The sequence below is a fragment of the Actinospica acidithermotolerans genome (assembly GCF_018139625.1).
GTDB classification, from domain to species: Bacteria; Actinomycetota; Actinomycetes; order Streptomycetales; family Catenulisporaceae; genus Actinospica; species Actinospica acidithermotolerans.
This window is the reverse complement of the sequence record NZ_JAGSOH010000010.1, coordinates 1-100,600: the sequence shown is the minus strand read 5'-3', so window position 1 is coordinate 100,600 and position 100,600 is coordinate 1. Positions and strand designations below refer to the sequence as shown.

The following is a 100,600-nucleotide window of genomic DNA, read 5'->3' as shown; positions in this document are numbered from 1 at the left end:
GGCCCGCCGTGTGGTTGAGCAGTTGCTTGACAGTGATCTGGGCCGTCCACTCCTCGTTCGGCAGGCGAAGTTCGGGGATGTAGTGCCTGACCGGGGCGTCGAGGTCGACTTCGCCCCGCGCTACGAGGTGCATGAGCGCGGTGGCGGCGAACGGCTTCGAGGTCGAGCCGACGGCGAAGAGGGTGTTCTCGTCGACCGGCTGTTGGTGGTCGAGGTTGGTGACGCCGTGCGCGGCGATGGTCTCGGTGCCCTTGTGCCAGACGGCGGCGGCTAGGCCGGGGATGCCGTATTTCTCGGCGGCGTGGGCGACGACGTCGGACAGGGTGGTGATCTCGGACATTACGGCAATCTCCTGTGAACTGGACCGTGACTCGGACAGGTGATTCGGACGCGTGACTTTGGAGCGTGACTTGAACAATGTGCAAGGAGGACACGCGGACCCGACTTGAACAACGTTCAAGTGGAACGCTACGCCCGACTTGAACGCTGTGCAACTACAATTCCCGCATGGCACGCGACCAGCTGACCCGGGACCAGATCGTCAAGGCGGCGATCGAACTGCTCGACGCCGAGGGCCTGGAGGGCCTCAACATGCGGGACCTCGGGCGAAGGCTGCGCTCCGCGGCTACGGCGGTCTACTGGCATGTCGGCAGCAAGGACGCGCTCATCGCGTTGGCCGCGGACGAGGCGTGGCACGAGGCGGAGCTGCCCGATCCGGCGGAACTGGGCTGGCGGGAGGCGGCGTACCGGATGGCGGTGAGCCTGCACGCGATGTTCACGCGGCACCCTTGGCTGGTCCAGGCGTTCGGTGCGTATCCGATCTACGGGCCGGGGAAGGCGCGGCACGACGATCACGCGCTCGGGGTGTACGAGGCAGGCGGGTTCGTGGGCATCGAGGCTGATCAGGCAGCGGCGGCCGTGTTCACGTTCGTGCTCGGCAACGCGCTCGGAGTGGCGGCGCAGCAGGCGTTCAACCGCAAGCTTGCGCGGGACGCGAATGCCGAGGAGCTGGCGCGGGCGCATCAGGCGGACGCCGTGGCGGTGGCGGTGGGATTCCCGAGGCTGCGGGCGCGGGTCGAGTCGCCCTCGGCGGAGTACGCGGCGGGGCCGGAGGGGGGCTTCGAGTTCGGGCTGCGGGCGATGCTCCACGGCTTGGAGAGCGGACGGCACTGAAGGTGAGCCTCGCCGTTTGGACCCCGGGACCGGCCGTTCGGCGGAAGCGGGAGGACGGGGGCGGGTAGCGGGGGAACCTCGGGGAAGTGGCCGACTGTGAGGAGGAGATGGGCTCTGCCGCTGGCGGTCGCGGCGCTGCTGGTCGCGGGCGCGGCGGGCGGCTGCGGGACGCGGCTGCCGGCGAGTGCGTTCACCGGGCAGCCGCAGGGTGGTGGGACGGCGCTGGTGGAGGGGGTGTCGTCGAGCGAGATCAAGGTGGGGATGATCGACTCGATCAGCAGCCCGCTCGGCGTGAACGCGTTCTCGGGGCCGGGGTACGGGGCGCAGGCGTACTTCGACGCGCTGAATGCGGCGGGCGGAGTCGACGGGCGCAAGATCGTGGTCGATCAATGCGACGACGCCGGCAGCGGAATCGGGAACATCCAGTGCGCGCACCAGCTGATCGATTCAGGCCAGGTCTTCGCCTTCGCGGGGAACTCGATCTTCGATTACGCGGGCGCGTCGTACGTCAGCTCCAAGGACGTGCCGGACATCGGCGGCGAGCCGATCGACCAGGCGTACGACCAGTATCAGCACCTCTACTCGATCTACGGCTCCGCCGAGCCGCGCGACGGGACCGTGGGCTTCGGAGGAACGCTTTACTCGTCAACTGAAATCTACGCGTACTTCAAGGAGAAGCTGGGCGCGCACGTCGCGGCGGTCGTCGAGTACAACCAGCCCGATTCGATCCGCTACGGGCAGATGCAGGCCGCCGGGCTGCGCGCGGAGGGGTACGAGGTCGTGACCGAGCAGCTGGACTTCGCGCTGCCGAACTACGCCGCCGCGGCCGCCGACATGAAGGCGCATGGGGTGCAGATCGTCTTCGACGCGATCGACACGTCCGGCAACGGATCGCTGTGCACGGCGCTGGATCAGGCGGGAGTGAGCCTGATCGCCAAGGTCACGACGCCGCAGAGCTGGGACCAGACGGTCCTGACCACGTACGCGAACGCCCCGAAGTGCCGCAATGTCCTGTACGCGACGTCGACCGAGCGCAACTACGAGGACACGCAGTACCCGACGGTCGCGGCGTTCCGAGCGGCGATGGCGAAGTACTTCCCGTCGCGCGCACCTTATCTGTCCATGTGGGAGCTCGACGGATGGGCGTCGGCGCAGTGGCTGACGGATGCGATCCGGTCGTGCAGCGCCGACGTGTCCCGGTCATGCGTCGAGGCGTACATGAATAGGACAGAGCCGTATGACGGGCACGGACTGCTGATCCCGACGTCGTTCGTCGTGGCACGCCCGGGTGCCACGACGCGCGCATGCTTGAACGTCGCGCGCTGGCAGGATTCGGCGAACGGCGGGCACGGCGGCTGGGTGACGCAGACGCCGGACATGAACGCGAACTGCTTCACCGTGCCGGTGCTCGCGTCGAAAGCCTGAGGCTGCAAAAGCCGGTGGAATCGATGCCACGGATGCCGTAGCTGTAGCCGTAGCCGTAGCCGTAGCCGTAGCCGTAGCCGTAGCTGTAGCCGTAGTCATAGCCGTTGCTGGCCGGCGGAACCTATGCCACGGATGCCGTTGCCGTAACCGGGCCCGAGGCTCTTGCCGTTGCCGTTGCCGTTGCCGTTGCCGTTGCCGTAACCGGGCCCACGGCCCTTGCCGCGGGAAGATCGCTGCCCCTGCCGCGTTCCACGTCACGATTCATCCCCAATCCGTTGACGACGGTGGCATAGGCCTGTGTCGACGCGACTCCGGCCGGTAAGGTCTCGCCAGCTGCCCATGCTCGACCGCTCAGCCTGCTAGGTTCGAAGGCTGATTGACAACGGAGTGAACTGAATGACTTTCTGCCTGCGCACCGCGCGGCGGGGACGGGGCACGGCTGTCGTGCTCGGTGCCGCGATGCTCGGCATATTCGCGACATCGGCTCCGCAGGCTTCGGCCGCGACGCCGGTCGTCGGGGTTATCTCGGCGGGAACGCCGTGGCCCACCACGCCGCAGTGGCAGTCCCTCGATGAGACACCCGGCTCCTCGTCCGTCTGCCCGGTGTCGGTGGTCAGCACCTCGGGCAGCGTTTCGGGGGCGAGCGGTCTGCTGTGCGGGGGCGCCGGCGGCACCACGCTTACGCGCACCTCCGGGGGAGCCACGCCGACGATCGTGCTCGACTACGGCAAAGAGGTCGGCGGCGTCCCCTATTTCGACGTTTCCGCGGAGAGCGGGTCGCCGACCCTGCAGGCCGCGTACTCGGAATCCAGGACGTACATCAGTGCCACGGGTGAACCGCAGGCGCCGTGGGCCGAGGGCGATAGCCACCGTTACGACGACTACGCGGTCACGGGTGCCGGGGCGATAGTCAACCAGTACGAGCAGGGCGGCGAGCGGTACGAGGAGATCACGCTCACCTCGGCCGGCTCTGTGACGCTGAGCAGCGTCGGTATCGACTACACCGCGGACCGGACCCAGGCTTCGTCGCTCTCCGGCTGGTTCGATTCGAGCAACAGCGAGTTCAACAGCATCTGGTACGACAGCGAGTACACCGACCAGCTGGACTCCGTCCCCGCCAAGTCGCTGCCCTCGGTGTGGACGGTCGCCGGCGGCGCGCTGCAGGCGGTGCCGGACAACGTCGGCGGCGACGACATCGGCCTGGTGTCCGGCGGCTCCTCGTGGGGTGACTACACGACCTCGTTCGAGGCGAAGGTCGTCGCCAATCAGGCCGGATGGCTCGTGCGCAGCCAGGACTCGAACGACGGCTACGTGTTCATACTCGACGACAGTACGGACACCGCGGGGACGGTCAACACCCTGCAGGAGCTCTACCTGCACAACGGCTCGTACACGTCGGTCGGCTCGGTCAAGCTCCCCTCGGCACTGACCGCCGGTACGTGGCACGCCGTGAGCACGACCGTCGCCGGCTCGACGCTGACCGTATCGCTCGACGGCAAGCGGCTGGCATCCCTTCCCGAATCCGCCTACGCGACCGGTTCGGTCGGCTTCCGCGAGGGGCCCGGCGAAGAGGCGGACTTCAGGGATCTCACCGTCACGGGTTCCGGGGGCGCCTCGCTCTTCAGCGACAGCCTGGGGTCGTCCTCCGCGCTCTCGGAATTCTCGCCCCTGCCGGGCGTGAACTCCTACGCGTCGATCCTCGACGGAGCCCGGCGCGACCGGTCCATCTGGTCCGGGGACATGAACGTCGAGATCCCGACCCTCTTCTACTCGACCGACGACAGCGAGTACGCGAAGTACTCGCTGGAGGCGCTCGGCAGCTATCAGCTCAGCAGCGGCTTCGTCACCGGCGCCCTCGCCCCGCAGAGGTCGCTCGGGACCTATACGGCGACCGGCACCACGGGCTACTACTCGGCCTCGTACTCGATCTACTGGGTTCTCGACCTGGCCGACTACTTCCGGTACTCCGGTGACGTCTCCTTCATCGATCAGGAGCTGCCGGTTCTCGAGAAAGAGCTGGCCTGGAACGCCACGCAGGTGGACTCGAGGGGCCTGATCACCACGACCAGCAGCGACGACGCGGACTGGGACTTCTACGACGCCGGCAAGCTCGGCGAGGTCACCGAGTACAACATGCTCTACTACAAGGCCCTGCTGGACGGAGCGACGATGGCCGCCGCGGCCGGCGCGAGCTCGCAGGCAGCCACGTACACCAGCGAGGCGGCGGCGCTGAAGACCGCGATCAACGCGCACCTCTACAACAGCGGCACCGGCCTCTACTACCTGAGCAATCAGGACACGGGCACGGTCGCCCAGGACGCCAACTCGCTGGCCGTGCTCTACGGCGTGGCTCCCGCCTCCGACGACTCGAAGATCCTCGCGATGCTCAAGAGCGACCTGTGGACGACGTCGTACGGTCCGAAGCCGTTCTCCGGCAGCAGCTACGCCGACATCGTCAGCACCTACATCACCGGCTACGAGCTCGAAGCCCGGCTCGCCCAGAACGACACCTCGGACGCCGAGACGCTGCTGAACCAGGTTTGGGGCCACATCATCTCCCCCAGCAGCTTCCAGACCGGAACGATGTGGGAGAACATCAACGGCGCGACCGGCCTGCCCGGCCGGGGCAGCAGTACGAGCCTGGCCCACGGCTGGTCGGCCGGCCCCGTCTCGGCGCTCTCCGGGTACGTGCTCGGCGTTCAGCCGGCGACGGCGGGGTACGCGACATGGACCGTGAAGCCGAATCCGGGTGACGTGAGCTGGAGCGAGGGCAGCGTGCCCACGCCGCACGGCGCGATCTCGGTCGACTGGGCGGGCAAGAGCGGCGTCGGCCAGTTCAGCATGCGGGTGAGCGCCCCGAGCGGGACTTCCGGAACGATCGCCGTGCCGACGTACGGAGCGAGCAATCCGGTGGTGGAGGTGAACGGGAGGACCGTGTGGAGCGGCGGCACCTTCACCGCGGCCGCCGGCATCGCCGGAGCGTACGCGAGCGGCGGCTACGTCTACCTCACCGGCGTGCAGCCGGGCACGTACACGATCGGATCCAACCCCGGGAACTACGGCGCTCCGGCCGGCTACACCTCGTGCGCGGCCGAAGGCGCGACCTGCACCGTGTCCGGCACCGAGTCCGTCGCTTACGGCGCGAACGGCATCTACACGTATACGACCGAGTCCTCCTCGGTCACCTGCAGCAGCCCCGGGCTGTCGGATGCGGACTACGGCATGACGAGATCCTGCTACGTCGGGGCCGTCGTATCCGGCCCCAGCGGTGTGAGCACGTCATACTGCGGTTCCGAAGCGAGCCTCTGTTCGTTCAGCGGAAGCAAGACGGTGTACTTCGGCGCAGGCGGCAAGTGGACGAGTAAGACCATCTCAGGTGGCACGCCGTGCACCACCGCCGTCTTCGGCGATCCGGATGCCGGCGTCGCCAAGTCGTGCTTCGTCGTCAGCTGATTCGGAGGTCGCGCTTAGGCGCCCACTACCGGGAGACGTGCGCCGCGGTCGAGTGGCCAGAGGAAGTCGGCGAAGGACTCGACCCGGTCCGGCTGCGGCTCGGCGATGAGGACTGCGCGGCCGTCTTCGCGCGCGGCACGCGCCAGGTCCTCGAGCACGCGGTCGGCGAGCGCGGGGGCCAGGCCGTGCGTCGGTTCGTCGATGAGCAGGATGCTGCCGCGGCCGAACATCGCGCTGGCCACTGCGAGCAGTTGGCGCTCGCCGCCGGAGAGTACGGCGGCGGGCCGCGCGGCCAGCGCTTCGAGTTCGGGGAAGCGGGAGAGGGCGTCCGTCGCGGCGCATGCGCGCAGGTTGTCGAGCACTGACAGGGCGGGGAAGACGTTGCGTTCGAAGGGGACGTAGCGCAGCCCGGTGATCGCACGGCGCGCGGCGGACCACGTGGTGGCCTCGCGGCCGTTCAACCGGAGGCGGCCCTCTGTTGCTGACGCGTCGGTTGCGGCGCCCGCGCACCAGTCGAGCAGCGTCGTCTTTCCGGCGCCGTTGGGGCCGACCAGCGCGGAGAACGTTCCGTAGGCCAGGGCCAATCGGACGTCGTGCAGTACTTCGATTCCGCCGTATCGGACGCGGACGCCGTCACACCATAGGGCCGAACGCATGACGGGCCACCTCCGTCCAGCGCAGTCGCGGCAGCACCAGCGTGGCCACGCCGACGAGGATTGCCGAGGCGCCGGCGACGTAGCTGTCGGCGACGACGATCACGATCGCGGCGGCGATGAGCGCGGTTGAGTCGGCGAAGCCGACTGCGGCGGCGGCCGCGAACCAGATGAGGCCTTGCGCGGGCTCGAACGCGGTCGGGTCGAAGACCTGGTCGCCCGACGCCCACAGCGCACCGCCGAGTGCTGCCATCGCTCCGGCGCCGGCGAATACCGCGAGGCGTTCGCGATCGACGGCGATTCCGGCCGTGCGTGCGGCGATCTCGCTGTCCCGCAGCGCGGACAGGCGCAGGGCGCCGGGGCCGCGGACGAGGGCGGTCAGGCAGAGGAGCGCCAGGGCGACGAGGCAGAGCTCGAAGTAGAGGAACGCGCGGTCCGCCTGTGCGAAGCCGGGGCGGGCGACGGATGACGGTGTGAACAGCGGCTGGTCGAACAGGAAGCTGCTGAGCGCGGTGGCGGCGGCGAGCGTGGCGACCGCGAGGTGCAGCCCGGCCTGCCGGAGCACCGGCAGCGCGAGTACGACGGCGACGGCAGCTCCTGCCAGTGGCGCGCCGAGAATGCCCCATCCGGACGCCCAGCCGGCGGCCAACGCGCCGATCCCGGCCAAGGCCGCCTGGCCGAGTGAGAGCAGTCCGGCGCTGTTCAGCACGCGGAAGGACAGCAGGACCAGCGCGAGCGCGGGGATGGTCAGCGCGGTTCGCAGGTCCACGGCGCGCAGGTTCCAGCAGACGACGCCGAGCGCGACGAGCAGCACGAAGGGCGCGATGGAGATCGACCTGCTCGGCGGACGTTGCCGCGCGGTGACCGGAGCGGTGAACGCCGGCGTGAACCAGGTCGCGAGCAACAGCAGCACCACGAAGAGGTTCGAGCGCACGGCGTCGAGCACCGATCCTGCCGCTCCGGTCAGGTGAACGGCAGTCAGCTCGGCCTGGATGATCGCTGTGCCGAATGCGAACAGGATCGCGAGCGACGCGCTGCGCAGCCGGGCCGCGATGGCGACGCCGAGCGTCTCGAAGATGACGAGCGTCAGCGCCGGTGGATCGAAGCGCAGCTGCGGAGCCAGCAGCACGCCGGTCAGCGTCGCGAGCATCGTTCCGGCCACCCAGCCGATGCGGGAGAGCCGGCGCGCGGGCAGTCCCGCGAACTCGGCCAGCCGTCGATCGTCGATGACCGCGCGGATCGCCGGCCCGCTGCGTGAGAACCAGGCGAGGCCAAGCGCGACGGCCAGCACGAGGGCGAGTTCGATCGGGACGGCGGTGGGCACGTCGACGCCGCCGATCCGCATCGTGCCGCCGGGCAGCAGCGAGGGGGCGTCGGTCCGCGCCTCCGTCCCCCACACGGCGGTCGCGATGCCCACGAGCAGCACCGTGACGCCGAAGCCCGCCGTGAGCAGTTGCGCGACGTCCGCCGCACGCGCCTGCAAGGGGCCGAAGACGGCGGCCTCGAGGCAGAGGCCGAGCAACGGAGCGAAGAAGCAGACGACGATCAGGGCGCCCGCATATACCGGAAGGTGCGCGTCCCGGACGAGCGAGCGTTCGAGGTACGCGCCGAACATGCCGATCGCGCCGAAGGCCACGTTCAGCACGCCGGTCACCCGGTACGTCGCCAGCACCCCGAGCCCGGCCAGCGCCGCGGCGGCACCCGTGCCGAGCCCGGCCACGGCCAGGTCGGCGGCACCGCCGCTCATCAGTCCTCCACGCCCGCGCGGCAGAGCGGACAGGGACGCAGGGCTCCGGCCTCGCCGCCCGGCTCGGGCGCGGGCAGCAGGTCCGTCCGGCCGTCGAGCAGCGGGCACTGCGCGACGTGCAGATAGCGGCCGTCCGGCACCCGCCACAGGCCCGTTCGCCCGGACGGAGCAGCTTCAGCGCGGGATCCGGCCGCGCCGCGCGGCGCGGACGCCCGCCTCGGCCAGGGCGTGCGCAGGGCCAGGGCCAGGCCCACGATCAGCAGCGCGGCACCCGGGATCGTCGCGGAGGCCAGGTACGGCAGCTGCTGCGGCACGGTCGGCTGGCCGGAGATCTGATACCAGCCGAGCACGCACAGCACCGCTCCGGCACCGGCCAGCGCGGCGGCGAGGCGTCTCGGCGGATCAACCATGCGCAACACTCCCCAATCGTTCCAAGCAGCGAGAAAATGGTATTTCAGATTCGTCTCACGCGGGAGAGACACCTCATGAACGGGACATATTCAGCGCAGGCTCGTGCCGCCCGTCACGGACGCGCCGCCTCGGCCCTCGTCGCGCTGCTCGCGGCGGCGACCATGGCGGCGTGCAGCAGCAGCACCAGCCCGAGCTCGGGTTCGACCACGCCGGCGACCTCCGGCGGCACCTTCAACACGGCGAGCGCAGCGAGCGAGGTCAAGCAGACCTGGACGGCCTTCTTCTCCAAGACCACCCCGATCGCGCAGAAGGAGGCGCTGCTGCAGAACGGCCAGGCGATGGCCGGCGCGATGCAGGCCTTCTCCTCGAACCCCATGGTCAGCGAGGTGACGGCCAACGTCTCCAACGTGACCTTCCCCTCCCCGGACAAGGCCGACGTCACCTACTCGATCCTGCTCAACGGCCAGGTCGTGGAGAACTCGATGGCCGGCAACGCCGTCTACCAGGACGGCAAGTGGCTGGTCGCCGACACCACGCTGTGCGGCCTGCTGCAGCTCGCCGAGAGCCAGAGCGGCAGTTCCGCGGCGGTCCCCGGCTGCGGCTGACGCCGCCACGCTGCTGACTCCGGTGCGCTGCTGACACCGCCGAGCTGCTGACGCTGCCGAGCTGCTGACGCCGCCGAGCTGCCGACGCCGGTGCCGCGTCCGGCGGCGTCATCCGTTCAGGTCACCCGGCGCTCCCCGCCGCTCCCGCATCGGTCCAGCTCAGCACGGAGCGCGCGGGAACGGCGAGGGGTGTGCTCGAATGCGTGCGCGGATGATTCCGCTGTGTAGTCGCGGCGCTTCCGGCAGACTGGACACTCCGAAAATTCGCGGCGTTCTCCTTTGGTGCGCGGCGGTTTCGCGCGCCCCCGGCGCAGCAGTCGAGGAAGGACTCCACCCCCCGTGTCTTGGAAGTCCGACACGCCCACCCCCGCCCGGCCCGAGGGCACGACGGCCCTCGACTACCCGCCGGACTACGACTGGCGGCTGCCGTCGCCGCGCGAGCCGCAGTCGGACCCGGCGCCGCTCGACGCCGCGGCCGCGCTGCAGGCGGTGTTCGACTCCGCGCCCGGCGCCGTGGCGGTGGTCGAGGGGCCGGACTTCGTCCTCGACTACGCCAACCCGGCCTTCCGCACCGGCTTCGGCCTGGCCCAACCCCGGGCCGCCGGGCGCGGCCTGACCGGCGTTCCGCTGGCCGAGGCCGTGCCGGTGCTCGCCCGGCTCGGGCTGCTCGACGCGCTCGCCCTGGTGCACGCCACCGGGACCGTCTTCACCGCGCCCGAGGTCAGGGTGCCCGAGTTCGGCTCGTCCCGGCGCCCGGCCGTGCTGCGGGTGACCTGCTCGCCGGTGCGCGCGGCGGAGGCCGAGCCGATCGGCGGCGTGCTGCTGCACCTGATCGACACGACGGAGCAGGCCGCCGAGATGCGCCGGCTGCAGCGCGCGGAGCGGCGTCAGCGCAATGCCGCGGTGGCCCTGCAGCGCGCCCTGCTGCCGCAGCGGCTGACCCAGCCCGACGAGCTGCGCATCGCCGGCTGCTACCTGCCCGCGGCCGGGGAGCCCGACCCGCTCGGCGAGACGCTGCGGCCGGCCGGGCCGGAGGCGTACGCGGCGGCCAGGCGGCCGGCGGCGAACGAGTTCCAGGTCGGCGGCGACTGGTACGACGTGATCCCGCTCGGCGCCGGACGCACCGCGTTCGTGATGGGCGACGTGATGGGCCGCGGGGTGCACGCCGCCGCGATCATGGGCCAGCTGCGGGCCGCCGTGCGCGCGTACGCCGCGGCCAACCTGCCTCCGGGCGAGCTGCTGCTGCACCTCGACCGGCACGCCGCCGAGCTCGAGGGTGTCGCCTACACCGCCGGTTCGGCCCGCGCGGGGCTCTACGACCTGGGCGCGCTCGCCTCGTGCGTGTACGCGGTCTACGACCCGGACGAGAAGGCGCTGACGTACGCCTCGGCCGGCCACCCGGCGCCGCTGCTGCGCTATTCGGACGGCTCGGTCGTCGATCTCGACGACGCCGTCGGACCGCCGCTCGGCACCGGCGAGTGGACGTGGCAGGAGTCGACGATCCCCGTCCCGGCGGACGCCTACCTGGCCTTCTACACCGACGGTCTGGTCGAGCGGCGCGGGTTCGACCTCGACGGGCAGCTCGGCCGGCTGCGCGATGTCTTCAGCCGGGCGCCGCTGGCCGAGCCGGCGTCAGACGACCTGGCAGCACTGGATCTCAGCTCCAACGGGATCACGATCGGCGGCGTCGCCGGACGCCGCGGCGGTCCGGTCGACCAGGTGCGCGACGAGCTGCTGGCCGGGATGCGGCTGCCGCTCGAGCACGACGACGACGTGGCCCTGCTGGTCGTGCACGTCCCGCAGTGGCACGGCGAGCGGGCCCAGCTGTTCCGCTCGGCCGCGGTCGACCTTGTCGGCGGCACCGAGATCGCCGCGCACGCCCGCGCCTTCGCCTCCGGAGTGCTGCGCAGCTGGCACCTCGGCGAGGACCTGTGCGACATGGGCGTGCTCGCGGTCAGCGAACTGGTGGCCAACGCGGCGATCCACGGCCGTCCCCCGGTGCGGCTGCGGCTGCGGCGCACCGACCGGCGGCTGATCGTCGACGTGTGCGACGGGGACGACCACCTGCCCCGGCGGCGGCTGGCCGAGGTGACCGACGAGGACGGCCGCGGCATCGGCATCGTGGCCTCGCTGGCGGCCTCCTGGGGTTCCCGGCAGCTCGCCGAGGGCAAGTCCGTGTGGTGCGAGTTCGAGCTCGGCTGACGCGGCCCCGCGGGCGCCGCGGGGCGGCGGGGCCGCGGGGGCGGCGAGCGAATCCGCCGGAGACCGCCCGGACCTGACTGACCCAACCTTCGGGCCCGGGCGGCCCGGGCGGCGGGGCGGCGGCCCGCGAGCGATCCCGCCGGAAACCGCCCCGGACCTGACTGAGCGAACCTTCGGGCCGGGGCGGCGCTGTTACACGGTCACAGCGCCGCCGGCTGGCGCTCCGACGGTGCTCACCCGGCCTGTCGGCCGTCTCCCGGCCACCCGAAGGGCCCAGTCGTCTGTTCACCTTCCGAAAACGCCACGGAACGCCCGCACCGGTCGCGATATGCCCCTGGCCAGGGCTTCCGTGACCGATTCTTTATCTTCCCAATAGCAATGTCCCGGGTGCGTTCACCTCCGGTTCACCTGCCGAAGTCCACTCATTCACCGGATCTGCCTACGTTCGGGTGGTCAGCATTTATCGGCATTGACCTCCGGCGGTGCCCCGCCGGTCCCAGGACGAAAGGGACTTCCCCGTGAAGTTTCAGCGATACGGCGCTGTGGCCGGCGTGGCTGTCGCCGCGGCTCTTGCGCTCAGCGCTTGTGGTTCGGACAACAACTCCTCGTCGAGCTCGACGACCAGCGCGGCCGCTTCCGGCTCGGCCGCCTCGTCTTGCCCCTCGGGCACGCTGAACTCGGCGGGCTCGACCGCCCAGGCGAACGCGATCTCGCAGTTCATCAAGGACTACCAGACCAAGTGCTCCGGCACCACGGTCAACTACAACGCCAACGGCTCCGGCGCCGGCTTCACGTCCTTCGTGCAGAAGCAGTCCGACTTCGCCGGCTCCGACTACGCGATGAGCACCACCCAGGCCGCCCAGGTCAAGTCCTCGGGCCGGTGCGGCTCGGGCGAGGCTATCGACATCCCGGCGGTCGGCGGCGCCATCGCCGTGATCTACAACATCCCGGGCGTGACCGCCTCGATCAACCTCGACGCCAAGACGCTGGCCGGCATCTTCGACGGCACCATCACCAACTGGAACAACGCCGCGATCGCCAAGGACAACCCGGGCGTGACCTTCCCGAGCCTGGCGATCCAGCCGTTCTTCCGTTCGGACGCCTCCGGCACCTCGTACAACTTCTCGAACTACCTGAACCACCTCGGCGGCTTCGCTGCGGCCAACAAGCAGTGGCCCGGCAAGGCGGGCCAGGGCGCCAAGGGCTCCGCGGGCGTAGCCGCGAAGGTCAAGTCGACCTCCGGCGGTATCGCCTATGACGAGTACTCGTACGCCAGCCAGAACAACCTGACCTACGCCAAGGTCTCCAACGCGGCGGGCGACTACGTCCAGCTGTCCTCGGCCAACGCGGCGCAGTTCATCGCACAGGCCCAGGTCGAGCAGACGGGCGCGGACACCCACGTGGTGTTCAACTACAACTACTCGAACGCCGACGCCTACCCGGCCGTCCTTGTGACCTATGAGATCGTCTGCGGGACCGGCAACGACTCGAGCAAGCTTCCGCTGATCAAGGGCTTCCTCGGCTACGCGCTTTCCAGCACGGCGCAGAGCGAGCTCACCAACCTCGGGTACATCCCGCTGCCGTCCAACGTCGCCTCCGCGGACGTCAAGGCCGTCGACTCCCTGTCCTAGTAGCCTCTAGCCCCAGGTAGGAGGGGAGGACGTTCCCATGAGCAGCGATACTCCGCCGGTGTTGGCCGAGCCGGAGGGCCAGGCGCCCGAGCCTGTGCGCGCCCGTTCGGCACTGACCGAGAAGGCCGGTCTCGGCGACCGGGCGTTCGCCGGCAGCGCTCGCGCCGCCGCCGTGTTCATCCTGGTCATCATGGCCGCGATCGCCGGGTTCCTGATTTATCAGGCGGTGAACGCGATCAGCCAGGACAAGGTCAACTTCCTCACCTCTTTCGCCTGGGACCCGGACGGGAACAACACGAACGGCGTGCCGACCTTCGGCATCGCCGCGATTGCCTGGGGCACGCTGGTCACCTCGGTGGTCGGCGTGCTCCTCGGGGCGCCTGTCGCGATCGGCGTAGCCCTGTTCATCACGCAGTACGTGCCGCGCAAGCTCGGCTCGTTCTTCGGCTACATCGTCGACCTGCTTGCGGCGGTGCCCTCGGTGGTCTATGGACTGTGGGGCCTGCTGGTCCTCGACCGGCACATGAGCGGGGTCTCCAAGCTGATCGAGGATGTGCTCGGCTGGATCCCGATGTTCAAGACCAACGGCACCTACGGCAGTTCGATGTTCACCGCCGGCGTGGTGCTCGCGATCATGATTCTTCCGATCGTCGCCGCGATCTCCAGGGAGATCTACAAGCAAACCCCCCGGGAGCAGATCGAGGCGGCCTACGCGCTCGGCGCAACCAAGTGGGAGATGATCCGGCTGGCCGTGCTGCCCTATGGCCGCAGCGGCGTCACCAGCGCGGTGATCCTCGGCTTCGGCCGGGCGCTCGGTGAGACCATCGCCGTCGCCATGGTGCTCACCACCGTGCCGGGTCTCGTCACCCGGATCCTCCAGCCCGGCGGCAACACTATCGCCGCGAACATCGCGGTCCAGTTCGGCGAGGCATTCACCACCGGCCGGCAAGCGCTGATTGCATCCGGCCTGGTGCTGTTCCTGATGACACTGATCGTCAACTACGTCGCGCGCCTCGTCATCCGGCGCTCCACGAACAAGGCCGGTGCCTGATGTCCCTCTCGCACCCCAGTCCCATCCGCAAGGCGAAGAACACGGCGGCCATGGCCGCGATGGGCCTCGCCCTCGTCGTCGCTCTCATTCCCCTGGTCTCGATCCTGTGGACCGTGATCCTGAAGGGCGCGAAGGACTTCAACGCCTACTTCCTGACCCACTCGATGCGCAATGTCGCCGAGCAGCAGGACAGCGGCGGCGCCTACCATGCGATCCTCGGCACGCTCGAGCAGGTCGGTATCGCCGCGGCGATCACCATCCCGTTGTCCCTGCTCGTCGCGATCTACCTGGTCGAGTACGGCCGCGGGCGACTTGCTCAGGCGGTGACCTTCTTCGTCGACGTCATGATGGGCCTGCCCTCGATCGTCGCCGGTTTGTTCATCCTGTCCTTCTGGATCCTCGGTCTCGGATACCAGGTCTCCGGCTTCGCCGCGTCCCTCGCCCTGCTGATCCTCATGATGCCGGTAGCCATCCGATCCACCGAGGAGATGCTGCGTCTGGTTTCCCCGGCGCTGCGCGAGGCGTCCTACGCGCTCGGCGTCCCGAAGTGGCGAACGATCGTCAAGGTGGTGCTGCCGACCGCACTGCCGGGTATCGTCACAGGGATGATGCTCGGTATTGCGCGCATCATGGGTGAGACGGCTCCGGTGCTTCTTCTGGTGGGTGCGGCGAACTCGATCAACGGGAACCCGTTCAGCGACCCTCAGGGCTCGCTGCCGCTGTTCGTATTCAATGAGTCGCAGAACAGCCTGCAGGCCGCGATCGACCGCGGCTGGGCCGCGGCGCTCACCCTGATCATCATCGTCATGCTGCTCAACCTGTTCGCCCGTCTGATCGCCTGGTGGAAGGCACCGGCGGCCGCCCGGTAGCCCTCCGAAGCTGAAGAAAGAAGACTTGAGAACCATGGCCAAGCGAATCGACGTCTCCGGACTGTCGGCGTACTACGGCTCGGTGCGGGCGATCGAGGACATCAGCCTGACCGTGGAGCCGCGCACGGTGACCGCCTTCATCGGCCCGTCCGGATGCGGTAAGTCCACCGTCCTGCGCACCCTGAACCGCATGCACGAGGTCATCCCGGGGACTCGGGTCGAGGGCAAGGTCATGCTCGACGACGTGGACCTCTACGGCGCGGGCATCGACCCGGTCGCGGTGCGCCGCACGATCGGCATGGTCTTCCAGCGGCCGAACCCGTTCCCGACCATGTCGATCTACGAGAACGTGGCCGCGGGCCTGCGCCTGAACGGCGTGCGCGGCAAGAGCGACACGGACGGCATCGTCGAGCAGTCGCTGCGCGGCGCGAACCTGTGGAACGAGGTCAAGGACCGGCTCAACAAGCCGGGCATGGGCCTGTCCGGCGGTCAGCAGCAGCGGCTGTGCATCGCCCGGGCGATCGCCGTCTCCCCGGACGTGCTGCTGATGGACGAGCCCTGCTCCGCGCTCGACCCGATCTCGACCCTCGCCATCGAGGACCTGATCGCGCAGCTGAAGAACGAGTACACGATCGTGATCGTGACGCACAACATGCAGCAGGCCGCGCGTGTGTCGGACCGCACCGCCTTCTTCAACATCGAGGGCACCGGCAAGCCGGGCAAGCTGATCGAGATCGACGACACCCCGCGGATCTTCGCGAACCCCTCGCAGCGCGCCACCGAGGACTACATCACCGGCCGTTTCGGCTGAGCCGCACCGCCCGACGGCAAAAATGCCTCGCGAACTCCCGGTTCGCGAGGCATCGTCGTTTCCGGACTGCTCGTTTTCGAGGTCAGCCGAAGATCGCGTGGGTGGGGTAGTAGACGATCGCGGCGCAGCAGGCGGCGGCCGGTATGGTCAGGAACCAGGCGGTCACGATGTTCTGGGCGACGCCCCAGCGGACCGCGGAGCGGCGCTTGGTGGCGCCGACGCCCATGATCGAGCCGGTGATGATGTGCGTCGTGGACACCGGCGCGGGATAGATGAACGCGGTGAAGTAGAGCACGAGCGAGGCGACGGACTCGGCCGCGAAGCCGCGCGGCGGGTCGAGCTCGATGACCTTGCGTCCCAGGGTCCGCATGATCCGCCAGCCGCCCGCGCTGGTGCCGGCCGAGATCGCCAGCGCCGCGGACCAGAGCACCCACCACGGCACCGGGGAGCTGCTCGTCGCGCGGCCCCCGGCGATGAGCGCGAGCATGACCACGCCCATCGACTTCTGCGCGTCCTGGATGCCGTGGCCGAGCGCCATGCCGGCGGCCGAGACCGTCTGCGCCATCCGGAAGTTGCGGGTGACCCGGGACGGGTTCGCCCGGCGGAAGGCCCACAGGATGCCGAGCATCAGCGCGAAGGCGAGCGCGAAGCCGACGACCGGGGAGACCAGCATCGGGAGCACGACCTTGTCCCAGACCCCTGACCAGCTCACGGTCAGGCCCGAGGCGAGGCCGGCGCCGACCATGCCGCCGATCAGCGCGTGCGTGCTCGAGGAGGGCAGGCCGAGGCGCCAGGTGATCAGGTTCCACGCGATCGCGCCGGCCAGCAGGGAGAAGACGATGACGAGACCGGCCGCGCCGGTCGGCGGGGGGCTGATGATCCCGCTGGTCACGGCCTTGGCCACGCCGCCGCCGAGCTCTAGGCCGAGCCAGGCTCCGACCAGGTTCATGACGGCCGCCATCAGCAGTGCGACCCGCGGGGTCAGCGCCCGGGTGGAGACCGAGGTGGCGATCGCGTTGGCCGAGTCGTGGAAGCCGTTGGTGTAGGCGAAGCCCAGGGCCACCACGATGACCACGACGAGCCAGAAGGTCAGCACGGCGGCTCAGGACTCCTTGACCGCGATCGTCTCGATCGTGTTCGCCACGTGCTCGAAGCCGTCCGCCGCCTGCTCCAGGGTCTCCACGACCTCCTTGAGCTTGAGCACGGTGATCGCGTCGAACTCGCCGGAGAACAGGTGCGCCAGCAGCCGGCGGTAGACCTGGTCGGCCTGGTTCTCCAGGCGGTTGACCTCGATCCAGTAGTCCTGCATGTCCTTCATGGTGCGCAGCCGGGGCATCGCCTCGGCGGTCAGGTCGGCCGCGCGCACCAGCACGTCCACCTGGTCGGCCACCCCGTCCGGCAGCTCCTCGATCTGGTAGAGCGAGACCAGGTCGGCCGCCGCGTCCATCTCGTCCATCACGTCGTCCAGCAGGCTCGCGAGCATGTAGATGTCCTCGCGGTCGAAGGGCGTGATGAAGGAGGAGTTCAGCTGCCGGTAGATGTCGTGGGTGATCTCGTCGGAGACGTGCTCGGCGTCGCGCATCCGGCCGGCGATGTCCGCCCGGCCGGCCTTGTCGGCGCCGAGCAGCTCGGTCAGCAGGCCGGCTCCCACGACGAGGTTGTCCGCCGCTTTGGCGAACAGCTCGTAGAAGCTCGTCTCCTTCGGAGTCAGACGCAGGCGCACGGGGCTCTCCGGGCTTGTGGTTGGGTATCCGGGACAGAGGGCGATCTGTGGATCTTGGTCCCGGAAGTCCAGTGTTCCATGACCACAAGGATGGTAGACGCTCCGTGGTCTAGGCGCGCCGAGGTGCCCGTTCTCGCCCGGATGCGGCGGGACGGGGCCGGACTGCGGTCCGACGGGCTCGAAAGGGGCGCGGGCCGCCGGATGACGGCCGCTTTCGGCGAAAACTGGTTGAGAGATAAATCACTTTCCCGGGCGTTCACCCGGAGTTCACGAGCGGACCGTCAGCCCCAGGATCCGGTCGATCGCCTCCTGGGAGAGCGGCTCGTCGCTGCGCTCGGCGGCGATGATCAGCTCGGCGTACAGCTCGATCTCATCCAGCGCGACCCGGTCGTGCACCGCGCGGTACCGCGGGCCCGGAGAGGCCGCCGCGCGCGCGGCGCGGGTGGAGCGCTGCGCCGCGGATCCGGACAGCCCGGCTTTGGACGAACTCACAGACGTCGTCGTGTCAGCACGCACCCAGACCACCTCCTCGCGGCTCGCGGACCGAAGTGACAGTCGGCTCCCTGGTATTCAAGGTTAGGACCGCCTTAATCCGACCACCATGGCCCGACTGGGCCATCCGAGCCTGGTCCGGACCACCTGTCCGACGCCGCCCGCTTCGCCCCGGACGCCTAGTTCGAGGAGGTGGCGTCGGCGTCGGCCGGCGCGGTGACCGCGACCTTCCTGCCGAGGTCGTAGAGGTCGGTGCTGGAGACGATCGTGACGGTCCCCTTCTCCGGGGCGGGCGCGGAGTACTGCAGGTGCGCGACGAAGCGGAGCACCCGCCCCTGGGCGTCGAGGAAGACGTCGAAGGGGACCGACTCCTTCGAGAACGAGGCGCTCGCGGCGACCAGCGCGGCGTTCTCCGGCGCGGGGGCCGCCTTCGCCGCCGCGGCCAGGTCGAGCGTGCCGGAGTAGTGCGCCACCGGGACGTCGTAGACCCGGTCCTGGCCGACGTAGCGCACCGAGCCGCCCGCGGCGCCCGCGCCGTAGAGCATCGCGAAGGCGAGGATCGGGCTGGTGTACCCGGCGCTGATCAGGTCGCCGTCCGCGAGCTTGCCCGAGTCCACCCGGACCCACTTGCCCGTGCTGCCGGTCGGGCGCATGTAGAGCGTGGTCGGGGTGACGATCTCGTCCAGCGTGCTGTGCGCGCTGACGTCCGGCGGCACGGTCAGCCTGATCGAGCCGAGCTGCTTGGCGAAGTCGAAGGCGCCGGTGCCGGAGAACTGGTCGGTCTTGCCGTTCGCGGTCATGGACACGGAGGTGGCCACCTCGGCCGTGCCGATCTTCAGCGACGCGGGTCCGGCCGCGCGCACCGCGGCCACCGGGTCCGCCGCGACCGAGACCGCCGTGCTCGAGCCCGAACCAGCGCACGAGGCCGTCGCCAGGGCGCAGGCGAGCACCGCGCCCGCCAATCCGGCGCGTGCGGGCGGCAGCCCGCGCCTTCCGGTCGCCGTGTCCACCTGACACACCTCCAGTGCGACGCCGTGCGCCGCCGTCCGTTCCCGACACGTGGCTCTGCACTTGTATGGATATCGGGATTTCCGCTGAAACCGGGAGCAAAGGGGGCGCGGAATGCGGCAAACTGTCCCCGGAGACCGTGCCCGGAGTCCTCAACGAGTCGAGTGGGCGCGGGTTACGCGGGTAGTGGACAGCAGTGGGCCGTCGTAGGGCCCTGAGCTCGGCGAGGGAGAACACAGGATGCGGGTATTCGTGGCTGGTGCCACCGGGGTGCTGGGCACCGCCGCCGTGCGGAGTCTGGTCGCGGCCGGGCACAAGGTCACCGGGATCGCGAGATCCGGTCCCAAGCGCGACGTGCTGGACGGCGCCGGCGCGACTCCGGTCGCGGCCGACCTGTTCGACCAGGCCGCGCTCCGGCACGCCGTGTCCGGCCACGACGTCGTGGTGAACCTGGCCACCAGCATCCCGCCCGGCACCGCCGCGCTGCGCGCGAAGAGCTGGCGGGAGAACGACCGGATCCGCACCGAGGCGAGCCGGAACCTCGCCGAGGCCGCGGCCGCCGAGGGTGTGCTGCGGCTGGTGCAGGAGGCGGTCTCCTTCGTCTACGAGGACGGCGGCGACGAGTGGATCACCGAGCGGCACCCGGTGCGCCCGAACGCGGTGACCGCCTCGTCGATCACCGCGACCGAGAACGCGATGGGCTTCGCCGACGCCTACCGCTTCGCCGTCGTGCTGCGCTTCGGGCTGCTCTACGGCGACGAGCCCGCCACCCGCTGGCAGCTGGACCGGGTGCGCAGGGGCAAGGCCGTTGTCATGGGCGACCCCGGGGGCTACCTCTCGCCGATCCTGGTTCAGGACGCCGCCGCGGCCGTCGTCGCCTCGCTCGCCGCGCCATCCGGCGTCTACAACGTCTCCGGCCCGCCGCTCACCCGCGCCGAGTGGGCCGAGGCCCTCGGCAAGGCGGCGGGCGTCGGCGGCCCCGCGCGCTACCTGTCCCCGCTGGCCCTGCGCCTGATCTCCAAGCGGGTCGAGCCCTTCCTGCGCTCCCAGCGGATCTCGTCCGACGCCTTCCACAACGCCACCGGCTGGCGCGCCCGCACCGCGGTGGCCGACGGCCTCGCCGCGGTGGGCGGCTGACGCTTCGCCGGCTCCGGCGCGTCCCCGCGCCGGAGTTGCGTCAATATCCTGACGCTACTTCGAGGCCGTGGCCGACGCGGTCGCGCTCGCGACGCCCGTGGCCACCGGCCACGAGGGCACCGTCGAGTACGGGCGCACGGCCCCGATGTACGTCGGGTTGAAGCCGTCGATCGCGTCGAAGCGGATGACGGAGCCGGTGTGCGGCGAGTCGATCATCGCGCCGCCGCCGACGTAGATGCCGACGTGCTCGATCGTGCTGGGGTCGTTGACGTTGGTGGCGAAGAAGACCAGGTCTCCCGGCTCCAGCTGGCTCCGGGGGATGTGCACGCCCGCGTACCACTGCTCGGCGGCCACGCGGGGCAGGGTGACGCCCGCGCTGGCGTAGGCGGCCTGGGTGAGGCCGGAGCAGTCGAACTCGCCGTTCTCCGCGGCCGTGCCGGTGCCGCCGTAGAGGTACGGGGTGCCGAGGCGCTCGTAGGCGAACTTGATGGCCTGCACGGCGACGCTGCTGGCCGAGATGGTCGTCGTGGTGGGCTTGGCGAAGGACTTCTCCAGCGCCTCGATGTTCTTGACGTAGTTCTCGGTCTGCGAGATGTGCGGGATGCCGTTCGCGGAGATCACCGCGCCGGCTCCGGCGTTGTAGCCGGCCAGCATGTTGCCCACGGCGTCGCCCGGCACCTTCGAGAGCTGACTCGCCAGCGCGCAGTCGAAGCGCGCGGCCGCCGGGATCTCGTCCGCCGGGTTGAAGGGGTTCTCCTTGCCGTCGCCGTCGTTCGGCGAGGCCCAGGTCGTCCAGGTGTACGGCTCGAACTGGGCGATGCCCTCGGCGCCGGTGTCGGAGACCGCGTTCGGGTCGAAGCCGGACTCCTGGTAGAACTGCGCGGCCAGCAGCGGCGCGCTCAGGATGGAGCAGGTCGTCGCGGCCTTCTCGATCAGCGCGACGTACGCCGTCGGCACCGTGCCCGGCTCGAGCGACTCCTGCACCTGGACCGTCTCGGAGTCGGTGATCCCCAGCGCCAGCACCGTGACACCCGCCACGATCACAAAAGGCGCGAGCAGCGCGGCGATCGCCACCCAGATCCACTTGTTGGTCAGACGCAGCATCGGAGGCGGGGCCGGGCGCAGCATGGTTCCCCTCCCTGACGGCCCATCACGGTTGGGCACGGGTTCCGACGGGAAAACTAGTCGGCGCGGGCACAGCGCCGAGGTGCCCGTGCGCCCTATGATAAGGGCAGGATGACGCCGCGTCAGCAGCCGTCTGCACTGCGGAATCCCCGTTCCGCGAGGCGACGGCGGCCGGATGCGGCGTGTTCAGCGGGATGCGCCACAATGCACCCGGGATGCTTCAGGCAGCGCGACACAGATTGGGGGCCGCCAGATGGCCTTGGCCACGGTCCTTGCCGCAGGCAACGGAAACATCGGCAACATCATCAACGGGATCGCCCCGAACTGGGGGCCGTTCGGCTCGGTGGGTCAGCAGGCGAAGGTGCTGATCGAGGTCATCATGGCGGCGGCCATCCTCGTCTGCCTCGGCATCGCGATCTGGGGCGCCGCCAAGCAGCGGATCGGCGCGACCGCCCTGCGCGACTCGTTCAGCGCGGAGCAGGGCAAGGGCCTGATCATCGCCGGCCTGACCGGGGTGTTCATCATCGGCAGCCTCAGTACGCTGTTCACCATTGTCTACGGTATGGCGATCTGATCATTGTGAGTGCTGATTCGCCGGGGTGCGCGGCGGGTAGACCGCCGTCGGTGACATCGACATCGGTTTCCATATCCAGCGGAAGCCGGCTCGGTACTCGCACACGCAACGCATCGTCGAACCGTGCGGCGGCCTGAAGTGAGCCGGCCGCGCCGCACCGATCGGGGTTCCACCGTGGAAGCAGGGCCGACCCGCCGGCCGCCGGCCGCCGGCTCCTCCGGCGCCGCGCGCACCCGGATCAAGCTGCCCACGGACCCCTACTCCGACGGTGTCCGGAACCGCTCGCGGCTGCGCGGCCCGCTGATCGTCGGCGGCGTGGTGGTCGCGCTCTTCGCCGTCATCGCGCTGGTCAACCACGGCGGCGGAAGCACGGGGTCGAATGCGGCCTCCGCGACCGGCACGCCGAGCGCCGGCGCAACACCCAGCGCGTCCGCCAGCCCGGTCACCACCTCGTACGACTCCACCCAGGCGAACGGCACCGCCGACGGCGTCCCGGTCGGCTACCCGCACAGCAGCTCCGGCGCCGAGGCCGCCGCCGCGAACTACGTGGTCGCGTTCAACTCCGCGAGCATGGTGCGATCCTCCGCCCGCGCTCGGCTGATCAACGCGATCGCCGACCCGGCCATAGCGGGTACGCTGCAGGGACAGTTCGACGCGGCCTACGCGCAGATCGACACCACCTACGGGCTCTCCGGCTCCGGCGCGGCCCCCGCCGGCCAGACGTACGTCGAGCGGGCGGCCCCGGTCGGCGTCTCGCTGGTGAGCGATTCCGGGAACACCGCGACCGTCTCGGTCTGGGTGGTAACCCTCGCGGGTCTCGCGGGCACCAACTCGCAGCACGCCGTGTCCGAGGACTGGGCGACCGTCACCGTGACGCTGAACTGGACCCACGGGGACTGGAAGTGGTTCTCCTTCCAGTCCGCCGACGGTCCCGCGCCCCTGGGAGGCTTGCAGACGCCCGCCGCCGGGTCGACGCTGCAAGCAGCCGTCTCGACGTTCGGGGGTCTGCGCTATGGCCGGTAGTGGTTTCCTCGCCGCCGCGGATCCCTGCGCCGCGCTCTTCGGCAGCGTGAAGCAGGCCTGTGAGAACACCGGCAAGCTGGTGGGCGGAAGCACCTCGGGCGGCACCTCGGCCGGCTCGATACTGACCGATCCGCTGGGCTCGATCGCCAAGTCGTGCGCCGAGGCGGCCGCGTGGGTCATCGAGCAGGTCTCCGGGGCCGTCGGCGGCGACAGCGGCGTCGACTTCACCAACTCGGGCTTCCTGAAGCAGTACGCGATCGTCTTCGCCGCGTCGACGATCCTGACCGTCCTGCTCTGGATGCTCGCGGTCATCAAGCGCGCGGTGCGCGGGGACTCGGTCGTCACGGCCGTGACCGAGGCGACCGGCTTCCTGTGGCTCGCGGTCGGCGCCTCGGCGTTCACCCCGATCGTGCTCTACGGGATGGTCACGCTGACCGACTCGGTGACGAACGCGATCGGCTCGACGACGAGTTCGGGCACGAACAACTTCCTCAGCTCCTTCGCCGACACGCTCAGCCCGGCCAACGGATCGAACTCGACCATCGGCGGCGGGCCGATCCTGCTCATCTTCATCTCGCTGGTCGCGATGATCGCGGCGGCGGTGCTCTGGCTGGAGCTGCTGATCCGGGCCGCGATGCTCTACGTGGGCGCGGCGCTGGCCGGCGCGGTGTACGCGGGCCTGGTGGACAAGGACCTGTGGCCGCACGTACGGCGCTGGGCGGGCCTGATGATCGCGGTGGACATGGTGAAACCGGTGATCGTCATCGTGCTCGGACTGGCGGCGGCGATCTCCTCGGGCAGCTCGCCGACCTCCGCGTTCGCCTCGGTGCTCTCCGGCCTGGCCATCATGGTCCTGTCGATCTTCGCCTCCGGGCTCATCTACCGCTTCGTGCCGAACTTCGGCGACGACATGCTGCGGATCGGCCAGTCGCGCGGCGGCGACGCCCCCGCGCAGGTGCAGCAGGGCGCGATGGACGGCCCGGCGACCCGGATGCAGCAGGGCATCGCGGCGCACGGCGACCGGACCGGCAACCCGACCTCGGCGCCGGCCATGGCGGCGCTCGGCGCGGGCGCGGGCCTGGCCGCGCAGGGCCTGAAGGCCTCCGCGCGGCTCGCCCTGCAGCGGCCCGATCCGCAGGTCGGCACGATCGGCCCCGGCGGCGTGCCAGGCTCGGGCGGCGGCCTGCCGCCGCAGGGTCCGACCATGCCCTCGGCGAACGCGGGACGCGGCGCGGACGCCGGTCGCGGCGCCTCGGTCGCGGGTGCGGGGGACGGGGCGAGCACATGAAGTCCACAGAACCGTTGTGGCATGCGGGCTCGAGTGAGGGAATCGGCCTATGACGACCACCGAAGGCTACGAGCGCCGGCGGTCCTTCCTCATCGGCAAGGCCAAGCCGAACGCGATCGTCGGGCGCAACCGGGAGACCGGCGAGCTCGCCGTGCTCGCCGTCGGCTGCCTGCTCGCCATGGTGTGCGGCTTCGCCGTGCCGACGCTGCCGCTGAAGATCCTGACGATCGTCGGCTGCCCGGTCCTGGCCGGCGCGATCGTCTTCGCCCCGTACCGTAAGCGCACGTATTACAAATGGTTTGAGATCGAGCGCTCCTACAAGCGGATGGTGCGCAGCCGGAACGCCTTCTACACCTCGGACGCCGATACCGCGGGCACGACGCTCGGCGGCAAGGAGATCGAGGTGCCGGCGCCCCCCGGCGTGGGCCAGGTCCGCTGGATCTCCGCGCGCTTCGGGCCGGACGAGCTCGCCGTGCTGATGCACCTGGACCGCGGCACGATCACCTGCACGATCGAGATCGAGGGCCCCGGCGTCGGCTCGCGGGACGCCGAGGACCAGGAGGCGCTGGTCGACCGGTACGGCACGCTGCTGCGGCACGTGGCCAACGGCGACGGCTTCGTGACGCGCCTGCAGATGCTCGCCCGCACGCTGCCCGCCGACCCGGACGCGCACGCCAAGGACGTGGCCAGGCGCGGCGATCCGAACGCTCCGGGCTGGATCCGCGACTCGTACGCGCAACTGCTGTCGATGGTCTCCACCTCCAGCGAGCAGCACCGCACCTACCTGACGGCGTGCATGGCCTACACGCGGGAGTTGGCCACCGAGGCGCGCGTGATGTCCGGCGGCACCGACCTGGACCACGGCATCTGCGTGATCATGGTGCGCGAGCTCAACGACATCTGTGCCCGGCTCGCCGACGCCGACATCAAGGTCCGCCGGCCACTCGACGTGCCCGCGCTCTCCTCGCTGATCCACTCGATGTACGACCCCGAGCACCCGATCGACCACACCGACGGGATGGCCGAGCGCGACGCGTGGCCCGCCGAGTTCGACGCCGCGGCGCCGCTGTTCCTGCGCGCCAAGACCCGCGAGTCGCTCACGGCCGATCCGTGGTGCCACGCGACGGCCTGGATCCGCGAGTGGCCGCTCACCCCGGTCGCGGTCAACTTCCTGGCGCCGTTGCTGGTGCACACCCCGGACGTGATCCGCACGGTCGCCGTGTCGATGGACCTGGAGCCGACCGAGGTCGCGATCGAGCGGATGCTGACCGAGCGGGTCAACGTGGACGCCGAGGCGGCCCGGCAGGCCAAGCTCGGCCGGGTGGACGACCCGCGCGAGCGCGCCCACTCCAGCCGGGTGGACCTGCGCGGCGAGGATCTGGCCGCGGGCGCCGCGGGAGTGAACCTGGCCGGCTACATCACGGTCTCCTCGCGCTCGCCGGAGGCCCTGGCCCGGGACAAGCGGACCATCCGCGCCTCGGCCGGCAAGAGCTTCCTGAAGCTGGAGTGGTGCGACCGGGAGCACCATCGCGCCTTCGTCAACACCCTGCCGTTCGCCACGGGCGTGCGGCGCTAGGGGTCAGGGACATCCGCAGCTGTCATCGCACGTGAGGAAGGGTTCAGATGGCCACTCGAGGCGGGATCGGCGACCTGATCACCGAGGGCTTCGCGACGGCCCTGTTCGGCAGGCGCGAGACGGCGCGCATCCCGGTGCGCACCTCGAGCAACCAGGCCGAGGCGATCTACCTGCCGACGGCCGCGCCCGGCCTCGGCGACTCCGGGGTGATCATCGGCCGCGAGGTCTACAGCGGCAAGGGCTACGTCTACGACCCCTTCCAGCTCTACGGCCAGCAGCTGCCGGCCCCGCACTGGCTGGTGCTCGGCGAGTCCGGCAACGGCAAGTCGGCGCTGGAGAAGACCTACGTGCTGCGCCAGCTGCGCTTCCGGGACCGGCAGGTCGTGGTCCTCGACGCGCAAGGCGAGGACGGCGTGGGTGAGTGGAACCTGATCGCCGAGGCCCTCGGGGTCCGGCCGATCCGGCTCGACCCGCATGCGCGCGGCGGCCAGGGCATCCGGCTCAACCCGCTCGACCCGGCGATCACCAGCACCGGCCAGCTGGCCCTGCTGCGCACGATCGTCGAGGTGGCGCTCGGCCGTTCGCTGGACGAGCGCTCCGGCTACGCGCTCAAGGCCGCGCACACCACGGTCCACGCGGACGCGCAGCGCCTGGGGCAGCAGGCGATCCTGCACGACATCGTCGACGCGCTGCGCGAACCGCGCGCGGAGGCCGCCGAGGAGATGAACATCGCGCTCGAGGACGTGCGCGAGTGGGGTCTCGACGTCGCCCTCGTGCTCGACCGTCTGGTCGACGGCGACCTCAAGGGCATGTTCGACGGCGCGACCACCGAGGGCATCGACCTCGACTCCCCGCTGATCGTCTTCGACCTGTCCACGATCGACCGCAACTCGATCGCGATGCCGATCCTGATGGCGATCGTCGGGGTCTGGCTCGAGCACTCCTGGCTGCGTCCGGACCGGCGCAAGCGCATCCTGCTCGTCGAAGAGGCCTGGCACATCATCAACCAGCCCTCGGTGGCGCAGCTGTTCCAGCGGCTGCTGAAGTTCGGCCGCCGGCTGGGCCTGTCCTTCGTCGCCGTCGTGCACCACCTGTCCGACGTGATAGACGGTGCGGCGGCCAAGGAGGCGGCGGCGATCCTCAAGATGGCCTCCACGCGCACGATCTACATGCAGAAGTCCGACGAGGCGCGGGCGACGGGCCGGGTGCTCGGCCTGCCGCGCTGGGCCGTGGAGATCATCCCCACGCTCTCGCCGGGCATCGCGGTGTGGGACGTGAACGGCGACGTGCAGGTGGTCAAGCACATCGTCACCGAGGTCGAGAAGCCGCTGGTGTACACGGACCGTGCGATGACGGAGAGCTCGCCGCGGGAGGGTCTGGACAGCCCGCCGGTCGCGCCCGAGCTGCCTCCGGTCACGCCCGCGCTGCAGCCGAGGCTCCCCTCCGTGGCCCGCGCGCTGCCGCCGACCCGCGCGGTCGTGGCGATGCCGCAGCCCGAACAGCCGGTAGCCCTGCCGGTGACGTCGGCGAGGCCCGCGGCGGCCGCGCCCGCGGCCGTACCGCAGGCTCAGGAGCTTCTCGACGCGCCGGCGCCGGAAACCCGGGGGTACGACGAGCCCGAGGCATACGAGCCTGAGACGTACGACGCGCCGGAATCCGTGCCCGCGCTGAGCCCGGTGGCGCCGCCCGCGCTGTCCGCGGCCGCGAAGCCGACCATGGACGATCCCGAGCTCACGGCGCTGGCCGCCGCCCTCTTCGGGCCGCGCGCGCACACGCCGAGCCACCCGCGCCGGGCGGGGGAAGAAGACTCAGCCCGCTGATTCCGCGGACGGACGGCAGGGCCAGAGGTTTCCGCACAGGCAGTAGTCGGGGCCGTTCGCGATGGCGACCAGGCCGTGGACCGCGTGCCGGCGGCGGATTTCCAGCGGGGGAAGTTCAAGGCGCGTTGTGGTGTTCACTCTCACTCCTCACGGTGAGCCGACGGGCTCTCACTCAGAGCAACGAGCGTCCACTGGTTCAGTCACGGTGCGATCGAACGATTATCGGAAGATATGAATGCCCGGGCCTCAGGGCTTGAGCCGGTCCACCGCGACCAGCCGCGGCGAGGCGTTCTCCTCGGCCGTCGAGGCGTCGAAGTGCAGCACCCAGGCGGCACCCTTGGCCAGCGGCTCGTTCGCCCACCGGTCGGCGACGGCGTGATCCCACGGCTTGCCGTTGAGGGTCGGTTCGCGCTCCGGGTCGGCGAAGCCGGGGGCGTAGAGCAAGGCGGAGATGAGCTCGTCGAGCAGCGGGCCGTGCGTGCAGACGATGGCGCCGACGCGGCGGTCGGCGAGGGCGCGGACCCACGAGACGATCGCGCGCGGCGCGTGCACGTACGAGATCTCGGTCAGCGCGGAGTCCAGCTTCATCTCGACGCCGTGCAGCTCGGCGTAAGGACGCACGGTGTCGACGCAGCGCACGGCGGGAGAGCTGATCAACTCCTCGGCGCCGTAGACGGCGAGCAGCTCGGCCAGGGCGATCGCCTGCTGCTTTCCCTCCGGGGCCAGCGGCCTGGCCAGATCGTCCGGCCACTCGCTGCCGCGCCGCTCGGCCTTGCCGTGCCGCTGCAGCACGATCGGGAAGGTGTCGACGGGCCCTGACAGGAAGGCGTCGAGCACCATGACGTCGAGCGGGCTGGTCAGCCGCATCCGGGCCTGCGCGCCGGAGACCCACTCCAGCACGTCCACCTCGTCGTTCGCGAGGAACTCGGCTTCGCCCGCGGCGCGCGCGGCCCAGTATCTGACCTGCTTGGCGCGGCCCAGCACGTCGTACTCGGTGTTCGGCAGCCGGCGCCCGAGCACGGCCCGGTGCGCCGTCTCCTCCTCGACCTCGCGCACGGCGGTGAGCACCGGGTGCTCCCCCGGCTCGGCCTTGCCCTTGGCGAACGACCAGTCGTCGTAGCGCGGGCGGTGGATCAGCGCGAGCTCGAGCTCCTTGCCGTCCGGGCCCGGCCGCCAGAGCAGGGCTCCGGCGGCCTTGATCCGGGTCAGCTCGGTCGAGTTCAGGTGCGTCGACATGGTGATTTCAGCGTACTTCCTCGGCGAACCACGCGCGGTACGACGGGGCCGTCGCCGCGTTCCACAACTCGGGGAAGGACCGGCGGGAGCGGGCGATCTCGGCCCGCGACTCGCCGAGCAGCCGGCCGAGCACGAAGCCGGTGCTGGTCGCGATGCGCGGCGACTGGGCCGCGCGCAGCACCACCTCGCCGGCCACCGCCGCGTCCTGCTGCTGGCCGAGCTCCTCGGTGATCCGGGTCAGCTGCGAGGCGAAGGCCTCCGCGGGGATGCCGATCGCGGGCACGCACACCTCGGCGGCGTACCTGGCCCGCTTGGCGCTGATCCGCAGCCGGTGCCAGGCCTCGTCGGGGCCGTGCTGGTCCACCGCGGCGGCCCGCTTGGCCACCTGCGCGAACTCGGCGCGCACCAGCGGCGGCAGCACCTGCTCCGCGCTCGCCGCGAGCGGCCCCCCGGCGGCCGCGACGGCCTGCGGGGCCAGTGCGATCCGGTCGGCCAGCGCGTGGAAGTTCGGCCCCGCCAGCGCCGAGAGCGTCGCGTCGTGAGCCGCCGCGTAGTCCTTGCTGAGGATCCGGTCCACCAGCGTGTGCGCCCGCAGCACGCCGGGGTCCTCGGTGCCGTACCGCTCCAGCGCCCCGAGCAGCCGCTCGCGGACCACCTCGATGTCCCGTTCCGGCGCGATGACGTCGGTGAGCGCGGCGATCTGCGCGCTCAGCCCGTCGGCCCACTCCGCGTCCAGCAGCGGGCGGTAGGTGCGCAGCGCCGAGCGGGTGCGCCGGCAGGCCACCCGCAGCTTGTGCGCCGCCTCCGGCTTGTCCTGGCGCAGCCGGGGCAGCTGCGCCAGGAAGGCGTTGCTCTGCTCCGCCAGATACATGCGCAGCACGTCACCCGCCGTCGGGTCCATGCGCGTCTCACCTGCTTCCGCCCCGTAGATCGTGGTCGCATACATAAGGAGTCATCCACATCGCTGCGGCGCCCTGGTGGCGGCGCCGTTCGGACCGCGTCCCGATCGGGACGGGGGAGCTCAGCCCATCCGGGCCCGCCGGGCCGCCGAGCGCTGGTTGCGCGCGGCTATCAGGGCGGACTGCACGTCCCGGGTCGGTACCCCCTCGGGAGCGCTGCGCCTGATCCAGTCGCCGTCAGGACCGAGCTCCCAGCAGGAGGCGTCGGGTGCGAAGACCGTGTCGATGAGCCCGATCAGGGTACTGCGGTGGGCGGGCTCGGCGATCCGCACCAGCGCCTCGACCCGGCGGTCCAGGTTGCGGTGCATCATGTCCGCCGAGCCGATCCACACCTGCGCGGGCTCGGCGGCGGTGCGCACCGCTCCCCGGCTCGGCAGGTCCTCGCCGAACACGTAGATGCGCGAGTGCTCGAGGAAGCGGCCGAGCACGCTGCGGACCCTGATGTTCTCGGACAGCCCGGGAACCCCGGGGCGCAGCGCGCACATGCCGCGGACCACGAGGTCCACCGGCACGCCGGCCTGCGAGGCGGAGTAGAGCGCGTCGATGACGGCCTCGTCCACCAGCGAGTTCATCTTCATCCGGATGCGCGCCGTGCGGGCCAGCGCCCGGCGCCCGCTGGCCATCTTCGCCTTCTCCTGCTCGATCTTCTCGATGATCGAGTCGCGCAGACCGGTGGGCGCGGTCAGCAGGCGGCGGAAGCTGGTGGTGCGGGAGAAGCCGGAGAGCTTGTTGAACAGGTGCGTCAGGTCCTCGCCGACCTGCGGGTCGCAGGTCAGCAGGCCGAGGTCCTCGTACTGCCGGGCGGTCTTCGGGTTGTAGTTGCCGGTGCCTATGTGCGCGTAGCGGCGCAGCTTGCCCCCCTCCTGACGGACCACCAGGGAGAGCTTGCAGTGGGTCTTGAGGCCCATCAGCCCGTAGACGACGTGGCAGCCGGCCTGCTCCAGCGTGCGGGCCCAGACTATGTTGGCGTGCTCGTCGAACCTGGCCTTGATCTCCACCAGGACGAGCACCTCCTTGCCGGCCTCGGCCGCGTCCACCAGGGCGTCCACGATCGGCGAGTCGCCGCTGGTGCGGTAGAGCGTCTGCTTGATCGCGCGCACGTCCGGGTCGGCGGCCGCCTGCTCGAGGAAGGCCTGCACGGAGGTGGTGAACGAGTCGTACGGGTGGTGCAGCAGGATGTCGTGCTGGCGCATCGCGGCGAACACGTCGACCCCGGCGCCGGACTCGAACTCGACCAGGTCCGGGTGCATCGCGGTGGCGAACGGCGGGTACTTCAGCTCGGGCCGGTCCTCGCCGGCGATCGCGAACAGGCCGGTCAGGTCGAGCGGCGCGGGCAGCCGCATGATCTCGGCCTCGCCGATGCCCAGCTCGCGCACCAGCAGCTCGAGCACGCCGGGATCGATGGTGTTCTCCACCTCGAGCCGCACCGGCGGGCCGAAGCGGCGGCGCTGCAGCTCCCGCTCGAGGGTCTCGAGCAGGTTCTGCGACTCCTCCTCGGCCTCGACCTCCACGTCCTCGTTCCTGGTGACCCGGAAGGTGTGGCAGCCGAGCACCTCCATGCCGTTGAACAGGTGCGGCAGATGCGCCGCGATCAGCTGCTCCAGCGGCACGTAGCGCTGCTCGCTCACCTCGATGAAGCGCGGCAGCAGCGGCGGAACCTTGACCCTGGCGAAGTGCTCGTGCTGGGTGACCGGGTTGCGCACCTGCACGGCGAGGTTGAGGGTGAGCCCGGAGATGTACGGGAAGGGGTGCGCGGGGTCCACGGCGAGCGGGGTGAGCACCGGGAAGATCCGCTCCCGGAAGAGCACGTACAGCTCGTCCTGCTCGGCCTTGCTCAGGTCGTTCCAGAGCACGATCTCGATGCCCTGGGCGGCCAGTTCGGGGCGCAGCTGGTCCTGGAAGTGCACCGCGTGCCGGTTCATCAGCTCCTTGGTGCTGGCCCAGATGCGCTGCAGCTGCTCGCGGTGGCTCAGCCCCGAGGCGGTCGCCCCGGCGGCCCCGGTGGCGATCCGGCGCTTGATCCCGGCGACCCGCACCATGAAGAACTCGTCCAGGTTGTTCGCGAAGATCGCGCTGAACTTCGCCCGCTCCAGCAGCGGAACGTCCTTGTCCTCGGCCAGGTCGAGCACCCGGCTGTTGAACTGCAGCCAGGACGCCTCCCGGTCCAGGAAGCGCGGCAGGGGGGCCGCGGTCGGGTCGCCAGGCTGTTCCATGATCCAACTCTCGCATAGCAGAATGAACGGAGAGTGTCCTCCGGTCAGACTTTCGGTGTACCCCTCTCGATTCCCGCTATCAACCGGTCATATCCGCGCCACCCGGCCGCCACCTGTCAGCGGACCCGGTACTCCAGGTCGACCGATCGGGTGTGGAAGCCGGCGCGCTCGTAGAGCCGGACCGCGGCGGTGTTGTCGCCGTCCACGTAGAGGATCACCGTGCGGAAACCGCGCTTGGTCAGGTAGTCGAGGCCCTGGTGCAATAGCACGTGGCCCAGGCCGGTGCCCTGCGCGCCCGGGGCGACGCCCAGCACGTAGACCTCGCCGACCTCCTCCTCGGCGTACGCGCCGGCCGGGTGGGTCTTGGTCCAGTGGAAGCCGGCCAGCTCGCGCTTCGCGCCCGAGCCGCGTTCGGCGAGGAAGAAGCCGGCCGGGTCGAACCAGGGCTCGGCGATCCGCTCGTCGAGGTCGGTCCTGGTCCACTTGCCCTGCTCGGGGTGCGAGGCGAACGCGGCGGCGTTCACGGCGAGCCAGGAGTCCTCGTCCTCGCCGGGCCGGAAGGCGCGGATGGAGATCCCGGCGGGCGGCTTCGGCGAGAGGGCGGCCGGCGTCCAGCCGACGACCTCCATCAGCCGCAGCTCGCGCGACTCCACCAGGCCCAGCTTCGCGGCCACCCGGCGGGCGCCGGGGTGCGCGCCGTGCGCCCAGAACCGCGTCGCCCCGGCCTTGAGCGCGTCCCGGGCGAGCAGCGTGCCGAGCCCGGCCCCGCGCGCCTCGGGGGCGATCACCAGTTCGCAGGCGCGTCCCTCGTCGGGCTCCGCCGGATCGGGGTTGCCTATGTACGCATAGCCGAGTACGGCGCCCGCGGCGCCGTGCTCGATCAGATGGATGACGCCCGGACGGCCGTGCGCGACGGCGAGTCGCGCCTCCTCGGACAGCGGCACCTGGCCGTCCGCCGCGGCGGCCGCCGCTACCAGGGCGGCGACCCGCTCGCGATCGGGTCCGGTCAGCTCTCCCACGGTCTGCTCACGCATGGTTCCTACAGTAGATGCGCGGGGCGTCGGGGAGCGGATCACGGCCTAGACCGCGACGTTCTCCCGCTCGTTGCGCTTGTCCGGGTTGACGAAGCGGTAGCCCACGTTGCGCACGGTGCCGATCAGCTGCTCGTTCTCGGTGCCGAGCTTGGCGCGCAGCCGCCGGACGTGCACGTCGACCGTGCGGGTGCCGCCGAAGTAGTCGTAGCCCCAGACCTCCTGCAGCAGCTGCGCCCGGGTGAAGACCCGGCCGGGGTGCTGGGCCAGGTACTTCAGCAGCTCGAACTCCTTGAAGGTCAGGTCGAGCACGCGGTTGCGCAGCCGCGCGGTGTAGGTCGCCTCGTCGATGACCAGGTCGCCGTTGCGGATCTCCAGCGGCAGGTCCTCGCTGCCGGACGCGGCGGCCAGCCGGCCCAGCGAGAGCCGGATGCGCGCCTCGAGCTCGGCCGGGCCGGCGGTGTCGAGCAGGACGTCGTCGACCCCCCATTCGGCGGTCACGGCGGCCAGGCCGCCCTCGGTCGTGATGAGGAGCATCGGGCAGTCGAGGCCGGTCGTGCGCAGCAGTCTGCACAGCGAGCGCGTCGCGGGCAGCTCCCGGCGGCCGTCGACCAGCAGCACGTCGGCCGGAGGCGTGTCCATCAGGGCGGACGCCTCCGCGGGTGCGACGCGGACGGTGTGCAGCAGCAGCCCGAGGGAGGGCAGTACCTCGGTGGAGGGCGTGAGCGCGTTGGTCAGCAGCAGCAGTGTGGCCATGGGGGAGGTGCTCCTTCCACCGGCGTTCGTGCGGGCTTTGTAACCCGCGCGTAAAAAGCAACAAAGGACCCGGTGGCTTCATCGCCCGGATCCTTTAACGCAGAGGATAGCCGACGTGACCACCAGGTGTCTGTAACGAAGAACACACGATCTGATCTGGAGCGTGTCCACGACCCGGATGCCGTGGCGGATACTTGCTCCAGAACATGCGCCTTAAAACTAGCGATGGGTCGGGTACTGCTCGTGACAGCGACACTGCGTTTCTGGGCCGCCGCGCGCGAAGCGGCCGGGGCCGCCGAGGAGACGGTCGGCGCCGGCACGCTGGCCGACGCGCTGGACGAGGCGGTGCGCAGGCGCGTCGGCGATGCCGGGGCCGGGGCGGGGGCCGAGCTGCGGCGGGTGATCGAGCGCTCGTCCGTGCTGCTCGACGGGGTGCGGGTGGGCCGCGCGGAGCGCGCGTCCGTGCCGCTGCCGGACGGCGCCGTGGTCGAGATCCTCCCGCCGTTCGCAGGGGGCTGAGCCGGCGATGAGCTACGAGGACTACGAGCCGTACGACGAGTACGGGCAGCAGCCGGATCAGCAGTACGGGCAGTACGGCGAGCAGCAGTATCAGCAGCCTTATGAGCAATCGCAGCCGCAATACGAGCAGTACGAGCAGCCGCGCTACGAGCAGCCTCAGTACGAGCAGCAGCAGCCCGGATACGAGCAGCAGCAGGCGTACGGGCAGCAGCAGTACGAGCAGCAGTACGAGCAGCAGCAGTACGAGGCGCCGTACCAGGACCAGCAGTGGGCGCAGTCCGGCATGGGCTGGGAGCAGCGCGCCTGGAACGAGGCGCGGCACGGGGCCTCGCACCCGTACACGCAGGTCAACGAGCTGTCCGGGACGGACTTCCCGCAGTACCAGGCGGACCTTCCGCGCGACCTGCCGGTGCCGGACTATCCCCCGGAGTACGAGCAGTACACGGAGTACGCCGAGTACTCGGAGACCTCGTACGCGGATTACGCCGAGCAGCCCGCCGGGTTACCGCGTCAGCGCGCCGAGAAGGCGGCCGAGCCGGAATCGGGGCTCGAATCCGAGCCGGAGCCGGCCCGCCGGCCTGAGCCGGACAAGCCCGCGACCGCCGCGCGGCCGGCCGCGCAGGCCGGCCGCGGGGCCTTCGGCGCGGCCGGGATCGGCGCGATAACCGCGGTCGCCGCGATCGCTTCCAGCGGAGCGCTGCTGATCGTGGCGGCCTTGATCCAGGCGGGCGTCGCGTTCGGCTGGCAGCAGGCGATGGGCACCCGCGACGACGGCCGGCTCGACCGCCGCGCGGCCGTGCTGACCGCGCTGATCGGCTGGGCTGGGGCCGTGGCGGCCTTCAAGCTCTCGGCGGACAGCGAGTACCTCGGCGTCCTGGCGCCGCTCGGCGCCGGGTTCCTGCTGCTCGCGGCCGACCAGACGGTGCGGCGGCGCGAACTCGGCGACGGCGAGCGGGCGGCCGGCCTCGGGATCTCGGTCGCGGGCGGCCTGTTCGCCGTGCTGCCGGCCGGATTCGTCGTCGCGGAGCGTTCGGACTCGGCGCTCACCGGCGCGTGCGCCTCCGCGGCCGCGCTCGGCGTGCTCTGCTGCGCGCTCCTCGGCCGCAACCCGGTGCGCGGCATCCTCGCCGGCCTCGCGGCGGGTGCCGCCGTCGGCGCGTTCGCGGCCCAGACGCTCCAGGCGAACGGCGGACCGCAGGCCGGAGCCCTGGGCGGTGCCATCGCCGCGCTGGCCGCGGCCACGGCGGTCGGCGCGCTGGACCGGATCGTCGCCGAGGACGAAGCGCGCGGTCCGACCCGGATCGTGTCGCAGGTGTTGCCGGTCGCGCTCTCGGCGGTCGGCGCGCTCATCGCCTCCACTGTTTTCCGGTGATACGCCCGCAATCCGCGCGCCCCCCGCGAACCTCGCCGCACGAGCGCGAAGCGGATTAGGCTGGCTCGCGTGACTGAGCCGACCGTGCCCATGCCGCACAACAGTTGGGAACAGCCCACGCAGCAGGCGGGCGCCGAGAGGGTCAAGCCGCCGCGCCGCCGCCGGCGCGGCACCAGGTGGCTGATCGCCCTGGTGATCCTGCTCGCCCTGCTCGTCGGCGCGGACCGGATCGCACTGGCGGTCGCCGAGGACCAGCTCGCCGGCCGGATCCAGTCGTCCCAGCATCTGAGCCAGAAGCCCGGGGTGAGCATCTCCGGCTTCCCCTTCCTGACCCAGGTCGCCGCCCGGAACTTCCCGCACGCGACGGTCGACATCCACGGCCTGACCGCGAACTCGCTGACCATCACCGACCTGCACGCGGACCTGCGCGGGGTGCACGTGAACGGCGCCTTCAACGGCGCGACCGTGGACTCGCTGACCGCTACCGCGCACATCTCGTACTCGGACATCGCCAAGGCGCTCTCCTCGCAGCTGAACGTCGACGGCGTGCAGGTGGGCACCATCCAGGTGAGCCACGCGGGGAACGACCAGATCAAGGCGTCCTACTCGCTGCTCGGCGTGGACGTCAGCGCGATCGTGGACGTGACCCTGGCCGGCGCCAACGAGCTGGAGTTCAAGTCGGTCAGCTTCGACAGCCCGCTCTCCACGCTGGTCACCCCGTCGAACTTCGACGTGAAGTACAGCCTCGGCGCGCTGCCCTTCGGGATGAACCTGACCCAGCTGACCTTCACCGACTCCGATGTGCAGATCTCGGCCACCGGCAGCCACGTGAACCTGAGCCAGAGCACGGTTTCGGGCGGCTGACTTGGGGGGATGCTCCCGCAGCGCGGCCGTGTTTCATATGTGAGACCATCGTCTCACTTAGTGAGATGTTCGTGACAGTCCGCCCGATCCGTCCCTAGTATCGACGACATGAGGCCTCAGGCAGAGCTCACCAAGCGGCGCGCAGTCGACCTGTGCCGCGTCGCCACCTGCCTGTGTCGCCTGGCCTGATTCCAGGCGAGTGCCGCGCCCTGTCCGGACTCCGGCGGGCGGCCTCCTTCGAGCCTGGTACGGGCCCCGCACCCCAGCACGCGAGTTATCCGGCATTCCCGGCATTGAACACCCCTTAGCATCAGGAGACTCATATGAGCCGCAGCGACGTCCTGGTCGACGCCGATTGGGTCGAGCAGCACCTCGACGACCCGAAGGTGGCCGTCGTGGAAGTGGACGAGGACACCAGCGCCTACGAGAAGAACCACATCCGCAACGCGATCCGGATCGACTGGAAGCGCGACCTGCAGGACCCGGTCCGCCGCGACTTCGTCAACAAGGAGCAGTTCGAGGCCCTGCTGTCCGAGCGCGGCATCGCCAACGACACCACCGTGGTGCTCTACGGCGGCAACAACAACTGGTTCGCCTCCTACGCCTACTGGTACTTCAAGCTCTACGGCCACCAGGACGTCAAGCTCCTCGACGGCGGCCGCAAGAAGTGGGAGCTCGACTCCCGCGACCTGGTCGAGGAGGTGCCGTCCCGCGCCGCCACGAACTACACGGCCCAGGAGCAGGACGAGACCATCCGCGCGTTCCGCGACGAGGTCGTGTCCGCGATCAACGTCAAGAACCTGGTCGACGTGCGCAGCCCCGACGAGTTCTCGGGCAAGCTGCTCGCCCCGGCGCACCTGCCGCAGGAGCAGTCGCAGCGCCCCGGCCACGTGCCGAGCGCCAAGAACATCCCGTGGTCGAAGGCCGCGAACGACGACGGCACCTTCAAGTCCGACGCGGAGCTGACCGAGCTGTACCAGCAGGAGGGCGTGGACCTGGCCAAGGACACGATCGCCTACTGCCGCATCGGCGAGCGCTCCGCGCACACCTGGTTCGTGCTGCACGAGCTGCTCGGCCAGCAGAACGTGAAGAACTACGACGGCTCGTGGACCGAGTACGGCTCCCTGGTCGGCGTTCCGATCGAGCTCGGCGCCTGAGCGTCAGCGGAAAGAGGTAACTGATATGTGCGGCGCCACCACCGGCGGCCTTTCCCGGGAGGGTATCGACGTGTCCAAGGAAACCGTGATCGAGGGAACGATCAGCAAGGACGGCGTGCCGGTCACCGGCTACGTCCGCCTGCTCAACGCGGACGGCGAGTTCACCGCCGAGGTCCCGACCTCCGCGACCGGTGCGTTCCGCTTCTTCGCGGCGCCCGGCAGCTGGACGCTGCGCGCGCTGGTGCCCGGCGGCACCGCCGACCGCGCCGTGGTCGCCGCGCAGGGTCAGGTGCACGAGGTCGCGATCGCGGTCTGATCCGCGCGACGTGCGTTCCGAGGGCCCCCGGCAGCTCGCCGGGGGCCCTCGCCGTTCCCCTCGCCGTCCCCCGCCGTTCTCAGTAGACGAGCGCCTGCGTCCCGTCCTGCAGGATCTCGGACGCGAACACCTGCGCGCCGGCGATCCGCACGCCGGGACGCAGCATCGGCTCGGTGATCTCCCGCCGCGCGGCGCACTGCGTGCACAGGGTCACGGTGCCGTTCGCCAGGATCGCCTCCAGCAGGTCGGGCAGCGGCGCGGAGTGCGGCAGCTCGAACTCCTCCGCGCGCCCGGGGAGCGCGAACCAGGAGGACTCCCCGGTCAGCCAGAGCGAGACGCGGGCGCCGGAGGACGCGGCGACCGCCGCGACGGTGAAGGCCTGCGCCGTGCGCTCGGCCGCCTCGGCGCCGGACGTGAGCTTGATAACGAGGTTTCGGATCGTCATGCCCACCGAGCGTAATTTAGAATCGAGGCGCAACCGCCCAGCCCTTGACGCACAGGAGCGCAACGTCATGGAGAACTTCTTCACCGCCTTGCTCGTGGTGATGTTCATCGCCGTCGTCTGGTTCGCCGGCTACGTGGTGCTCAAGCTGTTCAAGGGCCAGAGCTGATGCCGATCACCATCCCGACCGATCTGGACCCGGCGCTGCTGCCGCTGTCGTTCCTGATCGGCGAGTGGGCGGGGGTCGGCCTGGGTCAGTACCCGACGATCGAGGACTTCCGCTTCGGCCAGGAGGTCGTCGTCTCCTATACGCCGGGCAAGGCGTTCCTGGACTACGAGTCGCGCTCCTGGCTGATCGACGAGGCCGGGGAGAAGGTCAGGCCGCTCGCCCGCGAGCACGGCTACTGGCGGCCGCAGCCGGACAACCAGGTCGAGCTCGTGCTCGCGCACCCGACCGGCATCGTCGAGATCTGGCTCGGCGCGGTCGACAACGGCAAGATCGAGCTGCGCACCGACGCCGTCGCGCGCACCGGCTCGGCGAAGGAGTACTCGGCCGGCCACCGCCTCTACGGCCTGGTGAAGGGCGACCTGTACTGGACCTTCGACATGGCGGCCGTCGGCAAGGAGATCCAGAACCACCTCGCCGCGCAGCTCAAGCGCGTGAAATAGCGATAAGAAACGGGGTCTCGCCACGGCGTACAGTTGGATGCGTGTCGTCCAGCGGTGCACCCATCGACCTGACCGAGGAGCTGCGGGCCAAGGGCTACCGGCTCACCCCGGCCCGCCAGCTCGTCCTCGGCGCCGTGCTCGCGCTCGAACACGCCACCCCGGACGCCATCTGCGCGGAGGTGCAGCGCACCGCGAGCTCGGTGAACCTCTCCACGGTCTACCGCACACTCGAGCTGCTCGAGGAGCTCGACCTCGTCTCGCACACCCACCTGGGCCACGGCGCGCCGATCTACCACGCCGCGCACGAGCGGGACCACCTGCACCTCGTCTGCGGCTCGTGCGGCAAGATCACCGAGGTCGCCGCGAGCTGCGCCGACTCGCTGGTCGAGGGCCTGCGCGCACGATTCGGCTTCGAGACGGACGTCGCGCACTTCGCCCTGTTCGGCCGCTGCGCCGAGTGCGTGGCCGGCGGGGTGAGCGCGAACACGGCCCGGCACGGATCCGGGAACAACTCGGCCGGTTCCGCGAGTTGATCCGGTTATGCGATCCCCCCTGCTCGACCTGCCCGGCGCCGTCCCGGCCGAAGCCCCCGACGAGGGCGTCGCCGCGCACTACGGCAATCCGCACGTGGAACAGCGCGAGCTGGAGGCGGGCCGCGGCTTCGTGGACCTCTCGCACCGCGGCGTGCTGCGCATCGGCGGCAAGGACCGCCTCGCCCTGCTGCACACGCTGACCACGCAGCACCTGAGCGGCCTGGCGCCGCACGAAGCGACCGAGACGCTGCTGCTCGATCCCAACGGCCGCATCGAATACGCGCTCTACCTCGTCGACGACGGCGAGTCCACCTGGGCGCACGTAGAGCCGGGCACGGCCGAGCCGTTCGCCGCGTTCCTGACCAGGATGCGCTTCATGCTCGAGGTCGAACCCGCCGACGTGACCGGCGAATACGCGCTCGTCTACGAGCCCGCGCCGAGTGAGATCGCCGACGTGGTCGCCCGCGAGCTGCCCGGCGGCGCCCGCGAGCTGTTCCTGCCCCGCGAACGCCTCGCCGAGTACGGCCGCACGCACGCGCACCCGGCCGGCGTCTGGGCCGCGGAGGCGCTGCGGATCGCCGGGCACCGGCCGCGCGCCGGGCTGGAGACGGACCAGCGGAGCATCCCGCACGAGCTCGGCTGGATCGGCTCGGCGGTCCATCTCAACAAGGGCTGCTACCGCGGCCAGGAGACCGTCGCCCGGGTGGAGAACCTCGGCCACCCGCCGCGCCGCCTCGTGATGCTGCACCTCGACGGCACCGAGGAGCACCTGCCGCCGCACGGCTCGCCGGTGCTGCTGGACGACCGCGAGGTCGGCGCCGTGACCAGCTCGGCCCGGCACTACGAGCTCGGCCCGATCGCGCTCGCCGTGGTCAAGCGCACCGTCCCGGTGGACGCCGTGCTGCAGGCCGACGGCGTCCCGGCCAGCCAGGAGGTCGTCGTCGCGCCGGACACCGGCGGCATCGCGCGGGAGCGGCTGCGCCGTCCGGTCTGAATCCGATACCGAATAGGCCGGTTTCCGATCGAGGGGGCGGACGTTTTCCGCCCGCACGCTCAGCTGATCGGGTGACAGTCGTCTGTCAATGGGCCGTACGGGCGAGCACCGTGGCACTATGCAGCCATGACGGACGTGACGCGGCGCGCCGAGCGGCGCCTCGACCGGGTGCTCGCCGCCGACCTGGACCTGAGCGGCCTCGGCACCGCCGAGCTGCGCGAGCGGCGCGGCGAGGCGATCGCGGAGGAGGCCGACCTGTCCTACCTCCGCCGGCTGCTGCATGGCCGGATCGACATAATCACCGCCGAGCTGCGCGGCCGGGCCGCGGGCGACGCGAGCCCGCTGATCGACCGGCTGACCGAGATCCTGGCCGACCAGCCGGCGCCCCGGCAGGCCTCGGCCCGGCACCTGCCGGTCGGCGGGGTGTCCGTGGGCGAGTACCGGCTCGAGATGGAGGCCGCGCTCGCCGAGATAGACCTGCCCGACCTCGACTCCTGCACCGCGGCCCGGCTCACCGAGGTGGCCGACCGGCTCACCCGGCACGAGCAGGAGATCTCCGCGCTGCGCCGCACCGTGCAGCACGTGGTCGACGCGTACGCCGCCGAACTCGCCCGCCGCTACCGGGCCGGCGAGGCGCGGGTGGACGAGCTGCTCGCCTGACGTGCTAGCAAGCGCGCTTGCAAAAGCAAGCACCTCCGCCTACCGTGGACTCGTGACAGATCTGCACCTCGGCCCGGTCCGGCTGGCCCAGCTCGGCGCGTACATCCGCGAACAGCGGGAGAGCGCGCAGTACTCGCTGCGGCAGCTGGCCTCGGTGTCCGGGGTGTCCAACCCCTACCTCAGCCAGATCGAGCGCGGGCTGCGCAAGCCCAGCGCCGACGTGCTCCAACAGCTCGCCAAGGCCCTGCAGATCTCCGCGGAGACGCTGTACGTCCGGGCCGGGCTGCTCGACGGGGAGCAGGGTGCGGCGGCCGAGGACGGCGACGAGCGCCGAGGGGCGGAACAGCCGGCGGAGCGGACGGGCGTGCTCGCCGCCATCGCCGCCGACCCCCATTTGACCCCACGTCAGAAGAACGCCCTGCGGGAGATCTACCTCTCCCTGCGCGGGCAGGAAGGCAATGACTGAGATGGCCATCACCGACGAAATCCGCAAGACGCTGAGCGACCCCAAGCCGCTGTACGCGCTGGCCGGCGCGGGCGACCTCGCCGCCGAGAAGCTCAAGGACGCCCCCGAGCGGTTCAAGGACGCCCCGACGCTGCTCGCCGAGGCCGGTGCCACGCTGACCACGCTGGCTAACAAGATCGCCGCCGAGGCGCCGGAGAAGATCGCCAAGGCCGGCGCGACCGTGCAGGGCGTGGCGGCCAAGGGCCTGCGCCCGGACACCGAGGCGCTGCGCGCCACCGCGCAGACCGTGGCGCTCCAGCAGGTCGGCCGGCTGCTCGAGGCCGCCGGCAAGGCGGTGGAGACCTACGACGAGCTCGCCGAGCGCGGCAAGGTCATCGTCCTGCGCTTCTCCGGCGGCAAGGCCGAATCCGCCGAGGACGAGTCCGTCGCCGGCGAGGACGGCACTGTGAAGGTCGTCGTCGAGCAGGTCGTCGAGGACGACGAGATCGTCGGGGGGCCGGCCGAGTCCGCCGCCGAGGCCGCCGAGGTCTTCATCGCGGCCGCCGAGGCTGAGGAGGCCGAGCAGGCCGCGGAGGCCGCGGAGGCCGTCGCGGACACCGAGCCGGGCGCCCCGAGCCGTCCCGCGACGCCGAACCCGGCCGCGAAGAAGGCCCCGCCGCGCAAGCGCCCGAGCGCGCCGAAGACCCCGCGCCCGCCGAAGCCGTAAGGGCGGCCGGGACCGGACCGGGCGACGGAAAAAACTGAGAAAACGCCGAGGCATCCCGCGTTCGGGGTAGCGTGGGATGCCTGCGGGGTATCCGCACCTCGCGGACCATCGCCTCTGGAAGCCGAATCGAAGGGACGGGCACATGCTGGGCAGCGGCTTGATCACCGACACTTTCTTCAGCGTGCTGAACCTGCTCCTGCTCGCGCTGTTCTGCTTCAAGCTCTTCGTCTTCATCGACGCGGCCATCCGGCCGGCCAGCGCCTACGTGGCCGCCGGCAAGCTGACCAAGGTCGCCTGGCTGCTGATCCTCGGGATCGCGGCCTTCTACGACCTCAAGTGGGGCTCGTTCGTCTCGTTCCTGACGATCATCGGAGCCGCCGCGGCGATCATCTACGCCGTCGACGTGCGGCCCGCGCTGCGTCAGCTTTCCGGGCGCAGCCCCAAGCGCGGCCAGAAGAACCGCCAGCACGACGGACCCTACGGGCCCTGGTAAGCTCCATCCCCGCGCTGACCTGCGCCGACATTGATCCTCCGGGTTTAAAGCAAACTCTCAAAATGCCTTCACAACCGGCTAAGTTCCGGTCGGCATAGTGTGAGTCACCCCCCAAGGTCGGGGCGGACCGGTTCGCCGGAAAGCCCCGCTACTCCGAGGGTGCCCGACCCCCGGAGGGTGCCTCGAGCACCGACCCCTGCGGCCTCGGCTGAGCTACCCCCCGCGAGCTCCCCGAGGCCGCAGGCGGTGCCCGGCCTCTCGCAGGCCCGCCAGCGCAACCGGTTGCGGTGGGCGCGGCGGGGCCTTCGAGGCAGTACGTCGGTCGGCTCTCGCGGGTGGGGCTCTCTTTCCGAGCAGGCCCGCGTCGGGTCATTTCGGCGCGAGCGCCCGCCAGTCCACGGTCAGCTCGCCCAGCCGCCAGCGGGAGACACGGTCCAGGACCGGCCAGTCGGCGCTGAGCGCGCGGGCCGCGCCGATCCACCGCTGCCGGGCGCCGAAGGCGCCGAGCGGCGCGCAGGCGGCCCAGGCGCGCTCCCAGTCCAGCAGGAAGGCGTGCACGCTCTCGCCCGGCACGTTCCGGTGGATCAGCACCTTCGGCAGCCGCTGCGCGAAGATCGCCGGGCTCTCCAGCGCCGCGAGGTTGGCCGCGAAGCTGAGCGTGCGCGGGCCCTCGGCGTCCAGCGTCGCCCAGACCGCGATCCGGCCGTTCTCCGAACAGGTGCCCTCCAGCAGCAGCCCGTCCGGCGCGAGACCGGAGCACAGCCGCGCCCAGACCTCCGCGACCGCGCCCTCGTCGTACTGCCGCAGCACGTTGAAGGCGCGCAGCAGCACCGGCGGCGCCGGGACCGGCAGCTCGAAGCCGCCCAGCCGGAAGGCCAGGCCCGGCGGACGCTGATAGGGCCCGGCCGCGGCCACCCGCGCCGGGTCGATCTCCAGGCCGAGCACCCGCAGGTCAGGCCGGACCGCCCACAGCCGCTCGGCCCACTCGACCGTCGTCACCGGGTACGCGCCGTAGCCCAGGTCCACGGCCAGCGCGCCCGGCTCCGCCGACCAGAGCAGCCGGCTGTGCGTGCCGAGCAGCCACCGGTCCACCCGGCGCAGCCGGTTCGGCGCGGTCGTGCCGCGGGTGACCGTGCCGACCGGCCGGGTCCTGGCCATCCGCGCCTACTCAGTTCTCGCGGTGCACCTTGTGCGACGCGGCCTGCGCGAGCGGACGGACCACCAGCAGGTCCACGTCCACGTGCGGCGGCCGGGTCACGGCGAAGGCCACGCAGTCCGCGATGTCCTCGGCGACCAGCGGCTCGGCCACGCCCCGGTAGACCGCGTCGGCCCGGTCCGCGTCGCCGCCCAGCCGGTTGAGCGAGAACTCCTCGGTCCTGACCATGCCGGGCGCGATCTCCGTCACCCGCACCGGCTTGCCGTTGAGCTCGAGCCGCAGCGTCTCGCTCAGCGCGCGCTGGGCGTGCTTCGCGGCCGTGTAGCCCGAGCCGCCCTCGTACACCGCGTGGCCCGCGACCGAGGTGATGTTCACCACGTGGCCCCGGCCGTGCTTGAGCATCGCCGGCAGCAGCGCCTGGACCATCCGCACCGAGCCGAGGACGTTCACCTCGTACATCCAGCGCCAGTCCTCGATCTCCGTCTCGGCCGCCGGGGCCAGGCCGCGGGCGCCGCCCGCGTTGTTCACCAGGACGGCGCACTCGGGCAGCCGCGCGGCCAGCGCGGCGACCGACGCGTCGTCGGTGACGTCCAGCTCAACGGGCCGAACGCCGGTCTCGGCCGCCAGCCGCTCGAGCCGGTCGAGCCGCCGGGCCGCCGCGAACACCTCGAAGCCCTCGGCCGCCAGCCGGCGCGCCGTGGCCGCTCCGATGCCGCTGCTCGCTCCGGTCACCACCGCTACAGGTTGGGTCATGCGGCCATTCTCCCAAACGGGCGAACGTCCATCCGCCGCGAGCCCCCCGCGCGCTCCGATGCGCGGGGCCGGTGCACGAGCCCTAGGGAATACTGGATCGGGCGGGAGAGGTTCTGGCGGTTGCCCGGAAGTGCGCAACCCACAAGGAGTGAGTGATCGTGAAGCCCCGGCGGATAGCCATGCTCTCCGTGCACACGTCCCCGCTCGAGCTGCCGGGGACGGGCGACGCCGGCGGCATGAACGTCTACATCGTCGAGCTGTCCAAGCAGCTCGCCGCGCTGGGCACCGAGGTCGAGATCTTCACCCGGGCCACCGGCGGCTATCTGCCGCCACAGGTCGAGCTGTCCCCCGGCGTGCTGGTGCAGCACGTCACCGCGGGTCCGTACGAGGGCCTGTCCAAGGAGGACCTGCCGGGACAGCTGTGCGCCTTCACCTCCGGCGTGCTGCGCACCGAGGCCTTCCACGACCCCGGCTACTACGACCTGATCCACTCGCACTACTGGCTCTCCGGCCAGGTCGGATGGCTGGCCAAGGAGCGCTGGGGCGTGCCGCTGGTGCACTCGATGCACACGCTCGCGAAGGTGAAGAACGACGCGCTGGCCGAGGGCGACACCCCGGAGCCGACGGCCCGGCTGATCGGCGAGGACCAGGTGGTGCGCGCGGCCGACCGGCTGATCGCGAACACCGCGCAGGAGGCCGAGCAGCTGATCCGGCTCTACGACGCGCCGGACGAGCAGGTGACGGTCGTGCACCCGGGCGTGAGCCTGGACCGCTTCGCGCCGGGCGACCGGCGCGCGGCCCGCGCCGCCCTCGACCTGCCGGCCGACGCCCCGCTGCTGCTGTTCGCCGGGCGCATCCAGCCGCTCAAGGCCCCGGACGTGCTCCTGCACACGGCGGCGGAGCTGCTGCGCCGCGACCCGGCGCGCTACGCGGACCTCGTGGTGGCGATCGTCGGCGGACCGAGCGGCAGCGGCAAGGCCACCCCGCACCACCTCACCCGGCTGGCCAAGCGGCTCGGCGTCGCCGGCCACGTGCGCTTCGTGCCGCCGGTGGACCAGGACCGGCTCGCGGACTACTTCCGCGCCGCCGACGTGGTCGTGGTGCCCTCGTACAACGAGTCCTTCGGGCTGGTCGCGATCGAGGCGCAGGCCTGCGGCACCCCGGTCGTCGCCGCCGCGGTCGGCGGCCTCGGCACCGCGGTGCGGCACGGCGAGTCCGGTCTGCTCGTGAACGGCCACGACCCGGCCGACTACGCCACCGCCTGCGCGCGCCTGCTGGAGAACCCCGCCGCCCGCGCCCGGATGGGCGAACGGGCCCGCCTGCACGCGGCCCAGTTCGGCTGGGGCGAGACCGCCCGCCGCACCCTCGAGGTCTACGACGAGGCCCGCGCCCTGACCGGCCCGCACGCCCCGGCGATCCGCGCCGCGTAAGCTCGAACCGTGAGCCAGACTGTGCGCGAAGCCGCGGCGTCCGAGATCGAGAAGGCGCTGCGCGAGTCCGAGGCGGAGTTCGAGACTCCGGCGCCCGGCCACTACGTCGTCTCGCTGCCCGGCACCCGCAAGCTCTCGACCGCCTGCTCGCTGCTGCTCGGCGACCATACCCTCTCGGTCAACGCCTTCGTGGTCCGCTCCGCCGACGAGAACCACGAGGGCGTCTTCCGCTGGCTGCTGGAGCGCAACGCGAAGCTGGCCGGGGTCGCGTTCGCCATCGACCGGCTCGGCGACGTCTACCTCGTCGGCAGGCTCCCGCTCGCCGCCGTCACCGCGACCGAGGTGGACCGGCTGCTCGGCACCGTCCTCGAGGCCGCGGACAGCAGCTTCAACACCCTGCTGGAGCTCGGGTTCGCGAGTTCGATCAGGCGGGAGTGGGAGTGGCGGCTCAAGCGCGGCGAGCCGACCTTCAACCTCGCCGCCTTCGAACGTCTACGACCCGAGACACCCGGCGACTGAGCCGAGCCGCTCGGATAGTCTCGGGGCATGGCTGACAACTACCGCCTCGTGCTGCTGCGCCACGGCGAGAGCGCGTGGAACGCGAAGAACCTGTTCACCGGCTGGGTGGACGTGGACCTCACCGCCCAGGGCGAGGAGGAGGCGATCCGCGGCGGCAGGCTGCTGGCGGAGCGCGGCCTGCTGCCCGACGTGCTGCACACCTCGGTGCTGCGCCGGGCCATCCGCACCTCGCAGCTCGCGCTGAACGAGATCGACCGGCACTGGATCCCGACCCACCGCTCGTGGCGGCTGAACGAGCGGCACTACGGCGCGCTGCAGGGCAAGGACAAGGCCCAGACGCTCGCCGAGTTCGGCGAGGAGCAGTTCATGCTCTGGCGCCGCTCCTACGACGTCCCGCCGCCCGTGCTCGCCGAGGACGACGAGTACTCGCAGTTCAACGACCCGCGCTACGCGATCCTGCCGAGCGAGCTGCGCCCGCGCACCGAGTGCCTGGCCGACGTCGTGGACCGGATGCTGCCCTACTGGTACGACGCGCTGGTCCCGGACCTGCGGGCCGGGCGCACCGTCCTGGTCGCCGCGCACGGCAACTCGCTGCGCGCGCTGGTCAAGCACCTCGACGGCATCTCCGACGAGGCCATCGCCGGCCTGAACATCCCGACCGGAATCCCGCTCTACTACGAGCTCGACGCCGACCTGCGCCCTGTCGTCAAGGGCGGCGAGTACCTCGACCCGGCCGCGGCCGCCGAGGCCATCGAGGCCGTCAAGAACCAGGGCAAGAAGTAATCCGGTAACGCGAAACGGCCCCTTTCCCGCGCTTCGAGGCGCCGGGGAGGGGCCGTTTTTCCGTTCTTGGCCGTCTCCGGGCCGTCAGCGCAATGCCGGGCCGGAATCACTCCGGCGGGGCATTCGTATTACTTCGGCCCGGAACTCGCCCGGACTGCGCGCATCAGTTCTCGCCGGTCACCAGGAACACCAGGCGGCGGGCGACCGAGACGGCGTGGTCCGCGAAGCGCTCGTAGTAGCGGCCGACCAGCGTGACGTCGATGGCGGTCTCGACCGGGTATTCGTTGCCCTCGTGCAGCAGCTCCGCGAACAGCTGGCGGTGCAGCGCGTCGACCGCGTTGTCCTCCTCGTCGAGACCGCGCGCGGCCTCGACGTCCTGGCCGTCGATGATCTCGCCGGCCTTGGTCGCCAGCTCGACGCCGAGGCGGCCCATCTCGCGGATGGAGTCGTGCAGCTCGGCCGGCACGGCCGAGTCGGGGTAGCGCAGCCGCGCCACCTTGCCGATGTGCTTGGCGAGGTCGCCCATGCGCTCGAGGTCGCTGCTCATCCGCAGCGAGGTGACGATCGTGCGCAGGTCGCCGGCGACCGGCTGCTGGCGGGCCAGCAGGTCCAGGGCCTTCGCGTCCAGGTCGCGGCGCAGCGCGTCGACCTCCTCGTCACCGGCGATGACCTTCTCGGCGAGCTGCAGATCGGAGTTCAGCAGGGCGTCGGTGGCCTGGTTCAGCGCGGAGGCGACCAGACCTGTCATCTCGATCAGGGTCGCGCCGATCGAGTCGAGCTCTTCGTGGTACAGGTCGCGCATCGGGCACTCCCGGTCATGGGTGGTTTGATTTCTCCGATACCGTACGTGGTTCACTCGTGCGGCGGCCATGGCGGTCGGTGAATCAAACGCGACCCATACGTGAATTCTCGGCGACGTTAGCGGTTGCCCGTACACCTGGCCTTCGAAACGCCGGGTTCGCCCGCTTACTCTGATCGTGTGCCAATATTCGTCGCGTCCGCCTTGCACATCGCGGCCGTCTCCGCCTCCGCGCTGGTCGCGCTGGGCGTGGGCGCCGCGGGCGGCCTCGCCTTCCGCTGGAGCGAGCGGGACCGGGCCAAGTCCGACCCGTCGCCGGAGCCGCTGGTCCCCTCCGGGGTCGCCGCGGTCCTCCAGGTGCTGCGCTCCTCCGCGGTGCTGCTCGATCCGAGCGACGCCGTGGTCAAGGCCTCGCCGGCGGCGCACGCCATGGGCCTGGTCCGCGGCCAGCGGCTGGTGCCCGAGGAGCTGACCGGGATCGCCCGCCAGGTCCGCAGGGACGGCGAGATCCGGCAGGTCGAGCTGGAGCTGCCGCGCGGCCCGCTGGGCCAGGACACGCTCGCCGTCTCCGTCCGGGTCGCCCCGCTCGGCTCCCAGCTGGTGCTGGTGCTGGTCGAGGACCGGACCGAGGCGCGCCGGGTGGACGCGGTGCGCCGCGACTTCGTCGCCAACGTCAGCCACGAGCTCAAGACCCCGGTCGGCGCGCTCGCGCTGCTGGCCGAGGCCGTGCTCAGCGCGAGCGACGACCCGGACGCGGTGCGCCGCTTCGCCGGCCGGATGCAGAAGGAGTCGCACCGGCTGACCAACCTGGTCCAGGACCTGATCGACCTGTCCAGGGTCCAGGGCGACGACCCGCTGGCCAAGGCCGTCCCGGTGGACCTCGGCGAGGTCGTCTCCGCCGCCCGCGAGCGGGTGGCCGAGGTGGCCGAGGCGCGGTCCATCGAGATCGTCGCGGCGGGCGCGGACGGGGTCGCCGTGCTCGGCGACCGCGGACAGCTCACCACCGCGGTGGGCAACCTGGTCGAGAACGCCGTCAACTACTCGCCCGACCGCACCAAGGTGGTCGTCTCGGTGCGGGTGGAGGGCGAGCTCGCCGAGGTCTCGGTCACCGACCAGGGCGTCGGCATCCCGGACCAGGATCTGAACCGGATCTTCGAGCGCTTCTACCGGGTGGACCCGGCGCGCTCGCGGATCACCGGCGGCACCGGGCTCGGGCTCGCGATCGTCAAGCACATCGCCGCCACCCACGGCGGGGACGTGTCGGTGTGGAGCGTCGAGGGTGCCGGCTCCACCTTCACCCTGCGGTTGCCGGTGGCCGTCCAGGCCCCGGCGGCCGAGCTGCATCCAACAACCCCCGCTCAACAGGCAATCACGACAGGGAGTCGAACGACGTGACCAGGGTGCTGGTAGTCGAGGATGAGGAGTCGTTCAGCGACCCGCTCTCCTACATGCTGCGCAATGAGGGCTTCGAGGTCGCCGTGGCCGCCACCGGACCCGAGGCGCTGGACGAGTTCGACCGGCACGGCGCCGATCTGGTGCTGCTCGACCTGATGCTGCCCGGGCTGCCAGGCACCGAGGTCTGCCGCCAGCTGCGCACCCGGTCCAGCGTGCCGGTGATCATGCTGACCGCGAAGGACTCGGAGATAGACAAGGTCGTCGGGCTCGAGCTGGGCGCGGACGACTACGTCACCAAGCCCTTCTCCTCGCGCGAGCTGGTGGCCCGGATCCGCGCCGTGCTGCGCCGGCACGGCGGGCAGACCGAGGAGCTCGAGGACGCGGCGCTGGAGGCCGGCCCGGTCCGGATGGACGTGGAGCGGCACACGGTGAGCGTCGGCGGCAACGGCGTGCAGCTGCCACTCAAGGAGTTCGAGCTGCTCGAGATGCTGCTGCGCAACGCGGGCCGGGTGCTCACCCGGATGCAGCTGATAGACCGCGTCTGGGGCGCGGACTACGTCGGCGACACCAAGACGCTGGACGTGCACGTCAAGCGGCTGCGCGCGAAGATCGAGCCGGACCCGGCGCTGCCCCGCTACCTGGTGACCGTGCGCGGCCTCGGCTACAAGTTCGAGCCCTGATCGTCCCCGCACCCGTTCGCGCGAACGGCCCCCGCTGCACCACTCGCGTGGTGCAGCGGGGGCCGTTTCGCTTGGGCCGAAAGAGTGCGTGCGTCTCGCTACGGCCGAAAAGGTCAGTGCGTCGCGCTGGCCGAGGCCGTGGCGGTCGCCGTCGCCGTTCCGGTGGCCGTGCCGGTCGCGGTCGCCGTTCCGGTGGCCTTCGCCGCGGTGCCCGAGGCGGTCGCGGTGCCGCTGGCGGTTCCGGAGGCCGTGGCGGTGGCGGTGGAGGTCGCGGTGCCCGAGGCGGTGGCGGACGCGCCGGTGTTCGGGCCGTTCGGGTTGAACGTCGCCCACAGCCCGCTGTTCGGCTCGACGATCGCGGTGACGGTCGCGGTCTGGCCGTTCGAGAAGTTGTAGACGACCTGGGTGTTCGCACCCGTGGTCAGGCTGGCGTTGGCGAGCTCGATCTCCGGCTGGCCGGGCTGGCCGAACTGCACCGACTTCAGGCCCGGGATGGTCACCGAGCTCGCGCTGGCGGTCACGCCGGGGGCCAGCTTGCTGGTGTCGGCGGGGGGCACGATGGTGGCGGCGGCGCCGCCGATCGTGACGGAGGTCAGCTCGATGGAGTTCGAGGGGACCGGGTCGGTGTTGGCGACCTGGCCGGTCACCTCGGCGTTGCCGGTGGAGGAGTCGAACACGACCCACACGTTGCTGATCCAGGTCTCGCCGACCTTCGCCTGGCCGGCGTCCGGCTTGATCTGGTAGACCTCGGCGCCGTTGCCGTTCGAGCAGGCGGCGAGCAGGGGCAGGGCGACCAGGAGCACGGAGCCGGCCAGCGCGGTCCGGCCCCGGCGGGAACCCAGCGGAATGCGGCGGCCGGTCCGCCCGGTGGACGTCGTGGGGTTGCTGCTCACGGTGGGTCAGGCTCCTCGCGGTGGCTGTGGTCGCTACTCAGGAATCATTTAGCCACAGCGTACTGACCGCCGTTGACGGCGACTCACCGGGATACCCGTTTAGCCGCCGGACACGGGTGCGGGGCGGCGCCCGCCGCCCCGCCTCACCCGGTTCATCCTTGTTCTCACCGTTCGCCCGGCGCGTCGCCCGATCAGCGGACCGCGCCGATCAGCGGACCGCGCCGAGGGCGCCGACGAGCGAGGCCGCCAGCAGCGCCGCGGCGAGCAGCGTGGCGATGACGCCGCGCGGCGAGCCGAGCGAGCGCAGACCGCGGGTCATCCGGGAGCGGCGCCTGGCCCAGCGCTGCTCGCGTTGGACGCGCCGCCGGTCCGAGGTCAGCTCCCGCGGGTCGGCCGGGGCGCGCAGCTGCGCCTCGGTGATCGCGGTGCCGTCGGGCCAATGGCCGACGATCGCCGCCTCGGGATCTTCATGGGCCGCGTCCCACGAAGAGGAATAGTCGCTGCTCGAATCCACTGATCCATCACCCCACCTGCGAGAGGCCGCCAGTCCACGCTGCGCTGGTACGAGTCATTGTGCGCCCGCAAGTCGCGCTTGCCCAGAGTTGTTGCCGCTCCGGGTTCGGTGAAACCCGCGCGGGCGCACGCCTTGCGCGGGCGAATTCACGCCGGGGCGGCGGTTGAGAGCAAGATTCTTGGGCAGGCTGTAACGCCCGCCACGCCGCGCTGACCAGGGGCGAGTACGGCCGCGGAACGCTTGTCAAGTGGGCATCACCTATCTGACCTGGGCAAACGCCCTTCAGAATCAGCCTGAACCGTGTTATCCTGGTTACCCACGGAAGGGGTACGCATCACATGACGTTCAAGGTTGGCGAGACCGTCGTCTATCCCCATCACGGGGCCGCGCTCATCGAGGCGATCGAGACCAGGATCGTCAAGGGCGAGGAAAGGCCCTATCTCCGGCTGAAGGTCGCCCAGGGCGATCTCACGCTCATGGTTCCCACCGACAAGGTCGAGTATGTCGGCGTCCGCGACGTCGTCGATCAGAACGGGCTCGACCGGGTGTTCGAGGTGCTGCGCGCCGAGTACACCGAGGAGCCGACGAACTGGTCTCGTCGTTACAAGGCCAACCTGGAGAAGCTCGCCTCCGGCGATGTGATCAAGGTGGCCGAGGTGGTGCGCGACCTGTGGCGGCGCGACCGCGAGCGCGGCCTGTCCGCCGGCGAGAAGCGGATGCTCGGCAAGGCCCGCCAGATCCTGGTGAGCGAGCTCGCGCTCGCCGAGTGCACCAACGAGGACAAGGCCGAGCACATCCTGGACGAGGTGCTGGCCTCCCAGGCCAACCCCGCGACCAAGGCTTAAGACCCCTTTCCGATCGCGTTCGACGCTCTGATCGATCGCCGCGGTTCACAGCGGTTACAGTGACCCTCATGGCGACCGAGTCCACTCCCGCGCGCACCGCCGCGCTCGTTCCGGCGGCCGGGCGCGGCGAGCGGCTCGGCCCCGGAGCACCCAAGGCGCTGCGCGCCATCGGCGGCGAGCCCATCCTGCTGCACGCGGTGCGCGGCCTGCTCGCGTCCGGGCGGGTGGACCTCGTCGTCGTCGCGGCCCCGCCCTCCGAGGAGGGCGTCGCCGAGGTGCGCCGGATGCTCGCCGGGCTCGGCCCGGTGACGATCGTCCCCGGCGGTCCCACCCGCCAGCAGTCCGTCGCGCTCGCGCTGGCCGCCGTGCCCGCCGAGGGCTACGACGTGATCCTGGTGCACGACGCCGCCCGCGCGCTGACCCCGCCGGCCACCGTCGCGGCCGTGGTCGATGCGGTCCGGTCCGGCCATCCCGCGGTGATCCCGGTGCTCCCGGTCGCCGACACGATCAAGTCCGCGGTGCCGGGCGAGGACCCCGCCGAGTTCCCCGCCGTAGGGCAGACGGTCGACCGCAGCGGCCTGCGCGCCGTGCAGACCCCGCAGGGCTTCAGCCGCGACACGCTCACCCGCGCGCACGCCGCGGCCGGCCACGACGCCACCGACGACGCGGGTCTGGTCGAGAGCCTCGGCGAGCCGGTGACCATGATCCCCGGGCACGTGGAGGCCTTCAAGGTCACCACCCCGTTCGACCTGGTGCTGGCCGAGGCCGTGCTGAACAGGCGTGAGGAGCCGCAGATGAACCCCGTCGTCCCGCTGGTCGGCATCGGCGTCGACGTGCACGCCTTCGCCACCGAGCAGGACGTCGAGGTCGAACCGCGTCCGCTGCGGCTGGCCGGTCTCGACTGGCCGGGCCAGCACGGCCTGCTCGGCCACTCCGACGCCGACGTCGTCTGCCACGCCGCCTGCAACGCCCTGTTCTCCGCCGCGGGCCTGGGCGACCTGGGCTCCAACTTCGGCACCGCCGAGCCCGAGTGGAAGGGCGCCGCGGGCACCGTCCTGCTCGCCGAGGCCGCCCGCCGCGTGCGAGCCGCCGGATTCGTCATCGGCAACGTGGCCGTCCAGGTCGTCGGCGTCCGCCCGAAGATCGGCCCCCGCCGCGCCGAGGCCGAGGCCGTCCTCGCCGAGGCCGTCGGCGCGCCCGTCCGGCTCAGCGCCGCCACCACCGACGGGCTCGGATTCACCGGCCGCGCCGAGGGCCTCACCGGAATCGCCACGGCCATCGTCTTCCCGGTGAGCTGACGAACCGGGTTTCGTCCGGCATGCTGGAGCGGTGACCGCGATCTCGGCAATGCTCATCGTCCCGGACGCCACCCGCGCGCTCGCCTGGTACGCGAGCGCGCTCGGCGCCCGGGAACTGTGGAACCTCGGCGGCGTCGCCGGTCTGGAGATCGACGGCGCGCCGTTCTTCCTGCACGAGGTGAACCCGCGCAATCCCACGGAGACCAGTCCCGCGCAGGCCGGGGCGACGAGCACGCGCATCGAGCTGTTCGCCGACGACCCCGACTCGTTCGTCGAGCGCGCCGTCGCCGCCGGAGCCACCGCGGGCGCGGCCGTCGAGGACCACGAGGTGCCGTGGGGAACGCACCGCCAAGGCGGCTTCACCGATCCGTTCGGCCACCGTTGGTCGGTCGGGGACGCCTCGCCACTGCAACGATTCCCGCGCTGACCAGCGGATCGGCCGGCCAGCGGATCGTCCGACTCGGATTCGCCCGGCCAGCGGATCGGCCGGGCCAGCGGATCGTCCGGCTAGCGCATCAGGCGTCTGCCGCGCGTGCGCTGAATCTGCGCGACGATGCTGAGCGCGGCGGCCCGGCCGGGGACGCCGCTGACGGCGCCGCCGCGCAGTGCGCCCGAGCCGCAGATCACGACGTTCGGGATCTGGGTCTCCACACCCCACGAGCCCGCCACGCCGCTGCCGGTCGCCCACGGCCAGGACAGGTCGCCGTGGAAGATGTGGCCGCCCGGCATCGCGAGCCTGGCCTCGACGTCGAGCGGGCTGAGCGCCTCGATGCACGGCTTGCCGTCGGCGTCGAGCGTGAGGCATTCCTCGATCGGCTCCGCGAGGTACCTGTTGAGGCCCGCGAGAGCGAGCTTCACGGCACGGTCCTTCGTGCCCTCCTCCTTGAACAGGCGCGCGGGGGTGTGCAGGCCGAACAGTGTGATCGTATGGATGCCGCTGCGCGCCGCCTGAGGGCTCAGGATCGTGCGGTCCGTCAGCGTGTGGCAGTAGGCCTCGAAGGGCAGCGGGTCGGGCAGCCGCCCGGACTCCGATTCCTGATACGCCTCCGCCAGCCGGCCGGCCGACTCGTCGACGTGGAACGTGCCCGCGAACGCCGTCTCCGCGGTGATCCCGCTGCGCAGCCGGGGCAGCCGGTCGACGACGAGGTTGACCTTCAGCTGGTTGCCCTCGGGTGGCGGCGCGCCGTCGTTGCCGAGCAGACGCGCGAGGACCGGCGGCGCGACGTTGGCGGCGACGTACTTCGCGTCGATCCTGTGCTCGCCGTCGGGGGTCCGATACAGCACGCTGGCACGCCGTCCGTCGGACTCGACGAACGTCACCTCGGCGCTCGTGCGGATCACCGCGCCCGCCTTGACCGCGGCGCGTTCCAGCGAGCCGGTCACCGCGCCCATGCCGCCGATCGGCACCCGCCACTCTCCGGACGCGCTGGCCATCACGTGGTACAGGAAGCAGCGGTTCTGAATGAGGGTCGGATCGTACGCGTAGGTCTGAGTGCCGATCAGCGCGTCCGTGAGCACCACGCCGCGCACGTCGTCGTCCTCGAAGGTGCGGTCGACGATCGTGCCGAGCGGCTCCTCCATGAACTCGTTCCAGAAGGACGATCCGCACGCCTCGCGCACGGCCTTCATCACGACGCCCTTGCCCGGCATCGGCTCCAGCAGCGTGGGCGCGATGACCTTGGCCGCCTTGCCGATCTGGTCGTAGAAGCGCTGCCAGGCCTGCCAGTCGCGGTCCGAGCCGGTGATCCGGCGGAAGGAGTCCACCGTCGCCGCGCCGGGCCTGCGCTCGACCAGCAGGCCGTCGTCGCGGCCGTCGCGCAGCACGGGGGTGTAGGAGGCGACCGGCCGGGAGCGCAGTTCGACGTCGAGCTCGAGGTCGCGGACCACCGCGTACGGCATCAGCGCGACCAGGTAGGAGAACGCGGAAAGCCGGGCCTCGATCCCCGGGAACAGCTGCTCGCTCACCGCGGCGCCGCCGACGTGGTCGAGCCGCTCCAGAACCGTCACCCGGAGCCCGAACCTGGCCAGATACGCGGCGGTCACCAGCCCGTTGTGCCCGGCGCCGAGGACGACCACATCGGTCTCCTCCGGCGCACTCAACCCTGCGTCAGTGGCACTGAGCTCGCGCCCGTCAGCGGCATCTGCCATGTGCACTCCCGTCCGAACGGTCAGTGTCTCCACGTTATATGCCCCGTTCCCCACCGGGTAGCCGTTGATCGCTCCCGGCGTGGCTTCCCCGGTAGCAGTCGTCTGTTCACCGGGAGGACACCCGCTGCCCGCTCCGATTCCAGTTCTGTCATTCAGCATCTCTAACGGTCGTTACATCTCGCTCATGACTACAGCTGGAGATCTTGATGAACTCGTGGACCCGACGGCCGGCGTTCGGTGCCGCCGTGGCCGGTGCCCTCGCGCTGGGCACCCTGGCCGGCTGCTCTAGCTCCTCGAACGCGTCCTCCGTGTCAGGCGGCAGCGGCGACGTCACCCTGGTCGTGTACTCCTCGCAGGGCTATGACTCGGCGGTGACGAAGGCCTTCACCAAGGCGACCGGCATCCCCGTCTCGCTGGACGACGACAGCACCGGACCGCTGCTGGCCAAGGTCGGCGCCGAGCGCAACAACCCGCAGTGGGGCCTGCTCTGGGTCGACGGCGACACCGCCTTCGCGACCCTCGACAAGGAGGGCCAGCTGCTCGACTACAACCCCGGCGTCACGCTGACGTCCGCGGGCGAGACCCTGGTCCCCTCGGACCACGCCTACAGCCCGGTCAGCACCACCGCCGTGCCGGCGCTGATCTACAACGCCGCGAAGGTCACCGCCGTTCCGAAGACCTGGCAGGACCTGCTCGGCGCCGCGTACAAGGACAAGGTCGGCATGAACGACCCGTCGCAGTCCGGCCCGACCTACCCGCTGATCGCCGGCCTGATGAACGAGCTGGGCGGCGAGTCCGGCGGCGTGGCCGCGGGCGAGAAGTACCTCTCCGAGCTCAAGGCCAACGGCCTGCAGGTGCACCCGACCAACGGCGACACGCTGCACGCGCTGGAGACCGGCCAGATCGACTACGGCCTGATCCAGTCCTCCGCCGCGGCCGGCGAGGTCGCCACCGCGAAGAAGAGCGCGAACTACGACCCGAAGGTCGTCTACCTGGGCACCACCACGCTGCTGCCCGGCGTGATCGGCATCGACAAGGGCGCCTCGGCCAAGGTGCAGCAGGAGGCTGAGAAGTTCGTCCAGTACGTGCTGTCCGCCGCCGGCCAGGCCGTCATGCAGACCGGCGACCCGACGGGCGACTCGCTCTACTGGCCGATCGTGCCCGGAATCGAGCCGGTCAAGGACATCGGCACCATGCCGGCCACCTACCAGCGCATCGACCCGTCCTACTGGGGTCCGCTGGAGACCCAGGTCAACACCTACTTCGACGAGAACATCAAGTAACCACCGATGACCGTGACCACGCTAGTCGCACCGGCCACCGCGCGGACCCGCGCGGTGGCCGGCTGGGCGCGCAAGGCGCCGTTCGCGCTGTTCTGGCTGCTCGTGGCGGCGATCCTGCTGCTGCCGATCCTGCTGTTCCTGCTGGTCGCCTTCAGCCCGAGGCTGTTCGACCAGGGGACGCAGTGGTTCGCCCTGAGCAGCTTCCAGGGCGCGTTCCAGGGCCCGATGCTGCAGGGCATCGCCGACACGCTGCTCATCGGCGTCGTCACCGCGGCGCTCTCGGCAATCGTCGGCTTCGCGGTGGCCTGGATCGTGCAGCGCACCCGCGTGCCGGGGCGACGGCTGTGGTCCGGCTGCATGTTCGCGCTGCTGCTCGTCCCCTCCTACCTGATCGCGCTCGGCTGGGAGCGGCTGCTCGAGCCCTCCGGCGTACTCGATCTGCTGCACGTGCCGGACAGCGTGGCCCGCGGCCTGCTGTTCGGACCGGTCGGCGTGATCGGCGTGCTGACGGTGAAGGGCATCCCGTTCGCGTACCTCGCGATCTCCGCCGGCCTGCGCGGGCTCGGCGAGGAGTTCGAGGCGGCGGTGCGCGTGCACGGCGGCGGCAGGTGGTCCGTCACCCGCACCGTGGCCGCGCTGCTCGCCCCGGCGATCTGGTCCTCGCTGGCCATCGTGTTCGCCGAGTCGATCAGCGACTTCGGCGTCGCCTCGACGCTGGCCAACGACGCGCACTTCCCGGTCGCCACCTTCGAGCTCTACAGCGCCGTGGACAACTTCCCGGTGCAGTTCCCGGTGGCCGCCGCGGTCGGCTGGATCCTGCTGGCGATGGCCGGCCTCGCGCTGCTCGCCCAGCACGCCGCGCTGCGCAACCGCAGCTACCGGGTGCTCGGCGGACGCGCCCGGCCCGCGCGCCGCCGCGAGCTGTCCAGGCCCGGCACGATAGGCACGCTCGCCGCGATGGTGCTGCTGTTCATGCTCTGCCTCGGCGTGCCGACCTTCGGCGCCATCTCGGCGTCGCTGATGACGGGCCTCGGCACCCTCGAAGGCGGGGCGAACTTCAGCTTCGGCAACTACACCAGGGCCCTGACATCGCCCGCGCTCTACCAGCCGCTGGAGTACTCGGCGCTGCTGGCGACGATCACCGCGACGGTCACCGTGCTCATCGGCCTCGTCGTGGCCCGGCTGCTCACCTCCCGGCACGGCCGCAGATCGGCGCGGATGCTGGACCTGCTGCTGATCACGGCCGTCGCGCTGCCCGGCATCGTGTTCGCGGCCGGCTACATCTTCACGTACAACCTGCCGATCGTGAACGACGCCGGCATCCACCTCTACATGACGACGACGCTGCTCGTGCTCGCCTACATAGCCACGTCGCTGCCCGCCGCCTCGCGCGTGCTGTTCGGCAGTGTCGGCCAGGTGCAGGAGTCGCTGCGCGAGGCGTCCCGGGTGCACGGCTCGAACGCGGCCGGCTCCTGGCTGCGCGTCATGCTTCCGCTGCTCGCCCGGCCGCTGCTGTCCGCCTGGTCGCTGACCTTCGGCGGCACGCTGCTGGAACTGCCGGTCTCGCAGCTGCTCTACCCGCCGAACGACCCGACGGTCTCGGTGGGCATCGAGCGGGCGCTGTCGACGTACGACTACGCCGGCGGCACGGCCATGGAAGTGATCGCCGTGCTCGCCGCGCTGGCCGTGATCGGCCTGGTGTGGGGCATCTTCCAACTGGTCGCACCGGCCGGTTGGCGTCGACTGGGAAGGACGTCATGAACAGTCTCGATGATCGGGGCGGCCACCGCGTATCGCTCGTCGGGGCCGGCAAGCGGTACGGCGCCGTGCGCGCGCTGGCCGGGGTCGACCTGGAGGTCGAGGCCGGCCGCTTCCTGGTGCTGCTCGGCCCCTCTGGCTCCGGCAAGACCACCCTCGTGCGCGCGCTGGCCGGGATCGAACGGCTCGACGAGGGTGAACTGCGCATCGGCGACCGCCTGGTGAGCGCCCCGCGCACGCACGTGCCGCCAGAGCAGCGCGACCTCGCGATGGTCTTCCAGGACTACGCCCTCTGGCCGCACCTGAGCGCCCTCGGCAACGTCGGATACGCCCTCAAGCGGCGGAAACTGGCGGCGGATCAGTCCAGGGCCCGGGCCATGGAGGCCCTTGAGCGGGTCGGCCTCGCCGGCCTCGCCGAGCGCTACCCGCACGAGCTGTCGGGCGGTCAGCAGCAGCGCGTGGCGCTCGCCCGGGCGATCGTGGCCCAGCCGGGACTGCTGCTGTTCGACGAGCCCCTGTCGAACCTGGACACCGACCTGCGCGAGCGGCTGCGCGTCGAGATCTCCACGCTCACCCGCCAGTCCGGTGCGACCGCCGTGTACATCACCCACGACCAGGCCGAGGCCTTCGCGCTCGCCGACATGATCGGCGTGCTCGACCAGGGCCGCCTGGTCCAGCTCGCGGACCCGGAGACGCTCTACCACCGGCCCGCGACGCCGTTCGTGGCGGGATTCACCGGCCTGAGCGGCGAGCTGACCGGCACCGTCGTCGGCCGCGAACCGGACGACTTCTACGTCGTCGAGGTCCGCGACTGGCGGGTGCAGGCCAGGTCGGCGCACGCGCTGAAGGCGGGCGACGCCGTGCGCGTGCTGATCCGCCCCGCCGCGCCCGCGTTCGACGAGTCCGCCGACGCCGCTGACGCCGCCGACGCCGCCGCGTCGTCCGTCGGTAGCCTCTCCGGCAGCGTCTCCGGCACCGTGATCGACGTCGCCTACCGCGGCCGCGGATACGACCACGTCATCGCGTGCGGGGACCGTCATCTCACCTCGGTCTTCTCGGCCCGCCCGTGGGCCCGCGGCACGCACGCGAGGCTTTCACTGGATCCCACAGGTTGCATCGCCTTCCCGCTTAACGACGCGGCCCAGATCAGTTACGATGACGAAGTAACAACTGTTACGGCGGGCCAGGAATCCGCCGCGATCAACCAAGGAGTCACCGAATGACCGGCACCGGAGGCGCACTGTTCGCCGCCGTGTTTCTGGCCTGCGCGGTAGAAGCGGTCGAGGCGGTGACCATCGTGCTCGCCGCCGGAACGGCCCGCGACTGGAAGTCCGCGGGCTACGGCGTGGGCGCCGGTCTGGCCGTGCTCGCCGTGATCACCGCCGTGCTCGGCCCCGCCGTCACCGCCATCCCGCTCGGCGCGCTGCGCCTGGTGGTCGGCGGCCTGCTGCTGATCTTCGGACTGCAGTGGCTGCGCAAGGCGGTGCTGCGGGCCAGCGGCCACAAGGACCTGCACGACGAGGACGCGATCTTCGCCCGCGAACTCGCCGCGGCCAAGTCGGCCCAGGCGCAGACCAGGTTCTCCGTCCCCGACTGGTACGCGTTCACGCTGTCCTTCAAGGGCGTGCTGCTCGAGGGCCTCGAGGTCGTCTTCATCGTCCTGACCTTCGGCGCCAACGCGCACGACGTCCCGCTGGCCGCCCTGGCAGCGGCGATCGCCGTCGTCCTGGTCGTCGCCGTCGGCCTCGCGATCAGGGCGCCGCTGGCCAAGGTCCCCGAGAACACGATGAAGTTCGTGGTCGGCGTGATGCTCACCAGCTTCGGCATGTTCTGGGGCGCCGAGGGCGCCGACGCGCACTGGCCCGGCGACGACGCGGCGCTGCTCGTCATCGCCCCCTGCGTCGCGGTCTACGCGCTGGTGTGGGTCTCCGTGCTGTGGCGCAGCGCCCCGCGCGCGGCCGAGCCGTCGCCCGCGTCCGAGCTGATGGGAGCCTAGGGATGAACACCGTGGTTAAGCGCCTGAAGGACTTCGGCGCGTTCTGGTACGACTTCGTCGTCGGCGACGACTGGCGGGTGGCCGTCGTCGTCCTGCTCGCGCTGCTGGCGACCTTCGGCCTGTCCAAGACCTCGGTCGCCGCCTGGTGGCTGATGCCCGCGGCCGTGGCCGTGATCCTCCCGGTCAGCCTCTGGAGCGCCAGGAAGCGCTGACCGCGCAGCGGTATCTCAGACGGGTCAGGGGCGCCGACCTGAAGTCGGCGCCCCTGACCCGTCGTCATGCCGTATGCCGGCGCCTCGATGGCGCCCCGATGCCGTATCTACGGCGTCCTCGTACGAGGCCGTCCCGATGCAGTCTCGATGCTGTCCCGATGCCGTGCCAGGCCGCCCCTCAGTGCCCCTCTGCCTCTTCCGCGTAAACCCGAGCCGCGTACTCCTCCAGCGCCTGCTCACAGGACGCGAGCGCCTCGAGCGTGGCCGCCCGCCGCGGCGCCCCGAACACGTCCCGCTCGGTGATCTTCGTCAGCCAGTTGCGCAGCTTGACGAGGTCCTCCTCGTTCTCCTCCAGCTCGGCGTACGTGTAGTGCCCCGCGTCGTACTCCTTCTGGAGCTGCCCGTGGAAGTCCTGGCACTTGTCGACGATCTCCTCGTACTCGTCGTCCCGAGCCGCCTGGAAGACCGCCAGGATGTCCTGCTGCCCGGCCAGCGCCTGCGACGCCAGCAGCTGCGCCGTGCCCCCCATCTCCAGGATCTCCCGCCGCAGCTTCCGCAGCGCCCGCTCCGCCGCCGTCCCGGCCGGCAGCGCCGCCACCGAGTTCTGCAGATACACGGCCCCCAGCCCCTTCAGCCGCCGCCACACCGTGGCGCGCAGCCGCGTCGGCTCCGAGGGGATGCGGTAGATCAGGACCAGCCACGAGGACCCGTCCGCTGCGGTGGGCGCGGCCGCGGCCTGCCCCGGCGTTTCGTCGGTCACGCACTCCAGTCTGCCGCATCCGGACGCGGCAAGGGGCTCGCCGGAGGCGCCCCGCGAGCCCCTTCACTCACCGTTTACTGGCAGTACCCGAACACGTCGAGGACGAGCTCGCTGGGGCCCGGGGCTCTGGTTGGGTCCGGGGCTCTCGTTGCAGAGCCGGAGTCCGGTCGATCGACCAGGGCTGGAAGCGAGAGCCGACGAGGGGACTCGAACCCCTAACCACCTGTTTACAAGACAGGTGCGCTGCCAATTGCGCCACGCCGGCGGATGCGGTTGTCGGCCGCGGGCGGCGGTTGTGCCGTGGGCGGGCCGCTGCCATGGTACCGGGAGCCGGGGGGTGCGGACAGCCGAATAGGGCTGGGCGCGCCTCTTGGCAAAAGGATCGTAAGACTATACGGTCACGTAAGGTCCGCTTCGCCTCCTCATCGGCGTACGCGGGCCATGACCTTCCAACTCGGATCGTCCGGCACGTTCCTGCCGGTTGAAAGGGTGTACCTCACCATGGCTGGTGTCATCTACGAAGACGCTTCCTGCGTCTACCCGGGGGCCGAGCGGCCCGCCGTCGACAAGCTCAACCTCGACATCCAGGACGGCGAGTTCCTGGTGCTCGTCGGGCCCTCCGGATGCGGCAAGTCCACCTCGCTGCGCATGCTGGCCGGCCTGGAGGAGGTGACCTCCGGCGAGATCCGCATCGGTGAGCGGGACGTCACCAACCTTCCGCCGAAGGACCGCGACATCGCGATGGTCTTCCAGAACTACGCGCTCTACCCGCACATGACGGTCGCGGACAACATGGGCTTCGCGCTGAAGATCGCGGGCACGCCGAAGGCGGAGATCCGGGCCAAGGTCGAGGAGGCGGCGAAGCTGCTCGAGCTCACCGAGTACCTCGGCCGCAAGCCGAAGGCGCTTTCCGGCGGTCAGCGCCAGCGTGTCGCGATGGGCCGCGCGATCGTGCGTGAGCCGAAGGTCTTCCTCATGGACGAGCCGCTCTCGAACCTGGACGCGAAGCTGCGTGTGCAGACCCGCACCCAGATCGCCTCGCTGCAGCGCCGCCTCGGCATCACGACCGTCTACGTCACGCACGACCAGGTCGAGGCCATGACGATGGGCGACCGCGTCGCGGTGCTCAAGGACGGCCTGCTGCAGCAGTGCGACACCCCGCGCGCCATGTACGAGAAGCCGGCCAACGTCTTCGTCGCGGGCTTCATCGGCTCGCCGGCGATGAACCTGATCGAGGCCCCGATCGCGGACGGCGGCGTGGACTTCGACGGCGCCATCGTGCCGATCGACCGCGAGACGCTGGCCCGCGCCGAGGGTTCCACGGTGACCGTGGGCGTCCGGCCCGAGTCCTTCGACCTGCAGACGGACGGATCGCAGGGCGGTATCAAGGTGCAGGTGAACGTCGTCGAGGAGCTCGGCGCCGACGCCTTCGCCTACGGCACCGCCAAGGCCAACGGCAAGGACGTCGACGTGATCGTCCGCGTCGACGCGCGTAACACCCCGGCCAAGGGCGAGGACCTGTACGTCGTGCCGAAGGCCGGCGAGACGCACGTCTTCGCGTCGGGTAGCGGCGCCCGTATCTCGTAGTAAGCGGAGCAGATCGAGGAGGGCCCCGTCCGGCGTCAGCCGGGCGGGGCCCTTCCGCCTTGAGCGGCGGATTTCGTCGAGCGATGGATTCTCGCTGGGCGGCGGATTCTCGTCGAGCGGCGGATCTACAGGCGGCCGGCGTTCTTGCGGCGCTGGGCCACCTCGTAGAGGGAGATCGCGGCGGCCACGCCGGCGTTGAGCGACTCGGTCGCGGCGGCGATCGGGATGCGGACCGTCAGGTCGCAGGTCTGCTCCACGAGGCGGGACAGGCCCTTGTCCTCCGCGCCGACGACCAGCACCAGCGGGTCGCTGCCCGCCTCCAGGTCGGCCAGGTCGAGGGTGCCGCCGGCGGCCAGGCCGACGACGGTCAGGCCCTGCTTCCGGTACGACTCGAGGGTCCGGGTCAGGTTCCCGGCCTGGGCGACAGGCAGGCGCGCGGCGGCGCCCGCTGAGGTCTTCCAGGCGCCCGCGGTCATGCCCGCGCTACGCCGTTCGGGGACGACGACGCCGTGGGCGCCGAAGGCCGCCGCCGAACGGATGACCGCGCCGAGGTTGCGGGGGTCGGTGACGCCATCGAGGGCGACGATCAGCGGGGTGTCGCCCGCGTCCTGGGCGCGCACCACGAGATCGTCCGGGTGCGCGTACTCGTACTGCGGGATCTGCAGCGCGACGCCCTGGTGGATGGCGCCGTCGGTCAGCCGGTCCACCTCCTGGCGCGAGACCTCGAGGATCGGCAGCGCGCGCTGCGTGGCCAGGGTGATGGCCTCGCGCACGCGGTCGTCGATGTCGATTTGCGCGGCCACGTACAGCGTGGTCGCCGGGATCTCGGCGCGCAGCGCCTCGACCACCGAGTTGCGGCCCGCGATCAGCTCGCTGATCTGACGGTTCGCCTTGTACGGGACCTTGGGGCGCTGGCCCCGGCCGCCGCCGGTGCCGGCCGCGCGCTTGGCGGCCGCCGCGGCGCGCTTCGCGGCCGGGTGCTTGGTCCGGTCCACCGCCTTCGGCGTCGGGCCCTTGCCCTCGAGGCTCTGGCGGCGCTGGCCGCCCGAGCCCTTCTGCGCGCCCTTGCGCGAGGATCCCGCCTTGTTGCCGCGCCCGCCGAGGCCGCCGCCCTTACCGCCTGCCATGATGCGGGCCTTTCTGATGGGTGGTCACTACGTCTTCTTCAATGCGCTGCCCGGCCCGCTTCAGCCGAGCGACCAGCGCGGTCCGGCCGGGGTGTCCTCGATCTGGACCCCGGCCGCGCCCAGCTGGGCGCGGATCGCGTCGGCCGCGGCGAAGTCCTTGCGGGACCGCGCGGCCTGCCGCTGCTCCAGCGCGACGGCGACCAGCTTGCCCACGGTCTCCCGCAGGTCCGCCGCCGCGCCGCCCGCCGTCTCGTCGGCCCACGGCTCGGCCAGCGGGTCGAGTCCGAGCACGCCGAGCATCGCCCGGGTCTCGGCCAGCCGCTGCGCCGCGGCCTCCTTGTCGCCCGCCGCCAGCGCCACGTTGCCGGCGCGCACGGTGTTGTGCAGGACGGCCATCGCCTGCGGAACGCCCAGGTCGTCGTCCATCGCCGCGGCGAACTCGGCCGGGACCTCGGGGGACGGCTCGACCAGCCCGGCGAGCTCGATCGCCCGGGTGACGAACTGCTCGATCCGGCCGTACGCGACGGCCGCCTCCTCGATCGCCTCTTCCGAGTACTCGACCATGGAGCGGTAGTGCGGGGACGCGAGGTAGTAGCGCAGCACCACCGGACGGTGCCGCCGGGCCACCTCCTCGACGTTCATCGCGTTGCCGAGCGACTTGCCCATCTTCGCGTCCTTGACGGTCACCCAGGCGTTGTGCAGCCAGTACCGGGCGAACTCGTCGCCGGCCGCCTTGGACTGGGCGATCTCGTTCTCGTGGTGCGGGAAGATCAGGTCGATGCCGCCGCCGTGGATGTCGAAGGCCTGGCCGAGGTACTTGTGCGTCATGGCCGAGCACTCCAGGTGCCAGCCAGGACGGCCCGGACCCCAGGGGCTCTCCCAGAACGGCTCGCCCGGCTTGGCGCCCTTCCACAGCGTGAAGTCGCGCGGGTCCCGCTTGGCGTTCTTCGGATCGGCGTCGTCCGCGCTCAGCATGTCGTCGAGCTTCTGGTTGGAGAGCGCGCCGTACTCCGGGAAGGAGCGCACGTCGAAGTAGACGTCGCCGTTCGCCGGGTACGCGTGCCCGCGCTCGATCAGCTCGGCGGTCATCGCGATCATCTCGGGGATGTGGCCGGTCGCGCGCGGCTCGACGGTCGGCGGACGGCAGCCGAGCAGCGTGTAGGCGGCGGTCGCCTCGCGCTCGTACCTGCTGGCCACCCGCCAGTACTCGACGCCCTGCTCGGCCGCCTTGCGCAGGATCTTGTCGTCGATGTCGGTGACGTTGCGGCAGTAGGTGACCTCGAACCCGCGGTACTCGAGCCAGCGCGTCAGCACGTCGAAGACCAGACCGAAGCGGATGTGCCCGACGTGGGGCGCGCCCTGGACAGTCAGCCCGCAGCCGTAGACCGAGACCTTGCCCGGAACCAACGGGACAAAGTCACGCACGCTGCGTGTGGCGGTGTCGTAAAGGCGGAGAGTCACAGTCCAAGGTTACCGGGAGATCGCGACTGGAAGCTCCCGGAATGCGTTTCGGCGGCGATGGCTCAGGGGAGGCTGTACTGATTCCCGGCGGTCCGCACGGCCAGGCCGTCCTCCAGCAGGCTGCGCAGCGCCCTGCCGCGCTGCGCCTCGTCGGCCCACGCGGCGAACAGCACGTCCGCCTCGACCGGCGCGTGCGCCTGCCTGAGCACGGCGAGCAGCGCGCCGCGGCACTGCCGGTCCGTGCCCGCGTAGCTCTGGCCCTTGCGCGCGGGGCCGGTGTGCTCGGGGCGCCCGGCCTTCCGCCAGGCGCACAGCTCGGCGGCCGGGCACGCCGCGCAGCGGGGGTTCTTGGCGGTGCAGATCAGCGCGCCGAGCTCCATCGAGGCCGCGGCCCACGCGGCGGCCCGCGACGGCTCCTCGGGCAGCAGGCTCACCGCCAGCGCGCGCTCGGCCGCGCTGACCGACGTCGCAGGGTACTGCTCCCCGGAGTACGCGCGGGCCAGCACCCGGCGCACGTTCGTGTCGAGCACGGCGTGCCGGCGGCCGTACGCGAAGGAGGCGACCGCCGCCGCCGTGTAGTCGCCGACGCCCGGCAGAGCCCTGAGTTCCTCGTATTCGGCCGGCACGACCCCGCCGTGCCGCTCCGCGATCGCCGCGGCGGCCGCGTGCAGCCGCAGCGCGCGCCGCGGATAGCCGAGCCTGCCCCAGGCGCGCACGGCCTCGCCGCTGGATTCGGCGGCCAGGTCACCGGGCTTCGGCCAGCGCTCCAGCCAGGCCTGATACACCGGCAGGACCCGGTTGACCGGTGTCTGCTGCAGCATGAACTCGCTCACCAGCACACCCCAGGCGCCCGCCTCCGGCCGCCGCCAGGGCAGGTCGCGGCGATGCTCGGCGTACCACCCGAGAGTGACTTCGATGACGGACATGAGAATATTCTCCCATCATCGAAAACGCACACTGAACATCCGGCGCAGTCTCTCTCGCATGCCCTAAGGTGACGTCCCGTGGGAACCTTCCGCAATCCGGTGGGTCCGCTGCCTGCCTCGGTCTACTGGCGGCGGCGCATCGTGCTGCTCGGAATCCCGCTGTTCACGATAGCGCTGGTGGCGTACGCGTGCTCCGGCACCTCCGGCTCCCCGCAGAACACGGCCGGACCCGGCGCCGGGAACACGGCGAGCTCCAGCCCGACCGGGGTCATCACGCCGGGGTCGAGCGAGACGGCGTCCGGGCCGCCCGGGAACTCCTACCCGACCGGCACGGTCACCACCGGCAGCGCCGGGGCCGGGAGCGGCGGCACGGGGACGGCCTCCGCGAGCGGTAGCGCCGGGTCGAGTTTGAGAGCGGGCGCGACGCAGGCCGCGTCCGGCGCCGAGGCCGGCTGCGCGCTGAGCCTGACGATCGCGCTGGACCGCACCTCGTCCTCCGGGACCGTGCAGTACCCGGCCGGCACCTACCCCACCTTCAAGATCTCGGCGACCGACACCGGCTCGGCCAACTGCACCGTGGACGTCTCCGGCAAGGGCCTCGTGGTGAGCGTGATGCCGCTCGGCACGACCAAGCCGATCTGGACCTCCGAGGTCTGCTCCGGCGCCAGCGACCTACGGGTGCTCGGGCCGGGCGACGCGCAGAGCTTCCCGGTCGTGTGGAAGCGCTGGGAGACGCAGGGCACCACCTGCCCGGTCTCCAAGCTGCCGACCGTCCCGCAGGGCACGTACACGGTGAACGCCGAGGCGAACGGGATCACCACCAGCGCCGTGGAGTTCATCCTCGACTGAGGCCCGCGGCCGGTGATCCGGCGTCAGCGTCAGACGTAGCGCTCCAGGATCGAGGACTCGGCCAGCCGGGACAGGCCCTCGCGCACGGTCCTGGCCCGGGTCTCGCCGACGCCCTCCACCGCCTGCAGGTCGGCGACCGAGGCGGCCAGCAGCTTCTGCAGCCCGCCGAAGTGGTCGACGAGCCGGTCGATGACCGTGCCGGGCAGCCGCGGCACCTTGGCCAGCAGCCGGTAGCCGCGCGGCGAGGCGGCGCCGTCCAGCGCCTCCGAGCTGCCGGAGAAGCCGAGGGCGCGGGCGACGGCGCCGAGCTCGAGCAGCTCGCCGCGGTCCAGCGCGTCGAGGTCCGCCACCGTCTCCGGCACGGTCTTCGCGCGCCGGCCGGTCCGCTCGATCAGGTAGTCCCTGGCCACCAGCTCGCGGTCGGTGTCCACGCCGGCGACCAGCTCGTCCAGCTGGAGCTCCAGCAGCCGGCCGTCCACGCCGAGCTGCACCACGTAGCCCTCGATCTCCTGGGCGATCCGGCGGACCATCTCAAGGCGCTGCGCCACCTGGGCCACGTCGCGGACCGTCACCAGGTCCTCGATCTCCAGCGCGGAGAGGGTGCCCGCCACCTCGTCGAGCCGCAGCTTGTACCGCTCCAGGGTGGCCAGCGCCTGGTTGGCCTTGGACAGGATCGCGTTCGAGTCCTCCAGCACGGTCCGCACGCCCTGGTGGTAGAGCGCGATCAGCTGCATCGACTGGCTGACCGAGACCACCGGCAGGCCGGTCTGCTTGCTGACCCGCTCGGCGGTGCGGTGCCGGGTGCCGGTCTCCACGGTCGGGATCGCCGGGTCCGGGACCAGCTGCACGCCGGCCCGCACGATCCGCGCCCCGTCCCGGGTGAGCACCACGGCGCCGTCCATCTTCGACAGCTCGCGGACCCGGGTGGCGGAGAACTCGACGTCCAGCACGAAGCCGCCGGTGCAGATCGACTCGACCGTCTTGTCGAAGCCCAGCACGATGAGCGCGCCCGTGCGCCCGCGCAGGATTCGCTCGAGACCCTCGCGCAGCGGGGTGCCGGGAGCCAGCGTGGCGAGCGTCGAGCGCTGCAGATCCTGGTCCGTGGGGTCGGTGGCTGCCATGCGGGACGCTCCGTTGCTTCCGGGCTTGGTTCGTGGGCATCGGATGGCGCCGATGCCGCGGGCCGGGACGGTTGGCTCGCTGTCCCGAATCACTGCGGTCGATAGCTGTACCGAATCGCTGTACCCGATTCTAGCGGCTGATCATCGTATGCAGGGCGGCAAGCGAGTCGGCGATGTCGGAGACCTCGACGACGCGCATCCCGGCGGGCGGCCTGACCGTCTCGCCGCCCGGCGCCGGCCGCGGCACGAGCGCCGTCTTGAAGCCGAGCCTGGCCGCCTCGGACAGCCGCCGGGCCAGACCGGCGACCGGCCGCACCTCCCCGGCGAGGCCGAGCTCGCCGAAGGCCGCGACCGTCGGCGGCAGCGGCGCGTCGATCGCGGCGGTCGTCATCGCCAGCGCCACGGCCAGATCCGCGGCCGGGTCGACCAGCCGCACCCCGCCGACCGTCGCCGCGAACACGTCGTTCTTGGCCAGCGGCACCCGGCCGCGCCGCTCCAGCACGGCCATCACCATGGACACCCGGGAGCCGTCGAGCCCTGACGTGGCCCGCCGCGGCTGCGGCAGCGGAGAGGGCGCGACCAGCGCCTGCACCTCGCAGACCAGCGGCCGGCGGCCCTCCAGGGTGACGGTCACGCAGGTGCCGGGGACCGGGTCGGAGCGCTGCGACAGGAAGAGGCCTGAGGGATCGGGCAGGCCCTTGATCCCCGACTCCCGCATCTCGAAGCAGCCGATCTCGTCGGTCGGGCCGTAGCGGTTCTTCACCGCGCGCACGATGCGCAGGGTGGAGTGCCGGTCGCCCTCGAACTGCAGGACCACGTCGACCAGGTGCTCGAGCACGCGCGGGCCGGCGATGTTGCCGTCCTTGGTGACGTGGCCGACCAGGATGGTGGCGAGGTCCTTCTCCTTGGCGATCCGGATCAGCGCCGCGCACACCTCGCGCACCTGGGTGATGCCGCCGGGCACGCCGTCCACCTCGGCCGAGGCGACCGTCTGCACCGAGTCCAGGATCAGCAGGCCCGGCTCGACCGCCTCGATCTGGCCGAGTACAGCGGACAGGTCGGTCTCCGCGGCGAGGTAGAGGTCCTCGTGCAGGGCGCCGATGCGGTCCGCGCGCGAGCGGACCTGGGCCGCCGACTCCTCGCCGGTGACGACGAGGGCGGGCCGCTCGCCCCCGGCGCACGCGGCGGCCACCTCCAGCAGCAGCGTCGACTTGCCGACGCCGGGCTCCCCGGCGAGCAGCACCACGGCGCCCGGCACCAGGCCGCCGCCGAGCACCCGGTCGAGCTCGTCCACGCCGGTCGCGCGGGCCTTGGCCATCGTGGCGTCGACCTGCCCGATCGGCCGGGCCGGCGCGGAGACCGGTCCCGCCTTCACCGTGCGCGGCTTGGGCACGCCGAGCTCCTCGAGAGTGCCCCAGGCCTGGCACTCCGGGCAGCGGCCGAGCCACTTCGCCGTGGTCACGCCGCATTCGGCGCAGCGGTAGCCCGGGCGAGCGGGTTTCGTCGAGTTCGCCATGAGACAAGAAGGTATAGGCAGGCGCCGACAGCGCGGCGAGGGCCCGGCGGCGGCTGCGGCGTGGCGGCGGCACGGCGTGCCGGGTGACGTGGACGCGGCTGCGGTCGCGGACGGCGGACGGTGGACCGCGGGCGTGGACGGCGGACGGTGGACCGCGGGCGTGGCAGGAACGCGCCCGGTGAACTTTCCGGGTATTTCCGGATCTTTCCGGCAAGGCGAGATAACGTTTGCACCCGCGCAGTGGATTTCAATTCAAGTCATGGCTTAGCGTCCTGTGCCGTGAGCGACCGGGATTTGGTGACCACCCTGCGGGCCGGCGACCGGCTGGCGGCGGGGCAGGTCTATGACGTTTACGGCACCAGGCTGTACGCGTACTGCCACGAGTTGCTGGCCGACCCCCGGCTGGCCGCCGACGCACTGCGCGACACCTTCATCGTGGCCGTCAACCGGATCCGCGAGCTGGCCGAGCCGGAGGAGTTCGGCGCCTGGCTGTACGCACTGGCGCGGGCCGAGTGCGACCGCGTCGGCATCAGCGACGACGCCCCCGCCGACGCCGCCAGCGCGGCCCGCGGCGACCGGCTGGCGCGGCTGGCGCTCGACGTCTACTCGATGCTGGAGCCGGAGGAGCGCGAGCTGCTCGACCTGGCCTTCCGGCACCGCCTGGTGGACAACGACCTCGCGCTGGTGCTCGGCCGCGACGAGTCGGGGATAGCCGTCGAGGTGACGCGGGCGCAGGCCGACCTGGAGACCGCGCTGCTGGTCGTGCTCGCGGCCCGCACCGGCGAGCCGCGCTGCGACGAGGCGGCGCAGGCCGGCCGGCAGTTCGACGAGATCGACGGCAAGGGCGTCCCCGTCTGGCTGCGCGCGGCGAGCAAGCACGTCGAGGGCTGCGCGGTCTGCGGCGACGCGATCCGCAACCGCCGTCCGCTGCGGCTGTTCGAGGAGCTGCCGCACGCGTTCATGCCGCCCGGCGTCCGCTCGCGGGTGCTCGAGGCGCTGCGCGACCCGGCGGGCGCCGCGTTCGCGGAGCAGATCGTGGAGCGCTCCGGCAAGTTCGACGCGAACGGCTTCCCGACCGGCGGCGGCCGCGGCGGCGGCGGCTTCTCCGCGGTCAAGAAGTGGATGCTGCCCGGCGCGGGCCTGGTGGCCGCCGCGGCCTGCGCGGTGGCGCTGGTGATGTACATGACGAACGACCACCCGGCGGCATCCGCGGACGTCACGACCACCTCGTCGTCGACCGGCGGCTCGGTGAGCACGGCGTCGACGTACGCGGAGCTGGCGGCGTCGAGCGCGAGCGGCAGCGCGAGCACGTCGGCGAGCGCCTCGGCCTCGGCGACGACGAGCAGCGCGGCGGCGACGACGGTGACGACGGCAGCGGGGCAGCAGACGACGGCAACGACCGCGGCAGCTCCGACGACGAAGACGACAACGTGCGTCACCGTGACGACCACCAAGACGGTGACAGTGAAGACATCGGTGCCGGTCACCATCACGGTCACGCCTTCGGACAGCGCGTCGCCGGTATACACGACGACGTCCATGTCCCCGACGACTACGACGTCCGCGTCGCCTGTCACCTCCAAGTCCTGCAACTGATCAGGCCATTCGCGGCCATGACGCCGCATTATCTCTATCCACCCGAACGGGTGAGGTACGGTTCGGCCGTCCTCACCCGTCAGGGTGATTGGATGTAAATACGGCTACGTATGCCGAGGTCGCGCGCCTAGCGTCGTCCGGGTGAATGCTGAATCTTCGGGCGGGGGGCACGCCGTCGCCGGAGCCGTGCTCGGAGGTACTGCGGGCGACGGCTGGGGACGGGCTGCCGCTTACGACGCCTACGCCGACGGACTACACACCTACTCGCTCTGGTACCTGCACGACCACGATGCCGCGGCCGACGCCGTCTACTGCGCCTTCGTCGCGGCGGACCGCAATCACACGAACCTCCAGCAGCCGGAGCAGATTCAGCCGTGGCTCTACGCGCTGCTGCGCCGCGAGTGCCGGCTGCGCGGCAAGGAGGGCGCCTCGGCGCCGGCGCCTGCGTCGCGCCGGCTGCGGCCGAAGTCGGACTCGCTCGGCGAGTCGGGGGTCACGGCGTCGCTGCTCCAGCTGGAGGGCAACCTGCGGCGTGCCGAGTTCCAGTCGCTCGCCTGGCCGGAGGCCGAGGGGCTCGCCCCCTCCCATCGCGAGGTGCTTGAGCTGACCATCCGTCACGGGCTCGACAGCCGGGGGCTGGCGCTCGTGCTCGGGCTGCGCGAGGCCGCGGGCCTGGCGCCCGCTCACGGATTCGGACTGCTGGCCGACGCGTGGCGCGAGCTCGAGCGCTCGCTCGCCGCCGCCGCCGTGGCCGGTTCGGGTCGCGACAACTGCGCCCAGCTCGCCGAGCTGACCTTCGGGTGGAGCGGCAAGCTCAACGGCACGTTGCGCGCGCCGCTGATCGACCACGTGGACCGCTGCTCGCGCTGCCAGCACTACCTGCACACGGTCATCGGCACGCCGTCCGCGCCGACGATCCTGCCGTTCGTGGCGGCGCCGCGCGCGCTGCGCGACATGCTGCTTGCCGAGCTCGCGGACGCGGACGCGGCGGCCGCCGCGGGCGTCGACCTCGTCGCGCTGGGCAGGCGCTGCGGCAAGTTCGGCCCCGAGGGCTTCCCGGGCCGTCTGGAGACCTCCGCCCAGGCCCCGACCAGCGGCAACGGCAACGGTACCGGCAGCAGCCCCGGCAGTGGTACCAGCGGCAGCGGCGGCAGCAGCGGCGGCGGGTCCGGCGCCGTGTCCGCCGGAACCGGGCGGGTGCCGAGGCGCCGGCAGCCGGGACCGAGCGGTCGCGCGGCGGCTCACCACCAGCGTCCGCAGTCGGCGAAGGCGGGCACTGCGCAGGCGACGTCCGCGAAGACCGGCATGCCGCCGCGTCCGCCCGCGCCGCCACACCAGCAGCAGCCATCACCGCAGTCGGCCCAGCGGCCACCACAGCGGCAGCAGTCGCAACCACTGCCGTTGCTCGAACCCGACGACAGCCTGTACCGCGCGAAGGGCAGCTGGGCCGACAAGGTGCTGCCACCCGCGCCGGGCAGCGACGTGTTCGGCGCGGCAGAGCCGTGGCGGCCGCCGCCCGGGCAGACGTTCGTGCAGACGGCGTCCGGACGTTTCGCGACACGTCCCGCGCAGCCCGGATCGACGTGGCGGGAAGCCCGGATTTCCTGCGGCGAGAGTCTGCGGCCCGCTGGGTACACCGCCGAGTCGTCCACGGCGGCATCCAGAGCGACGTCCGCGGCAGCTTCCGCGGCGACTCGGCCGCCCTCCGCGGCCCCGGCCGCGCCGAAACCGACCGACCCGGCCGTGAAGTCGGGCGCCGCGGCGCGGCCTCGGCACAAGGCGCGTCCGATGCGCCAGGCCGTCGTCTCGGCGATGGCGCTGGGTGCGATCGGCGCGGTCGCGGCCACCGCGGCGGCGATGCTCGGGATCGGCTCGAGTCCGAACCCGAACACGTCGGCGCTGGACGGTTCGCAGGGCACGGAGAACGTCGGCACGAGCTCGACCTCCTCGTCCGCCGCCGCCGACAGCCCCGGCCACCTCACGGTCTCGGTCACGACCGCCTCCACCGCTTCGTCGGGTCAGGTGTCCGGCGCGACGAGCGTCGGCCTGCCGGGTTCCGGCGGTACGGCGGTGGCGAGCACGACCGCCGCGTCGGTCGGCGCGTTCCATGTGAGCGTCAACCAGCGCGACGCCGACCCGCAGAGCGTGCAGATCCTGCTCCGCAACACCGGTTCGGCGGCACTGAACTGGACCGCGGCGCCGTCCGTTTCCTGGCTCACCCTGAGCCAGTCCAGCGGCACCCTGGCCCCCGGACAGAGCCTGATCGTCACCGCCACGACCACGGACGCCGCGCCGAGCGGCGAGTGGACCGCGCAGATCGTGTTCGGTCCGGGCGGCATCGTCGTCACGCTGCACGGCGGCGTCCCGGCGAGCAGCGCGAGCAGCACGGACTCGGGCACCGGCGCGAGTACCGGCGGCGGCGCAAGCGCGGGCACCAGCACCTCGCCGACCACTCCGACGAAGGCGCCCACCAGCCCGACCACGCCGGCCCCGACGACCTCGTCGCCGACCACGTCGTCACCGTCGTCACCGGCCTCGGCCACCGGCTCCCAGTCGGGTGCCACCGGCGCCGGCGACACCGCGAGCGGATCCCAGGCCCCGACATCCAGCCAGCCGACGGGCGCGAACAGCAGCGCCTCCTCCACCGCGCCGTCGCAGCCGGTGCGCAGGCACTGAGGATCCCAGACGCCGGGGGCCGGGCTTTGCCGATCTTTCGCGGAGATCGGGGCCCGGCCCTCGGCGTGTCAGGAGACCACGCGGTAGAGCCGGTAGCCGGACTGCTCCGCGGTGAACACGGCCGGCAGGCCGGCCGGCAGTGACTCGCCGGGCGCGAGAAGCACCCAGCTCACGTCGTACGCCTTCAGCAGCGCCACCCGCTCGGCAGCAGAGGTCTGCGAGGCGAAGATCGCCTTCACCGCCGCGTTGCGCTCGTTCTGCATCGTGCGCGGGATCTCCGGCAGGTACCACGGCGAGGTGACGCCGTAGCTGCCGTGCGCGGCGACCTCGTACTGCGCGTACTGCGTGGAGGCGGCGACGACCGTCGTCGGCGTGAAGTACCGGTCGAGCCTGTCGAGGCTCGGGATGTTCTCGAAGCTGCCGCCGAACTGGGTCGCGGCGCCGAGCGCGGTGGCCAGTGCGACGGGCACGGCCCAGGCCCAGCGTGTCCGGCCGCGAACCGTCTCGGCCACCGCGATCGCCACCGCGACCTGCGCGACGAGCATCAGCATCGGCCAGCTGCGGCCGTAGGACCAGTGATGCGAGAACTCGCCGTACGCCACGACCAGACCGATGCCGACGAACATGAGCACCAGCGCGTCGGTCATGTTCCGCCAGAAGCGCAGCGCGAGTGCGACGAGGCCGAGCACGATGCCGATCGCGTACCACTTCTCCGCGTGCGAGTAGAGCGCATGGTGGATCGGGTCGAGCACGTCGAGCTCGCCCTGGCTGACGCTCCACAGGTGGTAGTACGGCCAGACCGCGATCACCGCGGCGCACGCGACGAGACCGAGCGCGAGCGACGTCAGCACGGCCTTCGTGCGCACGATCTTGTGCTGGGAAACCAGGATCGCCGCGACGCCGACGAGCGCACTGAGCCCGGTGAACTGGTGGATGAGCAGGATCAGCCCGAGCAGCACGCCGATCCCGATCGCCCGCCGCGGGCTACGCGCCGTCCGGCCGCCGTCGTTCAGCCACGCCCACAGGTGCAGCGTGAGCGCGGTCGCCAGAGTGCTCGGGTACGCGAGCGTGTCGCCGAGCGAGATGAACGACAGGAATCCGCTGAACGCTACGACCTTCGTGCCCCACCAGAACAGCACGCCGACGAGCGCGAGCGGCGGAGCGTAGCGGGCGCCGCTGATCGAGCGCACGAAGCGGTACAGGCCGGTCAGCAGCAGCGCCACGTTGACCACCGCCGCGAGCTTGTACAGCGTGTACGCGCCGATGCCGAAAGCCTTGCCGGGCAAAGCGAGCGCGAGCATGTAAGGGCTGTAGTAGATACTGCTCCCGCCGATGCCGATCACGGGATTGCCGGGATGCAGCGGGTCGTGGATCAGCCGCTTGAGCACGGCCAGGTGCAGCATCAGGTCGTCCGCCCGCGGCAGCCCCAGCGCCACGACGGCGTAGAACACGAACACCAGGGCGCCGACCACCAGCGACGGCCACTGGTCCCGGGCGAAGGAGGCGGCCCGCTCCCGCGGACTGTGCTGCGAGGTCGGCGCGGCAGACGGGGTCGACACGGTGGTCACCGGCCAGACGATACCAATGCACCGTGAAGGCGCATGCCGTTCAGTCTTCCGGTTCGGCCGGGTCCGCCGGATGCGGCGCGACCGGACGGCGGGCGGCCAGGTACGCCTCGCACTGCTCGGCCAGCGCGTCGTATCCGGCCTGGCCCATCAGCTCGACGAGTTCCGGCCGGTAGGAGACGAACACCGGCTCGAACGCCGTGTGCGCCTCGGTGTTGCCGGTGCACCACCAGTTCAGGTCGTGGCCGCCGGGGCCCCAGCCGCGCCGGTCGTACTCGCCGATGCTGATCACCAGCACCTTGCTGTCGTCCGGCCGCTCCACCCAGTCGTAGGTGCGGCGGATCGGCAGCTGCCAGCACACGTCCGGCTTCGTCTCCAGCGGGTGGCGGCCCTCGCGCAGCGCGAGACCGTGCAGCGCGCAGCCGGCGCCGCCCGCGAAGCCCGGCCGGTTCAGGAAGATGCAGGCGCCCTCGTGCACGCGAGTCTGCCGGTCGCCGTCCTCGTCCACCTCGATGACGTTCAGCCTGCCGCGCCGCACGCCCTCGGCGTGGAACTGCCAGCTCTCGGGCGTCAGCCGCTTCGCCGCCGCCTTGACCCGCTTCTCGTCGTCCGGGTCGGAGAAGTGGGCGCCGAGCGTGCAGCAGCCGTCGTCGGCGCGGCCCGGTCTGATCCCCTGGCATCCGGAGCCCCAGATGCACTGCCAGCGGGAGCACAGCCAGGTCAGGTCGCAGCGGTAGACCTGCTCGTCGTTCTCCGGATCGGGGAACTCGACCCAGGCACGCGGGAAATCGAGGGAGACTTCAGGCACAACTCAAGAGCATAGGGGGATCCGGGGAGGAAACCATACGAAAGCCGTCCGGGGCGGCGTGGCCCGAAAAACCGGGGTTGCCCGGCAGGTCGCGGCGCGGTGCACTAGTTTCGTGAGCATGCGATTGGGAGTCCTCGACGTCGGCTCGAACACCGTGCACCTGCTCGTGGTGGACGCGCACCAGGGTGCGCGGCCGCTCTCGGCGTCCTCCCACAAGGAGGAACTGCACCTCGTCGACCTCATAGACGAGTCGAACCACATCGTCCCCGAGGGGCAGCAGCGCCTCGAGGCCTTCGTCGTGGAGTCGCTGCGCATCGCCGAGGACAAGGGCGTGCAGGAGCTGATCGCCTTCGCAACCTCCGCGATCCGCGAGGCCGCGAACGGCGAGGAGGTGCTCAGGGGGATCCGCGAGCGCACCGGCGTCGAACTGCGGGTGCTGCCCGGGCAGGCCGAGGCGCAGCTGACCTTCCTCGCGGTACGCCGCTGGTTCGGCTGGTCGGCGGGCCGGCTGCTGGTGCTGGACATCGGCGGCGGCTCGCTCGAGATGGCGTCCGGCTTCGACGAGATGCCCGAGGTGGCCCGCTCGCTGCCCTTCGGCGCCGCCCGGCTGACCAAGGAGTGGTTCGCCGAGGACCCGCCGGACGAGGCCTCGGTGCGCGCGCTGCGCCGGCACGTGCGCGCGGAGATCGGCAAGGTCGTCGGGGACCTGGTGCGCTACGGCCGGCCGGACCGGGTCGTGGCCTCCTCGAAGACCTTCAAGCAGCTCGCGCGGATGGCGGGCGCGGCGCCGAGCGCGGAGGGCCCGTACGTGCCGCGGCGGCTTTTCCGCGCGGACCTGTCCGAGTGGATCGGCAAGCTGGCCAGGATGCCCAGCGCCGAGCGCGCGCAACTGCCCGGCATCTCGGTCGGCCGCGCCAAGCAGATGCTGGCGGGCGCGATCGTGGCCGAGGCGGCCATAGACCTCTTCGAGGCCGAGGTGGCCGACATCTCGCCGTGGGCGCTGCGTGAGGGGATTATTCTCCGCAGGCTGGACGGCCTGCCCGAAGAGTGGCTCTGAGGCCGACGTCTCGCCGTGGGCGCTGCGTGAGTCGGCGAACCATTCTCCGCAGGCTGGACGGCCTGCCCGAAGAGTGGCTCTGAGGCCGACGTCTCGCCGTGGGCGCTGCGCGAGTCGGTGAACCATTCACCGAAGGTTGGACGGCCTGCCCGAAGAGTGCCTCTGACGCCGAGGCGCGGCTGAGCTACTCTCGGACACGTGACATGGGCGGTCAGCGGTAGCGGCGCGGTGGAACGAGTGGCTATGCCGAAGGTCGCTCTCTCCACCATCTCGGTCTACCCGGAGAACACGGCCACCGGATTCGCGACGGCGCAACGGCTCGGCTACGACGGCGTCGAGGTCATGGTGACCAACGACCCGGTGAGCCAGTCGATCGACTCCCTGCGCCGGCTGCGCGATGGGCTGAACATGCCGATCCTGGCGGTGCACGCGCCCTGCCTGTTCTGGCTGAACCTGCAGCGGGTCTGGGGCACCGACCCGTGGGGCAAGCTCATCAAGGCCCGCATGGTCGCCGAGGAGCTCGGCGCGTCCACCGTCGTCGTGCACCCGCCGTTCGTCTGGCAGGGCAAGTACGCGAACGAGTTCGTGGCCGGGCTGCGGCGGATGCAGCAGGAGACGGACATCCGCTTCGCGGTCGAGAACATGTACCCGTGGCGGGCCAAGACCCCGGTGATCGGGGAGCGCCGGGTCGAGGCGTACTCGCCGGGCTGGGACCCGACCGAGGAGGACTACCCGCACTTCACGCTGGACCTCTCGCACTCGGCCACGTCCCGGATGGACACCATGGGGATGCTCGGCAGGATGGGGCATCGCCTCGCGCACCTGCACCTGGCCGACGGCTCCGGCTCGAACTCGGACGAGCACCTCGTCCCGGGCCGCGGCACGCAGCCGTGCGCCGAGATCCTCGGGCTGCTGGGGCGCAACGGCTTCGACGGCAACGTGGTACTCGAGGTCAACACGCGTCGCGCGGCGAATCAGGAGGCGCGGGACGCGGACCTCGCCGAGGCGCTGACGTACGCGCGGCGGCACCTCGTGCTCGGCGATGCGGACAGCGCGGGCGAAGCGAAGCAGATCACGGTCTAGCGGCCGGTCGCGGACCGGTCGGGCAACGAGTGGAGCGAGTGGGCATGGGTCGGCGGATCGCGGTGCTGGGCACCGGGAAGATGGGCGAGGCGCTGGTCTCCGGGCTGCTGCGCGCGGGCAAGCCGGTGGACGAGGTCGTCGTCACCGCGCGCCGGCCGGAGCGGGCGGCGGAGCTGGCCGAGCGGTACGGCGTGGCCTCGGTGGGCAACGCGGACGCGGCCAAGCACGCCGACACGCTCATCCTGACCGTCAAGCCGCAGGACATGGGCACGCTGCTGGCCGAACTCGCGCCGCACGTCCCGGCTGACCGCCTCGTCATCTCGGGCGCGGCCGGCATCACGACCGCGTACGTGGCCGCGCAGCTCGGCGTCGAGGGCCTGCCGGTGGTGCGCGTGATGACGAACACGCCGGTGCTGGTGGACGAGGCGATGTCGGCGATCTCGCCGGGCGCGCACGCCACCGAGGAGCACCTGCGGCGCACGGAGGAGATCTTCCGCCCGGTCGGCAAGACCATCCGCGTCCCGGAGTCGCAGCAGGACGCGGTGACCGCGCTCTCCGGCTCGGGACCGGCGTACTTCTACTTCCTGGTCGAGGCGATGATCGACGCCGGGATCCTGCTCGGCCTGCCGCGGACCACGGCGCACGACCTGATCGTGCAGTCGGCCGTCGGCGCGGGTGTGATGCTGCGCGACTCCGGCGAGCACCCGGTGAAGCTGCGCGAGGCGGTCACCTCTCCGGCCGGCACCACCATCGCGGCGATCCGCGAGCTGGAGCGGCACGGCGTCCGGGCCGCGCTGCTCGAGGCGCTCGAGGCCGCCCGGGACCGCTCGCGGGAGCTGGCTTCGGGCAGCTGAGAGCGGGGCGCGGCGCATCGGCCGGAACCGCGCGGCGGGACGGGCGGACGGTCAACGTGAACCCAGGATCACATTTTGGTGCCGGGGTCTTCCCCGGCCTCTCCATCCCGCATACGCTGACGCGACCAGCGAGCTTGGAGGAGCAGAATGGCCACGACCGACGCCTCCGCGTCGAAGCCCGCGGCGCATCCCGTCGTGGATGACGTGCTGCGTCGCGCGCGGGGCGCCACCTTCGTGGCCTTCGGCGCCCAGGGCTTCGCCTTCGCGGCACTGACCAGCGAGGTCGCCAACATCCAGAGCAGGCTGAAGATCGACGACGGCACGCTCTCGATCCTGCTCGCCGTCGTCCCGGTCATCGCGGGCGTCGGCTCGGTGCTCGCGGGCATGCTGGTCAGCCGGTACAGCACCAGCGTGGTGCTGCGCTACTGCCAGGTGCTGGTGCTGTTCGCCATCCTGCTGGCCGGCTACACGACGAGCTTCGTGCTGATGCTGCCGGTGCTCGCGCTGTTCGGGCTCGTCCTCGGCGGCGTGGACGCGACGTCGAACATGCAGGCCGTGGCCCTGCAGAAGCGCTACGGCCGGTCCATCATCCTGGCCTTCCACGGCGCCTGGGCGCTCGGCGCGTTCGCCGGCTCCGCGGCCGCCTCGCTGACCGCGAAGTTCGACGGCAAGGTCTACAGCAACCTCTACCTCGGCTCGTTCATCGTCATCGTGCCGATCCTGCTCGCCTTCGGCCCGCGCCTGCTGCGCGGCATCGGCGACGAGACGCTCTCCGCCGAGTCGAAGACCATCAAGATCCCGTGGAAGCCGATGGGCGCGATCTGCGCCGTCATCGCGATGGCGTACCTCGGCGACTCGACGGTCTCCAGCGCCGGCGGCGTCTACATGGAGAAGGAGCTGATGGCGCACGGCTGGCAGTACACCGCCGTGTACGCGGTCTACTCCGTGCCGCTGATGATCGGCCGCTTCTCCGGCGACAAGCTCACCGATCGCTTCGGCGGCGTGCTGATCGCGCGCACCGCGGCGGTGTGCGCGGTGCTCGGCTTCATCGTCGTCGGCATCGCGCCCGACGCCTGGGTCGCGCTCGCCGGATTCGCCATCGTGGGCCTCGGGATCTCCGTCATGGCCCCGCTCACCTTCGCCGCGGCCGGCCGCCTCGACCCGCACGAGACCGGCATCGCGGTGGCCCGCCTCAACGTCTTCAACTACGTAGGCTTCCTGCTCGGCGCCCCGCTGCTGACCAGCCTCTGGCAGGCCGGGATGCCCTACCGGCCGGGCTGGGCGATCCCCTGCGGTCTCTCGGTCCTGATGTTCGTGTTCGCCTACGGCTTCAACGAGAACCGGACCGTCCCCGCGTAGAGATGACCTGAGGGCGCCCGCATCAGGAAGTCGGTGCTGTCGACGTACTGATCGACGGCGCCGATCTGCGGTAAAGCCCTGATGTCGGCGTCGGTCACGCTGTCGAGCAACGCCGCGGTGAACCGCTCGGCGTGCAGGACCCGGAACGGCCGTCCGTGGTAGTTCCGGGTAGCCGGATCGACCGCCGCACTCAGCCCGAGCCCGTTGCACGCGCCGGCGACCAGCTCATACGCGTCGCCAAGCGGCCGTTCACGCTCGTGCCACTCCGTCGCCGCGAGTGTCGCGGCGAGCAGCGGACTCAACTCAGCCGCGATCGGCAGCCGGCTGAACGCGGTGCCGAGCCACTTGCCGTAAGGCGGATATCGGCGGTTGATCAGCAACGCCAGCCGCATCAGATCACGCGCGATCCGTGCCGCGACGATCGCCGACCCGAGCTCATCGCCGACCTCGCCGGCCCGCCCGACGAACGCCTCTTCCTGCGAGATGCGCTTCCACTGACACGCCAGGACGTACCGCCACACGTCCTCCGGATACCAAGCCAGCCGCGCACGCGCCGTCTCGAGCTCCCCGAGCCCGTCGTGTACGACGACGCCGGCAGTCTCCTCCGCCAGAGTCTGAGTCGGTGCGGCAAGCCAGTCGGACGTGGTGATCCCGGCTCGCGGATCGAAACCGAGGCGCCCGACGTACCAAGCGCCGACCGATGCGACGTCGACGCGGTGGTAGACGGGTCCGTCGGTCGCCCGCATGTGCCGGACCGGGCCGCCCTCGTCGTCCGCGGCGAAATGCGTGGGATAGCCCAGGAAGGTCTTGGGCAGCCGCTCGGAGAGCATCTCGCGGATCGACTCCGCGTACGCGGCGTTGTCCTCCTCGCCCAGGAAGAGCTGCAGCCGCGGCCCCCACTCGTGATCCGCGGACCGCTCGGTATCGAAGCCGAGCACCTCGGACCCGGTACCGATGCGTGCTGCCGAGTGCGGCACCGCACCGAAGTACCGGCGCAGGAGGGGAGCGACGGCGTCGGTATAGAACCGCGCAGAGAGCTCAAGACCGGGAACGAAGCGTTGATCCACGCCCCGCATCATCTGCGGGTCGCGGACGGCGCCGCAACGGGTTAAGCCGTGATCAAGTTCTCGCTCTCATCCGGCACCCGGGAATCTCTTGGACAAGTTCAAGGCCCTCATGAGGACGGCTCCCAGAAAGCGGCGGCAGCATCGGTACCGACGACGGAGATCGGAGATGCGCGAACTAGCGGGAGGTACGCGATGGGATGGGGCGGCGGTCCGGGCGGCGGTCCCGGCGGAGGTCCGGGCAGACCCGGCGGACCGGGCGGGCCCGGCGGCTTCGGCGGAGGCTTCGGCATGGGCGGTCCCGGCGGGCCGCCGCCCCGCGGCATGGGCTGGGGACGCGGCGGTGAGGGCTGCTGCCTCGGTCCGGCCACCTGCTGCGGACCCGGACTCCTGCTCGTCGGACCGGGAATGCTGTTGCTGGCCATGCGGCATCCGGTGCGCGCGGCGCGCCGGCTGCGCAGCGAGATGGACTCCGCGCGTGCCGCGGATTCCGGCGGGAGGTAGTCGATACGAGCGCACCCGGACAATGCTGAGCTGACACCAGAACACTGACTTCGGCCCCGGAGATCTCCGAACCCTCGGATCCGGGGCCGAAGCGGTGCGCGCCCGCTACAGTCGTGACCATGAACCCGCCGGACCGGTCCGCCCTGCTCGCCCACCTGACCGCGTCGGGGATCGCGGGCCGGGTGGCGACGGCGCGGGAGAACAACCTGCTGCACTACCGGCTGATGGCCGACCGCGACCCCTACTACCTGCTCGGCCTCGACCCGTCCCGCCGCTGGACGGCCGAATCCGTGCTCGAGCTCATGGCGGAGCGCGTCGGGGTGAGCCCGGATCCGCTGCACCGGGCCGGGGCCGACACCATCGGCCCCGAGCTCACCGTCGGCGCGCTCGACCGGTACGCCGACCGACTGGCGGCGGCCGCCGTGCGCGGCGAGACCGTCTACTTCGCCACCGGCCATCCGTCCCCGCTCGCCCGGCTCTACCAGCGCTTCGCCGACGCGCTGCGCGGCCACGGCTGCCCGATCCTGCGCGCCGGGGAGGGCTGGGGCTACGACGCGACCTCGCGCTACGGCACGCGCCGGCTGACGATCGGCTACTCGGCCGCCGTCGGCGCCGGCGGCACGGGCGACGTCGCCGCGCTGGAGGACGCGGACGGCCCGGTGCACAGCCACTCCGCGCGCCCGATCCGCGCCACCTTCGCCGCGCTCGCCGCCGACGGCGTCCCGCTGCCCGACCTGGTGGTGGCGGACCACGGCTGGTGCGGCGGCGCCGGTCAGGCCGGCGTCGACGCCGTCGGCTTCGCCGACTGCAACGACCCGGCGCTGTTCGTGGGCGAATACGAGGGGACGGTCCGGGTCGCCGTGCCGCTGGACGACGGCCTGGACCCGGCCGTGTACGAGCCGCTCGGGGACTACGTACTCGCGAGGATCGACACCGCGCGCGCAATTGCAGAGTCCTGAGGCGCAGCACCGGGCGAGGGGTCCCGGCGCCGGAATCAGAGCCCTCATCGACGCCCGTGCTAGCCTTTTTGCCTGCTTCGCACCGGAATCGCCGTGTTCCGGCTTCGGCGAAAACTCCCTTTTTCTGCGCTAAGGCCTCCCCTTCCACACCTGACCCAACTACGCTTAGGAACGAAGCGCACACACAGACGGGACGGCGCCGGGGCGCTTGGGAGGGCGCCTACCCTCTCGTGCCCATCCCCTTCGCCTGCCCAACGACAGCATGAGCGTGGAGCCTCTATGACCGAATCAGACGCAGCACGCACCAACCGTCCGATCCTCGCGGCCGACATCGACCTGAGCGACATGGCCTTCCTGACGGTGGCCGAGGTCGCCGGCGTCATGCGGGTCTCGAAGATGACGGTCTACCGGATGGTCCACTCGGGCGAACTGCCCGCGGTGCGGGTCGGCCGCTCGTTCCGGGTGCCCGCCAAGGCGGTCCGCGAGTACCTGTCGGCGGCCTACGTCGAGAGCCAGTGACCGGACCGGCCGGCGAACTCTCCCCGCGCTCTGCCCGCACTCCAAGCCCCGTTTTCCCAGCAGCGGCTGCGGACAGGTACCCTGGTTCCCTGTTCTATGTCCGCAGCACCTGCTGCTCCATGTGAAGAAGTGAGCGAGGGACCCGACGTGGGCTCTGTCATCAAGAAGCGTCGCAAGCGTATGGCCAAGAAGAAGCACCGCAAGCTGCTCAAGAAGACGCGCATCCAGCGTCGCAACAAGAAGTAGCCGGCGCTCCTCGGCGCACGATGACGTCCGCGTCCGACCGCACCCTGCTGGTGACCGGTGCCGCCCGTCGGCTCGGCGCCGCGGTGCTGCGCGACCTCGCCGCCCACGGACAGGGCCGCCGCGTGCTCGCGGTGGACCTGTCCGAGCCTGACCCCGACCTCGCGGTGGACGGGGTGGAGCACGTCCGGCTCGACCTGCGCGCCCCGGCCATCGCCACGCTGATCGCTAAGACCCGCCCGGACACGGTGCTGCACCTCGACGTGCTCGCCGCGCCCGGCCAGGCGGGCGGGCGCTCGGTGATGAAGGAGCGCAACGTCATCGGCACCATGCAGCTGCTGGCGGCCTGCCAGCGGGCGCCGTCGGTGCGCCGCCTGGTGGTCAAGTCCTCGGCCGCGGTCTACGGCTGCGCGCCGCGCGATCCGGCGTATTTCACCGAGGACACCCAGCCGCATCGGCCGCCCCGTTCGGGCTACGGCAAGGACTGCGTCGAGGTCGAGGAGTACGTGCGCGGCTTCGCGCGGCGCCGTCCCGACGTCTCGGTGACCGTGCTGCGCTTCGCCGGCCACCTCGGCGACGGCGTGCGCAGCCCGTTCTCCGAGTACCTGGCACTGCCTGTGCTGCCCACCATGGCGGGCTTCGACCCGCGGCTGCAGTTCGTGCACATCGAGGACGTGGTCCGGGCGCTGCGGCTCGCCGCGTCCGGGGCCCATCCGGGGGTCTACAACGTGGCCGGTTCCGGGTCGCTGACCCTCTCCCAGCTCGCCCGCCGGCTCGGCAGGGCCACCGTGCCGCTGCCGCGCTTCGCCGCGCCCTGGCTCGGCCGGGCGCTGCGCCAGGTGGGCGTCGCCGACTTCACCGGGGACCAGTTGGAGCTGCTGACCTACGGGCGGGTGCTGGACACTACCCGGATGACCGAGCGCTTCGGCTTCACCCCGCGGTACACCACCGCTCAGGCGGTGGCCGAGCACGCCAGGACCGCAGGCATCAGGCCGCTGATCCCGCCGGAGGCGGTCCGCGGCGCCGAGCAGCGGCTGATCACGCTGCTGGAGAAGCACGCGCAGGACGGTGGGAACCGTGGGTGAGCCGAACTCCGCGGCCTGGGAGCGCCGGGCGGCGCGCGGGCTGGCGTTCCTGCGCCGCAGGATCACCGGGGAGTACGAGGTCGACGAGTTCGGCTTCGACCCCGACCTGACCGAGAACGTGCTGCTCAACGTCATCCGGCCGCTGTACGAGAAGTACTTCAGGGTCGAGGCGCGCGGCCTGGAGCGGGTGCCGAGCGACGGCGGCGCGCTGATCGTCGCCAACCACTCCGGCACGCTGCCGCTGGACGCGCTGATGACCCAGATCGCGCTGTGGGACCACCACCCGGTCGGGCGGCATCTGCGGATGCTGGCGGCGGACGTCGTGTTCACCATGCCGTACGTCGGCTCCTACGCGCGCAAGGCCGGGCACACGCTGGCCTGCAACCCGGACGCGCTGCGGCTGCTCGGCGCGGGCGAGGTCGTCGGGGTGTGGCCGGAGGGCTTCAAGGGGATCGGCAAGCCCTTCTCCGAGCGCTACCGGCTGCAGCGCTTCGGCCGCGGCGGCTTCGTCTCGGCCGCGCTGCGCACCGGCGCGCCGATCATCCCGACCGCGATCGTCGGCGCCGAGGAGATCTATCCCAAGATCGGCGACATCAAGCCCCTGGCCCGGCTGCTCGGCCTGCCCTACGTCCCGGTCACCCCGACCTTCCCGTGGCTCGGCCCGCTGGGCCTGGTCCCGCTGCCGTCCAAGTGGTACATCGTGTTCGGCGAGCCGATCGACACCTCCGGATACGACCCCGCCGAGGCCGACGATCCGATGCTGGTGTTCAATCTCACCGACCAGGTGCGCGAGAGCATCCAGGACACGCTCTACCGGGTGCTGCTGCAGCGTCGCTCGGTCTTCTTCTGACCGCGGCTCAGGGGCTGGGAAAAAATCACATGATCAAGACCGCGGCCGTCTCGGCTGCCGTACTGCTGGCCGCCGCCGCGCTGGCCGGCTGCTCGTCCACCGCCCCGGCGCCGGACGGCGAGAACAGCGCGGTGCTCGTCGACAGCGGCACCACCGACAACGTCGACTGGAACCTGTGGGCCTGGGAGGACTCCGGCCAGCTGTGCATGGGCATGGGGAACCGCTCGGGCCCGTACACCGCGCGCAACGACATCGCCGCCGGCGAGATGTCGGGAAGCCAGTGCGGCTTCAACGCGAAGACGCAGGGCAAGACGTACTACCTCAGCGCCTCGAACGGCACGAACGGCCCGCCGACCGTGGCCGTCCTGTTCGGCCCGGTGCCTTCCGCCGCGGTGTCGGTGCAGGTGACCAGCAAGATCACGCTCAAGACGCAGGCGCTGCCGAGCGGCGCCGGGCTGCCCGCCGCGAGCTACTGGGTCTGGGCCGGCCCCTATCAGCTGCCGGCCTCCGACGGCACGCTGCTCGCCGTCCCGAAGCCGCTCGACGCGCATGGGAAGGCCGTCGCCTTCGAGTCCTACTGACGGATCATCCGAAGGGTGCGACAAAACAGTGGTCTCGCAGCGTCATTCGGGTGTGAGAGCAACGTCGAACCCGAACGGCGACCCGGCGGCCGTGGATCCGGAGGACTTCCAGGCCTTCGTCGCGTCGCGGGGTGCGCATCTCTACCGCACCGCCTGCCTGCTCACCGGCGGTGACACGCACCTGGCCGAGGACCTCGTGCAGGAGACCCTCGGCCGGATGTACCCGAAGTGGGGCCGGCGTCGGCGGATCGACAATCCGTCCGGCTACGCGCAGACCACGCTCGTCAACACCTTCATCTCGATGCGGCGCAGGAGGAGCAGCTCCGAGCGGCCGACCGAGCATCTGGGTGACGCGCCGGCCGACGGCGTGGACGTCGAGCTGCGGCTGACGCTGCTGGACGCGCTCGCCAGACTGCCGGAGCTGGACCGCGCGGTGCTGGTGCTCCGCTTCTGGGACGACCGCACCGTCGAGGACACCGCCGCCGCGCTCCGGCTCACCGAGAGCGCGGTGCGTTCGCGCTGCTTCCGGGCGCTGGCCCGGGTGCGCGAGCAGCTCGGCGCCGACTTCATCGAATTCGCAGAGAGCTGAGGAGGCCCGGATATGTCGATCATCGGAGAGCCGACGAGTCTCAGCGCGGCGCTGCACGACGCCGCGCTCTCCGTCGAGCCGCCGCCGACCGAGGTGCTGTACGGGGAGGCCGTGCGGCGCGGGCGGCGGATCAAGCGCAATCGGGCTCTGGGCACGGGACTGGCCGGGGCCGTCGTGCTGGCCGCGGGAGGAGCACTGATCACGACCGCGCACTACGGAGCCCACACGACGGCGACGGCGAGCGTGCTGAGCGGGCCGGTGAACCGGGACTACATGATCGCCGCGTACGAGGCCGCGCTGCCGTCGAACGCGAAGATCACGGGAGCAGTGACCGCGGAGGGGTATCACGCCGGGGACTCGAAGTCGTGGTCCACGCAGGCCACGGCGAACGTCCTCGTGTCAGGCAGGCAGTACACGGTCTACGTCGATATCCAGCGTGGCGAGGACAAGTGGCCGGCGTGCACCGCCGTACTCCGATGCAGCACCGCGACGGTCGACGGCGCCTCTCCGGAGACCATCGAGATCTACGCGTGGCTGCCCGGCGACGACGCGACGATCTCCGTCAGCGTGTCCTCGCGCGGCCATCTGGCGGGGAGTGCGGCCCAGCCGTTCTCCATCGGTCAGATCGAGCAGATGCTCACCGCGAACGTGTGGACCAAGGTGCTCGACGACCTGCCGAAATAGCGAGGGAAACGGCGAAGGGCCGCGGTGCGAACCGCGGCCCTTCGCCGTACCTCCGCTCCGGCTCGGGCGCTAGCTCGTCGGCGAGGAGCTCGCCGACGAACCTCCGCCGAGATTGACGTCGATCTCGGGCAGACCGAGCACGCTGGGAATGGTGACTCCTATCGAGGGCAGCACGTTGCCCCCGACGGCGACGCTTATCGTCGAGCTCGACTTCGGGCTGGCGCTCGCCGAGGTGCTGGAGGACGACTTCGCCGAGGACGCGGACTTGCTCGCCGTGTCGCTCGCGCTCGCGGAGCCGGCGGCCGTCGCGGAGCCGGTCGCCGAGGGCGCGGCGCTGCTCGCGTCGCCGCCGCCGGGCTGGCCGGCGGCGCCGGTCTGGCCGAGGCCCGGGCCCTGCGCGTGGTTCGCCGCCTTCTGCGCCGCCGCCTGCAGTTCGCGCGAGTACTGGTCCATCAGCGCGACGATCTGCGGGGGCTGCGACTGCAGGACCGCCGGCAGCCGCCAGCTCAGGTCCTCGACGCGCTGACGCTCCGTCAGCAGGAAGTCGGAGAGCGCGTGCAAGGCCGTCTGGTCGCCGTTCTGCTGCACCTGGGCCAGCAGCAGGTCCCCGCCGTTGGTGACCATCGTGCGCAGGTCGCTGAGCGTGTCCTTGAGCAGTTGCTGGGTCTGCGAGCCCGGCTGGTCCACGTCCGGGCGCTGCAGCAGCGCGTCGATCTCGCCGAGCCGCACGTCCGCGAGGTGCAGGTAGTCGCGGCCCTGGTCGGTCGGCGAGCCGGACAGGGACAGCTGCAGCGACTCGAAGATCTTCTTGGCGTTGTACAAGGGATCTCCCGGAACCGCTCCGGCCGAGGCGATCGCGATGCCGCCGACCGAGCCCGTCGCCACGGCCACGCCCACCCCGGCCGCGAGCAGCCGGCGGCGCCAGGACGCGGAGATGCCGGTGAACACGCCGGCCTTCGTGTCTGCCGAATGCCGGGCCCCGCCGCGGCCGCGGCCGGCCCGTTGCGCGGGCACCCGGGAGCCGGAGCGGCGGCCGGCCGCCGCGCCCTCGGCCACCAGCGCCGGCGCCTCGGCGACCAGCCGGGCGCGCAGCGCGTCCCGGAAATCCACGCCCGGGCCCGGCACCGCGTACGCGGCCGTCGAGACCCGCTCGGCCAGGGCCACCAGCGACCCGAGCGCACCCTCCCCGCCGCCCCCGTGCGCTCCGTGCGCTCCTCTGCCGACGGCCGATCCGTTCACGCGCCCCACGGCGTGCGCCCCGTCGCCGGCGCGGCCGGCCTGGCCGGTGTGGCCGTCGGCGCGGCTCGCGGCGTGTGCTTCCACCAGCGCCGCGAACTGCTCGGCCTGCTGCCGGTCGTTCATCGCGCCTGCCACCTCCTCCACTGCTCCCGTTCCGACCCAGGCCGAGCCCGGACCGCCCCCGCCCGCATCGCCGAGCGCGGAGGTTCGTCACCGCGTTCGACACGCGCCGGGCGGGTTTGGTTGTGCCCGGGACACCCCGGGACAGTCCCAGGGCCCCCTATTTCACTCGTTCGAGTGGAACTCGAACGGGCAGGGCGACCGGGACACCGCGGCGTCACCCCCGATAACGAGCGGGGGCCACCGGGAGTTACGGAGGCGGGCACGCAGCGTGCCTCCCCGGCGCGCCGTACCCCGGCGTCCGGGGCCGGGCGCAGGGCGGATCGGCGAAGCGGCCGGTCTATTCGGCCGGGCGCGGCGCTCACCGAAGGTCCGCCGGGAGCAGCCGGGCGAGCGTGCGGATGGCGCGGTACTGCAGGGTCTTGATCGCGCCGTCGTTCTTGCCCATGATCTGCGCGGTCTCGGCGACCGAGAGCCCGTGCAGGAAGCGCAGCGTGACGCACTCCTGCTGCTGGCTGTTGAGCTGCTTGACCGCGTCGAGCAGGGCGCGGTTGGAGAGGTAGGCGAGGACCGAGTCCTCCGGGCTGGCCTCGGTCTGGTCCGAGTCGAGCATCTCGCCGGTGGGCACCTCGAGGCGGTGGCGGGAGGACTTGAAGTGGTCGGCGACCAGGTTGCGCGCGATGGTCACCAGCCAGGCGCCGAAGTCGCGGCCCTGCCAGGTGAAGGTGGAGATCCGGCGCAGCGCGCGCAGGAAGGTCTCGCTGGTGAGGTCCTCGGCCAGCGCCTTGTTCGAGACGCGGTAGTAGATGTACCGGTAGACGGTGTCCACGTACGCGTCGTAGAGCCTTCCGAAGGCCTCGCCGTCGCCCTCCTGCGCCCGCTCGACGAGCGCGAGCATGCGTGCGGACTCCGCGTCCGGGCGCGGCGGCTCCGGCTGGGCCGCCGGCCTCGGCCCGGTGCCGCCGCGGGCGGGGGGCGCCGGCGGGGAGCTGACGGCCGCGCCCGCGCTGAGCGGCCGGGGCGGTTGGGGGACCGCCCCGGCCGTCATCGCGAGCACGGCCGCTCGCAGGCCGCCGAGGCCTAAGCGGTCGGCGCTGACGTCTCGGTGCACAAGGCTCCAGGTGCTCGGGTGCGCCGTTCGGCACGGCTTGTGACGCTTGTAATACTGCATCGACAAGCCATGCGGTTCCGGTGCGCACTGCCTCGTCTCCGTCCGGGCGTCCGCGTGGGCTGCCGACACCGGGCGGCTCGTTCCGCTCGTGGTCCGTTGGACCCCGCGTCCAGCGCGATCCGATCACCCATAGTAGGCGGACCGGACCCCGCTGTGTGCGGCTTTGACGGCAATACCCACTTCGCGCGTCGACGATGGTGATGAACCGTCAGGACGAGATACGAGGATACCCCTAAGTGACCGGATCGCTACGGCACGTCGTCACGACTTCGCCCGTGCGCGTTTGGCCAGAGCGACGCCCGCGGCCACCGCTCCGGTCGCGGCGCCGGTGATCGCGGCCGGGGGCAGCGAGGCGCGCAGCAGCTTCGTGCCGGTGCGGTAGTCGGTGACCGGCCAGCCCTCTGACTCGGCCCGCTCGCGCAGCCGGTGGTCCGGGTTGACCGCGTGCGGGTGGCCGACCAGGGTGAGCATCGGCAGGTCGTTGGCCGAGTCCGAGTACGCGTGGCAGGCCGTCAGGTCGTAGCCCATCCGCTCGGCGAGCTCGTGCACCGCGGCGCCCTTCGCCGGCCCGTGCAGCGGCTCGCCGATCAGCTTCCCGGTGTACTTGCCCTCGATCTCCTCGATCCGGGTGCCCAGGGCGCCGTCGAGGCCGAGCCGGTCCGCGATGATCTCGGCCAGCTCGATCGGCGAGGCGGTCACCAGCCACACCGGCTCGCCGCGGCGGCGGTGCAGGTCGGCCAAAGCCCTGGTGCCTGGCCAGATCTTCTCGGCGAGGTAGTCGTCGTATATGTGCCGGCACAGCTCGCGCATCTCGTGCGCGGTGTGCCCGGCGGCCAGCGCCAGCGCCCGCTCGCGGGTGCTCGTCACCTGGCCGGCCCGCTCCCCGCGCAGCCGGAAGACGGCCTGGTGCCCGGCGAACCTGGCTATGTCGAGGGGGCTGACGAAGCGGGCCTTCGCGAAGCCGCGGGCCACGTGGAACAGCGAGGCGCCGCGGATGAGGGTGTTGTCGAGGTCGAAGAACGCGGCGGCGGTCGGCCGCGGGCAACGGACCACCGGTAGCGGCGACTCCTCGGCGGCCGCGCTGGGAGCAGGGCGCACTGTCACCCTCATGACCCTACCGGGAGATCGCGACCGCGACGTTTCCGTGACGAGAAGGGTGGCGGGCGCGCAGTCGACGCCCACGTCACGCGGGGGTGCGCGGGAGTGGGAAAATCGTCCCATGGACGACACCCGCATCACGCTCATCGGCAAGCCGGGCTGCCACCTGTGCGACGCGGCCCGCGAGATCGTCGCGAAGGTGGCCGCGGATCTCGGGGTCGGCTGGGTCGAGTATGACATCAACGCCGACCCTGGACTCAAGGAGGACTACTGGGACCTCATCCCGGTGACCCTCGTGGACGGCAGGCGGCACGACTTCTGGAAGGTCGACGAGGCCCGGCTGCGGGCCGCGCTCGGCGGCTGACGGGGCCTCAGGGGCCTCGCGGCGGCCGCGCCGCCTGGGAGCGGCCTGTGACTTCAGTCGCACGTCCGCGGGGCCCAAGGTCCTTCGCGGGCGTTTCCGCAGGTCAGATAGGGCGTAGGGGGTGAGTGGGGTAAATCGGAGGTTTCTAACAATTCGGTCAGGAACTTTGTGCGCGCCTTCACAAGGTCCTACGCTTCTTCGTGAGTGCTGAGGAAGTAACAACAACCGCTCACCCGGCTCGCAGTGTTACCGCCTCATACACCTATTCACTCACAGTTCCACGAGCGCGACCGGGAGCAGCATGGCCAGCATGAGCAGTCCTGGTATGGCCGCCATCCCCGAGGCGACCGTCGCACGGTTGCCCGTCTACCTGCGCGCCCTGCGCACGCTGCAGGACCGCGGCACCGCGACCGTCTCCTCCGAGGAGCTGGCGGGCGTCGCCGGCGTGAACTCGGCGAAGCTGCGCAAGGACCTGTCGTTCCTCGGCTCCTACGGGACCCGCGGCGTCGGCTACGACGTCGAGTACCTCATCTACCAGATCTCCCGCGAGCTCGGCCTGAGCCTGGACTGGCCGGTCGCGATCATCGGCATCGGAAACCTCGGCCACGCGCTCGCCAACTACGGCGGCTTCGTCTCCCGCGGCTTCCGGATCGCGGCCCTGTTCGACGCCGACCCGCGGCTGTCCGGCAACCGGGTGGCCGGCCTGGTGATCCGGCACGTCGACGAGCTCGACGAGATCATCGCGGAGCTCGGCATCTCCATCGCGGTGATCGCCGTGCCGCCGGCCGCCGCGCAGTCGGTGGCCGACCGGCTGGTCGCCGCGGGCGTCACCTCGATCCTCAACTTCGCCCCGACCGTGGTCACCGTGCCCGACGGGGTCGACCTGCGCAAGGTGGACCTGTCCATCGAGCTGCAGATCCTCGCCTTCCACGAGCAGCGCAAATCCGCGGACGGGCAGCACCCGCGGGGCGCGCGAACCGTCCGCAGCGCGCTGCGCGAGGATCCGGTCAACCCGGACCCCGACGCGGAGCAGGCGCAGGTGCGCCGCCCGGCGGAGCCCCCGATCCGGCAGCGCTCCGCGTCCGAATTGAATGAGGTGCAACCCGCATGAGTCTCCTGGTCATAGGGCTCTCGCATAGAACCGCACCGGTTCGGCTGCTCGAGCAGACCGCGCTCACCGAGGAGCTTGCGGTCAAGCTGCTCGGCGACGTGGTCGGGTCCGAGCACGTCTCCGAGGCCGTCGCGGTCGCCACGTGCAACCGCCTCGAGGTCTACGCCGAGGTCTCCAAGTTCCACGGCGCGCTCGCCGGGATCTCCGAGCTGCTCGCCCAGTACACGACCGTTCCGCGGGATGTGCTCACCCAGCACTTCTACGTGCACTACGACGACCGGGCGGCCTGGCACATGTTCACCGTCGCCTGCGGCCTGGACTCGATGGTGGTCGGCGAGCCGCAGATCCTCGGCCAGCTGCGCACCGCGCTCGCGCTCGGGCAGCAGGCCGGCACCGCGGGCCCCGTCCTCAACGAGCTGATGCAGCAGGCGCTGCGGGTCGGCAAGCGCGCGCACAGCGAGACGGCCCTGGACCGGGCCGGGCAGTCGCTGGTCACCGCCGCGCTCGACCTGGCCGTCGCCGAGGGAGCGCCGGCCCCGCGCCGCGCGGTCGTCGTCGGGGCGGGCTCGATGTCCGCGCTGGCCGCCACCACGATCCTGCGCCGCTACCCGGAGGCCGCGCTCACCGTCGTGAACCGCACCCCGGAGCGGGCCGAGCGGCTCGCCGCGGCGGTGAACGGCACCGCCGCGCCGCTGTCGGAGCTGCCCACGGCCCTCGCCGACGCCGACCTGATCCTCTCCTGCACCGGCGCCACCGAGCTGGTGCTGACGGCCGAGCGGTTCTCCGCCGCCCGGGCCGGCTCCGAGCGGCCGGTCACCCTGATCGACCTGGCCCTGCCGCGCGACCTCGACCCGGCGATCGGCCGCCTGGCCGGGGCCGCGCTGATCGACCTCGAGCTGATCGCCGAGGCGCAGAAGGCCGCGACGGCCGAGGGCCCGGGCGACGACAGCCTGGAGGCGGTCAAGGAGATCGTCGAGGCCGAGCTCGAGGCCTACCGCAAGCTGCGCACGGCGAGCACCGTCGCCCCGACGGTGACCGCGCTGCGGTGCATGGCCGCCGAGCTGGTCTCGGCCGAGCTGAGCCGCTTCCACGGCCGCACCGCGGGGCTGGACGAGCGCACCCGGGCGGAGGTCGAGCAGACCGTGCGGCGGGTCGTCGACAAGCTGCTGCACGAGCCGACGGTGCGGGTCAAGCAGCTCGCCGTGGCCGACGGCGGCGTCACCTACGCGCAGGCGCTGCGCGAACTCTTCAACCTCGATCCCGGCACGGCGGTGGCGGTCAGCCGCGCCGAGCCAACGGAGAACCAGTGATGACCAGGACCCTCAGGCTCGGCACCCGGCGCTCGAAGCTGGCCATGACCCAGTCCGGCATGGTCGCGGCGGCCCTGACCGCCGCCACCGGGCACGCCGTCGAGCTGGTGGAGATCACCACCTACGGAGACACCTCGCAGGCCACCAACGAGCTGCTCTCGCAGATCGGCGGCACCGGCGTGTTCGTCAACGCGCTGCGCGAGGCGCTGCTGCGCGGCGAGGTCGACTTCGTCGTGCACTCGCTCAAGGACCTGCCGACCGCCGCGGCCGAGGGCCTGTCGCTGGCCGCGGTGCCGGAGCGGGAGGACGTGCGCGACGTGCTGGTCGCCAGGGACGGCCGGAAGCTGGCCGATCTGCCCGCCGGCGCCCGCATCGGCACGGGCTCCAACCGCCGCGCCGCGCAGCTGCGGATCGCGCGCCCCGACCTGGAGGTGGTCCCGGTGCGCGGGAACGTGGATACCCGGGTCGGCTTCGTCGAGTCCGGGAAGCTGGACGCGGTGGTGCTGGCGTACGCCGGCCTCAACCGCCTCGGCCGGATCGCCGAGGCCACCGACCTGCTCGACCCGGCGGACTTCCTGCCCTGCCCGGGCCAGGGCGCCCTCGGGGTGGAGTGCCGCGCGGACGACGCGGAGATGAGCGGGCTGCTCGCCCCGCTGGACCACGCGCCCACCCGGGCCGCCGTGGTCGCCGAGCGCGCGCTGCTGGCCACGCTGGAGGCGGGCTGCTCCGCCCCGGTCGGCGGCTACGCGCTGCCGCGGCACGACGACGAGCGGGAACTGATCGTGACCGGGATCGTCGCCTCGGCGGACCCGAACCCGACGGGCGCGCCCGCCAGCGTGCGCGGCTCGTTGACCGGCCCGGTGGAGCAGGCGGCCCGACTGGGCGCCGAGCTCGCCGACCGGCTGCTGGCGCAGGGCGCCGCGGCCTTGATGACTCAGCAGCTGGGAGAAGCACAGTGAGCGCCCTTCGCACCATGACCGCGACCGTCCCGGTCGGTGGCGGCACGCTGACGCCGCTGGAGAAGATCGAGGGTGCGCTGGACGGCGCGCCGCTGCCGGTCGCGCCCGAGCGGCGGCCCGAGGAGGCCGAGGCGCACGCCGCCGAGTCCGCCGCGCGGCAGCGCCCGGCCCACCAGGCCCGGGTGAGCTTCGTCGGCGCCGGCCCCGGCGACCCGGACCTGCTGACCGTGCGCGGCGCGGCCGCGCTCGCCGAGGCCGACGTGCTGGTGCTCGACCAGGCGCTGCTCGAGCGGTTCCGGCCGCTGGCCCGCCCCGACGTGCGGGTGATCGAGCTCGGCGGCGCGGACGGCGCCCCGGTCGCGCCCGGCCACTCCTGCTGTCCCGAGCAGGTGCTGCACGCGATGGCCGAGGCGGTCGCCGAGGGCCGGCACGTGGTGCGCCTGCTGGACGGCGACCCCGGCCTGTTCAGCCCGCTGGAGGCCGAGGCCGCCGCGTGCGTCAAGGGCGAGGTGCCCTTCGAGGTCGTGCCCGGGCTGGCCAGGGCCACCGCGGTGCCGATGTTCGCCGGGATCCCGCTCAGCCGCGGCTCGATCGGCGACGTGCGGCTGCTCTCGGCCCCGCACCCGCTGGCCGGCGAGGACTTCACCGCCTGGTCGGACTGGCACCGCCAGCTCGGCGAGGCCGGCGCGAGCGCGTCTACGCTGGTGCTGCAGGGCGTCGGCGACCGGATCGACGAGGTGGCCGCCGAGCTGCTGGCGGCCGGCCGCCCCGGCGGCACGCCGGTGGCGGTGACCGTGGACGGCTCGCTCACCTCGCAGCGCACCGTGACCGGCTCGCTGGACCGGATCACCGCCGCCCTCAAGGCCGAGCGGGTCTCCTGCCTCGGCCCGAACACCGTCGTCGTGGTCGGAGCGGTCGTGGAGCAGCGCACGGAACTGTCCTGGTACGAGAGCAAGCCGCTGTTCGGCTGGCGCGTGCTGGTGCCGCGCACCAAGGAGCAGGCGGGCGCGCTCTCCGAGCAGCTGCGCCGGTACGGCGCGGTGCCCACCGAGGTGCCGACCATCTCGGTCGAGCCGCCGCGCACCCCGCAGCAGATGGAGCGCGCGGTCAAGGGCCTGGTCACCGGCCGCTACGAGTGGGTCGCGTTCACCTCGGCCAACGCCGTCAAGGCGGTGCGCGAGAAGTTCGAGGACTACGGCCTCGACGCCCGCGCGTTCGCCGGGATCAAGGTCGCCGCGGTCGGCGAGCAGACCGCGCTGGCGCTCAAGGCCTTCGGCGTCGTGCCGGACCTGGTGCCGGAGGGCGAGCAGTCGGCGGCCGGCCTGCTGGCCGAGTTCCCGGCCTTCGACCCGGCCTTCGACCCGATCGAGCGGGTCTTTTTGCCGCGCGCCGACATCGCCACCGAGACCCTCTCGGCCGGCCTGGTCGAGCTCGGCTGGGAGGTGGACGACGTGACCGCCTACCGGACCGTGCGCGCCGCGCCGCCGGCCGAGTCGATCCGCGAGGCGATCAAGGGCGGCGGCTTCGACGCGGTCCTGTTCACCTCGTCCTCGACGGTGCGCAACCTGGTCGGCATCGCGGGCAAGCCGCACGCCGCGACCGTGATCACCTGCATCGGCCCGCAGACCGCGGCGACCGCCAAGGAGCACGGCCTGCGGGTGGACGTGCTGGCCCCGACGCCGAGCGCGGCGGCGCTGGCCGAGGCGCTGGCCGAGTTCGGCGCGGCCCGCCGGGCGGCGCAGATCGAGGCCGGGGACCCGGTCACCCGTCCCTCGGAACGGACCCGGGCACGGCGCCGCCGGGCGTAGGATCGGAGCCGCAGGACCCGGATTTCCCGCAGCAGCAGCAGGAGTAGCGCCATGGCAATCGACCTTCCGTACCGCCCGCGACGGCTGCGGACGACCGCCGCGATGCGCCGGCTGGTCGCCGAGACCCGGGTGCACCCGGGCGACCTGGTGCTGCCGATGTTCGTGAAGGAGGGCCTGGCCGAGCCGGCCCCGATCGCCTCGATGCCGGGCGTGGTCCAGCACACGCTGGCGAGCGTGCGCAAGGCCGCCCGCGAGGCGGTGGCCGCGGGCGTCGGCGGGCTGATGCTCTTCGCCGTCCCCGAGCACCGGGACGCGATCGGCAGCGCGGGCACCGACCGGGACGGCATCCTGCAGCGCACGCTGCGCGCGGTCGCCGACGAGGTCGGCGACGAGACCGTGATCATGAGCGACCTGTGCCTGGACGAGTTCACCGACCACGGCCACTGCGGCGTGCTCAAGGACGACGGCACGGTCGACAACGACGCGACGCTGGAGCGCTACGGCGACATGGCGATCGCGCAGGCCGAGGCGGGCGCCCACCTGCTCGGCCCGAGCGGCATGATGGACGGTCAGGTCGGCTACGTCCGCCGCGTCCTCGACGACGCCGGCTACCAGGACACCGGGATGATCGCCTACTCGGCCAAGTACGCCTCGGCGTTCTACGGCCCGTTCCGCGACGCCGTGGAGTCGCAGCTCGCGGGCGACCGCAAGACCTACCAGCAGGACTACGCGAACGCCGTCGAGGCGCTGCGCGAGGTGCGCCTCGACGTCGAGGAGGGCGCGGACCTGGTGATGGTCAAGCCCGGGCTGCCCTACCTCGACATCATCACCCGCGTCGCCGCCGAGGTGGACGTGCCGGTCGCGGCCTACCAGATCTCCGGCGAGTACTCGATGGTCGAGGCGGCCGCGGCGAACGGCTGGATCGACCGCGAGCGCGCGATCCTGGAGACGCTCACCTCGCTTCGCCGCGCGGGGGCCAGCGTCATCCTCACCTACTGGGCCGTCGACGCCATCCGGCTGCTCGGTTAGTCCGCCAGCGCCGCGCTGCCACGGAGCGGAGGTCCGCCAGCGCCGTCCACAGCCGTGGACGGCGCGAGGGGCCGCACCGCGCTGCATGCGGCCAGGCCGGGCCCGCCTAGTCGGGCCGGCCGGCCCTCGGCAGGACCTGGCCGTCCCGTAGCTCGTACACGTCGTCGCAGACCGCGTCCACCAGCTCCAGGTCGTGCTCGATCATGAGCAGCGCCAGGCCGTCCGCGGCGAGCGCCCGCAGGCTCTCGGCGAACTCGGCCAGCTCGGCCGCCGCCATGCCCGAGGACGGTTCGTCCAGCAGCAGCACGCCGGCGCCCCCGGCGAGCGCGCGGGCGATCTCGACCAGCCGGGCGACGCCGGTGGGCAGCTTCCCGGCCGGGTACGCGGCGAAGTCGGCGAGACCGAGCCGGCGGAGGGTCTCGGCGACCGCGCGCGCGGGGTCCTCGGCTCCGGTGGCCCGCGCGGCGACCAGCAGGTTCTCGGCCACGCTCAGCGAACCGAACACCTCCAGCCGCTGGTAGGTGCGGCCCAGGCCGAGCCGCGCCCGGCGGTGCGTGGGCGTTCGGGTGACGTCCCGGCCGTCGAGCAGGATCCGTCCGCGCCGGGCCCGCAGCCGTCCGCAGACGACGTCGAACAGCGTGGACTTGCCCGCGCCGTTCGCACCGATCAGTCCGGTCAGCCGCCCGGCGGGCACCTCCAGGCTCAGCTCGGTGAGCACGGGCACGCCCGGGTATCCCGCGCTGACCTGACGAATACTGAGCATCCCGCTCCCCACGAGCGACCGAGGGATGGCTGCCGGGCTCGCGGGCCGATTGCCGTCGCCCGGCCCTCGACCCGCTCCCTGATCCGGCCCCCGTCTCTCGGTCGCTCTCAGGCACGTGGACCGGACTCGTGATACAAAGCAAACTCGAGGGGTGGGGCCTTGTCGAGCGGTGGCGAGAGATGTGAGGTTCGTGGCGCGTGGATAACGGAGTCCAGATACCGAGCGGCCGGCCGGGGCCTGCCGTCGGGCGCCGCATCCCGCTGCCGCGCGCGCTCGGCGAGATCCTCGCCGTGTACATACCGTCCTTCGGTCTCGGCATCCTCAGCGCGCTCATCCTGCTCCACGACCCGAACGCCGGAGCCGACCAGATCACCGGCCCGGTCACCGCTCTCGAGGAGATCCTGCAGTACGTGATGCAGGCGAGCGTCACGGTCTTCGGCGTGGCGTTCTTCTGCCTGCAGCGCGGCGTGACGCTGCGCATGCTGTTCGGCCGGACGGCAGAGCCGCCGCGGTACCCGGCCGCCGCCTACGGCCTGCCCTACCCGGCCGCCCCCGCCAAC

At 71.5% G+C, this 100,600-nt stretch carries 100 protein-coding genes and 1 tRNA gene; 65 read left to right on the top strand and 36 right to left on the bottom strand.

What is annotated here, in order from left to right; translation table 11 throughout:
- On the bottom strand, window positions 1-340 hold a 340-nt coding region (locus KDK95_RS06465; protein ID WP_212517091.1), incomplete at its 3' end, for a serine hydrolase domain-containing protein.
- Between the two features lie 167 nt (window positions 341-507).
- On the opposite strand from KDK95_RS06465, the gene KDK95_RS06460 reads away from it, so the two are divergent.
- The 3 genes from KDK95_RS06460 (at window position 508) to KDK95_RS06450 (ending at window position 6,051) form a co-directional block, all read left to right on the top strand.
- Entirely contained in the window at window positions 508-1,173 is a 666-nt protein-coding gene (locus KDK95_RS06460) for a TetR/AcrR family transcriptional regulator C-terminal domain-containing protein (protein ID WP_212517090.1), read from the top strand.
- Between the two features lie 96 nt (window positions 1,174-1,269).
- Window positions 1,270-2,598, top strand: a complete 1,329-nt coding sequence (locus KDK95_RS06455; RefSeq protein ID WP_307844208.1) for an ABC transporter substrate-binding protein — start codon at window positions 1,270-1,272, stop codon at window positions 2,596-2,598.
- A gap of 396 nt (window positions 2,599-2,994) precedes the next feature.
- Window positions 2,995-6,051 carry an alpha-L-rhamnosidase-related protein gene (locus tag KDK95_RS06450; protein ID WP_212517089.1) on the top strand — a complete coding sequence of 1,019 codons (3,057 nt, stop codon included), beginning with the start codon at window positions 2,995-2,997 and terminating at the stop codon, window positions 6,049-6,051.
- A 14-nt stretch (window positions 6,052-6,065) separates the two neighbouring features.
- Here the strand turns inward: KDK95_RS06450 and KDK95_RS06445 are convergent, their stop codons facing one another.
- From KDK95_RS06445 to KDK95_RS06435, 3 genes are read right to left on the bottom strand one after another with little or no spacing between them, the layout of a single operon-like run.
- On the bottom strand, window positions 6,066-6,707 hold the full coding sequence (locus tag KDK95_RS06445; protein WP_212517088.1) for an ATP-binding cassette domain-containing protein: 642 nt from the start codon (window positions 6,705-6,707) through the stop codon (window positions 6,066-6,068).
- Window positions 6,685-8,451, bottom strand: a complete 1,767-nt coding sequence (locus KDK95_RS06440) for a branched-chain amino acid ABC transporter permease (protein ID WP_212517087.1) — start codon at window positions 8,449-8,451, stop codon at window positions 6,685-6,687. Before KDK95_RS06440 ends, KDK95_RS06445 begins: the two co-directional genes overlap by 23 nt.
- A complete protein-coding gene (locus tag KDK95_RS06435) occupies window positions 8,451-8,861 on the bottom strand; it encodes a hypothetical protein (protein WP_212517086.1) in 411 nt (136 codons plus the stop codon). The genes KDK95_RS06440 and KDK95_RS06435 overlap by 1 nt, the downstream gene beginning before the upstream one ends.
- 75 nt (window positions 8,862-8,936) lie before the next feature.
- Here KDK95_RS06435 and KDK95_RS06430 point away from each other — a divergent pair, with 75 nt between their 5' ends.
- From KDK95_RS06430 to pstB, 6 genes are all read left to right on the top strand, one after another.
- Entirely contained in the window at window positions 8,937-9,467 is a 531-nt protein-coding gene (locus tag KDK95_RS06430; RefSeq protein WP_212517085.1) for an MTB12 C-terminal domain-containing protein, read from the top strand.
- Between the two features lie 339 nt (window positions 9,468-9,806).
- On the top strand, window positions 9,807-11,669 hold the full coding sequence (locus KDK95_RS06425; RefSeq protein ID WP_212517084.1) for an ATP-binding SpoIIE family protein phosphatase: 1,863 nt from the start codon (window positions 9,807-9,809) through the stop codon (window positions 11,667-11,669).
- Between the two features lie 518 nt (window positions 11,670-12,187).
- Complete coding sequence (pstS, locus tag KDK95_RS06420) at window positions 12,188-13,300, top strand: phosphate ABC transporter substrate-binding protein PstS (protein ID WP_307844206.1); 1,113 nt, start codon at window positions 12,188-12,190, stop codon at window positions 13,298-13,300.
- A 37-nt stretch (window positions 13,301-13,337) separates the two neighbouring features.
- A complete protein-coding gene (gene pstC, locus KDK95_RS06415) occupies window positions 13,338-14,351 on the top strand; it encodes a phosphate ABC transporter permease subunit PstC (RefSeq protein WP_212517083.1) in 1,014 nt (337 codons plus the stop codon).
- Window positions 14,351-15,220: a phosphate ABC transporter permease PstA gene (pstA, locus tag KDK95_RS06410; RefSeq protein ID WP_212517082.1), complete on the top strand. Its 870-nt coding sequence runs from the start codon at window positions 14,351-14,353 to the stop codon at window positions 15,218-15,220. The genes pstC and pstA overlap by 1 nt, the downstream gene beginning before the upstream one ends.
- A 34-nt stretch (window positions 15,221-15,254) precedes the next feature.
- A complete protein-coding gene (pstB, locus tag KDK95_RS06405; protein WP_212517081.1) occupies window positions 15,255-16,031 on the top strand; it encodes a phosphate ABC transporter ATP-binding protein PstB in 777 nt (258 codons plus the stop codon).
- An 82-nt stretch (window positions 16,032-16,113) separates the two neighbouring features.
- Here the strand turns inward: pstB and KDK95_RS06400 are convergent, their stop codons facing one another.
- From KDK95_RS06400 to KDK95_RS06385, 4 genes are all read right to left on the bottom strand, one after another.
- Window positions 16,114-17,127, bottom strand: a complete 1,014-nt coding sequence (locus KDK95_RS06400; protein ID WP_212517080.1) for an inorganic phosphate transporter — start codon at window positions 17,125-17,127, stop codon at window positions 16,114-16,116.
- Between the two features lie 6 nt (window positions 17,128-17,133).
- Window positions 17,134-17,754, bottom strand: coding sequence for a DUF47 domain-containing protein (locus tag KDK95_RS06395; RefSeq protein WP_212517079.1), 621 nt, complete (start codon window positions 17,752-17,754; stop codon window positions 17,134-17,136).
- A gap of 267 nt (window positions 17,755-18,021) precedes the next feature.
- On the bottom strand, window positions 18,022-18,246 hold the full coding sequence (locus tag KDK95_RS06390) for a hypothetical protein (protein WP_212517078.1): 225 nt from the start codon (window positions 18,244-18,246) through the stop codon (window positions 18,022-18,024).
- 179 nt (window positions 18,247-18,425) lie between these two features.
- Window positions 18,426-19,256 carry an SCO4651 family lipoprotein gene (locus KDK95_RS06385; protein WP_212517077.1) on the bottom strand — a complete coding sequence of 277 codons (831 nt, stop codon included), beginning with the start codon at window positions 19,254-19,256 and terminating at the stop codon, window positions 18,426-18,428.
- 238 nt (window positions 19,257-19,494) lie between these two features.
- Here KDK95_RS06385 and KDK95_RS06380 point away from each other — a divergent pair, with 238 nt between their 5' ends.
- The gene (locus tag KDK95_RS06380; RefSeq protein ID WP_212517076.1) at window positions 19,495-20,391 is read left to right on the top strand and encodes an NAD-dependent epimerase/dehydratase family protein; all 897 of its coding nucleotides are present in this window, start codon (window positions 19,495-19,497) and stop codon (window positions 20,389-20,391) included.
- Window positions 20,392-20,445: 54 nt separating this feature from the next.
- Here KDK95_RS06380 and KDK95_RS06375 read toward each other — a convergent pair whose 3' ends face one another.
- Window positions 20,446-21,519 (bottom strand): C40 family peptidase, encoded by a 1,074-nt coding sequence (locus tag KDK95_RS06375; protein WP_249160428.1) that lies wholly within the window; start codon window positions 21,517-21,519, stop codon window positions 20,446-20,448.
- Between the two features lie 250 nt (window positions 21,520-21,769).
- On the opposite strand from KDK95_RS06375, the gene KDK95_RS06370 reads away from it, so the two are divergent.
- The 5 genes from KDK95_RS06370 to KDK95_RS06350 all read left to right on the top strand — a co-directional run bounded on the left by KDK95_RS06370 (window position 21,770) and on the right by KDK95_RS06350 (window position 27,797).
- Window positions 21,770-22,090, top strand: coding sequence for a DUF8827 family protein (locus KDK95_RS06370; RefSeq protein WP_212517075.1), 321 nt, complete (start codon window positions 21,770-21,772; stop codon window positions 22,088-22,090).
- 174 nt (window positions 22,091-22,264) lie between these two features.
- Complete coding sequence (locus KDK95_RS06365) at window positions 22,265-23,113, top strand: hypothetical protein (RefSeq protein WP_212517074.1); 849 nt, start codon at window positions 22,265-22,267, stop codon at window positions 23,111-23,113.
- Window positions 23,103-24,401 carry an energy-coupling factor transporter transmembrane component T family protein gene (locus KDK95_RS06360; RefSeq protein ID WP_212517073.1) on the top strand — a complete coding sequence of 433 codons (1,299 nt, stop codon included), beginning with the start codon at window positions 23,103-23,105 and terminating at the stop codon, window positions 24,399-24,401. Before KDK95_RS06365 ends, KDK95_RS06360 begins: the two co-directional genes overlap by 11 nt.
- 49 nt (window positions 24,402-24,450) lie before the next feature.
- Entirely contained in the window at window positions 24,451-25,977 is a 1,527-nt protein-coding gene (locus KDK95_RS06355) for an SCO6880 family protein (RefSeq protein WP_212517072.1), read from the top strand.
- Window positions 25,978-26,024: 47 nt separating this feature from the next.
- Window positions 26,025-27,797: an ATP-binding protein gene (locus KDK95_RS06350; protein WP_249160426.1), complete on the top strand. Its 1,773-nt coding sequence runs from the start codon at window positions 26,025-26,027 to the stop codon at window positions 27,795-27,797.
- On the opposite strand, the gene KDK95_RS06345 is transcribed toward KDK95_RS06350, so the two are convergent.
- From KDK95_RS06345 to KDK95_RS06320, 6 genes are all read right to left on the bottom strand, one after another.
- A complete protein-coding gene (locus KDK95_RS06345) occupies window positions 27,786-27,935 on the bottom strand; it encodes a hypothetical protein (protein ID WP_212517071.1) in 150 nt (49 codons plus the stop codon). The two genes, KDK95_RS06350 and KDK95_RS06345, sit on opposite strands and share 12 nt — an antisense overlap.
- Before the next feature lie 108 nt (window positions 27,936-28,043).
- On the bottom strand, window positions 28,044-29,033 hold the full coding sequence (locus KDK95_RS06340) for an NUDIX hydrolase (protein WP_212517070.1): 990 nt from the start codon (window positions 29,031-29,033) through the stop codon (window positions 28,044-28,046).
- 7 nt (window positions 29,034-29,040) lie between these two features.
- Window positions 29,041-29,979: a CHAD domain-containing protein gene (locus KDK95_RS06335; protein ID WP_212517069.1), complete on the bottom strand. Its 939-nt coding sequence runs from the start codon at window positions 29,977-29,979 to the stop codon at window positions 29,041-29,043.
- 75 nt (window positions 29,980-30,054) lie between these two features.
- Window positions 30,055-32,205: an RNA degradosome polyphosphate kinase gene (locus tag KDK95_RS06330; RefSeq protein ID WP_212517068.1), complete on the bottom strand. Its 2,151-nt coding sequence runs from the start codon at window positions 32,203-32,205 to the stop codon at window positions 30,055-30,057.
- 116 nt (window positions 32,206-32,321) lie between these two features.
- Window positions 32,322-33,239, bottom strand: coding sequence for a mycothiol synthase (mshD, locus tag KDK95_RS06325; RefSeq protein WP_212517067.1), 918 nt, complete (start codon window positions 33,237-33,239; stop codon window positions 32,322-32,324).
- A 45-nt stretch (window positions 33,240-33,284) separates the two neighbouring features.
- Window positions 33,285-33,992, bottom strand: a complete 708-nt coding sequence (locus KDK95_RS06320; RefSeq protein ID WP_212517066.1) for a response regulator transcription factor — start codon at window positions 33,990-33,992, stop codon at window positions 33,285-33,287.
- A 225-nt stretch (window positions 33,993-34,217) separates the two neighbouring features.
- On the opposite strand from KDK95_RS06320, the gene KDK95_RS06315 reads away from it, so the two are divergent.
- The 6 genes from KDK95_RS06315 to KDK95_RS06295 all read left to right on the top strand — a co-directional run bounded on the left by KDK95_RS06315 (window position 34,218) and on the right by KDK95_RS06295 (window position 38,220).
- On the top strand, window positions 34,218-34,511 hold the full coding sequence (locus KDK95_RS06315; protein ID WP_372463270.1) for a MoaD/ThiS family protein: 294 nt from the start codon (window positions 34,218-34,220) through the stop codon (window positions 34,509-34,511).
- 7 nt (window positions 34,512-34,518) lie between these two features.
- Window positions 34,519-35,883: a DMT family transporter gene (locus KDK95_RS06310; protein WP_212517064.1), complete on the top strand. Its 1,365-nt coding sequence runs from the start codon at window positions 34,519-34,521 to the stop codon at window positions 35,881-35,883.
- 69 nt (window positions 35,884-35,952) lie between these two features.
- On the top strand, window positions 35,953-36,747 hold the full coding sequence (locus KDK95_RS06305; protein WP_212517063.1) for an LmeA family phospholipid-binding protein: 795 nt from the start codon (window positions 35,953-35,955) through the stop codon (window positions 36,745-36,747).
- Window positions 36,748-36,855: 108 nt separating this feature from the next.
- Entirely contained in the window at window positions 36,856-36,936 is an 81-nt protein-coding gene (locus tag KDK95_RS38145; protein ID WP_372463271.1) for an Ms5788A family Cys-rich leader peptide, read from the top strand.
- 134 nt (window positions 36,937-37,070) lie between these two features.
- The gene (locus KDK95_RS06300; RefSeq protein WP_212517062.1) at window positions 37,071-37,904 is read left to right on the top strand and encodes a sulfurtransferase; all 834 of its coding nucleotides are present in this window, start codon (window positions 37,071-37,073) and stop codon (window positions 37,902-37,904) included.
- A 25-nt stretch (window positions 37,905-37,929) separates the two neighbouring features.
- Window positions 37,930-38,220: a DUF1416 domain-containing protein gene (locus KDK95_RS06295; RefSeq protein WP_212517061.1), complete on the top strand. Its 291-nt coding sequence runs from the start codon at window positions 37,930-37,932 to the stop codon at window positions 38,218-38,220.
- Window positions 38,221-38,299: 79 nt separating this feature from the next.
- Here KDK95_RS06295 and KDK95_RS06290 read toward each other — a convergent pair whose 3' ends face one another.
- Window positions 38,300-38,665, bottom strand: coding sequence for a DsrE family protein (locus KDK95_RS06290; protein ID WP_212517060.1), 366 nt, complete (start codon window positions 38,663-38,665; stop codon window positions 38,300-38,302).
- A gap of 165 nt (window positions 38,666-38,830) precedes the next feature.
- On the opposite strand from KDK95_RS06290, the gene KDK95_RS06285 reads away from it, so the two are divergent.
- From KDK95_RS06285 to KDK95_RS06255, 7 genes are all read left to right on the top strand, one after another.
- Complete coding sequence (locus tag KDK95_RS06285) at window positions 38,831-39,331, top strand: heme-binding beta-barrel domain-containing protein (RefSeq protein WP_212517059.1); 501 nt, start codon at window positions 38,831-38,833, stop codon at window positions 39,329-39,331.
- A 41-nt stretch (window positions 39,332-39,372) separates the two neighbouring features.
- Window positions 39,373-39,864, top strand: coding sequence for a Fur family transcriptional regulator (locus KDK95_RS06280; protein ID WP_307844201.1), 492 nt, complete (start codon window positions 39,373-39,375; stop codon window positions 39,862-39,864).
- A 7-nt stretch (window positions 39,865-39,871) separates the two neighbouring features.
- The gene (gene ygfZ, locus KDK95_RS06275) at window positions 39,872-40,858 is read left to right on the top strand and encodes a CAF17-like 4Fe-4S cluster assembly/insertion protein YgfZ (RefSeq protein ID WP_212517058.1); all 987 of its coding nucleotides are present in this window, start codon (window positions 39,872-39,874) and stop codon (window positions 40,856-40,858) included.
- Window positions 40,859-40,984: 126 nt separating this feature from the next.
- Window positions 40,985-41,518 (top strand): RsiG family protein, encoded by a 534-nt coding sequence (locus KDK95_RS06270; RefSeq protein WP_212517057.1) that lies wholly within the window; start codon window positions 40,985-40,987, stop codon window positions 41,516-41,518.
- Between the two features lie 52 nt (window positions 41,519-41,570).
- On the top strand, window positions 41,571-41,984 hold the full coding sequence (locus KDK95_RS06265; protein WP_212517056.1) for a helix-turn-helix domain-containing protein: 414 nt from the start codon (window positions 41,571-41,573) through the stop codon (window positions 41,982-41,984).
- Window positions 41,977-42,690 (top strand): hypothetical protein, encoded by a 714-nt coding sequence (locus KDK95_RS06260; RefSeq protein ID WP_212517055.1) that lies wholly within the window; start codon window positions 41,977-41,979, stop codon window positions 42,688-42,690. Before KDK95_RS06265 ends, KDK95_RS06260 begins: the two co-directional genes overlap by 8 nt.
- A gap of 142 nt (window positions 42,691-42,832) precedes the next feature.
- Window positions 42,833-43,183, top strand: a complete 351-nt coding sequence (locus KDK95_RS06255; protein WP_212517054.1) for a DUF2516 family protein — start codon at window positions 42,833-42,835, stop codon at window positions 43,181-43,183.
- A gap of 369 nt (window positions 43,184-43,552) precedes the next feature.
- Here the strand turns inward: KDK95_RS06255 and KDK95_RS06250 are convergent, their stop codons facing one another.
- The gene (locus KDK95_RS06250) at window positions 43,553-44,341 is read right to left on the bottom strand and encodes a hypothetical protein (RefSeq protein ID WP_212517053.1); all 789 of its coding nucleotides are present in this window, start codon (window positions 44,339-44,341) and stop codon (window positions 43,553-43,555) included.
- Between the two features lie 10 nt (window positions 44,342-44,351).
- On the bottom strand, window positions 44,352-45,092 hold the full coding sequence (locus KDK95_RS06245; RefSeq protein ID WP_212517052.1) for an SDR family NAD(P)-dependent oxidoreductase: 741 nt from the start codon (window positions 45,090-45,092) through the stop codon (window positions 44,352-44,354).
- A gap of 179 nt (window positions 45,093-45,271) precedes the next feature.
- Here KDK95_RS06245 and mshA point away from each other — a divergent pair, with 179 nt between their 5' ends.
- Genes mshA through KDK95_RS06230 form a run of 3 tightly spaced genes read left to right on the top strand, consistent with a single transcriptional unit; the run spans window position 45,272 to window position 47,824 of the window.
- Window positions 45,272-46,522: a D-inositol-3-phosphate glycosyltransferase gene (gene mshA, locus KDK95_RS06240; protein ID WP_249160451.1), complete on the top strand. Its 1,251-nt coding sequence runs from the start codon at window positions 45,272-45,274 to the stop codon at window positions 46,520-46,522.
- 9 nt (window positions 46,523-46,531) lie between these two features.
- Window positions 46,532-47,041, top strand: coding sequence for a type III secretion system chaperone family protein (locus KDK95_RS06235; RefSeq protein ID WP_212517050.1), 510 nt, complete (start codon window positions 46,532-46,534; stop codon window positions 47,039-47,041).
- Window positions 47,042-47,068: 27 nt separating this feature from the next.
- Window positions 47,069-47,824, top strand: coding sequence for a phosphoglyceromutase (locus KDK95_RS06230; protein ID WP_212517049.1), 756 nt, complete (start codon window positions 47,069-47,071; stop codon window positions 47,822-47,824).
- Between the two features lie 163 nt (window positions 47,825-47,987).
- Here KDK95_RS06230 and phoU read toward each other — a convergent pair whose 3' ends face one another.
- Window positions 47,988-48,626 carry a phosphate signaling complex protein PhoU gene (phoU, locus tag KDK95_RS06225; RefSeq protein ID WP_212517048.1) on the bottom strand — a complete coding sequence of 213 codons (639 nt, stop codon included), beginning with the start codon at window positions 48,624-48,626 and terminating at the stop codon, window positions 47,988-47,990.
- A 177-nt stretch (window positions 48,627-48,803) separates the two neighbouring features.
- Between phoU and KDK95_RS06220 the strand changes: the two genes are divergently transcribed.
- Together KDK95_RS06220 and KDK95_RS06215 are read left to right on the top strand one after the other, a co-directional pair.
- A complete protein-coding gene (locus KDK95_RS06220) occupies window positions 48,804-50,018 on the top strand; it encodes a sensor histidine kinase (RefSeq protein ID WP_212517047.1) in 1,215 nt (404 codons plus the stop codon).
- On the top strand, window positions 50,015-50,698 hold the full coding sequence (locus tag KDK95_RS06215; RefSeq protein WP_212517046.1) for a response regulator: 684 nt from the start codon (window positions 50,015-50,017) through the stop codon (window positions 50,696-50,698). The genes KDK95_RS06220 and KDK95_RS06215 overlap by 4 nt, the downstream gene beginning before the upstream one ends.
- A 113-nt stretch (window positions 50,699-50,811) precedes the next feature.
- On the opposite strand, the gene KDK95_RS06210 is transcribed toward KDK95_RS06215, so the two are convergent.
- Both KDK95_RS06210 and KDK95_RS06205 read right to left on the bottom strand, forming a co-directional pair.
- On the bottom strand, window positions 50,812-51,591 hold the full coding sequence (locus KDK95_RS06210) for a hypothetical protein (RefSeq protein WP_212517045.1): 780 nt from the start codon (window positions 51,589-51,591) through the stop codon (window positions 50,812-50,814).
- A gap of 208 nt (window positions 51,592-51,799) precedes the next feature.
- Window positions 51,800-52,105 carry a hypothetical protein gene (locus tag KDK95_RS06205; RefSeq protein WP_212517044.1) on the bottom strand — a complete coding sequence of 102 codons (306 nt, stop codon included), beginning with the start codon at window positions 52,103-52,105 and terminating at the stop codon, window positions 51,800-51,802.
- A gap of 338 nt (window positions 52,106-52,443) precedes the next feature.
- Here KDK95_RS06205 and KDK95_RS06200 point away from each other — a divergent pair, with 338 nt between their 5' ends.
- The 3 genes from KDK95_RS06200 to KDK95_RS06185 all read left to right on the top strand — a co-directional run bounded on the left by KDK95_RS06200 (window position 52,444) and on the right by KDK95_RS06185 (window position 54,675).
- On the top strand, window positions 52,444-52,950 hold the full coding sequence (locus tag KDK95_RS06200) for a CarD family transcriptional regulator (RefSeq protein WP_212517043.1): 507 nt from the start codon (window positions 52,444-52,446) through the stop codon (window positions 52,948-52,950).
- 68 nt (window positions 52,951-53,018) lie between these two features.
- Complete coding sequence (ispD, locus tag KDK95_RS35565) at window positions 53,019-54,248, top strand: 2-C-methyl-D-erythritol 4-phosphate cytidylyltransferase (RefSeq protein ID WP_249160424.1); 1,230 nt, start codon at window positions 53,019-53,021, stop codon at window positions 54,246-54,248.
- Between the two features lie 31 nt (window positions 54,249-54,279).
- The gene (locus tag KDK95_RS06185; protein ID WP_212517042.1) at window positions 54,280-54,675 is read left to right on the top strand and encodes a VOC family protein; all 396 of its coding nucleotides are present in this window, start codon (window positions 54,280-54,282) and stop codon (window positions 54,673-54,675) included.
- Window positions 54,676-54,755: 80 nt separating this feature from the next.
- Here the strand turns inward: KDK95_RS06185 and KDK95_RS06180 are convergent, their stop codons facing one another.
- Window positions 54,756-56,396: a phytoene desaturase family protein gene (locus tag KDK95_RS06180; protein ID WP_212517041.1), complete on the bottom strand. Its 1,641-nt coding sequence runs from the start codon at window positions 56,394-56,396 to the stop codon at window positions 54,756-54,758.
- A gap of 206 nt (window positions 56,397-56,602) precedes the next feature.
- On the opposite strand from KDK95_RS06180, the gene KDK95_RS06175 reads away from it, so the two are divergent.
- From KDK95_RS06175 to KDK95_RS06155, 5 genes are read left to right on the top strand one after another with little or no spacing between them, the layout of a single operon-like run.
- The gene (locus KDK95_RS06175; protein ID WP_212517040.1) at window positions 56,603-57,679 is read left to right on the top strand and encodes an ABC transporter substrate-binding protein; all 1,077 of its coding nucleotides are present in this window, start codon (window positions 56,603-56,605) and stop codon (window positions 57,677-57,679) included.
- Window positions 57,680-57,685: 6 nt separating this feature from the next.
- Complete coding sequence (locus KDK95_RS06170) at window positions 57,686-59,440, top strand: ABC transporter permease (RefSeq protein WP_212517039.1); 1,755 nt, start codon at window positions 57,686-57,688, stop codon at window positions 59,438-59,440.
- Window positions 59,437-60,660, top strand: a complete 1,224-nt coding sequence (locus tag KDK95_RS06165; protein ID WP_212517038.1) for an ABC transporter ATP-binding protein — start codon at window positions 59,437-59,439, stop codon at window positions 60,658-60,660. Before KDK95_RS06170 ends, KDK95_RS06165 begins: the two co-directional genes overlap by 4 nt.
- The gene (locus tag KDK95_RS06160) at window positions 60,657-61,433 is read left to right on the top strand and encodes a COG4280 domain-containing protein (protein WP_212517037.1); all 777 of its coding nucleotides are present in this window, start codon (window positions 60,657-60,659) and stop codon (window positions 61,431-61,433) included. Before KDK95_RS06165 ends, KDK95_RS06160 begins: the two co-directional genes overlap by 4 nt.
- A gap of 2 nt (window positions 61,434-61,435) precedes the next feature.
- Window positions 61,436-61,645 carry a hypothetical protein gene (locus KDK95_RS06155; RefSeq protein WP_212517036.1) on the top strand — a complete coding sequence of 70 codons (210 nt, stop codon included), beginning with the start codon at window positions 61,436-61,438 and terminating at the stop codon, window positions 61,643-61,645.
- A 178-nt stretch (window positions 61,646-61,823) separates the two neighbouring features.
- Here the strand turns inward: KDK95_RS06155 and KDK95_RS06150 are convergent, their stop codons facing one another.
- Complete coding sequence (locus tag KDK95_RS06150; protein ID WP_212517035.1) at window positions 61,824-62,405, bottom strand: Chromate resistance protein ChrB; 582 nt, start codon at window positions 62,403-62,405, stop codon at window positions 61,824-61,826.
- A gap of 192 nt (window positions 62,406-62,597) precedes the next feature.
- A tRNA-Thr gene (locus tag KDK95_RS06145) sits at window positions 62,598-62,670 on the bottom strand.
- A 236-nt stretch (window positions 62,671-62,906) separates the two neighbouring features.
- Here KDK95_RS06145 and KDK95_RS06140 point away from each other — a divergent pair.
- The gene (locus KDK95_RS06140) at window positions 62,907-63,992 is read left to right on the top strand and encodes an ABC transporter ATP-binding protein (protein ID WP_212517034.1); all 1,086 of its coding nucleotides are present in this window, start codon (window positions 62,907-62,909) and stop codon (window positions 63,990-63,992) included.
- A 125-nt stretch (window positions 63,993-64,117) separates the two neighbouring features.
- On the opposite strand, the gene rlmB is transcribed toward KDK95_RS06140, so the two are convergent.
- The 3 genes from rlmB to KDK95_RS06125 all read right to left on the bottom strand — a co-directional run bounded on the left by rlmB (window position 64,118) and on the right by KDK95_RS06125 (window position 67,506).
- Window positions 64,118-65,119, bottom strand: a complete 1,002-nt coding sequence (rlmB, locus tag KDK95_RS06135; protein ID WP_212517033.1) for a 23S rRNA (guanosine(2251)-2'-O)-methyltransferase RlmB — start codon at window positions 65,117-65,119, stop codon at window positions 64,118-64,120.
- A 60-nt stretch (window positions 65,120-65,179) separates the two neighbouring features.
- Window positions 65,180-66,580, bottom strand: a complete 1,401-nt coding sequence (gene cysS / locus KDK95_RS06130; protein ID WP_212517032.1) for a cysteine--tRNA ligase — start codon at window positions 66,578-66,580, stop codon at window positions 65,180-65,182.
- 62 nt (window positions 66,581-66,642) lie between these two features.
- Window positions 66,643-67,506: an HhH-GPD family protein gene (locus tag KDK95_RS06125; protein WP_212517031.1), complete on the bottom strand. Its 864-nt coding sequence runs from the start codon at window positions 67,504-67,506 to the stop codon at window positions 66,643-66,645.
- A 78-nt stretch (window positions 67,507-67,584) separates the two neighbouring features.
- On the opposite strand from KDK95_RS06125, the gene KDK95_RS06120 reads away from it, so the two are divergent.
- The gene (locus tag KDK95_RS06120) at window positions 67,585-68,355 is read left to right on the top strand and encodes a hypothetical protein (RefSeq protein ID WP_212517030.1); all 771 of its coding nucleotides are present in this window, start codon (window positions 67,585-67,587) and stop codon (window positions 68,353-68,355) included.
- 29 nt (window positions 68,356-68,384) lie between these two features.
- On the opposite strand, the gene disA is transcribed toward KDK95_RS06120, so the two are convergent.
- Window positions 68,385-69,476 carry a DNA integrity scanning diadenylate cyclase DisA gene (gene disA, locus KDK95_RS06115; protein WP_212517029.1) on the bottom strand — a complete coding sequence of 364 codons (1,092 nt, stop codon included), beginning with the start codon at window positions 69,474-69,476 and terminating at the stop codon, window positions 68,385-68,387.
- Window positions 69,477-69,606: 130 nt separating this feature from the next.
- Entirely contained in the window at window positions 69,607-70,992 is a 1,386-nt protein-coding gene (gene radA / locus KDK95_RS06110) for a DNA repair protein RadA (protein WP_212517028.1), read from the bottom strand.
- Between the two features lie 279 nt (window positions 70,993-71,271).
- Between radA and KDK95_RS06105 the strand changes: the two genes are divergently transcribed.
- Together KDK95_RS06105 and KDK95_RS37350 are read left to right on the top strand one after the other, a co-directional pair.
- The gene (locus KDK95_RS06105) at window positions 71,272-72,588 is read left to right on the top strand and encodes an RNA polymerase sigma factor (protein WP_212517027.1); all 1,317 of its coding nucleotides are present in this window, start codon (window positions 71,272-71,274) and stop codon (window positions 72,586-72,588) included.
- Between the two features lie 141 nt (window positions 72,589-72,729).
- Window positions 72,730-75,264 carry a BACON domain-containing protein gene (locus KDK95_RS37350; RefSeq protein ID WP_212517026.1) on the top strand — a complete coding sequence of 845 codons (2,535 nt, stop codon included), beginning with the start codon at window positions 72,730-72,732 and terminating at the stop codon, window positions 75,262-75,264.
- A 68-nt stretch (window positions 75,265-75,332) separates the two neighbouring features.
- On the opposite strand, the gene KDK95_RS06095 is transcribed toward KDK95_RS37350, so the two are convergent.
- Both KDK95_RS06095 and KDK95_RS06090 read right to left on the bottom strand, forming a co-directional pair.
- Window positions 75,333-76,832, bottom strand: a complete 1,500-nt coding sequence (locus tag KDK95_RS06095; protein WP_212517025.1) for a putative glycosyltransferase family protein — start codon at window positions 76,830-76,832, stop codon at window positions 75,333-75,335.
- A 40-nt stretch (window positions 76,833-76,872) separates the two neighbouring features.
- Window positions 76,873-77,637: a DUF3109 family protein gene (locus KDK95_RS06090; protein WP_212517024.1), complete on the bottom strand. Its 765-nt coding sequence runs from the start codon at window positions 77,635-77,637 to the stop codon at window positions 76,873-76,875.
- A gap of 118 nt (window positions 77,638-77,755) precedes the next feature.
- Between KDK95_RS06090 and KDK95_RS06085 the strand changes: the two genes are divergently transcribed.
- The 4 genes from KDK95_RS06085 (at window position 77,756) to KDK95_RS06070 (ending at window position 81,990) form a co-directional block, all read left to right on the top strand.
- Entirely contained in the window at window positions 77,756-78,694 is a 939-nt protein-coding gene (locus KDK95_RS06085) for a Ppx/GppA family phosphatase (protein WP_212517095.1), read from the top strand.
- 243 nt (window positions 78,695-78,937) lie between these two features.
- Window positions 78,938-79,777, top strand: a complete 840-nt coding sequence (locus KDK95_RS06080) for a sugar phosphate isomerase/epimerase family protein (protein WP_212517023.1) — start codon at window positions 78,938-78,940, stop codon at window positions 79,775-79,777.
- A gap of 44 nt (window positions 79,778-79,821) precedes the next feature.
- On the top strand, window positions 79,822-80,631 hold the full coding sequence (gene proC, locus KDK95_RS06075) for a pyrroline-5-carboxylate reductase (protein WP_212517022.1): 810 nt from the start codon (window positions 79,822-79,824) through the stop codon (window positions 80,629-80,631).
- Window positions 80,632-80,778: 147 nt separating this feature from the next.
- Window positions 80,779-81,990, top strand: a complete 1,212-nt coding sequence (locus KDK95_RS06070) for an MFS transporter (protein WP_212517021.1) — start codon at window positions 80,779-80,781, stop codon at window positions 81,988-81,990.
- Here KDK95_RS06070 and KDK95_RS06065 read toward each other — a convergent pair.
- Complete coding sequence (locus tag KDK95_RS06065) at window positions 81,954-83,066, bottom strand: DUF4037 domain-containing protein (RefSeq protein ID WP_212517094.1); 1,113 nt, start codon at window positions 83,064-83,066, stop codon at window positions 81,954-81,956. The genes KDK95_RS06070 and KDK95_RS06065 overlap by 37 nt on opposite strands.
- Window positions 83,067-83,345: 279 nt before the next feature.
- On the opposite strand from KDK95_RS06065, the gene KDK95_RS06060 reads away from it, so the two are divergent.
- From KDK95_RS06060 to KDK95_RS06020, 9 genes are all read left to right on the top strand, one after another.
- Window positions 83,346-83,558 (top strand): hypothetical protein, encoded by a 213-nt coding sequence (locus KDK95_RS06060; RefSeq protein WP_212517020.1) that lies wholly within the window; start codon window positions 83,346-83,348, stop codon window positions 83,556-83,558.
- 119 nt (window positions 83,559-83,677) lie between these two features.
- Window positions 83,678-84,517, top strand: coding sequence for a phosphatase (locus tag KDK95_RS06055; protein WP_212517019.1), 840 nt, complete (start codon window positions 83,678-83,680; stop codon window positions 84,515-84,517).
- Between the two features lie 345 nt (window positions 84,518-84,862).
- Window positions 84,863-85,036: a helix-turn-helix domain-containing protein gene (locus KDK95_RS06050; protein ID WP_212517093.1), complete on the top strand. Its 174-nt coding sequence runs from the start codon at window positions 84,863-84,865 to the stop codon at window positions 85,034-85,036.
- A 147-nt stretch (window positions 85,037-85,183) separates the two neighbouring features.
- Window positions 85,184-85,282, top strand: coding sequence for a 30S ribosomal protein bS22 (locus tag KDK95_RS06045; protein ID WP_018654693.1), 99 nt, complete (start codon window positions 85,184-85,186; stop codon window positions 85,280-85,282).
- Window positions 85,283-85,302: 20 nt separating this feature from the next.
- A complete protein-coding gene (locus KDK95_RS06040) occupies window positions 85,303-86,364 on the top strand; it encodes an NAD-dependent epimerase/dehydratase family protein (protein ID WP_212517018.1) in 1,062 nt (353 codons plus the stop codon).
- Entirely contained in the window at window positions 86,357-87,214 is an 858-nt protein-coding gene (locus tag KDK95_RS06035) for a lysophospholipid acyltransferase family protein (RefSeq protein WP_307844195.1), read from the top strand. The genes KDK95_RS06040 and KDK95_RS06035 overlap by 8 nt, the downstream gene beginning before the upstream one ends.
- A gap of 29 nt (window positions 87,215-87,243) precedes the next feature.
- Window positions 87,244-87,795: a hypothetical protein gene (locus tag KDK95_RS06030; RefSeq protein WP_212517016.1), complete on the top strand. Its 552-nt coding sequence runs from the start codon at window positions 87,244-87,246 to the stop codon at window positions 87,793-87,795.
- A gap of 52 nt (window positions 87,796-87,847) precedes the next feature.
- On the top strand, window positions 87,848-88,384 hold the full coding sequence (locus tag KDK95_RS06025; protein WP_307844193.1) for a SigE family RNA polymerase sigma factor: 537 nt from the start codon (window positions 87,848-87,850) through the stop codon (window positions 88,382-88,384).
- Window positions 88,385-88,396: 12 nt separating this feature from the next.
- Window positions 88,397-89,068, top strand: coding sequence for a hypothetical protein (locus KDK95_RS06020; RefSeq protein WP_212517014.1), 672 nt, complete (start codon window positions 88,397-88,399; stop codon window positions 89,066-89,068).
- 69 nt (window positions 89,069-89,137) lie between these two features.
- Here the strand turns inward: KDK95_RS06020 and KDK95_RS06015 are convergent, their stop codons facing one another.
- The 3 genes from KDK95_RS06015 to KDK95_RS06005 form a co-directional block, all read right to left on the bottom strand.
- Entirely contained in the window at window positions 89,138-90,430 is a 1,293-nt protein-coding gene (locus KDK95_RS06015; protein ID WP_212517013.1) for a DUF5667 domain-containing protein, read from the bottom strand.
- 358 nt (window positions 90,431-90,788) lie between these two features.
- Window positions 90,789-91,538: an ECF subfamily RNA polymerase sigma factor, BldN family gene (locus KDK95_RS06010; protein WP_307844191.1), complete on the bottom strand. Its 750-nt coding sequence runs from the start codon at window positions 91,536-91,538 to the stop codon at window positions 90,789-90,791.
- Between the two features lie 321 nt (window positions 91,539-91,859).
- Window positions 91,860-92,708: an HAD family hydrolase gene (locus KDK95_RS06005; protein ID WP_212517012.1), complete on the bottom strand. Its 849-nt coding sequence runs from the start codon at window positions 92,706-92,708 to the stop codon at window positions 91,860-91,862.
- Window positions 92,709-92,817: 109 nt separating this feature from the next.
- Between KDK95_RS06005 and KDK95_RS06000 the strand changes: the two genes are divergently transcribed.
- From KDK95_RS06000 to hemB, 6 genes are all read left to right on the top strand, one after another.
- Window positions 92,818-93,060: a glutaredoxin family protein gene (locus KDK95_RS06000; RefSeq protein WP_212517011.1), complete on the top strand. Its 243-nt coding sequence runs from the start codon at window positions 92,818-92,820 to the stop codon at window positions 93,058-93,060.
- 310 nt (window positions 93,061-93,370) lie between these two features.
- On the top strand, window positions 93,371-94,171 hold the full coding sequence (locus KDK95_RS05995; RefSeq protein WP_249160420.1) for a redox-sensing transcriptional repressor Rex: 801 nt from the start codon (window positions 93,371-93,373) through the stop codon (window positions 94,169-94,171).
- A complete protein-coding gene (locus KDK95_RS05990; RefSeq protein ID WP_212517009.1) occupies window positions 94,168-95,481 on the top strand; it encodes a glutamyl-tRNA reductase in 1,314 nt (437 codons plus the stop codon). The genes KDK95_RS05995 and KDK95_RS05990 overlap by 4 nt, the downstream gene beginning before the upstream one ends.
- Window positions 95,481-96,440 (top strand): hydroxymethylbilane synthase, encoded by a 960-nt coding sequence (gene hemC, locus KDK95_RS05985; protein ID WP_212517008.1) that lies wholly within the window; start codon window positions 95,481-95,483, stop codon window positions 96,438-96,440. The genes KDK95_RS05990 and hemC overlap by 1 nt, the downstream gene beginning before the upstream one ends.
- A 14-nt stretch (window positions 96,441-96,454) precedes the next feature.
- Window positions 96,455-98,248: a bifunctional uroporphyrinogen-III C-methyltransferase/uroporphyrinogen-III synthase gene (locus KDK95_RS05980; protein WP_212517007.1), complete on the top strand. Its 1,794-nt coding sequence runs from the start codon at window positions 96,455-96,457 to the stop codon at window positions 98,246-98,248.
- Between the two features lie 51 nt (window positions 98,249-98,299).
- Window positions 98,300-99,277 (top strand): porphobilinogen synthase, encoded by a 978-nt coding sequence (gene hemB / locus KDK95_RS05975; protein WP_212517006.1) that lies wholly within the window; start codon window positions 98,300-98,302, stop codon window positions 99,275-99,277.
- 106 nt (window positions 99,278-99,383) lie between these two features.
- Here the strand turns inward: hemB and KDK95_RS05970 are convergent, their stop codons facing one another.
- On the bottom strand, window positions 99,384-100,040 hold the full coding sequence (locus KDK95_RS05970) for an ATP-binding cassette domain-containing protein (protein WP_212517005.1): 657 nt from the start codon (window positions 100,038-100,040) through the stop codon (window positions 99,384-99,386).
- Window positions 100,041-100,237: 197 nt separating this feature from the next.
- Here KDK95_RS05970 and KDK95_RS05965 point away from each other — a divergent pair.
- On the top strand, window positions 100,238-100,600 hold a 363-nt coding region (locus KDK95_RS05965; protein ID WP_212517004.1), incomplete at its 3' end, for a hypothetical protein.

Bases quoted from the DNA above. Each gene is read 5' to 3' on its own strand.
- KDK95_RS06460 (WP_212517090.1), top strand. From the start codon at position 508: ATGGCACGCGACCAGCTGACCCGGGACCAGATCGTCAAGGCGGCGATC.
- KDK95_RS06450 (WP_212517089.1), top strand. From the start codon at position 2,995: ATGACTTTCTGCCTGCGCACCGCGCGGCGGGGACGGGGCACGGCTGTC.
- KDK95_RS06445 (WP_212517088.1), bottom strand. From the start codon at position 6,707: ATGCGTTCGGCCCTATGGTGTGACGGCGTCCGCGTCCGATACGGCGGA.
- KDK95_RS06440 (WP_212517087.1), bottom strand. From the start codon at position 8,451: ATGAGCGGCGGTGCCGCCGACCTGGCCGTGGCCGGGCTCGGCACGGGT.
- KDK95_RS06435 (WP_212517086.1), bottom strand. From the start codon at position 8,861: ATGGTTGATCCGCCGAGACGCCTCGCCGCCGCGCTGGCCGGTGCCGGA.
- KDK95_RS06430 (WP_212517085.1), top strand. From the start codon at position 8,937: ATGAACGGGACATATTCAGCGCAGGCTCGTGCCGCCCGTCACGGACGC.
- pstC (WP_212517083.1), top strand. From the start codon at position 13,338: ATGAGCAGCGATACTCCGCCGGTGTTGGCCGAGCCGGAGGGCCAGGCG.
- pstA (WP_212517082.1), top strand. From the start codon at position 14,351: ATGTCCCTCTCGCACCCCAGTCCCATCCGCAAGGCGAAGAACACGGCG.
- pstB (WP_212517081.1), top strand. From the start codon at position 15,255: ATGGCCAAGCGAATCGACGTCTCCGGACTGTCGGCGTACTACGGCTCG.
- KDK95_RS06380 (WP_212517076.1), top strand. From the start codon at position 19,495: ATGCGGGTATTCGTGGCTGGTGCCACCGGGGTGCTGGGCACCGCCGCC.
- KDK95_RS06375 (WP_249160428.1), bottom strand. From the start codon at position 21,519: ATGCTGCGCCCGGCCCCGCCTCCGATGCTGCGTCTGACCAACAAGTGG.
- KDK95_RS06370 (WP_212517075.1), top strand. From the start codon at position 21,770: ATGGCCTTGGCCACGGTCCTTGCCGCAGGCAACGGAAACATCGGCAAC.
- KDK95_RS06360 (WP_212517073.1), top strand. From the start codon at position 23,103: ATGGCCGGTAGTGGTTTCCTCGCCGCCGCGGATCCCTGCGCCGCGCTC.
- KDK95_RS06355 (WP_212517072.1), top strand. From the start codon at position 24,451: ATGACGACCACCGAAGGCTACGAGCGCCGGCGGTCCTTCCTCATCGGC.
- KDK95_RS06350 (WP_249160426.1), top strand. From the start codon at position 26,025: ATGGCCACTCGAGGCGGGATCGGCGACCTGATCACCGAGGGCTTCGCG.
- KDK95_RS06340 (WP_212517070.1), bottom strand. From the start codon at position 29,033: ATGTCGACGCACCTGAACTCGACCGAGCTGACCCGGATCAAGGCCGCC.
- KDK95_RS06335 (WP_212517069.1), bottom strand. From the start codon at position 29,979: ATGTATGCGACCACGATCTACGGGGCGGAAGCAGGTGAGACGCGCATG.
- KDK95_RS06330 (WP_212517068.1), bottom strand. From the start codon at position 32,205: ATGGAACAGCCTGGCGACCCGACCGCGGCCCCCCTGCCGCGCTTCCTG.
- mshD (WP_212517067.1), bottom strand. From the start codon at position 33,239: ATGCGTGAGCAGACCGTGGGAGAGCTGACCGGACCCGATCGCGAGCGG.
- KDK95_RS06320 (WP_212517066.1), bottom strand. From the start codon at position 33,992: ATGGCCACACTGCTGCTGCTGACCAACGCGCTCACGCCCTCCACCGAG.
- KDK95_RS06315 (WP_372463270.1), top strand. From the start codon at position 34,218: ATGGGTCGGGTACTGCTCGTGACAGCGACACTGCGTTTCTGGGCCGCC.
- KDK95_RS06310 (WP_212517064.1), top strand. From the start codon at position 34,519: ATGAGCTACGAGGACTACGAGCCGTACGACGAGTACGGGCAGCAGCCG.
- KDK95_RS38145 (WP_372463271.1), top strand. From the start codon at position 36,856: ATGAGGCCTCAGGCAGAGCTCACCAAGCGGCGCGCAGTCGACCTGTGC.
- KDK95_RS06300 (WP_212517062.1), top strand. From the start codon at position 37,071: ATGAGCCGCAGCGACGTCCTGGTCGACGCCGATTGGGTCGAGCAGCAC.
- KDK95_RS06295 (WP_212517061.1), top strand. From the start codon at position 37,930: ATGTGCGGCGCCACCACCGGCGGCCTTTCCCGGGAGGGTATCGACGTG.
- KDK95_RS06290 (WP_212517060.1), bottom strand. From the start codon at position 38,665: ATGACGATCCGAAACCTCGTTATCAAGCTCACGTCCGGCGCCGAGGCG.
- KDK95_RS06285 (WP_212517059.1), top strand. From the start codon at position 38,831: ATGCCGATCACCATCCCGACCGATCTGGACCCGGCGCTGCTGCCGCTG.
- ygfZ (WP_212517058.1), top strand. From the start codon at position 39,872: ATGCGATCCCCCCTGCTCGACCTGCCCGGCGCCGTCCCGGCCGAAGCC.
- KDK95_RS06270 (WP_212517057.1), top strand. From the start codon at position 40,985: ATGACGGACGTGACGCGGCGCGCCGAGCGGCGCCTCGACCGGGTGCTC.
- KDK95_RS06260 (WP_212517055.1), top strand. From the start codon at position 41,977: ATGACTGAGATGGCCATCACCGACGAAATCCGCAAGACGCTGAGCGAC.
- KDK95_RS06255 (WP_212517054.1), top strand. From the start codon at position 42,833: ATGCTGGGCAGCGGCTTGATCACCGACACTTTCTTCAGCGTGCTGAAC.
- KDK95_RS06250 (WP_212517053.1), bottom strand. From the start codon at position 44,341: ATGGCCAGGACCCGGCCGGTCGGCACGGTCACCCGCGGCACGACCGCG.
- KDK95_RS06245 (WP_212517052.1), bottom strand. From the start codon at position 45,092: ATGACCCAACCTGTAGCGGTGGTGACCGGAGCGAGCAGCGGCATCGGA.
- mshA (WP_249160451.1), top strand. From the start codon at position 45,272: ATGCTCTCCGTGCACACGTCCCCGCTCGAGCTGCCGGGGACGGGCGAC.
- KDK95_RS06230 (WP_212517049.1), top strand. From the start codon at position 47,069: ATGGCTGACAACTACCGCCTCGTGCTGCTGCGCCACGGCGAGAGCGCG.
- phoU (WP_212517048.1), bottom strand. From the start codon at position 48,626: ATGCGCGACCTGTACCACGAAGAGCTCGACTCGATCGGCGCGACCCTG.
- KDK95_RS06200 (WP_212517043.1), top strand. From the start codon at position 52,444: ATGACGTTCAAGGTTGGCGAGACCGTCGTCTATCCCCATCACGGGGCC.
- ispD (WP_249160424.1), top strand. From the start codon at position 53,019: ATGGCGACCGAGTCCACTCCCGCGCGCACCGCCGCGCTCGTTCCGGCG.
- KDK95_RS06180 (WP_212517041.1), bottom strand. From the start codon at position 56,396: ATGGCAGATGCCGCTGACGGGCGCGAGCTCAGTGCCACTGACGCAGGG.
- KDK95_RS06175 (WP_212517040.1), top strand. From the start codon at position 56,603: ATGAACTCGTGGACCCGACGGCCGGCGTTCGGTGCCGCCGTGGCCGGT.
- KDK95_RS06170 (WP_212517039.1), top strand. From the start codon at position 57,686: ATGACCGTGACCACGCTAGTCGCACCGGCCACCGCGCGGACCCGCGCG.
- KDK95_RS06165 (WP_212517038.1), top strand. From the start codon at position 59,437: ATGAACAGTCTCGATGATCGGGGCGGCCACCGCGTATCGCTCGTCGGG.
- KDK95_RS06160 (WP_212517037.1), top strand. From the start codon at position 60,657: ATGACCGGCACCGGAGGCGCACTGTTCGCCGCCGTGTTTCTGGCCTGC.
- KDK95_RS06155 (WP_212517036.1), top strand. From the start codon at position 61,436: ATGAACACCGTGGTTAAGCGCCTGAAGGACTTCGGCGCGTTCTGGTAC.
- KDK95_RS06140 (WP_212517034.1), top strand. From the start codon at position 62,907: ATGGCTGGTGTCATCTACGAAGACGCTTCCTGCGTCTACCCGGGGGCC.
- rlmB (WP_212517033.1), bottom strand. From the start codon at position 65,119: ATGGCAGGCGGTAAGGGCGGCGGCCTCGGCGGGCGCGGCAACAAGGCG.
- KDK95_RS06125 (WP_212517031.1), bottom strand. From the start codon at position 67,506: ATGTCCGTCATCGAAGTCACTCTCGGGTGGTACGCCGAGCATCGCCGC.
- disA (WP_212517029.1), bottom strand. From the start codon at position 69,476: ATGGCAGCCACCGACCCCACGGACCAGGATCTGCAGCGCTCGACGCTC.
- radA (WP_212517028.1), bottom strand. From the start codon at position 70,992: ATGGCGAACTCGACGAAACCCGCTCGCCCGGGCTACCGCTGCGCCGAA.
- KDK95_RS06085 (WP_212517095.1), top strand. From the start codon at position 77,756: ATGCGATTGGGAGTCCTCGACGTCGGCTCGAACACCGTGCACCTGCTC.
- KDK95_RS06080 (WP_212517023.1), top strand. From the start codon at position 78,938: ATGCCGAAGGTCGCTCTCTCCACCATCTCGGTCTACCCGGAGAACACG.
- proC (WP_212517022.1), top strand. From the start codon at position 79,822: ATGGGTCGGCGGATCGCGGTGCTGGGCACCGGGAAGATGGGCGAGGCG.
- KDK95_RS06070 (WP_212517021.1), top strand. From the start codon at position 80,779: ATGGCCACGACCGACGCCTCCGCGTCGAAGCCCGCGGCGCATCCCGTC.
- KDK95_RS06065 (WP_212517094.1), bottom strand. From the start codon at position 83,066: ATGCGGGGCGTGGATCAACGCTTCGTTCCCGGTCTTGAGCTCTCTGCG.
- KDK95_RS06060 (WP_212517020.1), top strand. From the start codon at position 83,346: ATGGGCGGTCCCGGCGGGCCGCCGCCCCGCGGCATGGGCTGGGGACGC.
- KDK95_RS06055 (WP_212517019.1), top strand. From the start codon at position 83,678: ATGAACCCGCCGGACCGGTCCGCCCTGCTCGCCCACCTGACCGCGTCG.
- KDK95_RS06050 (WP_212517093.1), top strand. From the start codon at position 84,863: ATGGCCTTCCTGACGGTGGCCGAGGTCGCCGGCGTCATGCGGGTCTCG.
- KDK95_RS06040 (WP_212517018.1), top strand. From the start codon at position 85,303: ATGACGTCCGCGTCCGACCGCACCCTGCTGGTGACCGGTGCCGCCCGT.
- KDK95_RS06030 (WP_212517016.1), top strand. From the start codon at position 87,244: ATGATCAAGACCGCGGCCGTCTCGGCTGCCGTACTGCTGGCCGCCGCC.
- KDK95_RS06020 (WP_212517014.1), top strand. From the start codon at position 88,397: ATGTCGATCATCGGAGAGCCGACGAGTCTCAGCGCGGCGCTGCACGAC.
- KDK95_RS06015 (WP_212517013.1), bottom strand. From the start codon at position 90,430: ATGAACGACCGGCAGCAGGCCGAGCAGTTCGCGGCGCTGGTGGAAGCA.
- KDK95_RS06005 (WP_212517012.1), bottom strand. From the start codon at position 92,708: ATGAGGGTGACAGTGCGCCCTGCTCCCAGCGCGGCCGCCGAGGAGTCG.
- KDK95_RS06000 (WP_212517011.1), top strand. From the start codon at position 92,818: ATGGACGACACCCGCATCACGCTCATCGGCAAGCCGGGCTGCCACCTG.
- KDK95_RS05995 (WP_249160420.1), top strand. From the start codon at position 93,371: ATGAGCAGTCCTGGTATGGCCGCCATCCCCGAGGCGACCGTCGCACGG.
- KDK95_RS05990 (WP_212517009.1), top strand. From the start codon at position 94,168: ATGAGTCTCCTGGTCATAGGGCTCTCGCATAGAACCGCACCGGTTCGG.
- hemC (WP_212517008.1), top strand. From the start codon at position 95,481: ATGACCAGGACCCTCAGGCTCGGCACCCGGCGCTCGAAGCTGGCCATG.
- KDK95_RS05980 (WP_212517007.1), top strand. From the start codon at position 96,455: ATGACCGCGACCGTCCCGGTCGGTGGCGGCACGCTGACGCCGCTGGAG.
- hemB (WP_212517006.1), top strand. From the start codon at position 98,300: ATGGCAATCGACCTTCCGTACCGCCCGCGACGGCTGCGGACGACCGCC.
- KDK95_RS05970 (WP_212517005.1), bottom strand. From the start codon at position 100,040: ATGCTCAGTATTCGTCAGGTCAGCGCGGGATACCCGGGCGTGCCCGTG.